Genomic DNA, 109,313 nt, shown 5'->3' on the forward strand with positions numbered 1-109,313 from the left:
GGTGCGCATGTGGGTGACCGCGTTGGAGACGTCACCGGTGCCCGCCTCGCCCTTGGACCGGATCATCGCCGCACCCTCGGTGACCCGACGCAGCGCCTCACCGAGGTTGGTCGCGCCGCACACGAACGGCACCGTGAACGCCCACTTGTCGATGTGGTGGGCGTAGTCGGCCGGGGTCAGCACCTCGGACTCGTCGATGTAGTCCACGCCCAACGACTGCAGCACCTGCGCCTCGACGAAGTGCCCGATCCGGGCCTTGGCCATCACCGGGATCGACACCGCCTCGATGATCCCGTCGATCATGTCCGGGTCGCTCATCCGGGACACGCCACCCTGGGCCCGGATGTCCGCCGGAACCCGCTCGAGCGCCATCACGGCGACCGCGCCGGCGTCCTCGGCGATCTTCGCCTGGTCCGGGGTGACCACGTCCATGATCACGCCGCCCTTGAGCATCTCGGCCATGCCGCGCTTGACGCCGGTGGTGCCCGTCCGGGCCTGGGTGCTGCTGTCGTTCACTTCTCGTCCGACCTTCTGGTTCTGGGATGTGCGGCCAGCCTACGACCCAGGAACCGGGACGCCCACGCCGGTCTCGGTCCGGTGAACGCCGGGCGCAGGCGGCTGCTCAGTCGGCGAACGCCGGCGGCGGTACGTCGTCCAGGTCGACCGTGCGCAGCTCGGACGCACGGCCGGCCAGCCGCAGCCACCGGACCCGGCGCCGGCTGCGCAGCGCCCGCGCCGTGACCACGACGTCGTTGTGGAAGCGCCGGGCCAGCTCGACCTTGCGGCAGCACGCCGCAATCTCGTCGAGGAGCGGTGCGAGGTCCGGGCGGGCGCGCAGCTCGGCCACCTCGCCGGTGTCGGCGAGGACGGCGCGCAGCGTCTCCGACAGGTCGGACTCGGCCGACTCCAGCTCCTCGGGCGCGGCCGCCCGCGCCTGGTGAGCGGCGTCGACCAGCAGCAGCGACCGGGCGGGGTCGAGGGTGTCGGACGTGGCGAGCTCCAGCGCGGCCCCGGACCGGCGCAGCAGCACCGCGTCGAGGGCCCCGCGCGCGACGTCGATCCGCCGGTGCATCTCGTCGAGGCGGTGCGCGGTCCACCACAGCCACAGCCCCAGCACCACGAGCACCAGCGCGAGGGTCAGCCACCAGCCCCAGGGCATCAGTCGGCTCCCGACACGGTCTCGTACACCTGGACGATCTTCGTCGCCACGGTGCTCCAGTCGTAGCGGCGCACGCCGACGGCGGCCGCCTCGTCGAGCGCTGTACGGCGGTCGGGGTGGTCGAGCAGGCCGGCCAGGTGTGCTGCGAGGTCGTCGACGTCCCCGGACCGGAAGAGCTCGCCGTACCGGCCGCCCTCGAGCACCCGGCTGAACGCGCCGATGTCGCTGGCGAGCACGGTGGCGCCGGCCGCCATCCCCTCGACCAGCACGATCCCGAACGACTCGCCGCCCGTGTTGGGCGCGACGTAGACGTCGGCGGTGCGGAGCGCGCTCGCCTTGTCCTCGTCGGAGGCCCGGCCGAGGAACGTCACCTGGTCGCGCACGCCCTCGGGCAGCGCGGCCCGGGCCCGGTCGATGTCTCCCCCGCCGACGACCAGGAGGCGCAGCCCGGGCCGCTGGGCGGCCACGCGCGCGAACGCCTCGCTCATCAGCGCGAAGCCCTTGCGTGGCTCGTCGATGCGACCGACGAACGCGACCGTCCCATCGGCGCCGCGCCACTCGGGGCGCGTCTGCGCGTGGGCGTAGTGGTCGACGTAGACACCGTTGGGGATCACCACCGGCTCGCCGCCGACGTGCGCCACGAGGGTGCCGCGGGCGTGCTCGGACACGGCGATGCGTGCGGTGATCTTCTCCATCGACGGCCGCAGGATCGACGCGGACGCGGACATCGCGCGCGAGCGCACGTTGGAGGTGTGAAAGGTGGCGACCACCGGGCACTCGGTCAGCCACAGGGCGAGCAGCGCGATGCTCGGGGTGGCCGGCTCGTGGATGTGCAGCACGTCGAAGCGGCCGTCCTTGAGCCACCGGCGCACCCGGGCCGCGACGACCGGCCCGAACGACAGCCGCGCCACGGACCCGTTGTAGGGCACCGGCACAGCACCCCCGGCGAGGGTGACGTAGGCCGGGACGTGGTCCTCCTCCCCCGGCGCGAGGACCGCGACGTCGTGACCGCGGGCGAGCAGCGCCTCGGCGAGGTCCTTCACGTGGTTCTGCACGCCGCCCGGTGTGTCGAAGGAGTAGGGACAGACCAGGCCGACGCGCATCAGGCGCCGTCCCGGGAGGGACGCGGCGGCCGCGGCGCGAGGTCGGCGACGAACACCTTCTGCATCATGTGCCAGTCGACCGGGTCGGCGGCGATGCCGGCGCTGAACGCGTCCGCGACGCCCTGCATCATCGCCACGATCCCGTCGTCGCCCGGCGCGTGCGGCACCGGTGGGTGGAAGGTGAGCTCGAGGTCGCGGCCACGGTAGGCCAGGGTGACCGGCACGAGGTCGACGCCGGTGGCGCGCGCCAGCACCGCGGGACCGCGCGGCATCCGGGCGGGCTCCCCGAGCAGGTCCACGTCGACGCCGCCGCGCGAGAGGTCCCGGTCGGCCAGGAGGCAGACCAGCCGGCCCTCGCGGACGGCGTCGATGAGCCGGCGCAGCGGCGGCGGGCCGCCGGTCAGCGGCAGGATCTCCATGCCCAGCCCGGCGCGGAACGCCACGAACTCGTCGTAGAGCCGGGTCGGCTCGAGCCGCTCGGCGACCGTCGTGACCGGCATGCCGGTGGCGCACGCCCAGGCACCGGCCCAGTCCCAGTTGCCCATGTGCGGCAGCGCGGCGACCACCCCGCGCCCCGCCGACACCGGACCGCGCAGCCGCTCCTCGCCCCGCACGCGGGTACGGGCGACGACGTCGTCGATGTCCCACGACGGCAGCCGGAACGACTCGCACCAGTAGCGCAGGTAGGACCGGACACCGGCCCGCACCGTCGCGTCGAGGTCGTCGGCGGGAACGGTGCGCGCGAGGTTGGCCCGCAGCCGCTGGACGCTGCGCCCGTCGCGGGCGTGGATGCCGTCGGCGATCCGGTCGAACGTCGCGCGCGCGGCGGGCTCGGGCAGCAGCCGGACGGCCCGCCAGCCGGTGAGGTACGCCGCCGTGACACCGTGCCCCGACGCCGCCGACACGGCCCGCCGCAGGCCGCCCTGGACGTCCATCGGCTACGCCGTCGCCGCGAGGGCCTGGCGTCGTACCGCGAGGATCCGCTGGACCACCGTCACCGTGCTGGCCAGCGCGAGCACGCCGAGCGTGAAGGGGACGAACCAGGCCTGCCCGAAGATCTCCGAGAACCCCGTCATCACCAGGATCGCGACGAGACGGTCGGCGCGCTCGGCGATCCCGCCCTTGGCCTCCATGCCCAGCGACTCGGCGCGGGCCCGGGCGTAGGACGTGGTCGCGCCCATCACCAGGCAGTAGAGCGCGAGCCCCGCCCACAGGTCCGAGTGCCCCGGCCCCATGAAGTAGAGGACGAGCCCGCCGAACACCGCGGCGTCGCCCAGCCGGTCGAGCGTGGAGTCCAGGAACGCGCCCCAGGCGGACGACTTCCCGGAGAGCCGGGCCATCTGCCCGTCGACCATGTCGCTGAACACGAACGCGGTGATCACGAGCACGCCGGCGAGCAGCTGTCCGCGCGGGAAGAAGAACAGCGCGCCGAAGGCGACGCCGAGAGTGCCCACGACGGTCACGGCGTCGGGGCTGATGCCCAGGCGCAGGAACAGCCGCGCGACCGGGGAGATCACGCGGGCCCAGAAGTCACGGAAGCGGTTCAGCATGGCGAGAGCAGGCTAACGGCAGCGGGCCCGGGTCAGGCCGGCCACGCCGACGCGAGCAGCGAGCGCGTCTCGGACATCAGCTGGGGCAGCGTGCGGGTGCGGCCGATGATCGGCATGAAGTTCTGGTCGCCGGCCCAGCGCGGCACCACGTGCTGGTGCAGGTGCGCGGCGATGCCCGCGCCGGCGACCGAGCCCTGGTTCATCCCGATGTTGAACCCGTGCGCCCCGGACACCTCGCGGATCACCCGCATGGCGGTCTGGGTCAGCCGCGCGACCTCGTCGGTCTCCTCGTCGGTCAGCTCGGTGTAGTCGGCGACGTGCCGGAACGGGCACACCATCAGGTGACCCGGGCTGTACGGGTACAGGTTGAGCACGACGAACGCCGTCCCGCCGCGGTGGACGACCAGCCCCTCCTCGTCGGTGAGGGTCGGCATCCGGCAGAACGGGCACTCCCCCGCCGTGCTGTCGGCGGGCTTGTTCTGGCCGCGGATGTAGGCCATCCGGTGCGGGGTCCACAGCCGCTCGAGCTCGTCGGGGACCCCCGCACCGTCCTGGTGGTGCGTGTCGTCGTCGCCCACCGGTCAGACCTGCGTGCGCGCGGCGATCGCCTCGGTGACGCGGGCGATCGCGTCGTCGACGGAGACGCCGTTGTCCTGGTGGCCGTCCCGGTAGCGGAAGGACACCGCGCCGGCCGCCATGTCGTCGTCACCGGCGATCAGCATGAACGGCACCTTCTGCAGCTGCGCGTTGCGGATCTTCTTCTGCATGCGGTCGTCGGAGTCGTCGACCTCGACGCGCACGCCCGCGGCGCGGAACCGCGCGGCCACCTCGGCGAGGTAGTCGTTGTGCCGCTCGGCGATCGGGATCGCCTGCACCTGCACGGGCGCCAGCCAGGGCGGGAAGGAGCCGGCGTAGTGCTCGACCAGCACGCCGAAGAACCGCTCGATCGACCCGAACTTGGCGGAGTGGATCATCACCGGCTGCTGCCGGCTGCCGTCGGCGGCCTGGTACTCGAGCCCGAAGCCCTTGGGCTGGTTGAAGTCGTACTGGATGGTCGACATCTGCCAGGTGCGGCCGATCGCGTCCCGGGCCTGGACGGAGATCTTCGGGCCGTAGAAGGCCGCGCCGCCCGGGTCGGGCACCAGCTCGAGGCCGGTCTCCTTGGCGACGTCCTCCAGCACCTGGGTGGCGACCGCCCAGTCCTCGTCGGAACCGACGAACTTGTCCTTCTTGGAGTCGTCGCGGGTGGACATCTCCAGGTAGTAGTCGTCGAGGCCGAAGTCGCGCAGCAGCCCGAGCACGAAGTCGAGCAGGTGCTTGATCTCGCCGGGTGCCTGCTCGGGGGTGACGTAGGAGTGCGAGTCGTCCTGGGTCAGGCCGCGCACCCGGGTGAGGCCGTGCACGACGCCGGACTTCTCGTAGCGGTAGACCGACCCGAACTCGAACAGCCGCAGCGGCAGCTCGCGGTAGGACCGCCCGCGCGACCTGAAGATCAGGTTGTGCATCGGGCAGTTCATCGCCTTCAGGTAGTAGTTGGCGCCCTCGAACTCGATCGGGGGGAACATCGTGTCGGCGTAGTACGGCAGGTGCCCGGAGGTGTGGAACAGCCCCTCCTTCGAGATGTGCGGGGTGCCGACGTAGTCGAAGCCCTCCTCGATGTGCCGGCGGCGGACGTAGTCCTCCATCTCGCGCTTGATCACGCCGCCCTTGGGGTGGAAGACCACGAGGCCGGAGCCGATCTCGTCGGGGAACGAGAACAGGTCGAGGTCGCGGCCGAGCTTGCGGTGGTCGCGGCGCTCGGCCTCCTCGATCCGGTGCAGGTGCTCCTCGAGCGCCTCCTTGGACTCCCAGGCGGTGCCGTAGATGCGCTGGAGCTGCTTGTTGTTCTCGTCGCCGCGCCAGTAGGCCGCCGCCGAGCGCATCAGCTTGAACGCCGGGATCCGCTTCGTCGTGGGCAGGTGCGGGCCGCGGCACAGGTCGCCCCAGGCGACGTCGCCGTTGCGGCGCACGTTGTCGTAGATGGTGAGCTCGCCGGCGCCGACCTCGACGCTCGCGCCCTCGGCCGCGCCCTCGGCGTTGCCGGAGCCCTTCAGCCCGATCAGCTCGATCTTGTAGGGCTCGTCCTTCAGCTCGGCGACCGCGTCGGCGTCGCTGATCGGCCGGCGGGAGAACTTCTGCCCCTCCTTGACGATCTTGCGCATCCGCGACTCGATCTTCTCGAGGTCCTCCGGGACGAACGGGGTCTCGACGTCGAAGTCGTAGTAGAAGCCGTTCTCGACCGGCGGGCCGATGCCGAGCTTGGCGTCGGGGAACAGCTCCTGCACCGCCTGCGCCATCACGTGGGCGGTCGAGTGGCGCAGGATGTCGCGGCCGTCGGCCGAGTCGATCGCGACCGCCTCGACCTCGGCGCCGTCGGCCAGCTCGTGCGCCAGGTCGCGCAGCGCCCCGTCGACGCGGGCGGCGATGACGCTCGGGTCCTCGACGAACAGCTCCCAGGCCTTGGTGCCCGTCGTCAGGGTGCGCTCGTCTCGCTCGTCTGCGGCGATGACGGTGACCTTGATCTCGGACACGGTGGACCTCTCTGGTGATCGGGAGTGGTGCTCGTCCTGCGGACTCGGTCAGGGTATCCAGCGCACGGCGCGGGGCGCTCGCGGGTTTCCGCCGCACGAAAAAAGGCCGCCTCGCGAGTGAGACGGCCTCTCCGGTGTGTGGGCGATACTGGGTTCGAACCAGTGACCTCTTCGGTGTGAACGAAGCGCGCTACCACTGCGCCAATCGCCCGGTGCGCCGCAAAGGTTAGCGCATGATCCGGGGCGTCCTCACATCCCCGGGAGCTCGGGCACCCAGGCCGCTATGTCCTGGAGCACGTTCCAGCCGCCGACAGCGAAGTGCGGCCAGTCGAAGACCGCGACGTAGACCGCGACCAGCGCGACGACGGCGAGCACGGCGACGCCGGTGAGCAGCAGCCGCCGGCGGCGTACGGCGGGGTCGAGCGCGGCCGCGCGCTGCTGCGCCTTCTCGGCCTGGACGCGGGCCCAGTGCAGCCAGCGCTTGGCAAAGGCGAACTCGGTGGCGAGGATCGCCAGGCCGAGCGGGATCAGCACGAAGGCCGGGCCGGGGGTGACCAGCATCACCACGCCGACGACGGTCACGAGGGTGCCGACGACGCCGACGACGATCTTGGTGGACAGGGACAGGACCGGGTGGGCATGGAAGATCCGGTGCACCCGCGCGCGGAATCCGTGCGGCGGCTCCGGCTCTGGACCGGACCGGCCGTGCGCCGGACGGTCATCCGACGTAAGGTCCGCGACGTCGTCGGGCATGGCACCTCGGGTCTCGTGGGCCTCCGCAGAGGGTGTCATCCGGCAGGTGAGACGAGCGTAACGAGCCTCTGGTTGACCGTTCGGAGGGTCGATGTGGACCAAATGGGACACATCGACCAACCGAACGGTCATTGCTTGAAAAAAGTGCCGAGATTCGTTTGGAACTCCGTCACGACGCCTACTACTTGGCGTCTCACTGCCGAAGTCCGGAGGGGATGACCTGGGAGGAACGAGATGGAGTACTCGATGAACTACTCGATGAACGCCGCGCCGGCCACGGTGACGCAGCCGGTGCGCCTCGAGCTGATCGACGCGTCGGGTGCCGCGACGCCGCTGGAGGCCGAGCTGCGCTACGACGCCACCGACCCGTTCGCGGTGACGACGGTGTTCATGACCGGCCACAGCGAGGTCCGCTGGACCTTCGGTCGGGACCTGCTGGCCGAGGGCCTCTACGAGCCCGCCGGTGACGGCGACGTGCACGTCTGGCCGTGCCTCGACAGCAACGGCCACGCCGTGGTGATCATCGAGCTCTGCTCCCCTGACGGCGAGGCGCTGGTCCAGGCCCGCACCGGGGACCTGCGCTCCTTCGTCGACCGCATGAACAAGGCGGTCAAGCCGGGCTCCGAGTCCGAGCTGATCGACATCGACGCCACCATCGCGTCGATCTTCGCGGCCGAGGCCGCCTGAGCCGACCCGCTGTCCGCACCGCCGTCGAACGGCGGTCCGTGCCCTAGGGTTGGCGGGGAGGACCAACCCCCGGAGCGCACGGAACCGCCGGCGACCGGGCCGACCTGCCGGCCACGAGCCGGCACAGGTGAGGCGTGACGACAGGTGCTGTTCAGCCATGACACCGAGCACTCCCTCGCCTGCGCGGTCGAGCTGGTCAACTCCGCGCCCCGGGGCGCCAACGACGAGGGCCTGCCCGACCTGAACGCGCTGCGGGAGTTCGTCGTCCGCCACGACGTCAGCGAGGTGGGCCGGCTCAGCGGCGCCGACCTGCAGGCCGTCCAGGACCTGCGCGAGGCGATCCGTCCCGTCTTCTCGGCCCCCGACGACCGCACCGCTGCCGCCGTCGTCAACACCCTGGTCTCCCAGGCGGGTGTCACCCCGCGGCTGACCGACCACGACGGCTACGACTGGCACATCCACTACTTCACCCCGGGCGCCAGCCTCGCCGACCACCTCGCGATCGACTGCGGGATGGCCCTCGCCCACGTCGTGGCCAGCGGCGAGCACGAGCGGCTGCGCCGGTGCGAGGCGCCCGACTGCGAGCAGGTCCTCGTCGACCTCTCCCGCAACCGCTCCAAGCGCTACTGCGACGCGCGCACCTGCGGCAACCGCCTGCACGTCGCGGCCTACCGCGAGCGCCAGCGCGCCGCGCAGTAGCGGCGGACCTAGGGGTCGACGTCGGCGGCCTCGCGGTCGGCCCAGACCTTCACGCACTCCGCCGTCACGGGGCCAGGGGCCGGCAGGTCACGGTCGTCCAGCCGGTGCACCGGCTGGACGTCGCGCGTCGTGGACACCAGGAACACCTCGTCGGCGCGGGTCAGCACGTCGAGCGGCTCGTCGACCTCCACGGCGTCGTACCACTCGAGCAGGAGGGCACGGCTGATCCCGGCCAGGCAGCCCGACCCCAGCGTGGGCGTGCGCAGCTCGCCGTCGACGACGTAGAAGACGTTGGAGCCGGTGCCCTCGCAGAGGTTGCCGACCGTGTTGCCGAAGATCGCCTCGGTCGCCCCCTGCTCGCGGGCGCGGGCGAGCGCGACGACGTTCTCGGCGTACGACGTGGTCTTCAGCCCGGCCAGCGCGCCCCTCTCGTTGCGCGGCCACGGCACCGTCACCGCGTGCGTCGAGGCGGCCGCGGCAGCCATCGGGGCGGCGACCACGACGAGCGTCGGCGAGCTGTCATCGGCGCGGCCGGAGCCGAGCGACGCGACGCCACCGGTGTAGGTGATCCGCAGCCGCCCGAGCGGCAGCTCGACGCCGTCCAGGACGGCCGCCACCCCGCGCCGTACCTCGACGAGGTCGGGCGCGGGCAGGCCCAGACCCCGTGCACAGCCGGCCATCCGCTCCAGGTGCCGGGTGAGCGCGAAGGGCCGGCCGTCGACGACCTTGACCGCCTCGAACACGCCGTCGCCGACGGTGAACCCGTGGTCCTGCACGGTGATCGCGGGGCTGGTCGGGTCGTCGAGAAGGCTGCCGTTGATCCATGCGCGCATGCGTCAGACCCTAGGCGGGAGGTCGTGGCGGGGCGTCGCTCCCGCACCACGAACCCCGAATTTGTCATTCGCACGATGTCGGCTAAAGTTCTCGACGCACGCCGGGGCGGGAGACCGCACCGGATCGCGCAAGCGGACGTAGCTCAGTTGGTAGAGCGCAACCTTGCCAAGGTTGAGGTCGCGAGTTCGAGCCTCGTCGTCCGCTCGGAGAAGGGTACGCAGATCCCCTCCTTGGTGGAGTGGCCGAGAGGCGAGGCAACGGACTGCAAATCCGTCTACACGGGTTCAAATCCCGTCTCCACCTCGATTGCTCAACCACCACCCGGTGTGGGAACTTGGGCCGTCACGGGCGATTGGCGCAGTGGTAGCGCGCTTCCTTGACACGGAAGAGGTCACTGGTTCAAACCCAGTATCGCCCACCAGATCAGAGACACGACGAAGCCCCTCAGCCGCTCAGGCCGAGGGGCTTTTCTCGTCCGGCCGTACCCGCACACGGACTCAGCCGGGAGACACCGCTCCGGGGGCGGCTCTGCCTGGCGCCGGCCCGAGCGCCGCCGTCAGGAGCGCCTCGACGTCGTCGAGGTCCAGCGCCCACTCGTCGTGCCTGCCCGGCCCGGCCAGCCGCTCCAGCCGCTCGCTCGCCGCGCGGACCGCATCTCTGAGCCGCAGCGCCTGCCCGGCCTCGTCCTCGCCGGGTGCCGAGGACGCGAGCACCGTCAGCCGGTCCTCCGCGGAGGCGACCCGCGGCATCGCGACGCGCCACCCGCCGGCAACCTCGTCGATCGACCCGGACGAGCGCAGCTGCGGGACCAGCTCGTGAGCGAACCAGGTCACCTCCGCCTTGGCGGTCTCCAGACCGGTCAGCCAGCTCCGCCGCTCGCGCCCTCTGACGAGGAAGAACATGCCGAGCGCGGCGGCCGCCACCACGAGCGCGAAGGCGACCCATGCTGCCGGCGACGGCGAGTCCGTCTCCTCCGCGGCTGCCTCGGCCTCGCCGGCAGGGGACGGCGCCGACGAGGGCGAAGGAGCCGCCGACGTCGCCGCGGGGACGGGGACAGCGATCACCGTCGAGGTACGTGGGGTGGGTTGCTGCGGCTCCTGCTCAGGGGTCCGGGTCGGCCGCGCCGTGGGTGACGGCCGCTCCGTGTCGGGCGACAGCGACAGAGACCGCGACGGTCTCGGCGGGGCCTCCGTCTGTTCCGGGACGTCGGGGGAACGGCTGAGGCTCGGCAGCTGCCGCGTGGGCGACGGCGACGCCGTCACCGAGGGGCGGTTCGCGGGCTCCTGGTCGACGTCAGAGCCGCAGGACGACAGGGGCAGAACCGCAAGCACGCACAGGACGGCGAAGCGAGTCGCGCGTCGGACCATGGACTCCTCCAGTCACCGGGCTACCTCGGGACCGCGATGCCCCCCGTTTCCACGTCGGACCGCGGGGAGGGCTCACCCTGGACCGGGTGGCTTGCACCGTCCCGGCCGTGGCTGTCGCTATGCGCCGCTGGCCTCCTTGGCGTCGCGCTCGAGCGCCTCGGCGTCCGCCTTGAGCTGTTTCTTCTGGAGCTTCTCCGAGCGGCGCATCGCCTCCTCGATCCTCGCCTCCATGTCCATGGCGCCGACGACCACGAGGCCCGCCTCCCCCCTGTCGAGGGACTCACCGAGGACCTTCAGGTCGTCCCGGCTCATCCCGGCGGCGGCATGGCCCGCCACGGCGCCCAGGATCGCCCCGCCTGCCGAGGTGGCCGCAAGCAGGCCGCCCCCGATCGCCGCGAACGGGAAGAGAGCGACGACGAGGCCGGTGGCCAGACCCGCACCGCCTCCGAGCACTCCCCCCACCCGGGTCGGTGTCTCGTGCTTGCGGGTGATCTTCACCTTGCCGTCCTCGCGACGGTGGATGACGGCCGCGTCGTAGGCGTCCATCAGTCCCTCCTTGGCGTGGAGCTCCTTCACCACGTCGTAGTCCGCCTCGGCGGCCGCGACGTCGGAGTAGACGCCCGCGAGAACGATGAACGTGTCGAATGCCATCGGATGTCCTCCTGGTCGATCGGGCACCGCGGACGCGTCGGGGTCGTTGCCCCAGGTCGCCGATGCTGGGGCTCCAACGTCATGACCGGGTGCGGCGCGTGCCTCATCCGTGACGGGTGATCTGATCCCGCCCAGCCGGCGAAACGCCCGTTTCGTGAGGTCGCACCGCGCATCACGCGTCGCGGACGACCCGGGGCCCCGCAAGGAAAAGGCCCCCGACCACTCGAGAGCGCCGGGGGCCGAAACCTCTGCGGCAGATTGGGGCTACCGCTGGTGGCCGTCGGGGGGCTGACGGCCAGTGGTGGGTTTCGTGAAGGACCGTGGGGGGCCGTGGTCCTTCGGCGGAAGGATCGGCACCCGGATCCCCGAACTTGAGGGCTGTCGGCCGGAACTTCGCGCCGCGAGCCGAGACCCGACCGGCACTCCGCTAGGTTCGTGGCAGCGGCCCCGTCCCTGGCTCCGTCCCCCGTGGGCTACGGGCGGGGTCGCCTCACGCCTCGACCAGCAGGCCGGAGGGGACCCACTCCTCCACCACGGCCCACCCGCTCGAGCGCAGCGACGCGACGTACACGACCCGGCCCTCCCAGCCGCCGTGGCCCTGCCGCCACTCGACGAGCAGACCGGGACGCCGGACGCCGGACAGGTCGACGGCGTCGAGCACCCAGCAGTGCCGGGCCGGGCACGTGCCGGCCGCGCGGGGGGCGTCGGCGGGTGCCGACGCGGCGACGCGGTCCTCGAGCGGCATCCGCAGACCCCGCCGCATCCCGCCACCGACCATGGCCCCAGCATCGCACGAAATCGAACAGGTGTTCGACGCTTCCGTCGGTCCAGGACATGCCGATGCCCCGCTCCACAGGTCGCAGGAGCGGGGCATCGGGTGGGAATGCGGTGAATCCCCCGACCGGCCGTTGGGAGGTCGGCCGGTCCATACCTTTGTACGGCACCCGGAGGCGCCGTTCCACCAAGGGAGGGCAAAGACTTGATGAGAGTGTCCGACTTCACGCCACGACCCGACCCGCCGTGGTATCGCAACCGGTCCAGACGGACGGTTAGCGGCACGGGTCCTGGGTAAGCACCTCCTAGCTCTCGGGTCAATCCCCCGAAACCCGGAGCGAATGGGGAGGGAGCACAACTCACCCCAGCCGCGCCCCGTGCCCGAGAGCGCGGGGCGCGGTCCGGTGGGATCAGCCGCGCGACACTGCCCACCAGGAGCGCTTCTCCCCCAGCCAGTCGTAGGCCCGCAGCGAGCCCTGCTCGGCCGCGGCCTTCACGGACACCCGGATCTCGTCGACCTCGTCGACGCAGTCCGGTGCCAGGCGGATCCTGGCGACGTCGCGGTCGTAGTCGAGTCGCATCCGGTAGTCGCACTTCACGAACGTCACGTCGCCGGACGGCGCGAAGCTGTCGGCGGTCGCGAGCGAGTAGTCGGTGCCGTCCATCAGGCCGCCGCCGAAGCGCAGCTCGGGACCCGGGTCGGTCCGGTCGGTGTCGAGGAAGACCGAGAGACCGGCTGAGTACTTCGGCAGCGGCACGAGGTTGCGGTGCTGGGTGCGGATCTTCAGCCACTTCTGGCCGTAGACGACGGTGACCTTCTCCAGGTCCACGCCCTGGTGTACGTCGCCCTTGGCGTCGGGGATCGAGCGGGAGGCCGCACCGGCGGGAGCGGCGAGCAGGGCGGGGACGGCGAGGGCTGCGACGGCGGCGAGCAGCGGGCGGGACGAGCGGGTCATGGGGTGTTCTCCTGGCGATGGCGGGTGGTTGCGGTGGTTCATCGTGCTTGACGCCGCCGGCCGCGTCCTGGTTGCTCCGGCGGGGCAGAAACCTGTCCGGACCACCGGCCGGACCGCGTTTTGCCGCGCGCCGCGGGGGCTACTGATGGGACGCAGGGAACCCGTAGCCCAAATGATCCCGGCCTGCCCGGGTGCGGGAGTTCGGCTCTGCCACAGCGAGAACGACAGGGGAAGACCGGGCTAGCCGCCGAGGAGGCGGCGCTCCTGGGCAGCACTGACACCCGTGCCCTCCGGCATCGTGACCGTCCGCGTCCACGCGAGCGTGTCCCGGATGGTGTCCCCGAGCGGACGTGGCGTGAGGCCGGTGGAGAAGGCCCGTGCCGGGTCCACCGCCATCAGCCAGACGTCCGGGTCGTCCCCCGCCCACAGCGGGAAGGCGCCCGGCTCGATCCCGGCCGCCTCGACCTCGGCCGGGGTCACCCACTGCAGCCGGGTCCCGTCCTGGCCCACGGCATCGACGGTCGCCTCGAGCTGCTCGCGCCAGGTGAACACCGGTGCCGGGCTGGCGGCGTGGAACGGCCCGGACCGGCCGTCCTCCAGCAGCCGCACCATCCACGCGCCCAGGTCGCGCACGTCGATGACCTGGGCGGGCGCGTCAGCCGGGCCGGGAGCCGGGACGGTGCCGCCTCGCGCGATGCGCTGCACCCACCACGGGAACCGCCACGTGTAGTCGTCGGGCCCGACCACGAACGTCGGCCGCACCACCAGGGTGTCGGGGCCGTGCCGGTCGACGGCGGCGCGCTCGCACAGCACCTTGAGCCCGCCGTAGGTCTCGTTGGTGACCTCCTCGACGTCGGGGTCGTGGAGCTCAGCGAGGGCGGCGTCCTCGTCGATGCCCGGGCCGTCGGGTGCGGCGTACACCGACACCGAGGACACCAGCAGGTGGTGGCCGCCGCGGCCGTCGAGGGCGTCGGCGAGGGTGTGCACCTGGCGCGGCAGGTACGCGCAGGTGTCGACCGTCGCGTCCCACTCCCCCTCGGCCAGGGTGGACAGGTCGGTGTCGCGGTCGCCCATCCGGTGGTCGAGGTCGGGGAAGAGGTCGGCGCCGGTGCGCCCGCGGTGGAAGACCGTCACGTCGTGCCCGCGCTCGACGGCCTGCTCGACGAAGTGCCGGCCGACGAACCGGGTGCCACCGATGACGAGGATGCGCATGCGTCGCACCCTAGTGCGGTGCCTTCGCGTGTGACCGACGAGATGCGCGCGGAGCCTGGGTTCCCCCGATCCGCTGGGGTAGGTTTCCTGCGCTGCCACGGAGGGACGCGACCCCCGAGCGGATCTCCCGGCGGCCGACGGCCCCGCCAGACACCCTGACCGGCGGGGCCGTCCTCATGCCCGGGGCCCGGTGTGCGGGACGCGGTGGGACTATCCCGGGACTACGCCGGACAGTACGTTCGGGTGGTCTTTGCCGGAAGCGCTCGGCTCCACGCTCCCCCGCTCCTAGGTTGAGCGGGTGCGGCCGAACCTGATCGTCTACTCGGCATCCGCCCTCGTCGTGGGCGTGATGTGCCTGGTCTTCGGCTCCGCGCTCAACCCCTCGGAGGCCGGGGCCGGCGTGACCGCGGCCGTCCGCGTCGCCAGCGACCACAGCGGCCGGTGGCTCGGCATGGCGGTGCTCTGGTTCTGCGCCTCCGTCGCGCTGACCGCCGGCCTGCCGGCGATCCTGTCGCTGTTCCAGGCCCGCGCGCACCGGCTGGGCATCGTCGGCGTCGGCGTGCTGTCCATCGGGGCGATCGGCACGAGCGGCTTCGCGATGCTGCTGGTGTTCGTCGCGGCCCTCGTCAACAACGACGCCATCCGCGTCACCAACATGGACGACGTCCTCTCCGACAGGGGTCTGGGCGTCTTCCTCTGGAGCTGGGCCACGGGGTTCTACCTGGGCTCGATCCTCGTGGCCATCGGTTTGATCGTCGCCCGCACCACGCACCTGTGGGTGCCGATCGCGCTGCTCGCCTACGTCCTGTTCCGTCCGCTCGACGGGGTCGTCGGCGAGATCGGCCCGATCATCCGGCAGCTCGCCCTCGTGCTGGCCTTCACGGGCATGGCGGTGGCCGCGGTCAGCCAGACGCAGCGGACACCCGAGACGTTCGTCGTCTAGCCGACTCCGTCGGGAGCAGCCGCACGTCGCGGCGCGCCACCGGGTGGTCCTCCTCGCAGGCCAGCGCGACCGTCACCGCGCCGCCGCAGCCGACGTGCTCGAGCCGGGCCGGCGGCGCCTCGTCGCCGGTCAGGTGCCGGTCGCCCCAGGCCATCAGCGCCACGAGCACCGGCTGCAGGTCCTTGCCCGCCCCCGTCAGGTGGTACGACGCACGCCCCCGCTCCCCCTCGACCCGGTACGCCCGGCGCTCGACGAGCCCGGCGTCGACGAGGCCGGCGAGGCGCTTGGTCAGCACGTCGCGGCTCACCCCGACGTGCCCGCGCAGGTCGTCGAACCGGTGCACGCCGTTGAACAGGTCGCGCAGCAGGAGCAGCGACCACCGGTCACCGACCAGCTCGAGGGTCCGGGCGATCGAGCAGGTCGCCGAGTCGTAGTCGGTCCACTGCACACGTGCGGTCATGACCCCACCCTACCCGCTAGGTCTGTATTTCGGACCCAGGGTAGAGTGCGACGCATGACGACCACCGAGCAGCCCGCGCGCACCCGCACCACGTCCTGGGAGGACCCGATGGCGGCGGTCCGGGCTGCCCGGGGCCGCACCGGCCTGGAGCTGATGGAGGCGCTCGTGCGCGGCGAGTTCCCGCCTCCCCCGATCGCCGAGACGCTCGGCTTCACGCTGCGCGACGTGGCCAAGGGTGACGTGACGTTCGTGCTCGAGCCGGGTGAGCACCTGTACAACCCGATCGGGTCGGTGCACGGCGGCGCCTACGCGACGCTGCTCGACTCCGCGTGCGGCTGCGCGGTGCACACGATGCTTCCCGAGGGCGTCGGCTACACCAGCCTCGACCTAACGGTGAAGTTCCTCGGCGCCATCCGGGCCGACACCGGTCCGGTGCTGTGCCGAGGCACGGTCACGCACCTCGGCCGCCGGACGGTGCTGGCCGAGGCGACGCTCACGGCCGAGGACGGCCGGCTGCTGGCGACGGCGACGAGCAGCTGCCTGATCCTGGCGCCGTAGCGCCGGCCCGGGCGGCATCACTCCTCGTCGTCGGAGGAGGCCTCGCCGTGCGTGCCGGGCCGCGGCGCCCACGGCAGCTCCTGCGAGGGCCGCACCACGATGAGCTTGTCGCCGCGCACCAGCTGGGTGACGGCGGGGTCGAAGTAGCGGTGCACCGTGCCGTCGCGCACGACCGCGATCACCTGGTCGGGCAGGCTCTGCGGCGGCTTGCCGACCTCGGGCACGAGCAGCTCGCGCTCGGCGACCTCGAGCCCCTCGCCGTACGTCAGCAGGTCCTCCATCACCGACCCGAGCGTCGGGCTCAGCGTCGACAGGCCGAGCAGCCGGCCGACCGCGTCGGAGGAGGTGACGACGGAGTCGGCGCCGCTCTGCCGCACCAGCTCGATGTTGTCCGACTCGCGGACCGCGGCGACGACGTACGCGTCGGGGTTGAGCTGCCGCACGTTGAGCGTCGACAGCACCGTCGAGTCGTCGCGGTCGGTGGTGATGATCACCTGGCTGGCGCGCGCGACACCGGCCCGGCGCAGCACCTCGCGACGGGTCGCGTCGCCGGTGACGACCGCGAGGCCGTCGGCGTGCGCCTCGCCCAGCGCGGTGGTCGACGGGTCGACGATCACGATGGCCTCCTTGTCGAGGCCGTTGTTGATCAGCGTGTCGACCGCGCTGCGGCCCTTGGTGCCGTAGCCGATGACGACGACGTGCTCGTCCATGTGCTTCCTCCAGCGGGCCACCCGCAGCAGCTCGCGGCCCTGGGTGGCGAGGACCTCGATGGTGGTACCGATCAGCAGCACCAGGAACGCGATGCGCAGCGGCGTGATCAGGAACGCGTTGACCAGCCTCGCCGTGTCGGAGACCGGCGCGATGTCGCCGTACCCGGTCGTGCTCAGCGTCACCGTCGTGTAGTAGATCGAGTCGACCAGGCTGACCTCGCCGGTCGGGTCGTTGTTGTCGTGGTAGCCGTCCCGGTCGAAGTAGACGAGCGCGACGGTGAACGTCAGCAGCGCCACCGCGAGCAGCAGCCGACGGGTGAGCTCCCAGACCGGGGAACGGACGATCGCCGGGAGCCGAACGCGGCCCCGGGCGTCGTCGTTCAGCTCGTCGACCACGGCAGGAATGTACGGCACCGGGGGCCGCTGTCAGCGCACCACGTCGCCGTAGATGACGGTCGCCGGAGCCTCGCCGTCCGGACCGCTCGCGTCGGCTCCCCCGGCGGCCACCGACACGAACCGGAATTCGTCGCCCTTCTGCGGGGTGTCCCCCGTGCCCTGGGTGCGCCGCCAGGTCCCGCAGAGCCGGCCGTCGACGACCGCGCCCTCCTGGCCGTCGATGCCCGAGCCGCGCAGGCAGAGCCGGCTGGTCGCGGGGTCGTAGCTGGCCACCTCCGCCGTCGTGCGCGTCGCGGTGTCCGGGGCGAGCACGGCTCCGAGGAGGTAGCCGCCCAGCACGCAGATCGCGCCGCCCGCGAGTGCCACGGGCGTGGGGAGGTTGACGTTTCCCATACGGGACAAACTACGCGGTCGTCCTACCCCCGACGGCGCAGCCCCACGGAGTCGAACCGCCAGAACACGTCGGGGTAGACCAGGGCCCCGGTCGGACGCGGGTCGAGGGCGTCGTACGCCGGCAGCAGCACCCCCTGGAAGGCCGGCTCGGGGATCCGCTCCGACGGCGAGGTGAAGCCCCACTGGGCGGCCGGATGCCAGCCGATCCGCCGGTAGTACGCCGGGTCACCCTCGAGGAACACGACGGGCTCGTCCCGGGTCCGCATCACGTCGAGCGTCTCGCCGACGAGCGCCCGCCCGATCCCCTGGCGCTGCCGGTCCGGGCGCACCGAGAGCGGGCTCAGCACCAGCACGTCGACGACCCGGTCCGGCGCGTCGACCCAGGCGCGGGTGTAGCTCACGTGGCCGACGACCTCACCGGCCTCCTCGGCCACGTACGACAGCCCGAGCCAGGCGACGGAGGTGCGCAGGCCGCGCAGCAGCCGCGGCACCTTCTCACCGCCGAACGCTGCCCGGGCCACCTCCTCGACGGCGCCGACCTCGTCCTCGTGCTCCGGGCGGACGGTGAGGCTCAACCGCGGTCCTTCCGTTTGCGCTGGCGCCGGACGTGCCGGCGTGCGGCCATCGCGGCCGTCTCCTTGGTCAGCTGCACGTAGCTCTCCCACCGGCGCTGCGGCAACGTGCCGTCGGCGAGCGCGGCGAGCACCTGGCAGCCCGGCTCGCTGCGGTGCGCGCAGTCGTCGAACCGGCACCGGGCGGCCAGCGCGTCGATGTCGGCGAACGTGTGGGCGATGCCCTCCTCGGCCTCGAACATCCCGAGGCTGCGGAGGCCGGGCGTGTCGATCACGGCGCCCCCGCCGGGCAGCAGGACGAGCTCGCGTCGTACCGACGTGTGCCGGCCGCGCCCGTCGTCGCGGATCTCGCGGGTGGGCAGCACCTCCGCCCCGACGAGCGCGTTGGTCAGCGAGGACTTGCCGTGCCCCGACGTGCCGACCAGGGCGAGCGTGGCGTGGCCGTCGACGAGCTCGCGGACCCGGTCGAGGCCGAGCCCGGTGCGGGAGCTGACCTGGATGACCTCGACGTCCGGCGCCAGCCGTCGTACGTCGTCCGCCACCTCGTCGCCGTCGGCGACTAGGTCGGCCTTGGTGAGCAGCAGCACGGGACGAGCGCCGCTCTGCCAGGCCATCGCCAGAAGCCGCTCGATGCGGCTCTCGGCCGGGAGCGGGTGCAGCGCGACGACGACCCCGACGAGGTCGACGTTGGCGCAGACGACCTGCCCCTCGGCGGCCTTGCCGGCGGTCGACCGCACGACCGCGGTCCGGCGCGGCAGGACGTGCTCGACGGTCACCCGGTGGTCGGGCCAGGTCCGCACCACGCACCAGTCGCCGGCGCACGGCGCCTCGGTCGGGTCGTGGGCGACCCGTTGCAGGACCGGCGCACCCCAGGAAGCGCGCACCGGTCCCTGCTCGGTGAGCACGCTCGCGACGCCCCGGTCGACCCGCACGACGCGGCCGACGGCGGCGTCCGCGGCGTCCCACGGGGCGAAGGACGCAGCCGTGGCCGCGTCGTAACCGATCATCTCGAGCACGGCTGGAATCTACGTTCCTGTCGCCGCGACCGGCACCCCAATTTCGGGGAGTGTCAGTGGCGGCCGGGACCGGGAGTGCCGGGGCGGCCCGAGGGCGGCTCGAGCTCGTCGGCTGCCTCGGAGACCTGCTGCAGGACGACGGTCTCCTCGCCGGAGTCGGGGAACTTCTCCTGCTCCTCCTCCAGCCGGCGCAGCCGCGGCAGCATGGCGGTCAGCCGCAGCCGGCGGGCGACCTCCATCCGGGCCTGCGCGGTCTCGCTCTCGGGCCACACCCGGTCGAAGGCGGCGTTGAGCGCGGCGCCGATCAGCACCGCGATCGAGAGCAGGTACAGCCACAGCATCACGACGATCGGGGAGGCCAGCGGGCCGTAGATCGAGGTGGACTCCCCCGCCGTCACCGTCAGCACCCAGCGCAGCACGTAGGACCCGAGGATCCACATCAGCATCGTGAGCGCGGCGCCGGGGATGTTGTAGCGCCAGGACGTCCGGACCGGCACGGACACGTGGTAGAGCGTGGCCAGGAAGCAGATGCACAGCACGATGACGGTCGGCCAGTAGAAGCCGACCACGAAGTCGAACCGCTCCGGCAGCAGCCGCTTGATCAGGCGCGGCCCGGCGACGACCAGCGGGATGGTCACGGCGCCGGTGACCAGGCCCATGACGTACAGGCCGAACGAGAGCACCCGGGTCCGTACGATGCCACGGTGGCCGCCGAGCCCGTACATGATCGTGATGGTGTCGACGAAGACGTTCAGCGCCCGGGAGCCGGACCACAGCGCGAGGATGAAGCCGATGGAGATGACGTCGAAGCGGCCCGGCCCGAAGACGTCGTTGAGGGTCGGCCGGATGACCGCGTCGACGGTGGTCTCGGTCAGCGCCCGCGACGCCAGCTCGAGGATCGAGTCGCGCACCTGCTGGACCTGCGGGCGGCTGAAGCTGTCGAAGACGTAGCCGATCGAGCCGGCCAGACCGAAGACCAGGGGTGGCAGCGACAGCAGCGCGAAGAACGCAGCCTCGGCGGCGAGGCCGGTGACGCGGTTGCGGAAGCAGGTGCCGACGGTCGACACCACCAGACGCCACGCGGCGTCCCGGACGGTCAACAAGCGGCTCGCCCAGACACCGGGGCTCACCACCTCGCCTGCCATGGCAATACCGTAACGACATGGCCGCCGACATCCGGGACGTCACGAACCAACCGCCGCTGCTTGTCGACCACAACACCGTCACCTCCGACCTCGCCCTGGTCGACGCGGTGACGCGGCACGCGTCACCCGACGTGGTGGCCGACCTGGCGGCGCTCGGCGCCCAGGCGAGCAGCGCGGAGGCCCGCGAGCACGGCCTCCTGGCCAACCAGAACGAGCCCGTGCTCACGCCGTACGACCGCTACGGGCACCGTGTCGACGAGGTCCGCTTCCACCCGTCGTGGCACTGGCTGATGAAGCGCGGCGTCGGGCACGGCCTGGCGGCGACGCCCTGGACCTCCGACTCCCCGCACCCGCACGTGCGGCGGGCGGCCGGGTTCTTCGCGTGGTCGCCGACCGAGCCGGGCCACGGCTGCCCCATCTCCATGACGTACGCCGCCGTGCCGGCGCTGCGCGTCGACGACGCGATCGCCAAGGAGTGGACGCCGCGGCTGGCGTCCACGAGCTACGACTTCGGCCTGCGCCCCGCGGCCGACAAGCGCGGAGCACTCGCCGGCATGGGGATGACCGAGAAGCAGGGCGGCTCGGACGTGCGGGCCAACGTGACGACCGCGACCCCCACGTCGGTCGACGGCGAGTACACCCTCGCGGGGCACAAGTGGTTCACGTCCGCGCCGATGAACGACGTGTTCCTCGTGCTCGCGCAGGCGCCCGGGGGGCTGACCTGCTTCCTGGTGCCGCGCGTCCTCGCCGACGGCAGCCGCAACCAGCTCGACGTCGTACGGCTCAAGGACAAGCTCGGCAACCGCTCCAACGCCTCGTCGGAGCTGGAGTTCCGCACCACGTGGGCGCAGCGGCTGGGTGACGAGGGCCGCGGCGTCCGCACGATCATCGAGATGGTCGCCGCGACCCGCCTCGACTGCGTGCTCGGCTCGGCGTCGCTGATGCGGCGGGCGCTGGCCGAGGCATCCTGGCACGTCGCCCACCGTTCGGCGTTCGGCGGGCTGCTCGCCGACAAGCCGCTGATGCAGAACGTCGTCGCGGACCTCGCCGTCGAGTCCGAGGCGGCCACCGCGCTCGCGATCCGCCTGGCGGCCGCGGTCGACCGGGCCGACGACCCGCACGAGGCGGCGCTGCGCCGGATCGCGCTGCCGCTCGCGAAGTTCTGGGTCTGCAAGCGCACGCCGGCGATGGTGGCGGAGGCGCTGGAGTGCCTCGGCGGCAACGGCTACGTCGAGGAGTCGGCGATGCCGCTGCTGTTCCGCGAGTCGCCGCTGAACTCCATCTGGGAGGGCTCGGGCAACGTCAACGCCCTCGACGTGCTCCGCGCCCTCTCCCGCGAGCCCGAGGTGCTCGAGGCGTGGATCACCGAGGTCGGTCTCGCCCAGGGCGAGGACCCGCGGCTCGACCGAGCGGTGCACGCCGTCCTCGAGCAGCTCGCGGACAGCACGACCCTGGAGGTCGGCGCGCGGCGGCTGGCCGGCCAGATGGCGGCCTGCCTGCAGGGCGCGCTGCTCGTGCGGTTCGCCCCGGCCGAGGTGGCCGACGCGTTCTGCGCCAGCCGGCTGGGCTCGGGGTACGGCGGCACGTTCGGCACGCTCCCCGTGGGCACCGACCTGGCCGCGATCGTGCGCCGCGCGACGCCTCTCGGGTGATCGAGCCCACCGGGTGATCGAGTTTGTCGAGATCACTCAGTGGTCTCGACGAGCTCGACCAGCCGAAGGGTCAGCTGAGCTCGAGCCCCGGGTAGAGCGGGTGCTTGTCGAGCAGCTCCGCGCTCGCCGCCTTGGTGCGGTCGGCGACACCGTCGCCGAGGACGTAGGACGCCTTCGACGGACCGCCGGCCTTGGTCGTTCCCGGCTTGGTGTTGGCCAGCACGTCGACGATCAGCTCGGCGACCTTGTCGAACTCGTCGTGGCCGAAGCCGCGCGTGGTCAGTGCCGGCGTGCCGAGTCGGACGCCGGAGGTGTACCAGGCGCCGTTGGGGTCGGCCGGCACCGAGTTCCGGTTGGTGACGACGCCGGCGTCGAGCAGGGCCGACTCGGCCTGGCGGCCGGTGAGCCCGAACGACGACACGTCGAGCAGCACGATGTGGTTGTCGGTGCCGCTGGTGACGAGGTTGGCGCCGCGGGTGAGGAAGCCCTCGGCCAGCGACTTGGCGTTGCCCGCGATCTGCTGGGCGTAGTCCTGGAACGCCGGCTGACGGGCCTCGGCGAGCGCGACCGCCTTCGCCGCCATCACGTGGGACAGCGGGCCGCCGAGCACCATCGGGCAGCCACGGTCCACCGAGGAGGCGAACTCCTCCTGGGCCAGCACCAGGCCGCCGCGCGGGCCGCGCAGCGACTTGTGCGTCGTGGTCGTCGTGACGTGCGCGAACGGCACCGGGTCCTCGTCGCCGGTGAACACCTTGCCGGCCACGAGCCCGGCGAAGTGCGCCATGTCGACCATGAGGGTCGCACCGACCTCGTCGGCGATCTCCCGCATCTTGGCGAAGTTCACCCGACGCGGGTACGCCGAGTAGCCGGCGACCAGCACGAGCGGCCGGAACTCCTTGGCCTTCGCGCGCACCGCGTCGTAGTCGAGCAGCCCCGTTGCCGGGTCGGTGCCGTACTGCTGCTGGTGGAACATCTTGCCGCTGATGTTCGGCCGGAAACCGTGGGTCAGGTGGCCGCCCGCGTCGAGGCTCATGCCGAGCAGGCGCTGGTTGCCGAGCTCGTGGCGCAGCGTCTCCCAGTCGCCCTCGGACAGCTCGTTGACGTTCTTGACCGCGTGCTTCTCGAGCGCGGGGGTCTCGACGCGGTGGGCCAGGATCGACCAGAACGCGACCAGGTTGGCGTCGATGCCGGAGTGCGGCTGGGCGTAGGCGTACGGCGCACCGAAGAGCTCGCGCGCGTGCTCGGCCGCGAGTGCCTCGACGGTGTCGACGTTCTGGCAGCCGGCGTAGAAGCGGTGGCCGACCGTGCCCTCGGCGTACTTGTCGGAGAACCAGCTGCCCATGGTCAGCAGCACCGCCGGCGAGGCGTAGTTCTCGGACGCGATCAGCTTCAGCGAGGCCCGCTGGTCGCGGAGCTCGGCGCGTGTGGCCTCTGCCACACGGGGCTCGACGGCCGCGATCACCTGGAGGGCGGCGTCGTACGCGGCGCTCGCGGTCGCGTTGGCGGTGTTTCCGCCCTGAACGGGGGTGTTCTCGGTGCTCGGCGCGCTCATGGGGTCCACCCTAGTGACCGGCCCCGTCGGCGACTCCCCGCCGTTCCGGCGTACCAAATAGTGGATATGCGTCTCATTGCATGAGATTCGGGTTTGTGGCGAGGCCGTCCGGCCCCTGAGACTTCAGTCCATGATCACTGCTGCAACGACGACGCACCTCGTGGCTCGGCGCCACGTGGACCTCGGTCGTACGCGCAGCATGATGTGTATGCACTGGCACCGCTGAACCGCCCTCTGACCTTCTTCCCTCGTCAGCCGGGCGCGCGGTTCGCCGGCGTGCACCTCGACAACGGTGTCGGGACGGATCCCTGCGACTCGTGCGTCTTCCCTCGTCAGGAAACGTGAGACATGACCTCCCCCGCCCAGCCCCTGCCCTCGACCGGCCCCGGTCGTCCCGGTCGCTCCGGTCGCCCGCGTCCCAAGCGCGGTGAGGGCCAGTGGGCGCTCGGCTACACCGAGCCGCTGAACAAGAACGAGCAGACCAAGAAGGACGACAACCCGCTCAACGTGCGGGCCCGGATCCTCACCATCTACTCCAAGCGCGGGTTCGCCTCGATCGACCCCGCCGACCTGCGCGGACGCTTCCGCTGGTGGGGCCTGTACACCCAGCGCGCCCCGGGTCTCGACGGCGGCAAGACCGCGTCGCTGGAGGAGCACGAGCTGGACGACGAGTTCTTCATGCTGCGCGTGCGCACCGACGGCGCCCTGCTCGGGGCGGACCAGCTGCGCGTGCTCGGCGGCATCTCCACCGACTTCGCCCGCGACACCGCGGACATCACCGACCGGCAGAACATCCAGTACCACTGGATCAACATCGAGGACGTCCCGACGATCTGGGAGCGCCTGGAGGCCGTCGGGTTGCAGACCCAGGAGGCCTGCGGCGACTCCCCGCGCGCCTTCCTCGGCTCCCCCGTCGCCGGCGTCGCCGCCGACGAGGTCATCGACGGGACCTGGGCGCTCGAGGAGATCAAGCGCCGCTACATCGGCGACCCGGCCTACTCGAACCTGCCGCGCAAGTTCAAGACCGCGCTGACCGGACACCCCAGCCACGACGTGGCCCCCGAGGTCAACGACGTCGCGTTCGTCGGCACCGTGCACCCCGAGCACGGCCCCGGCTTCGACCTGTGGGTCGGCGGCGGCCTCTCCACCAACCCGATGCTGGCCCAGAAGCTCGGCGTCTGGATCCCGCTCGACGAGGTGCCCGACGCGTGGGAGGCCGTGATCTCGGTGTTCCGCGACTACGGCTACCGCCGGCTGCGCTCGCGCGCCCGGCTCAAGTTCCTCGTCGCCGACTGGGGCGTGGAGAAGTTCCGCGAGGTCCTCGAGAAGGAGTTCCTCGGACGCACGCTGGTCGACTGCCCGTCGCCCCCGGTCCCGCAGCTCAGCGGCGACCACGTCGGCGTGCACGCCCAGAAGGACGGCCGCTTCTACGTCGGAGCCACGCCGACCGTCGGGCGCATCGACGGCCGGGTGCTGACCCGGCTCGGCGACCTCGTCGAGGCGCACGGCGCCGCGGGCGTGCGGCTCACGGCGTACCAGAAGCTGGTGATCCTCGGGGTCGAGGGAGACCGGGTCGAGGCGCTGCTCGCCGACCTCGAGACCCTCGGGCTCTCCGCCCGCCCGTCCAACTGGCGTCGCTCCACGATGGCCTGTACCGGCATCGAGTTCTGCAAGCTCGCGATCGTCGACACCAAGAACCGCGCGACGGAGCTGGTCGCCGAGCTCGAGCAGCGCTTCCCCGACCTCGATACCCCGATCACGGTCAACGTGAACGGCTGCCCCAACGCCTGCGCCCGCACCCAGGTCGCCGACATCGGCCTCAAGGGCCAGCTCGTGCTGGACGACGACGGCCGGCAGGTGGAGGGCTTCCAGGTGCACCTCGGCGGTGGCCTCGGCCTGGACCCGAAGTTCGGGCGGAAGCTTCGTGCCCACAAGGTCACCAGTGCGGGACTCGGCGACTACGTGTCCAGCGTCGTGTCCGTCTACCTCGCCGAGCGCGAGGAGGGCGAGACGTTCGCGTCCTGGGTGACGCGGGCCGACGAGGAGTCGCTGCGCGGCGAACGGGCGTTGGAGGTGGTCACGTCATGACCGGCCGCGTCTCGCCGTTCCACTGCCCCTACTGCGGCGACGAGAACCTCCGCCCGGGCGAGGCGGGTCACGGCGCCTGGGAGTGCCACTCCTGCCTGCGCGCCTTCACCCTGTCGTTCACCGGCCACCTGGCCCGGCCCGAGGGCGTGACCCGATGACCGCCGCCACCACGACGGCCGCGCGCGCGTTCCGCGGCACCGACACCGAGGGCCGCTCCGAGGCCGAGCTGAAGGAGCTGGTGCGCCATGCCGGCGCCGAGCTCGAGCTCGCCCCTGCCGAGGTGATCATCGAGTGGGCCGTCGCGACCTTCGGCCCGCGGTTCTGCATCACCTCGTCGATGGGCGACGCCGTGCTCGCACACCTCGCGAGCCAGGTGGCGCCGGGCGTCGACGTGGTCTTCCTCGACACCGGCTACCACTTCGCCGAGACGATCGGCACCCGCGACGCCGTCGCAGCGACGCTGCCGGTCAACCTGATCAGCATCACGCCGAAGCAGAGCGTGGCCGAGCAGGACGCGGCGTACGGCAAGGACCTCTACGCCCGCGACCCCGACCTGTGCTGCGCGCTGCGCAAGGTGCAGCCGCTCAACGACGCCCTGCAGAAGTACGACGCGTGGGCGACCGGGCTGCGCCGGGCGGAGACGCACAACCGCGTGATCGCGCCGGTCATCGGCTGGGACGACAAGAAGGGCAAGGTCAAAGTCTCGCCCCTCGCCCGGTGGACCGACGAGCAGGTCGACCGCTACATCGCCGACAACGGCGTGCTGGTGAACCCGCTGCAGTACGACGGCTACCCGTCGATCGGCTGCTGGCCCTGCACGCGACGGGTCGCCCCCGGTGAGGACCCGCGGAGCGGGCGCTGGGCCGGCCAGAACAAGACCGAGTGCGGGATCCACCAGTGACCCGCGCTGATCTCGGGACGTTGCACCCCCGTACGACAACGACGTCGGACGCCACCGCACAGGTACTCCTGTCCGAACCACGAAAGGGAGCCCGCTCATGACTGCTCCTGCCCTGGTGGCCCTCGCCCACGGCAGCCGAGACCCCCGCTCGGCCGCCACGATCAAGGCGCTCGTCGACGAGGTCCGCGCGATGCGCCCGGACCTGCGCATCGAGCCGGCCTTCCTCGAGCTCTCCAAGCCGTCCTTCCACACGACGGTCGACAAGCTCGTGCGCGCCGGGTACGACGAGATCGTCGTCGTACCGCTGCTCCTCACGGAGGCCTACCACGCGAAGGTCGACGTGCCCGAGGCGATCGCGAACGCGACGGCCCGCCACGAGGGGCTGCGGGTCCGGGCGACCAAGGTGCTGGGGCTCGAGTCGGTGTTCCTGGAGGTGCTCGACCGCCGGCTCCGTGCGGCGCTGAAGTCCGCACGGGTGCGCGAGCTCGACGCACTCGTGCTCGCGGCCGCCGGCTCGTCGGACTCGCTGGCCAACCAGGCCGTGGCCCGACTGGCGCGGCTGTGGGGCACCAAGCACCGGCTCCCGGTCGTCGCGGCCTACGCGTCGGCCGCTCCCCCGGCGACCGGTGAGGCGGTACGGCAGTTCCGGGCCGAGGGCCGCCGGCACATCGCCGTGGGCTCGCTGTTCCTCGCGCCGGGCACGCTGCCCGACCGTGCGGCCGAGCTGGCCGTCGAGGCCGGCGCCGTCGCCGTGTCGGAGCCGCTGGGCGCCGACCCCGAGGTTGCCCGGACGATCCTGGCGCGCTACGCGGTCGGGGCAGTGGAGCTCGTCCCGGTCTGACGACCGGCCACCGAGTCACCGAAGTCGCCCGAGTCGGCGCGTCCTGCCCCTGCACCGGGGCGGGACGCGCCGGGCCGGGTCAGTCCTCCTGCAGGTAGTGGTCGGAGCCGTACTCCGCGATCCGCTGCCCCATCCTCGCCGCCGTGGTGTCGGCGAACCGGAAGTGGATGCCGAGGTACACGCGAGCGTCGATGACGTCCTGGCAGACGTCGTCGACCTCGTCGTACTTCCTGACCACACCGGGTGCGGCCGTGGAGGTGAGCTCAAGGTCGAGGTCGTCCTCACCGAAGAGCTGGCCGAGCGACCCCGCGAAGGCGCCCATGACGCCGTTGTACCCGCTGACGTAGTCGGGGTACGGCGGTGACGGGATCACGGAGTTCCACGCCGGGTCCGCCGTCGTCGCGCCGTTGCCGTCGGTGTCGGCCTCCCGGATCGCGGTGATCGGGCGCCACATCCCGTAGTGGTGCTTGGTCCAGAAGATCGCGATGGCCGCGTCGGCCAGGCTCATGTGGACCGCGGCGTACATCCGCGCCGTGTCGACCAGGTCCAGGCGGCGGTCGAGGGCCTGGTCCTTGAGGGCTGCCGTGAACTGCACGATCGGGCTCCCGGAGAAGAACGTGCCGGTTGCGGACTGGGCTGCCGTGCGCGTCGTCGAGGTCGCCGATCCGACGGACTTGACCTCCTTGAAGTGGCGCGCGTACTTCTTGGACGTCAGAGCCGGCGGCTTGCCCGGGTCGAACTGGTCGCCGCTCTTCAGCATCAGCAGCTTCACGTAGCCCAGCCACGGGTGCGACATCGGCGCGTTGGCCGGCGGCGTCGGTCGCCAGACGCCCGGCGCTGGGGGTGTCGTGAACGAGATCGGTGCGTTGCGGCCGTCGTGCGCCCGCCGAGCAATGATGTCGACCGCGGCGAGCTCACCCCACGCGATGCCGCGGGACTTCTTCGGCCCGTCGGGGATGCGGGCGAGCGAGGCATGGTAGGCCGCGTCGAGGGTGGTCTGCTGCTCGGGCGAGTACTGCACCAGGACGCGGTGCGCTGCGGACACGGCAGCAGCCCTGGCGGACGTCCTGGCCGGAGCCTCGCCGTCGAACCGGTAGCCCTCGCAGCGCCCGCGGACACCGTTCACGGCGTTGAAGACCGCGGCATGCATGAAGGCGAGGTACAGGTACCCCTCGACCGGCAGCTTGCGCGGGGGCGTGGTGAGACTGTCCGCGATCAAGGTGTCGACACCGATCTGGTGCCACTCCCAGATGACGCTCGAGCTGCCCGCCGCGGCCGACCGTTTGTGCGCGTCGGCGGTGTGGAGCGGGGCGACAGCGACCAACGGCGCGACGAGGACGGCGGCCACGGCCGCGTGGACATGCCTCATGGTGGCTCCAGGTGTGCACGAGTCAGTGGGACACCTCGACCTTCGTGGGACGGCGATGCGCCGCGCATCAGCGGATCCGCGAAACCTCGGGCCGGTGCCGCCGCCCGCACCAGGGCCGACGCCGCGGTGCGGTTGGTCACGCCCAGCTTGCGGTAGACGTGCTCGAGGTGCTTGCGGACGGTCGCCTCGGAGACGCCCAGGCGGACCGCGGCCTCCTGGTTGGTGGCACCGACGGCGACGAGCCGCAGCACCTGGAGCTCGGCCACCGACAGGGCGGCCAGGGTCTCGTGCGGCCCGGTGTGACAGGCACCCACCGGCGGCTGCAGCTGGCGGGCCAGCACGGGGTGCAGCATGTGCAGCAGCTCGACGTGCCGGCGCTCGAACCGGCGACCGACACGCTCGAGACGCAGTCGCACCGACCGGCCCGCGGCGAGCGGGAAGCCGACGAACAGCCGGTCGCGGCGCCCGCGCGGACAGGTGCCGGACGGGTGCTCGACGCGGAGCTCGACGAGCCCGTCGGCGCCGAGGAGGACCACGTCGAGCCGGTCGCACGGGATCAGCCGGTGGAGCGCCGCCAGCACCTCCCGCGAGCGGGACCGGTAGTCGGGGTGGTCCGCGGGGTCGAGCGCCAGGACGCGACGTACCGCCGCGACCTCGCACGCGCTCAGGTCGAGGTGTGACATCGCGACCACCCCCTGGCTCACCCGACGGTAGCGGCGGCCGGGTGGGCGGCGCATGACGCGCGAGGTACAGAGAGGGCGACCGCCCGGGCTAGGTCGTTCGGCCTAGCCCGGCGGGTGGTGTCCCGAGGTCCGACCGGCACCTTTGAGCCCCGAGGCACCGCATAGGCTGCTCCCATGAGCCAACACTTCGACGTCGTCGTCCTCGGTGCCGGCCCCGGTGGGTACGTCGCCGCCATCCGCGCCAGCCAGCTCGGCAAGAGCGTGGCCGTCATCGAGGAGAAGTACTGGGGCGGTGTCTGCCTCAACGTCGGCTGCATCCCGTCGAAGGCCCTGCTGCGCAACGCCGAGCTGGCGCACATCCTGACCCACGAGAAGGACAAGTTCGGCATCACCGGCGACGCGTCGATGGAGTTCAAGCCGACGCACGCGCGCAGCCGTCAGGTGTCGGACTCCATCGTCAAGGGCGTCCACTTCCTGATGAAGAAGAACAAGATCCAGGAGATCCACGGCTGGGGCACCTTCACCGGCCCGAAGTCGATCGACGTGAAGGACGCCGACGGCAACACCACCCAGATCACCGGCGACAGCATCATCATCGCCACCGGCGCCACGACCCGGCTCGTCCCCGGCACCTCGCTGTCCGACCGCGTGGTGACCTACGAGGAGCAGATCCTCACCGACGACCTCCCGGAGTCGATCGTGATCGCCGGCTCCGGCGCGATCGGCGTGGAGTTCGCCTACGTGATGAAGAACTTCGGCGTCGACGTGACGATTGTGGAGTTCCTCGACCGGATGGTCCCCACCGAGGATCCGGAGATCTCCAAGGAGCTGCTCAAGCACTACAAGAAGCTCGGCGTCAACGTCCTGCTCAACACCAAGGTCGAGAGCATCGACGACAGCGGCGACAAGGTGAAGGTGACCGTCTCCCCCGCCCAGGGCGGCGACCAGCAGGTCCTCGAGACCGACAAGGTGCTCCAGGCGATCGGCTTCGCGCCCCGGCTCGACGGCTACGGCATCGAGGCGACCGGGGTGCAGGTCTCCGACCGCGGCGCCATCGTCGTCGACGAGCGGGGTCGCACCAACGTCGACGGCGTCTACGCCATCGGCGACGTCACCGGCAAGCTGATGCTGGCCCACACGGCCGAGGCGATGGGCGTCGTCGCCGCCGAGACGATCGCCGACGCGGAGACGATGGAGATCGCCTTCGACATGATCCCGCGCGCGACGTACTGCCAGCCGCAGATCGCCTCCTTCGGCTACAGCGAGGAGCAGGCCAAGGAGAAGGGGTACGACGTCAAGGTCGCGAAGTTCCCGTTCATGGCCAACGGCAAGGCCAAGGGCCTCGGCGACGAGGTCGGCTTCGTCAAGGTCGTCGCCGACGCGAAGTACAACGAGATCCTCGGCGCCCACCTGATCGGCCCCGACGTGACCGAGCTGCTGCCGGCGCTGACCCTGGCCCAGCGCTGGGACCTCACCGCCGACGAGGTGGCGCGCAACGTGTTCGCGCACCCGACGCTCTCCGAGGCGGTCAAGGAGGCCGTCGAGGGCATCGCCGGCCACATGATCAACCTCTGACCTGGGGCGACCCCGAACGGCGAGAGGCCACTTTCCCACCAACACGCCGGGCGTGTCGGTCGGAAAGTGGCCTCTCGCGCGTCGTACGTCAGAGGCGGTCGTGCACGACCCGCCTGGTCTGCGTCTGCTGGCGGTGCATGACGAGCGAGGCGACGATCGCGATCGCGCCACCGACCATCAGGATCAACCCGAGCGCCCAGTCCCAGATGTAGGGGACGTCGACGTCGAGCGCGAACGCGAGCACCGCGCCGACCGCGAACATCAGCAGGCCCGCGCCGGTGTCGGTCATGCCGCCGGAGGACCTGGCGGCGTGCAGGGCGAGGCCGACCGCGAGCAGCACCACGCCCGCGGCCATCAGGATCGAGCCGAGGGCGTCGTCGTTGACGTACGGCACGTCGACGTCGACGGCGTAGTTGAGGATCGCGCCCACGGCGAGGAGGAGAGCACCGGCACCGAGGCCCATGTCAGGTCCTTCCGGTTGGTTCCAGGACCGGCGCGACGATACCGAAGGTGTACCTGCGGTCCGAATCGGGCGTCAGCCGTCGGCGTGCTTCCCGTCGTCGGGGACCGATATCGGTAGCTCAGGAGTGAGCCATAGGTCACTCTTCGACTACCGATATCGGTTGGAGCCCGTCCCACGACCAGCGCGGGACGGCCAGCCCGTCGGGCACGTCGTCGGCGGTGCGGTGGAAGCGGTTCATGGAGTGGTGCGTGGACCAGGCGAAGTAGTCGTGCAGCACGTCGCGCACCTCGCCGCCGAGCCCGACGTCGTCGAGCGCCTGGTCGAAGCAGGCGACGGCCCGGCGGTCCATCTCCTCGTGCGGGCCGTTGCCGCTGTGCAGGCGGACGACCTCGGTCTCGGAGGAGATCTCGGTCGAGAATCGGGCGGGCCCGCCGAGCGCCTCGGCCCAGTACGCCGCCAGCCGGGCGCTGTGGTCGGGGTGGAAGCCGTGGCTGAACGCGTGCGCGACGACCTCGTCGGCCAGGACGCGCTCGTGCCACGCGTGCGCGAGCCGGAGCAGGCCCTGGTCTCCCCCGGCGGCGTCGTACACGCTCTGCATGGGGTCAGACTCGCACAGGGTCAGCGCACCAGACGGTCGAGCAGGTGGTCGAGCTGGCGGGCCGGGTCGTCGGTGGTGCCGCCGTGCACCGGGCCGGGCTGCACGACCGTCGACCGGGGAGCCTTGACGAACCCGAACCGTGTGCCCATCGGGGCGCGACCGGCCTCGCCGGCGCTCTCGTCGCCCCGGCAGACCGCCTCGATCGCCCGCAGCGCGGAAGCGACCGCCTCTGCGTCGACCTCGGGGGCCAGCGCGGCGAGGCGCTCGCGGTTGACGTGGCAGCGCGCCTCCAGGAAGTCGGCGGCCTGGCAGTAGAGCACGACGCCGACGTTGACGAACTCCTCGCGGTCGACGCGCGGCACGCACCGGAGCACGACGTACTGGAAGCCCATGCGCTGGGGGCTCATGCGGCCTCCACGACGGGCAGCCAGGCGCGGTCGCCCTCGACCCGCGCGAGCAGGAACTCGACGTAGGCCGCGCGCAGGGCGTCCGGGGTCTCCGCGCCCGGGACCGGCTCGAGCCACACGTCGGGCACGAGCCCGGCCACCTCCACCAGCAGGTCGCGGGTGACGCGTGGGGCGAGGTCGGCGTCGACCGCCGGCACGCCACGGCGGTACGTCGCCAGCACGTGGTCGGACGCGTCGTACGGCTGCGCCGCGAAGCGGGCCGGCGAGCCGACGCCCCCGGACCAGCCGTGGTGGAAGTACAGGCAGGCGCCGTGGTCGATCGCCCACACGTCGCGGTGCCACACGAGCAGGTTGGGGTTGCGCCAGGAGCGGTCGACGTTGGCGCACAGCGCGTCGAGCCAGAGGATCCGGGCGGCGACCTCCGGGTCGGGCGTGCAGGCGGAGTCGTAGCCGAAGGAGCCGGGCAGGAAGTCGACGCCGAGGTTGGGCCCGATGCTGGCGGTCAGCAGGTCCTGGACCTCCTCGTCGGCCTCGTACTTCCCGATCGCCGCGTCGAGGTCGACCACGACGAGCTCCGGCGTGGCGATGTCCAGGCGGCGGGCGAGCTCCCCGACCAGCACCTCGGCGACCAGCACCTTGGCGCCCTGCCCGGCGCCGCGGAACTTGCAGACGTAGGTTCCCAGGTCGTCGGCCTCGACGATGCCGGGCAGCGAGCCGCCCTCGCGCAGCGGCGCGACGTACCGCGTGGCGGAGACGGTGCGGATCACGGTTCGCTCCTCGAGGACGCGGTGACGAGGTGGTGGACGTACGCCAGCTTGTCGACCACCGGCGCACTCAGCACGAAAGGATAGAGATCGCCCTGGCCCATCGACCGGTTCATCTGGTTGAGCGCCCGGGTGAGCGGCAGCCAGGTGTCGAGGACGACCTCGGCGAACGGCCGCTCGGCGACCCGGGGGTCGCCGGTGAGCCCGTGCGCGTGGGCGGTCTCGAGGCCGTCGCGGACGTGCAGCACGTGGGCGAACGTCTCGGCGAAGTCCTCGAACGGGTGCATCGTCGCGTACGCCGACACGTAGCGCTCCGGCCAGTCCACCGGCGGACCGTCGGCGTAGTGCCGGTCCACCGCCTCCTGGTAGTCGGCCGTCTCGTCGCCGAACAGGTCGCGGGCGGCGGCGCGGGTCGCGTCGTCGGCGACGAGCAGCATCTCGTAGTAGTGGCCGATCTCGTGACGCAGGTGGCCGAGCATCGTGCGGTACGCCTCGCCCATCTCGAGCCGCACGCGTTCGCGGTGCACGTCGTCGCTCTCGGCCAGGTCGATCGTCACGACGCCGTCGGCGTGCCCGGTGACGACGTGCTCCTCGACGCTCGAGAGCAGGTCGAACGCGAGGCCCCGGCCCTGCGCGTCCCGGGGCGCGACCGGCAGGCCCAGCGCATCGAGCTCGGCGACGAGGCGGCGCTTGGCCTGCTCGGCGACGTAGTACTGCGGGAGCCCGACGACGTCGTGGTCGGCGGGCCTGGTCCGGGTCAGGGCGCAGCAGTCACAGAGGCCGGGGGTCGCGACGATCCAGTTGCAGCCGTTGAGCGTGCGCTGCGAGCAGCGGGTGTCGTCGTCGGGCACGACCGTGATCCGCTGCTCGGCGCGCGACCAGCCCAGCGGGGAGTCGCACGACAGGCAGATGGTGTTGTCGAAGTACACCTGCTCGCCGCAGGTGTCACAGGAGAAGGCACGCACCCGTCAGACGTCCTGCTCCAGCAGGCGCTTGCGCTCGGTGGCGACGTCGAAGTCGGCGGCCGGCCAGCCGAGGTCGAACGACGCCAGGGTTTCGTGCAGCAGGGCGGCGACCGCCCAGTTCCTGTACCACTTGCGGTCGGCGGGGACGACGTGCCAGGGCGCGGCCTCGGTGTTGCAGCGCTCGAGGGCGATCTCGTAGGCCTGCTCGTAGTCCGGCCAGAGTGCGCGCTCGTCGATGTCGCCGGGGTTGTACTTCCAGTGCTTCTCGGGGTTCTCGAGCCGTTCGAGCAGCCGCGCCTTCTGCTCCTCCGCGGACACGTGGAGCATGCACTTCACGACGGTGGTGCCGGTGTCGCCGAGCAGCTTCTCGATCGTGTTGATCGCGTCGTACCGACGCTCGATCTCGGCGTCGTCGGCGAGCCCGCGCACCCGGGCGATGAGCACGTCCTCGTAGTGCGAGCGGTCGAAGATGCCGATCATCCCGACCTCCGGCAGCTCGCGCTCGATGCGCCACAGGAAGTCGTGGCCGCGCTCCTCGTCCGTGGGAGCCTTGAACGCCTTGATGTGCACGCCCTGCGGGTCGAACAGCCCGACGGCGTGCCGCATGACACCGCCCTTGCCGGAGGTGTCCATGCCCTGCAGAACCAACAGGATCCGGCGGTTGCCACCGGACCGGCCGTCGGCGAAGAGGCGCTCCTGGAGGTCGGCGAGCGGGTCCGCCAGCGCCGCGAGGGCCGCCTTGCCGTCGTCCTTGTCGCCGTCGAAGCCGGGCGTGCCCTTGGCGTCGTAGCTCGAGAGGTCGACGGGGCCCGGCGGCACCCGCAGCGCGTCGGCGATCGTCATGCCGGCGATCATGCCACCCGCGAGATGGTCAGACGCGACGGATCTTGCCGGACTTGCCCGACAGGCTGGGGCCGGTGCTGCCGGCGATGTCGCGGTACGACGCGCGGTTGCCGTCGCCCTTCTCCCAGTAGTTGCCTCCGCCGGAGACGACCTTGATCCAGCGGGGCGCCGAGAGGCAGCGTCGGGGGACGCTGACCTTCACGACGTTCTTGGAGAAGCTGACCTTCTCGTGGATGCCGCCGCAGCGGCGGCCGGCGAGGTAGCCGGTGCTGCCGCGGCTGTCGCCGTCCTTGGCGAAGACGATGCGGTAGTGCCTGCCCTCGTTGGTCTTGACCTTGGTCTGGGTGACGACGCCCTCGGCCTTGCTCGACAGGTCGAGGAAGGTGGTCTTGACGACGACGCGACGGGCGGAGTGCTTGACCTTGACCGCCACGATGTCGGCGTTGACGGCCGAGCCCGCCGGCGAGAAGCCGGTGACCTTGCCGTGGCTGATCTCCTCCTGCCAGCTGTCCCCAGTGCCGTCGCCGATGGTGAGCGACCCGGCGTGGGCGGTGGCGGGTGCGAGCAGCGCTGCGGCGACGGTGGTCGTCGCGACGAGCGCGCGCGTGGGCAGGCTGAAGCGCTTGGACATGGTGGTCCCCCGGTTCCCGAGATGAACGCCCCGATGGCGTCCGGTGCCCGAAGACTAGAGGTCGGTGCCCTCGCGAGCCAGGGCCACGAGCCGCGAGACGGCACGGAAGTACTTCTTGCGGTAGCCGCCCTCGAGCAGCGGCGGCGCGAACAGCTCGTCGAACGAGACGCCGCTCGCGACGACCGGCAGGTCCCGGTCGTACATCCGGTCGGCGAGCACGACCAGTCGGAGCGCGACGCTCTGGTCGTCGACCGTCCGGACGTCGTCGAGGCAGACCACCGCGACGCCGTCGAGGAGCGCGCCGTACTTCGACGGATGGACCTGCGCGAGGTGGCGGTGGAGGTCGACGAAGTGGTCGTGGCTCGCGCCGGGCTGCTTCGCCGCCGCGGCGACGTCGCCGTCGCTGCGCGGACCGGGTGCCTCGGGCAGCCCGCGGTGCCGGTAGTCCTCGCCGTCGATGCGCACCGACCGGAAGTGCGCCGACAGGCCCTGGATCTCGCGCAGGAAGTCGGCGGTGGCGAACCGTCCCTCGCCGAGCTTGCCGGGCAACGTGTTGGAGGTCGCCATCAGCCGCACGCCGGCGTCGCGCAGGTGCCGCAGCAGGGTGGAGACCAGGACGGTGTCGCCGGGGTCGTCGAGCTCGAACTCGTCGACGCAGACCAGCCGGTACGCCGACAGGGCCTCGACCGCTGCATGGAAGCCGAGCGCGCCGACGAGGTGGGTCAGCTCGACGAAGGTGGCGAAGAGCTTCGGCCCCGGCGCGGCGTGCCAGGTGGACGCCAGCAGGTGGGTCTTGCCGACGCCGTACCCGCCGTCGAGGTAGACGCCGCCGTCGCCGTCGGGCTCCGCGCCCTGCCGGGACCACCAGCGCCGTGGTCTCGACGGGGTCGACCACCCGGACAGCCAGTCCCGCAGCACCTCCACGGCCTCCGCCTGCGACGGCTGGTCGGGGTCGGGCTCGTAGGAGTCGAACGACACGTCCGCGAACCGCGGCGGCGGGACGAGCTCGGCGAGCAGCCGGTCCTTGGGGACCGACGGGTCGCGCTCGGTCAGTCGGATCGGCCCGTCGCTCACCGGTGCATCGTAGACAGCGCCCCGGCAGGGGTCTCGACAGGCTCGACCGGCCGGGACGCCGACTAGGGTGCTGACGTGCGCCTGCCCGTGATGCCCCCGGTCCAGCCGATGCTCGCCAAGTCCGTGAAGGGCATCCCCGACCCGGACAAGCACGGCGGGCTCTCGTTCGAGCCCAAGTGGGACGGGTTCCGGTGCCTGGTCTTCCGCGACGGTGACGAGGTGGTGCTGGCCAGCCGCAACACCAAGCCGCTGACCCGCTACTTCCCCGAGGTGGTCGAGGCCCTGAAGGCGAACCTCCCTGAGCGGATCGTGCTCGACGGCGAGATCTTCGTCGCGATCGGCGACCGTCTGGAGTTCGAGAAGCTGCAGGAGCGCATCCACCCCGCCGACTCGCGGGTCCGGATGCTGGCCGAGGCGACACCCGCCGACTACGTCGCCTTCGACCTGCTGGCGGTCGGTGACGAGTCGTACCTCGACCGGCCGTTCGCGGAGCGGCGGGCTCGGCTCGAGACCGAGCTCGCCGACGTCCGGTCGCCGATCCACCTCACCCGGACGACGACCGACCCGGCCGAGGCCGAGGAGTGGTTCGACGCCTTCGAGGGGGCGGGCCTCGACGGCGTCGTCGCCAAGCCGCTCGGGGCGACGTACCAGCCGAACGCCCGCACCATGCTCAAGATCAAGCACGAGCGCACCGCCGACGTCGTGCTCGCCGGCTTCCGCCACCACAAGACCTCCACCCCCGAACGGCCGCTGCTCGGCTCGATGCTGCTCGGGCTGTACGACGACGAGGGGAACCTGCAGCACATCGGCGTCTCCGCCTCGTTCACCGAGAAGCGCCGCGCCGAGCTGTTCGAGGAGCTCCAGCCGCTGGTCGTCGAGGACCTCGCCGACCATCCCTGGGGCCGGTGGCAGGAGTGGGCGATCGCCAACCCCGACCGGGTGCCGGGCACGCAGAGCCGCTGGAGCCAGGGCAAGGACCTGTCCTTCGTGGCGCTGCGACCCGAGCGCGTGCTCGAGGTGGGCTACGACCACATGGAGGGCTCGCGCTTCCGGCACACTGCGCAGTTCAAGCGCTGGCGTCCCGACCGCGACCCGGAGTCGTGCGGCTACGCCCAGCTCGACGAACCCGTCTCCTACGACCTCGACGACGTCCTCGGAAACCCGGACCGGAAGGCCTAGGCTCGTCTCATGGGTGAGACCTACGACGTGGTGCTCCTGGTGGAGCAGCCCCTCTCCTTCCAGGACGCTCGACAGGTGCGGAGTCTGCACAACGACGACGACTTCGACGACCCGGTGCGGTACCACGTGCTGCTCCCGGTCGAGGACGCCGCGGCCCGTGTCGAGTCGGCCCTCGGGTCGATCGCGGCCAGCGAGGTGCTGGCGACCCCGGCGATGGTCATGGACAGCGAGAACCTCGAGGCGATGCAGCGCGAGCTGCTCGACCAGGCGCGCGACGACGTGGGCGACTGCGTCGACCGGCTGGGCGCCGACGGCTGCAACGTCATCGGCGAGGTCGTCACCGCGGACCCGATCGACGCGCTCGCGACCAAGGTCAAGGAGGTCGACGCGGCCGAGGTGATCATCCTGACCCGGCCCCACGTGGTGTCGGAGTTCTTCCACCTCGACTGGTCGTCGCGTGCGCGTCGCAAGCTCGGGGTCCCGGTCCTGCACCTGCTCGAGCACGAGAACTTCGACGAGCAGGCCGGCGGCGGCGAGGGCGTCAGCGGCTTCTGACCGCCCAGGCCCGGCCCGGGGCTACTCCCCCGTCGGACCGCCCGCGAGCTCGACGGCCACGTCGAGGTGACCCGCGTGCCGGGCGTACTCCTGGAGCACGTGGAAGCAGATCCAGCCCAGCGTCGCCGGCTCCTGGTCGCCGAACCGCGGACCGGGCGGCGCCTGCCGGTCGAGCGGCGTTCCCTCCAGCACGGCGGTCGTCCGCGCGCCCACCTCGCGCAGCATTGCGGCGAGGTCGTCGTACGTCACGTCCTCCGGGACTTGCCACCGGTCGTCGACCGCGTCACCCCAGGGGTCCGGGACGTCCTCGCCGAGGAAGCCCCACACGAACCAGCGCCGCTCCATGTGCGCGAGGTGGGTGAGCATCTCCAGCGGCGTCCACCCCGACGGCAACCGCGTCGTGCGGCGCTCGGCCTCGTCGAGGACCGCGACCTTGTGCAGCACGGTGGCGCGGTACCAGTCGAGGTAGAGCGCGAACAACGTCGCCGCGTCGCCGGTGTGCGCGCGGGGCTCGGGGAAGGGCGGGTGCGGCTCGGTCACGTGCCCTCGATCCGGTTGCCGTGCTCGTCCCAGTGCGCGGCGACCTTCTTGCTCGGCTGCACGCGCGGCGGCTCGCCCGGCATCTTCGGGTAGTCCGGCGGGTAGTTGAGCTCGCCGAGCCCGGCGGCCACCTGCTCCTCCCACAGGTCGAGCAGCGGCTGCAGCGAGCACTGCACGTCGTCGATCGCGGCCATCGCGTCGCCCTGGTCGCGCAGCCGGTCGGGCACGGTGAACAGGTTGAACCGCGCCGGGTCGCCGACCTCCGGCAGCTCGTCCCAGTGCACCGGGGTGGACACGGGCGCGCCGGGCTTCGGCCGCAGGGAGTACGCCGACGCGATGGTCCGGTCGCGGGAGTTCTGGTTGTAGTCGACGAAGATCCGCTCGCCGCGCTCCTCCTTCCACCACGCGGTGGTGACCTCCGGGGTGCGCCGCTCGAGCTCGCGGCCGAACGCGATCGCCGCGTGCCGGACGTCGACGAAGTCCCAGCGCGGCTCGATCCGCACGTAGACGTGCACGCCCCGGTTGCCGCTGGTCTTCGGGAAGCCGACCAGGCCCAGGTCGTCGATCAGCTCCCGGGCGACCAGAGCGACGCGCGCCGCGTCGGTGAAGTCCGTGCCGGGCTGCGGGTCGAGGTCGATGCGCAGCTCGTCGGGGTGCTCGTTGTCGTCCCGGCGGCACGGCCAGGGGTGGAACGTGATCGCACCCATCTGCGCCGCCCACGCCGGCACGGCCACCTCGGTCGGGCACATCTCCTCGGCGGTGCGGCCGGAGGGGAACGTCACCGTCGCGCTCTCGACGTACTCGGGCGCGCCCTTCATCATCCGCTTCTGGTAGAACGCGTCGGCGTCCCGGTCGGCGTACCCGGTGGCGAGCTTCATGCCCTCGCGCACGCCCTTGGGCCAGCGCTCCAGGGCGGTCGGCCGGTCGCGGAGCGCGCGCATGATGCCGTCCTCGACGGCGGCGTAGTACTCCACCACCTGGAGCTTGCTGACCTCGGCGGTGTGCTCGGTGGCCTCGTAGATGACCCGGTCGGGGCTGGAGACGCGCACCGGGCGCCCTCCGGCGTCGACCTCGGCCGCGGGTGTCGCCATGGCGCCATCCAAGCACCCACCTCGGAGGGTTGCCCCGGTTCGTAGGCTGGAGGCATGGCTTACCAGGTCAGCAAGACCGACGACGAGTGGCGCGAGGAGCTCTCCCCCGACGAGTTCGCCGTCCTGCGCCGGGCCGGCACCGAGCGGCCCTTCACCGGGAAGTACACCGACGAGAAGACCGTTGGCGTCTACAGGTGCCGCGCGTGCCAGAGCGAGCTGTTCCGCTCCGAGACGAAGTTCGACTCGCACTGCGGCTGGCCGTCGTTCTACGCGCCGCTGGCCGAGGACCGCGTCGAGTACATCGAGGACAGCTCGATGGGAATGAAGCGCGTCGAGGTGCGCTGCGGGAACTGCGGGTCGCACCTGGGGCACGTGTTCGAGGGCGAGGGCTACGGCACCCCGACCGACCAGCGCTACTGCATCAACTCGATCAGCCTCACCCTCGAGCCGTCCGATCCGCGATGATCGGGGCGTGACAGCACCCAGCCCCGACCTCGTCGAGCTCGCGCACGCCTACGGCGTCGCCACGGACTACTACGACTGGAAGGGCCGTCACGTCCGGGTCGACGACGGCACCGTCCGCGACGTGCTCGGGGCCATGGGCGTCGACGCCGCCGACCCGAAGGCCGCGCTGCACCGCCGCTGGGAGGAGCCGTGGCGCCGGATGCTGCCGGCCTGCGTCGTGTCCACCCAGGGCGACGGCCGCTGGTTCTGGGTGCACGTGCCCGACGGCGCGCCCGTGCAGGTGTGGATCGACCTCGAGCAGGGCGGTCGCCGCCACGACGTCGCGCAGCAGGCGCACTGGGTGCCGTCACGCGAGGTCGACGGCGCGTACGTCGGCGAGGCGACGTTCGCGGTGCCGACCGACCTGCCGCTCGGCTACCACACGCTGCGGGCCCGCTCCGGCGACGTCGAGTCCGCCGCTCCCCTGATCGTCACGCCCGGCTGGCTCGGCCTGCCCGACCGGCTCGCGCGGCGGCACTCCTGGGGGTTCGCCGCGCAGCTCTACAGCGTCCGGTCCCGCGAGTCGTGGGGCGTCGGCGACCTCGCCGACCTCGCCGACCTCGGCGTCTGGTCCGCGGGGCTCGGCGCCGACTACCTGCTGGTCAACCCGCTGCACGCCGCGGAGCCGGCGGCGCCGATGGAGCCGTCGCCGTACCTCCCGAGCTCGCGGCGGTTCTTCAACCCGCTCTACCTGCGGGTCGAGCGCGTCCCGGAGTACGCCGACCTCGACACGGCCCGGCGGCGGCGGGTGGACACGCTCGCGGCGGAGGTGCACGCGGCGCTCGACGACGCCGACGTGATCGACCGCGACACCGCGTGGACCGCCAAGCGCGAGGCGCTGCGCATCGTGCACGCCGTCCCGCGCACGGCCGGTCGCGAGCTCGACCTGGCCGCGTTCCGGCGCCGCGAGGGCGAGGCGCTGCGGCACTTCGCCACCTGGAGCGTGATCGGGCAGGAGCACGGGCTCGACTACCGCGACTGGCCCGCCTCGCTCCAGGACGTGCACTCCCCGGAGGTCGCGGCGTTCGCCGAGGCGCACGAGGACGAGGTCCGGTTCGTCGAGTGGCTGCAGTGGGTGCTCGACGAGCAGCTCCAGTCGGCCCAGGCGAAGGCCGTGTCGGCCGGCATGGCGCTGGGCACCATGCACGACCTCGCGGTCGGCGTGCACTGCGGCGGCGCGGACGCGTGGCGGCTGCGCTCGACGTACGCCCGCGGCATCACCGTCGGCGCTCCCCCGGACCCGTTCAACCAGCAGGGCCAGGAGTGGGGCCAGCCGCCGTGGCAGCCGCCCGCGCTGGAGGCGCTCGGCTACGCGCCGTTCCGGGACATGATCCGCGCCGTGCTGCGGCACGCCGGTGGCGTACGGGTCGACCACATCATCGGCCTGTTCCGGCTGTGGTGGGTGCCCGAGGGCCGCACCCCCGACCAGGGCACCTACGTCCGCTACGACCACGAGGCGATGATCGGCGTGCTCGCGCTCGAGGCGGCCCGCGCCGGCGCCGTGGTCGTGGGCGAGGACCTCGGCGTCGTCGAGCCGTCCGCGCGCGACTACCTCAGGGCGCGCGGCATCCTCGGCACCTCGATCCTGTGGTTCGAGGGCGACGACGACGGCGGCCCCCTCCCGGCCGAGCGCTGGCGCGAGCTGTGCCTGGCCTCGGTGACGACCCACGACCTGCCGCCGACGGCCGGCTTCCTCGCCGGCGACCACGTGCGGCTGCGCGACCGGCTGGGCCTGCTCACCCGGCCGCTGGCCGAGGAGGTGGCCGCCGACGACGCCGAGCGCGAGGCCTGGCTCGGCGAGGTGCGCTCGCGCGGGCTGCTCCCCGAGGGCGCGGACGTCGAGGAGACCGTGCTGGCGCTGCACCGCTACCTGCGGCTCACCCCGTCGCGGCTGCGCTGCGTCGCGCTGACCGACGCCGTCGGCGACCGCCGGACGCAGAACCAGCCGGGCACCATCGACGAGTACCCCAACTGGCGGGTGCCGCTGTCGGGCCCCGACGAGAAGCCGCTGCTGCTCGAGGACGTGCTGTCCTCGTCACGGGCGGCCGCGCTCGCCGATGCGGTCGCGGACGAGGACGTGGCTCAGCCCAGCGCGCCGTCGTAGTCGGGCAGGTCGAACGCCCGCTCGTAGTTGCGCCGGCCGGCGAAGTCGGTGTCGAGGTTGCCGACGTTGGCGACCAGCGTGAAGCCCAGGTCGACCCACTGCTGCCGGCAGCGCACCTTGCCGTGCACGAGACCCTCGCCGGCCCGGCGCAGGCAGACCCCGCCGACGGTGTAGCCGGCGTTCTCCAGCATCCGCCGGGCGTACGCCGCGCGGCCGGCGCCGGCCTTGCGGCCGCTGCTGAACACGAGCGTGACGCCCTGGGCGCGGGCGTGCTCGGTGAACCGCAGCACCCGCTTCACGGGCGCGCCGCGGTCGTAGTAGGTCGCCAGCGACGTGTTGTCGATGTCGAGGTTGATCGCGAGCCGGGCGCCGTCACCGGCCTGCGCGACCCGGTCGTCGACGTACGCCCACGACCCCTGCATCACGGTGTCGACGTCGGCCAGCCAGGTGGCCTTCGACGGCGGCTCCGCCGCGTGGGCGGGCGCAGCCGGGACCAGCAGGACCGCGGCGAGCAGCCCGAGCAGCGCGCGGCGCATCAGGGCAGCTCCATGACGAGCTCGGTAGGCGTGCGGCGGCGTCCGGTGTAGAACGGCACCTCCTCGCGCACGTGGCGGCGCGTCTCGGACCCGCGCAGGTGGCGCATCAGGTCGACGATGCGGTGCAGCTCGTCGGCCTCGAAGGCCAGCAGCCACTCGTAGTCCCCGAGCGCGAACGACGCCACGGTGTTGGCCCGGACGTCGGGGTAGTCACGCGCCATCTGGCCGTGCTCGGCGAGCAGCCGCCGCCGCTCGGAGTCCTCGAGGAGGTACCACTCGTAGGACCGCACGAACGGGTAGACGCAGACGTAGGACCGTGGCTCCTCGTCGGCCAGGAACGCCGGGATGTGGCTCTTGTTGAACTCCGCCGGACGGTGCAGCGCCATCTGCGACCACACCGGGTCGAACCGCGCGCCGAACGCCGTGCGACGGAAGCGGTGGTAGGCGTCCTGCAGCTGGTCGGAGGACTCCGCGTGCCACCAGACCATCAGGTCGGCGTCGGCGCGCAGGCCGGCGACGTCGTACAGGCCACGGATCCGGACGTCCTCGGCCGCCAGCGTCTCGACCAGCTTCTCGAGCTCGTTGGCCTCGGCCGCGCGGTCGGCGTCGCCGAGGACGTCGCGCAGCTTGAAGACCGACCACATGGTGTAGCGGATCGTGGCGTTGAGGTCCTTCGCCACCTTGCCCTGCTGCGGTCGCTTCGCGGTCTCGGTCATGGTGCTCATTCTCCCTCGGGGGTGAGTGCGTCGAGGACCTGGGTCGCGGCGAGCTCGGCCGACGCGATGCAGGCGGGGATGCCGAGCCCGTCGTAGGCCGCGCCGCAGACGGCGAGCCCCGGGACCGCGGCGACGGCGGCGCGGACGGCCCGCACGCGGTCGAGGTGGCCGACGGCGTACTGCGGCAGCCCGCCGCCCCAGCGCTGGACGTGGGCGTCGACCGGCCGGGCGGTGAGCCCGACGGCGTCGCGCAGGTCGGCGAGGGCGGCGGCGACGAGCTCGGCGTCGTCGACCTGGAGCGCCTGCTCCTCGCGGTGCCGGCCGATCGAGGTGCGCAGGGCGAGCAGGCCGCCGGTGTCGGTGCCGGCGTCCGCGCCGGCGTCGCGGACCCAGTCCCACTTGGCGAAGGAATAGGTCGCCGCCTTGATCGTGCGGCCGTCGACCGGTGGCACGAGGAAGCCGGAGCCCTGCGTGGACGGCAGGTCGGCCGCGCGGACAACGAGCGTGATGACGGCCATCGAGGCGTACTCGATCCGGCCCAGCTCGAGCGCGGCGTCGGGGACGACGTCGGACAGCAGCCGCGCGGTGGGCCGGGCCGGGGTCGCCAGCACGACCGCGTCGGCGTGCACGACCTCGGGGTCGCGGGTGGAACCGACGACGAGGTTCCAGCCGCCGTCGCCGGCGCGGGCGAGGTCACGGACGGTCGCGTCGGTCCGGACGGTCGCGCCGCTCGCCGTCGCCACGGCCTCGGGCAGCCGGCCGACGCCGCCGCGGATCCCCGCGAACACGGGAACGTCGGACGTGGGGCCCGCGGAGGCGGCGGCCGCCGCCCTCATCAGCGAGCGGTCGCGGTCGAGGAGCGCCACGACCTGCGGCACCGCGGCCCGCGCGGAGAGCTCGCGGGCGTGCCCGGCGTAGACGCCGCCGAGCAGCGGCTCGACCAGCCGGTCGACGACCTCGCGGCCGAACCGTTCCTCGACGAGCGCGCCGACGCTGACGTCCTGGTCGGGCTCGAGCCGGGTCGCCGGCAGCACACCGTCGAGCGCCACCCGGGCGAGTCCGGCCTTCGACAGCACGCCGCTCTCGGCCAGCGCCTTGGTGTCGAGGGGGACGCCCATCATCGTGCGCGGCATCGGCTGCAGCCGGCCGCGGGACCAGAGGTTGGCCTGGGTCGTCGCCGGGTGCACGAGGTCCGGCGCGAGCCCGGCCTCGCGGGCCAGCGCGACGGCTTCCGGCCGGCGGTTGAGCATCGCCTCGGCGCCGACGTCCACGCTGATCCCGCCGACCTCCGCGACAGTCAGCTTGCCGCCGATCCGAGGGGCCGCCTCCAGCACCGTGACGGCGACGTCGGGACGCGCCCGCCGTACCGCCATGGCGGCGGCGAGCCCCGCGATGCCGCCGCCCACGACGGCGACGTGCGGCGGCCGGGGTGCGGGACGTGCGGGGCTCACAACGTCACAGATTGGCAAAGGTTCGGGGCCGGACCAAGCGGAACCGGAACCCCCGCCGCATGGGGTGCGTCACAGCGCCATGACGACACCGACCCGGGCTCTCGCGGCGACCGTGCTCGCGGCCCTCGCCCTCACCCTCACGGCCTGCGGCAGCGGCTCGGACAGCGAGTCGGTGGGCGCCTCCGCCGACGCCCCGCGCGCCGCCTCGGGAGGCGCCGCCGTACCGGAGCAGGCTCCCGGCCTGCAGGGCGACGGCGCGGCCGGCCGCGACGCGGGTGCCACCGACTCCGGCGGCACGGGTGTCACCGGCGTCAACCGGACCGTCGTTGCGGTGCGGTCGGTCATCCGGACCGGCAACGTCGCGGTGACCAACAAGGACGTGGTCGCGGCTCGGACCGACCTGGCGGACGTGGTCGCCCGGTTCGGCGGCGCGATCGACAGCGAGCAGACGCAGAGCAACAGCAAGGGGCGGATCGTGAGCTCGACCGTCACCGTGCGGGTGCCGGTCGACCGGTTCGACGAGGCGATGACGGCGCTGGGCGGGCTCGGCAAGGTGCGGCGCGCGGACTCCTCGTCGAAGGACGTCACCTCCGAGGTCATCGACGTCGACGAGCGCGTGCAGACGCTGGCCCAGAGCCTCGACAGGCTGCAGAAGTTCCAGGACCAGGCGACCTCGATCGACGACCTGATCCGCTACGAGAACGAGATCACCCGGCGCGAGGCGGAGCTGCAGTCCATGCGCAGCCAGCAGGCGTACCTGCGCGACCAGACCGCGATGTCCACGATCACCGTGTCGATCTCGCTCCCGCCGAAGCAGCCGGTGCCGCCGAAGGAGGACTCGCTCGACGACGCCGGGTTCCTCATCGGGCTGAAGAGCGGCTGGACCGCGCTGCGCAGCGCGGTGGTCGTCGTGCTCACCATCGTCGGGGCGCTGCTGCCGTTCGCCGTGGTGCTCCTGCTCGTCGGCGTCCCGACCTGGCTCCTGGTCCGCCGGATGGTGGTGCGCGGCAAGCCCGCTCCCCCGGCCGCGACGACACCGACCGAGTGACAGCCTTGACTGATATAAGCCCGCGCTAATACTATGCTGCCATGACACTCGACAACCCTCTCGACCAGCTCGGCGCCGTCGACCGAGCCCTCAGCACCCGCGAGCACCTGGGGCGCACCGCCCGGGTGCTCACGGCCGAGCAGCACTACCCCACCGACGCGGACGACCTCTGGGAGGCACTCACCACGCCCGAGCGGCTGCAGCGGTGGTTCCTGCCGCTGGAGGGCGACCTGCGCGTCGGCGGCAGCTACCAGCTCGTCGGCAACGCCGGCGGGACGATCGAGCGCTGCGACGCACCGCGGTCGTTCGCGATCACCTGGGAGTACGGCGGTGGGGTGAGCTGGGTCGAGGTCGACCTCACCCCGACCGACGGCGGGACCGACCTGGTGCTGACGCACATCGCGCACGTTGACGGGTTCGCCGAGACGTACGGGCCAGGCGCCGTCGGCGTCGGCTGGGACATGACGCTCATGGGGCTGCACGCCCACGTGGTCTCCGGCGAGGCCAACGACCCTTCGGCGTTCGAGGCCTGGGGCACCAGTGACGAGGGCAAGGCCTACGTCACGCGCAGCAGTGAGCTGTGGGGACAGGCCGACGCGGCGGACGGCACTGATCCGGCCGTCGCCCAGGCCCGGGCTGAGCGCACGGCGGCGTTCTACCGCGGCGAGGAAGTGCCGCAGGTCCAGCCCCAGGACGGCTGAGCGTGCACGCGTTCGACGTGCTCGGCGATCCGGTGCGCCGACGCATCCTCGAGCTCCTGGCCGACGGCGAGCGCTCCTCCGGCGCGGTCGTGGAGACGATCGCCGACGAGTTCGGGATCACCCAGCCGGCGGTGTCGCAGCACCTCCGGGTGCTGCGCGAGAACGGCTTCGCCCACGTCCGCCCCGAGGGGGCGAGGCGGCTCTACTCCGTCGACCCGGCCGGGATGCGCCAGGTCGACCAGTGGCTCGAGCGGTTCCGCGGCTTCTGGGAGCAGCGGCTCGACGCGCTGGGCACCGAGATCGCGCGCGGCAAGCGCGAGCGGGCATGACCGACCTCCCGGACCTGCTGCGCCGGCACTGGGGACTTGCGGCCGTCCACCTCGAGCCCCTCGACGGCGGGATGAACTCCGAGACCTGGCTCGTCGACCACGAGGGAAACCGGTACGTCGCCAAGCGCGTGGCGCCGGCGGCGGTCGCCGACCTCGTGGCGGGCGCCGAGACCGCAGCCACGCTCGCCCGCCACGGCCTCGTCACCGGGGCGCCCGTCCCGACCACCGACGGGAGCCTCGTGCTCGACGACCACGGCCTGGCTCTGCTACTGCACGTGCCGGGTCGCGAGCTCACGGGCGCGACGGACGAGGAGCAGCGCCGGATCGCGCGAACCCTGGCGACGGCGCACCTCGCCGGTGCCCCGGCCCCCGGACCGAGCTCGGCCACCTTCCAGGCGGAGTGGCTGACACCCGCCCGGGCCGGCGTCGCCGAGCACCCGTGGCTCGTCGCGGCGATCGACGCGGTGCGTGCGGAGACGGACGACCTCACGCTCACCTGGTCGACGCTGCACACCGACCCAGCGCCGGAGGCGTTCGTGCACGACGACGCCACCGGCGTGACCGGCCTGATCGACTGGGCGGGCGCGAAGCGCGGGCCGGTCCTCTACGACGTCGCCTCGGCGGTGATGTACCTCGGCGGACCGGAGTCGGCGGCCGTCTTCCTGACGACGTACCAGCAGGACGGGCCGCTCGCCCCGCGCGAGATGGAGCTGCTCGACGCGTTCCGGCGCTTGCGGTGGGCGGTCCAGGGCGCGTACTTCGCGTGGCGACTCGCGACGGACGACCACACCGGCGGCGTCGAGCGGTCCGACAACGAGCGCGGACTCGACCACGCCCGCACCGCGCTCGACTCCCTGCCCGGGTCGCCCTAGCGGACTGCGGCTCGTGCGACCCGCCGAGCGGGACGCAGGTCGGACGACTTCCCGGCCTGTCCCTGCACTTCCCGGGTGTTGCGTCGGCCAGGAAGTGCAGGGGTACCACCTTCAGGTGGGACTCCGACGCGCGCCGCCTACCGCGCCGACGCCTCGTGCACGTGGTCGGTGAGCCGGGCGAGCTGGTCGGGGTCGGTCGAGGGCAGCACGCCGTGGCCGAGGTTGAAGATGTGGCCGGGGGCGGCACGACCGGCGGCAAGCACCTCGTCGGCACGCGCGAGCATCACCTCGGTCGGGGCGAACACCAGCGACGGGTCGAGGTTGCCCTGGACGGCCCGGCCACCGACGCGGGCGATGCCGTCGGCGAGCGGGACGCGCCAGTCGACGCCGACGACGTCCGCGCCGGCCTCGCCCATCAGGCCGAGCAGCTCGCCGGTGCCCACACCGAAGTGGATGCGCGGCACCCCGAGCCCGCCCGCCGCGGCCAGCACCTGCGACGAGTACGGCATCACGTAGCGGCGGTAGTCGTCGGGCGACGTCGCCCCGGCCCACGAGTCGAACAGCTGGACCGCCGAGGCGCCGGCCGCGACCTGGACCCCGAGGTACGCCGCGGAGATCGAGGCGATCTTGCGCATCAGCGCGTCCCACACGTCGGGCGCGCCGAACATCATCGCCTTGGTCTTCGCGTGCTCCTTGGACGGCCCGCCCTCGACGAGGTACGACGCCACGGTGAACGGCGCGCCGGCGAACCCGATCAGCGGCGTGCCGCCGAGCTCGCGGACGAGCGTCTGCACCGACTCGGTGATGAAGGGGACGTGGGAGGCGTCGAGGTCGGGGATCGCCTCGACGTCGGCGAGCGTCTCGACCGGCTTGGCGACCACCGGGCCGACCCCGGGGACGATGTCGAGGTCGACACCCACCGCCTTGAGCGGCAGCACGATGTCGGAGAAGAAGATCGCCGCGTCGACGCCGTACCGGCGCACCGGCTGGAGGGTGATCTCCACGACCAGCTCGGGGCGCATGCAGGAGTCGAGCATGGCCACGCCCTCGCGCACCTTGCGGTACTCCGGCAGCGAGCGTCCCGCCTGCCGCATGAACCACACGGGCGTGTGCGGCACGGACTCGCCGCGCGCGGCGCGCAGGAACGCCGAGTCCTGGAGGTCCGTCGGGTGGCCGGTCGAGGCTGGGCTGGTCACCCCCCGATCCTCCCAGGTGGGCCTGCGTGTCGGGCCGCCGGTCCCGGGGTGCCCGGCCTACGCTGGCTGCATGGCAGCACGTCAGGAGCGTGGTGTGGACCCTACGGTTTTCCCCGAGGCCTTCCGCACCGCCGTCGCGCAGATGCGCGCCGCCCGGCTGCGGCCCGAGATCTTCTGCGAGGAGATGCCGGCGCCGCAGCGGATCGCGCCCTTCGCCTCCGCCCTGTCGGCGGACGTGACGGTCGACGGCGAGGACGTCGGCACCGGCCGACTCGTGCTGCTGCACGACCCCGCCGGCAACGACGCCTGGGACGGCACCTTCCGGTGCGTGGCCTACGCCCGCGCCGAGATCGACCCCGAGATGGCCAACGACCCGCTGCTCGGTGAGGTCGGCTGGTCCTGGCTCAGCGAGGCGCTCGCGGCGCACCACGCCGCGTACACCGCCCCGTCCGGCACGGTCACGAAGGTCTCGTCCGAGTCGTTCGGCTCGATGTCCGACGAGGACGCCAGCGCCCAGCTCGAGATCCGCGCCTCCTGGACGCCCGCCGAGGGACCCGACGGCTCCTTCGACCTGGCTCCGCACGTGGAGGCGTGGGCCGAGCTGCTCTGCACGGCCTCCGGCCTGCCGCCCGTTCCCGAGGGTGTGACGTCGATGCCGAGCCGTCGGGGACAGCGCGGCCGCGCCTGATGGTCGACGAGCCCAGCACTCCCCCGGACGACGAGCCGGCGGAGGATGCTCCACCCGCGCCGCTGCTCGAGCTGCGCGACGGGCTCACCCCGGTCGTCGACACCCCGGAGGGCCTGGCCGCCGTCGTGGAGGCGTTCGGCAACGCGACCGGGCCGGTGGCGATCGACGCCGAGCGCGCCTCCGGCTACCGCTACTCCGCCCGCGCCTACCTGGTCCAGCTGCGCCGCGAGGGCGCCGGCACCGCGCTGGTCGACCCGATCCCGTTCGGCGACCTGAGCGGACTGCAGGAGGCGCTCGGCGACGCCGAGTGGATCCTGCACGCGGCGACCCAGGACCTGCCCTGCCTCACCGAGCTGGGGCTGCGCCCGGCCACCCTGTTCGACACCGAGCTCGCCGGGCGGCTTCTCGGCTACCCGCGCGTCGGGCTGGCCACCCTGGTCGAGACCATCGTCGGCCGCCGGATGCGCAAGGAGCACTCCGCGGTCGACTGGTCGAGCCGCCCGCTGCCCGACCCGTGGCTGGAGTACGCCGCCCTCGACGTCGAGGTGCTGCTCGAGCTCCGCGAGGCCCTCGGCGCCGAGCTCGAGGAGACCGGCAAGGCCGGCTGGGCGCGCGAGGAGTTCGAGCACCTGGTCCGCGCCGCCCCGGCCGGACCGCGCCAGGACCCCTGGCGCCGTACCTCCGGGCTGCACCGCGCCCGCGGCCGCCGCGCCCTCGCCGCGGTCCGCGAGCTCTGGCAGACGCGCGACGCGATCGCCTCGCAGCGCGACGTGACACCGGGGCGGATCATCCCCGATGCGGCGATCGTCGAGGCCGCCAACGCGCTGCCGCGCGACCGGGCCACCCTGCTCGGGCTCAAGGGGTTCCGGGGCCGCGGCGCCGAGCGCTACGCGCACCAGTGGGTGGGCGCGCTGCGCACCGCCCGCAACCTCGAGGACGGCGACCTCCCGCCGCTCGCCGCGCGCTACGACGGCCCACCGCCGCCGCGCGCCTGGGCCGACCGCGACCCGATCGCCGCCGCGCGGCTCACCCGGGCCCGCGCCGACCTCAAGGACCTCGCCGACACGCACAACCTGCCGGTCGAGAACCTCCTCACCCCCGACTTCGTCCGCCGACTGCTGTGGGAGCCGCCCGACCCCGAGGCGACCGGGGTCCCGCTGGCCGAGGCGGTCGCGGAGCAGCTGCGCGTGTTCGGCGCCCGGTCGTGGCAGGTCGCGCTCACCCAGGACCTGCTCGCCACCGCGATCGTCGAGGCGAAGCCGCCGGACCCGAAGGACCCCGGTCCCGACGCCGAGACCGAGTGACCCTCCAGGAGCTCCCCGTGACCCCGTCACCTCAGACACCTCAGGCACCTCGGCACGCCGTCGCGCTCGACCCGACGCCGACCCTGCCGGTGGCCGGGTCGGACGAGGTGTTCCCCGTCGGGCGGATCTTCTGCATCGGCCGCAACTACGCCGAGCACGCCCTCGAGATGGGCCACGACCCCGACCGCGAGCCGCCGTTCTTCTTCGCCAAGCCGGCCAACGCGCTCGTGCAGGACGGCAGCGAGCTCGACTTCCCGGTCGCCACCGAGGACCTGCACCACGAGATCGAGCTGGTCGTCGCGCTCGGCCGCGGCGGCCGGGACGTTCCCGAGGACCGGGCGCTGGACCTGGTGTTCGGGTACGCCGTCGGCCTGGACATGACCCGGCGCGACCTGCAGGCGGACGCCAAGAGAGCCGGCCGGCCCTGGGACATGGCCAAGGGCTTCGACGAGTCCGCGCCGACGAGCGCCGTGCGCACGGTCGACGACGTCGGGCATCCCGCGCAGGGCGAGATCAGGCTCGAGATCGACGGGGAGACCCGCCAGGTCGGCGACCTGGCGGAGCAGATCTGGGCCGTCCCCGAGGCGCTGGCCTACCTCAGCACGCTCGTCGAGCTGCGGCCCGGCGACCTGCTGATGACCGGCACCCCGGCCGGGGTCGGACCCGTGCGGCGCGGCGAGCGGCTGGTCGGCAGCATCGCGGGGCTCGGTGAGCTGACCGTGACCTACCGCTCCTGAGCCTTCCGGCGCGTCGGTCGCGGGGTCAGGCGTCGGGATCGGTGACCGGCGCGAGCATCCGCTGCGAGTCGGCGTCGAGCCGCGGCAGCAGCGTGTCGAGGTCGATCAGCGGGTCGTACCAGAGCTTCTCGATCTCCGGGCGCATCTCCGTCTCCAGCGTCGGCCACGCCGTGACGAAGGGCGTGACCGTCGCGCGGCGTACCGCCTGGTCGAAGACCTGGACGCTGCTCGGCACGGAGCCGGGCTGGGTGAAGGCGAGGGAGTTGAGCGTCGGGAGGTACGACGGGACGATCCCGCCCGACTCCGCGAGGATGTCCGCGCCCTTCTCCTGGCTCGCGAACGCGATGAAGTCGGCCGCCTGCTCGACGTGGGCGGAGTCGGCCGAGATGCAGAGCCCGCGGACGTCGGCCACCGTGACCGACCGGGCCAGCTGCGGCAGCGGGAAGACGTCGAAGTCGAGATCCTCGACCTTGCGAAGCCGTGGCACGAGCTCCTTGGAGCCGACCATCATGCCGATCTGCTCGTGGGTGAACCGGTGGAACGCGTCGCGTCGGTCGAGCTGCTGCTGCGTGGGGGTGATCCGCCGGTCCCGGACCACACCGAGGATCTCCTCGAGCGCCGCGCGGGTGCCGTTGTCGTCCAGGGTGAGGGTGGTCGCCTCGCGCGGGTCGTCGACCACGTCGTCGCCGGCGCTGCGCACCAGGGCCATGAGCGTGGAGAGCTCCGGGGGCACGTAGGCGCCCTTGACGCCGTCGCCCGACATCAGCCGGGCGGCCCGCCCGAACTGCTCCCACGTCCAGCCGGTCTCGGGCGTCAGCGGGTCGTCGCCCTCCTCGATCAGCCGCCGGAACGGCACCAGGCCCGGGTGGTAGAAGACCACCTGCGGCGACACGTCGTAGGGCATGCACTGCAGGGCCTGCTCCGCGCTGAACGCCTCCAGACCGAGCCGCTGGTAGCTGTCGCCGAACGTCAGGCCTCGCTCCTCCAGCAGATGGTCGACGGGCAGGACCTGGTCGGCGGTGGCCAGGCCGGGCAGGTGCTCGTTGTCGGAGACGAAGACGTCGGGGGCGTCGCCGGTGGCGATCTGCTGCTGCAGCTTGTCGGAGGCGCGCTCGGCGGTGCGGGACTTCTCGACCTGCACCTGCACCTCGGGGTGCTGGTTGCTGAACGTGTCGGCGAGCTCCTCGAAGGCCCGGCGGACCGGTCCGTCGCCGTACACGGCGAGCCGGAGCGTCACCGGGTCCGACGTGGTCGGGCTCTGCTGCTGGGAGGGCGTACCGGGGGTCGGCGAGCCCGGCGGGTCGGCCTCGGGCGTGTTACCCGTGGAGCAGCCGGCCACCAGCAGGCAGCCCGCCAGCGTCGCAACGGCGCCGTCCAGCGCGCGTCGTCGCCACCCGTTCACGCCGCATACCCCTCTCCGGTCCCTCTCGTCGGCCTCTGGACACGCTATCGGGACACGCCAACCGAATTGGCCTGGTGCGACACGGCTCACGCGCCCGGCCCGTCTACGCTGCCAACGCACCCACCCGTCCCGGACCGGAGGACCCCCATGACTGCCCGCCCCCGCCTCGCCCGCTGGACCGTCCCGGTCCTCCTGACGACGGGAGCCCTGTTGCTCGCCGGCTGCGGCGAGCAGACCGCGGGCGGCGCCGGCGCCGGTACGTCGGTCGCCGAGGAGTCGCCCACGGCGAAGCCGACGCCGTCGGAGACGGACGAGTCCACGGAACCCGCAGAACCGGCCGAGCCCACCGATGACGGCGGGTCCGAGCAGGCCGACCCGGCATCCGGTGGCCTCACCGGCGCGCTGCTGCCGGCCGCCGAGGTGCCCGGCTTCAACGACGAGTTCACCTGGAAGGACGGCACGACGTCCGACCAGGAGCCTCCTGAGCTCGCGGGCACCTGCCACCAGTTCGAGGTCACGTCGATCGGCGCCGAGAAGGTGGCCTACCGCACGTACGACCCCGCGCAGGACGCGTCGTCGCAGGCCAGCGAGCTGGTCGCGGAGTTCCCCGACGAGACGACCGCGAGCCGCGCCGAGCAGGTGCTGCTGGCCTGGCGCAAGGACTGCGCGAAGAACCTGAAGAAGTTCGACAGCGTCGACGTCGGCGACCTCACCGACGTCGCGGTCGAGGGCGGCACCGGCTCCTGGTACATGGTCAGCTACGGCCCCGCCGAGGACGACCCGGAGAGCGGCTACTTCGACGCCCAGGGCGTGGTCCGGGTCGGCAACCGGGTCGCGGTCCTGCGGCTGGCGCTGATCGGCCAGGACTACAACTACGAGCACGGCCAGGAGCCGATGGTCGCGGCGGTGCAGGCGGCGGCCAAGCGTCTCTGACGCGCCTCCGCCCCGCGCGGGGTGCCGCGTCCTACGCTGGTGGGCGATGTCCGAGCCGCCCCTCCACCGTCGCCCCGTGATGCCGGGCGCCCGGCACTTCGAGAAGATCACCGGCGACGTCGACCCCGCGACGCGCAGCGAGGCGGCCGACCGCTGCGCCAACCTCCTCGTCCGGGGGGCGCACGACAGCGACGACGAGCAGGTCGTCGCCCGGGTGGTCCGGCTCGCCGAGGACGAGGGGCTCGAGGCGCTCGCGGACCTGTGGTCCGGCTCCCCCGCCGACTCGCTCGCCGGCTGCCTGTGGCGGCTCTACCTGCTGCGCGCCTGGGTGCACGCCGACCCCGAGGGTGCGGCTCGCGAGTTCGACGCCGGCCGCCGCCGGACCCCGGTGCACGAGGTGGTCGCCGGGGTCGTGGAGCCTCCGGGCCCCGACGAGGTCCGGCACCTCACCGACCAGGTGCTGCGCGGCGTCGCCCGCGGCGACTTCGCCGACACGCTGTGGCGCGCCGCGGCGTTCGCCCGCGTGGTCTCGGCCGGCCGTGCGATGACCGACACCACCGGGGACCCCTCCGGCCGGTCGGCGTACCAGGCGGACCTGTCGGCGGCTCGCCTGCTCACGATGGCCGAGCAGCTCGAGCACGCGGCGCGGCTGGAGGCCGACGGCCACCTGGCCTGAGCCACTGAACGGACTCACGGGTGTCGCCACGCCGCTCACCCGGGCGTCGTTACAATTGTCGACGTGTGCCGGGCCGCGGCAGCCCCGGGTCCCAACTGAAGCCGCTACGAGCGGCCACGCGCCGTGAGGCGCTCCCGGTCCGGCACACACTCATCCTCCGGCGACTCCCGCACGGCCGGTCCGCGACGTGCTCAGGCGCGGGCGATCCGGGCCGCCAGCGCGGCGTTCGAGAGCACCAGCGCGATGTTGGCAGTGAGGCTCGCTCCGTGCGTCTGCTCGTGGAACCAGCCGAGCAGGAACGGCGTGACGTCCTTGCCGGTGATGCCCTGCCGCTCGACCTCGGCGAGCCCGGACTCGAGCACGTCCTGGTGCTGTACGTGGTCCATCTCGTCGGCCTCGTCGATCGGGTTGGCGACGACGATGCCCTGCCGCAGGCCGAGCAGGTCCCGCTGGCCCATGACCGCGGCGACCTGCTCCGGGGTGTCCATCCGCCAGGGCACCGTGAGCCCGGTGTCGCGGATGTAGAAGCCGGGGAACGCGTCGGTGCCGTAGCCGATCACCGTCACCGACAGCGACTCCAGCCGCTCCAGCGTCGCCGGGACGTCCAGGATGGACTTCACGCCGGCGCACACGACGGTCACCGGCACCTGCCCGAGGGCGTCGAGGTCGGCGGACTCGTCCCAGGTGTCGCGCGCGCCGCGGTGCACGCCGCCGAGGCCGCCGGTGGCGAAGACCCGGATGCCGGCCATGTTGGCGAGGTACGACGTCGCCGCCACGGTCGTGGCGCCGGTGAGCCCGCGGCTCATCACCGGGCCCAGGTCGCGGATGCTCGCCTTCACCACGTCCTCGTCCTCGGCGACCCGGGTGAGCAGCTCGTCGTCGAGGCCGATGCGGACCGCGCCGTCGACGAGCGCGATCGTCGCGGGCACCGCGCCCTCCCGCCGTACCGCCGCCTCGATCTCGCGCGCGGTCGAGGCGGCCGACTCCGTCGGGAGGCCGTGGCTGATGATCGTGGACTCGAGTGCGACGACTCCGGTCCCGGATGCAATAGCGTCAGACACCTCGGCGGACACGTGGAGGGGCAGGGACGTCACGGGCGCATTCTGCCGGAGGGACCGGCCGACGACGGACAGGTGGGTGGATGAGGGTCAGCGTGGTGTGCGTCGGGGACGTGATGCTCGACGTGATCGTCAGCACCCCCGAAGGTCTGGTTCCCGACGACGACACCCCGGCAGGCATCACGTTCGCTGCGGGTGGGCAGGCCGCCAACGTCGCGGCGTGGGTCAGCGCGCTGGGCGGCAGCGCCCGGGTGGTCGGCCCGATCTCCGCGCGCGGGCACGGACCGCTGGTGGTCTCGGCGATGCGGTCGCGCGGTGTCGAGATGTGCGGCCCGCGCGTCGACCGGGCCGGCGCCGTGGTCTCCCTCGTCGAGAACGGCCGCCGCTCGATGGCCTCCGACCCCGGCGACACCACCTGGCTCACCCGGCTGGACCCGGCCGACCTGCCCGACGAGCTCGACTGGCTGTTCGTCTCCGGCTACGCGCTGCTGCGCTGCCCGACGCCGTGGGTGCTCGCGACCTTCGTGGCCACGGCCCGCCAGCGCGGCGCCCGGGTCGCGATCGACCTGGCGTCGGCGTCGATGATCGAGGCCTACGGTCCCGGGAAGTTCCGCGAGCTGTGCCACTCGCTCCAGCCCGCAGTGGTGCTCGGCAACGACGCCGAGTGGCAGGCGGTCTCGCGCGGCCCGGCCGGCTCCGGGTCGTTCGGGGTGGGTGGCCGCACCGTCCTGGTGCTCAAGCACGGCCCCCGCGGCGCGACCTTCGTGATCGACGGCGTGAGCGACGAGCGGGATCCCGTCGCGGGCCCGGTCGTCGACGCGACCGGCGCGGGCGACGCGGTCACGGCCGGCTACCTGGTCGGCGGGGTCGACGTGGCGATGAGCACCGCCGCCCGATGCGTCGGGATGCTCGGGGCGCAGCCGGAGGCGGGATGACCCTCAGCGTGCGCGGGGTCGTCGTCCCCGACGACGAGCTGCGCTGGCGGTTCAGCCGCTCTTCCGGGCCGGGCGGGCAGTCAGTCAACACCACCGACAGCCGCGTCGAGCTGTCGTACGACGTCGCCGGCGGCAGCCTGCCCCGGCACCTCCGGGAGCGCGCGCTGGACCGGCTCGCCGAGCGGCTGGTCGACGGGGTGCTCACCGTCGCCGCGTCGGAGTACCGCTCGCAGCACCGCAACCGCGAGGCCGCCCGGGCCCGCCTCGCCGACCTGCTCACCGAGGCGACGGCGCCCCCGCCGCCGCCGCGTCGTGCGACGAAGCCGACCCGCGGCTCGCGCGAGCGCCGGTTGGCCGGCAAGAAGCGGCGCGGGGAGACCAAGGCGCTGCGCCGCCGGCCGGAGCTGTGAGGTCCTCCTCGTCGTTCCCCAGCGCGGTCCAAGTGCGGTACCAGCGGGTCCGCCGAGGCTCTCCGCCATGACCCTCATCGAATCCCACGTGTCCGGCAGCGAGGCCGGCCGCACCGACCGCACCACCGCGATCCGCGAGATCACGGTCTTCCTCACCACCGTCGCCGCGCTGACCACGGTCAGCACCGTGGTCGGCGTCCGCGAGGGTGTCGACGTCGACGCGATCGAGGACGCCACACCACTGGGGGCGGCCGCGATGTACTCGCAGGCCTTCTTCCCGTTCCTCGCCGCGGTGCTGACCCAGCTCGTCGTGCACCGCCGGCTGCGCGGGCCCGGCTGGGGCTTCCGCCGCACCGCGTGGCGCCGGCTCGCCGGTGCGTGGGCGCTCTCCGTCGCCTGCGTGATGACCCCCACGCTGGTGCTCTGGGCCACCGGGCTCGTCGAGTACGACGGGGACGGCGCGGCGACCGTCGTACCGCTGGGGCTGACGGTGTTCGTCCTGCCCTACGTGATCCTCGCGATCGGCGAGGGCATCGGCTGGCGCGGCCTGCTCGTCACCCGGCTCGCCGCCGTCGCCGGACCGCGCACGGTCGTGCTCGTCGCCGGCCTCGCCTGGGCCGGCTTCCACGTGCCGCTGATGATCTGGCTGGGAGGGACGCCGGCCGGCGTGCCCGTGGCGTACACCGTCGCCGTGTTCACCGTCGGCATCACCGCGTTCGGCGCGATCCTCGGGTCGATGCACCTGCGCTGGGGCATCTGGCCCGGTGTGGTGGCGCACGCGACGCTCAACGCCGCGATGTACGCCGTCGTCGACCCGCTGTCTGTCGCCACGGACGCGTCGGGGTGGCTGCTGTCGGAGACCGGGGTGGCCCAGGTCGTCGTCGTGGTCGTGGCCGCCGTCCTGTGGCTGCGTCGTTGGCCGCTGCCGTCATCGAGCGCCGTCCGCGGCGAGGCCGGCCGGGACGTCAGCCGCGGCTGAGTTCGGCAAGCACGTGAGCTCACGGGTTCCCGTTTCCGGCCGATGAGAGCCATTCGAACCCTCAGGGACACAACCGCTGTGAAGATGTCACCCACCGGGGACCGAGGCGCTGTTGCCACGTCTACCGGGACGACCACGGAGGGAAGATGCAGCGTGAAGACGGGCGCAGCCGTCTCTGCCCCACCAGGCTGGCGGTGCTGCTCATGGCCGGTGTCATGCTGGCTGCCTGTACCGATTCCCTTGAACCTCGGCAGCCCGACGGTCCCGGCGTGACGGGTCGGATGGTCCTTCTCGACGACACCGGCCGACCTCCGACGTCCGCCTCCGGCGGCGGGATCCTCGTGCTCCCGGAGGCAGCCTTGCCCGGCCTGTGGCGCAGGGTCGGCGAGCAAGAACTCGATGGGCGGGGAGCCTCCCCCTACGCCTCGTTCCACGTTGAGGTGGGCCTGGTCGCCGACCTTGACGGCGAGATCGCGCCGGTTGACGAGAACGGTCATTTCCGGCTCTCGAAGTCAGGGCGGTACCTCATCTGCCGCACCGGGGAGATAGACCGGCCCGGAGAGCACCCTGTTTCGGCCAGGGGATGCGACCTCGTCCAGCTACCCGAATCTGGAGCACTGGAGGCAACTTTCGGCGAAGGTGGGTTCCACGCCCGAATCCTCGGGCGGTGACGCACCGGGCGCGAGTCCGCGTCCCTTGCTCGTGGTGGCGCCTAGCCATCTCCTCGGGCGAAACAGGAACCGCTGCCCCGACCGTTTGCCGAGCTCAGCCGCGCTTGACCCAGGCGCTCCACGCGGCGGACTCGGCCGCCGTGTCGTGGCCGCTGTCGGAGTAGAAGACCGCGTCCTTCCGGTGCGTTGTGGTGGCCCGGGCGGTGTTGACGTTGACCCGCACCGCCCGGGGCGAGCTCAGACAGCTCCGGTCGAGCGTGACGGTGACCTTGTCCTTGCGGTAGTCGACGTCGTGGGCGGAGTCGCAGGTGACGCGGCTGTCCTTGGCGTTGAAGACCCGGTGCACGCCGTGCCGGTCGCGCTTGCTGGTCTCGACGAGCACGGTGCGGACGACCTTGCCCTGCTTGCCCTGGAGGCGGACGGCGTACTGGGCGTAGGCGTCCTTCTTGCGCAGCGACACGAAGCGCAGCTTCACCTTGACCCGGTTGCGGTCGTAGCTGACCACGGTCCTGGTCAGGTCCCCGTGCTGGGTCGTCGGCGACGGCTCGGCCGCGGTCACGCCGGCGGCGCGCCACACGTCGCCTCGGGCGTCGTCGAAGGTGCGGCTGCTCGCGCTCGCGGGCAGCGCCACGGCGGTCGAGACGGCGGCCGCGGCGAGCACGGTGAGCAGGGAGCGCGGAGTCACAGCTCAGAACTCTAGTCGCGCGACCACGCCCGCGTGGTCGGACGGCCAGAGCCGTCCGGGCTCGGTCCGGTCTCCGGGCCGGTCGCCGACGACGTGGCACCCGCGCACCTCGAGGTCGCGCACGAAGACGTAGTCGATCCGCTCGTCCAGCCGGCTGTCCCGGTTGTCGAGGACCGCTCCCTGCCCACAGGTGAAGCCGCCGTCCGCGGCTCCGCCCGCGGCGATCCAGGCGTCGACGTACGGCGCCGGCATGCCGACCGCCTCGGGGCGTGCGTTGAAGTCGCCGACCAGCACGACGGGGCAGCCCGGGTCGCCCACGGTCGCGACGAGCTCGTCGCGCTGGGCGTCGCGCGGCCCCGCGGCGTACGCCTCGGTGTGGGTCACCACGAACCGCACCGGGTGGCCGTCGACGGTGCCGTCCACCGCCCCCCAGCTGCGCCGGATCGGGAAGGTGACGCCGTCGATGCCGGTCGGCATGTCGAGCACCGCGTCGAACGTGCCGGTGCACTCGCCGGTCACCGCGAACGCACCGCCGCGCCGCACCAGCACCACGTTGGCGCCGAGGATGCTCATCCAGTGGTCGCCGACGGGCAGGCCGCCGGCGAAGTTCTCGTTGACCGCGTGCACGTCGTACGGCGCGCCCTCTGCCTGGAGCGCGTCGAGCAGCAACGGCAGGAACTCCACGACCGGCTCGTCGGGCCCGATGCTCCCGTCCGGCAGCACCGGCGCGGTGGCCCACCGGGTCACCTCCTGCAGACCGAGCACGTCGACCCCCTCCCGCACGACGATCCGGGCGACCGCCCGCGCACGCTGGGCGAAGTCGGTTGCGGCGAGCTGCTCGCGCACCAGCCCCGCGCGCTCGGCGAGCTGGTCGATGTCGGTGGCCCCGAAGAGCAGCGCGAGGTCGGCACCCAGGTAGACGTTGTACGTCGCCACGGTCAGGCCGCTCGGGGTGCTCACGCAGCGCATCGTGCCAGTAACGTGCCCGCATGACGACGTACTCCCCCGAGACCGACGGTGAGGCCGACCCTGGCGAGGTGGTGTGGGCCTGGGTGCCCTACGAGGACGACCCGAGCCAGGGCAAGGACCGACCGGTGCTCGTGCTCGCACGCGAGGGCACGTCGCTGCTCTGCCTCTACATGACGAGCAAGGACCACGACCGGGACGCCGAGGACGAGGCCCGGTGGGGCCGCTCCTGGATGGACGTCGGCACCGGCGCGTGGGACTCGCAAGGGCGTCCGAGCGAGATCCGGCTCGACCGGGTGCTGACGCTCCAGGACACGGAGGTACGGCGCGAGGGTGCGGCGATGGAGCGGGAGATGTTCGACGCGGTCGTCGAGGCCGCGCGCGAGTACCTGCCGGCGGATTGAGCCGGTGACCGCCGCCGACCCGGCAGTGCTGGAGGCACTGTGTGCGGAGGCCGGCTGCCGCGGGTTCGTGCACGCGGTCTCGCTGGACACGGGTCGCGAGGTCGGGCTCGATCCCGACGGCCCCGTCGTCCCGGCCTCCACGATCAAGGTGCTGGTCGCCCTCGAAGCCGAGCGCGCCTTCCTCGACGGCCGGCTCGACCCGGCCGAGCGGGTGCGGGTCACCGACGCGAACCGGACGACCGGGCCGGTGGGCCTGTCGCTCCACCGCGGCGACGTCGAGATGTCTGTGGGTGACCTGGTGGTCCCGATGCTGACGTTCAGCGACAACGTGGCGACGGACCTGCTGATCGGCAGGCTCGGTCTCGAGGCGCTCGCCCGGGCCGGTGACCGGCTCGGCCTCACGGGCACGCGCATCGACTGCGACCTGCGCGACCTGATCGACTCGATCGCGGTGGACGCCGGCTTCGCCGACTGGGCGGCGGTCGAGGCCACCGCCGAGGACGACGCCGTGGTGCTGGCGCGGGTGCGAGCGGCCCGGGCACTCCGCGCCGACGTCGCCCCGATGCGCACCACGGCACGCGACCTCACCACGGTGCTGCGCGCGGTCTGGGAGGAGGACGCCGGACTGCGCGTGCGGTTCCTGATGGCGCGGCAGGTCGGCAAGGACCGGATCGCCCGTGGCTTCGGCGACGACTCCCGGGTCGCCGCGAAGTCGGGCTCGCTGTTCCGCGTCTGGCGCAACGAGGTCGGCGTCGTCATCCGCCCGGACGGCCGGTCCGCCGCTGTCGCGGTCCTGCTGCACACGCCGGCGGGCGACGTGGACGACCGGACGGTGAACGACGCCATCGCGAAAATCGCGAGCCACGCCGTCGATGCCGTCCTAGGGTCCTCGGCGTGACCGACTACCGCGACCTCAACCGTGCCCTCTGGGACGAGCGCGCAGACGCTCACGCCGCCTCGCCCGACTACGGTCTCGCCCGGTTCGCCGAGCCCGACCACCTCTCGCACGTCGTCCGGTTCGACCAGCCGCTGCTCGGCGACGTGCGCGGACTGCGCGGCGTGCACCTCCAGTGCCACATCGGCACGGACACGGTTTCGCTGGCCCGGCTCGGTGCCCGGATGACCGGCCTCGACTTCAGCGCACCCGCCCTCACCCGGGCACGGGCTCTCGCGACGACAGCCGGCGTCGAGGTCGACTTCGTCGAGTCCGACCTGTACGGCGCGGTCGACGTGCTGCCGCACCACGCCTTCGACCTCGTCTACACCGGGATCGGCGCGCTCTGCTGGCTGCCGGACATCCGGCGCTGGGCCGAGGTCGTCGGCACCCTGCTCGCCCCGGGCGGCCGGCTGTTCATCCGTGAGGGGCACCCGATGCTGTGGTCGCTCGACGACGCCCGGTCCGACGCGCTCGTGGTCCGCTACCCCTACTTCGAGGTGCCCGAGCCGATGGTGTTCGACGACGACGGCACCTACGTGGAGACCGACGTGCAGTTCCAGAACACCGTCACCCACGAGTGGAACCACGGCCTCGGCGAGATCGTCACCGCGCTGCTCGACGCCGGTCTCGTGCTCACCGGGCTGGTCGAGCACGACAGCGTGCCGTGGGAGGCGCTCCCGGGACAGATGGAGGCGCTGCCCGACGGGGAGTACCGCCTCCGCGACCAGCCCGCGCGCCTGCCCGCGACGTACACGCTGCAGGCGGTCCGCCCCGCCTGACTACCGATATCGGTAGTCCAGGAGTGACCCATGGGTCACGGTGGGACTACCGATATCGGTCGTGACCGGGATCAGGCCTGGTCGAGCGCCTTGCGGATCCGGGTGTCGGAGACCGGCACCGACGTGCCGAGCGGCTGCGCCCAGAGGCTGACCCGGTACTCCTCCAGCAGCCACCCGACCCGGCGCAGCTCCAGGCTCGGCAGCCGGCCCTCGGGCAGCGCACCGAGGCGGTGGAGGTACGCCTCCTGCAGCCCGACCACCTGGTCCATCAGCTGCCGGTCGCGGTTGACCTCGCCGGCCAGCCGCTCACGGCGCTGCGCGACCGCGGCGAGGTAACGCGGGTAGTGCCGCACCCAGGTCGTGCCCGCCTCGCCGACGAAGCCGCGGAAGACCAGCCGGCCGACCTGCGCCTTCATGTCGGCCAGCGCCGGGAGCATCGTCATGTCGACCGAGCCGGTGAGCGCCTTGTCCACGCCGCGCCACGACCCCAGCACCCGGATCACGTCGTGCAGCACGCCCCGCGTGGTCTCGGGCAGGTCGGCGGCGACCCGCTGCTTCAGCACGTCGTACGACGCCTCGTCCCAGACCGCCCCGCCGTGCCGGGCGACCAGGTCGTCGACGGCGGCGGCGACGCAGTCGTCGAGCAGGTCCGCCACCGAGGGGTACGGCGACCCGGCGAGGCCGAGCTTCTCGGTGTTGCCGAGCGAGTCCGCGATGGCCTTCGCCGGTGACGGGATGCCCAACGTCAGCAGCCGGCGGAGGCCGCGCAGGTGGGAGGCGTCACGCTCGGGCGCGGAGCCGAACACGCGGAGGCCGACGGTCCTGCCCTCGTCGACCAGCCCGGGGAAGCCGCGCACGTCGTGCCCGGCGCGGGTCTGGCTGAACGTGCGCTCGATGGTGCCGAACGTCCAGCCGGTCTGGCCGCCGACGTCGAGCCCGGACGACGAGGCGGCGTCGGCCATCGCCTGCTGGAACTTCGGGCGCAGCGGCTCCTTGAGCTTCTCGAGGTCCTTGCCCTCGGCGACCACGCGACCGCGCTCGTCCAGCACGCGGAAGGTGGGGCGCAGGTGCCCGGGCACCTTCGACCAGTCCCAGGCCCCCTCGGGGACGTGCACGCCCGAACGTCCCCGGAGGAACCGGCTCAGCGCGGGCAGCAGCGCCTCCTCCCCCGGCGAGGCGGCGGCGAGGAACTCCTTGGCCACGTTGGGCGCCGGCACGAAGTTGACCCGCAGCTGCTTGGGCAGCGAGCGGATCAGCGAGGTGACGAGCTCCTCGCGCAGGCCCGGGACCTGCCAGGTGAAGCCGTCCGGCTCCACCTGGTTGAGCGTCGCCACCGCGACGTCGACGGTGACGCCGTCGGCGGCGGTGCCGGGCTCGAACTGGTAGCTCAGCGGCAGCACGAGACCGCCGTCGCGCCACTGGTCGGGGTAGTCGTGCGCGGTCACCTCCGCGGCCGAGTCGTGCACGAGTATCGCCGGGTCGAAGGTGAGCAGGTCGGGGTTCTTCTGCCGGGCGCGCTTCCACCAGGAGTCGAAGTGCGCGCCGGACACGACGTCCGCCCCGACGCGGGCGTCGTAGAAGTCGAACAGCGTGTGCTCGTCGACGACGATGTCGCGGCGGCGGGCGCGGTGCTCGAGCTCCTCGGCCTCCTCGAGCAGCGCCCGGTTGCGCTCGAAGAACTTCTGGCGCGTCGACCACTCGCCGTACACCAGCGCGTGCCGGATGAACAGCTCCCGCGCGAGCGCGGCGTCGACCTTGCCGTACGACACGAGCCGGTCGGCGACGAGCGGGACGCCGTACAGGGTGACCCGCTCGTAGGCCATGACCGCGGCTCGCTTCTTGCTCCAGTGCGGCTCGGAGTAGGTGCGCTTGACGATGCCGGCGCCGAGCTCCTCGGCCCACTCGGGCTTGATCGCGGCGTTGACGCGGGCGAAGAGCCGCGAGGTCTCGACGAGCTCGGCGGCCATGACGAGCTGCGGCTGCTTCCGGAACAGGCCGCTGCCCGGGAAGATCGAGAACCGCGCGTTGCGCGCGCCGAGGTAGTCGCGCTTGTCGGGGTCGCGCAGGCCGATGTGCGAGAGCAGACCGGCCAGCAGCGCCTGGTGGATGCCGTCGCCGTCGGGCTGGTCGGCGGGCTTGCCGACGTCGAGCTTGAGCTGCTTGGCGACCTGCCGGAGCTGGGACTCGAGGTCCTGCCACTCGCGCAGGCGCAGGTAGTTGAGGTGCTCCGCGCGGCACATCCGCCGGAACGCGGACGAGGACTGCTCGCGCTGCTGGGTGCGGACGTAGCGCCACAGGTTGAGCAGCGTGAGGAAGTCGGACGTCTCGTCCTTGAACCGCGCGTGCAGCTGGTCGGCGTGCGCGCGGTGCTCGACCGGCCGCTCGCGCGGGTCCTGGATCGAGAGCGCCGCGGTGATCACGAGCACCTCGCGCAGGCAGCCCCGCTTGTCGGCCTCGACGACCATGCGCGCGAGGCGCGGGTCGATCGGCAGCGTGACGAGCCGGCGGCCGAGCGAGGTGAGCCGGCGGCCGCCCTCGCCACGGTCGGTCGAGCTCGTCGAGACCAGCGCTCCCAGCTCCTCCAGCAGCTGCACGCCGGCCTTGACGTTGCGCTGGTCGGGCGGGTCGACGAACGGGAACCGGCCCACGTCGCCGAGCCCGAGCGCGGTCATCTGCAGGATCACCGAGGCCAGGTTGGTGCGCAGGATCTCGGGGTCGGTGAACTCGGGACGCGCCTCGAAGTCCTCCTCCGAGTACAGCCGGACCGCGATGCCGGCCTCGACGCGGCCGCAGCGGCCGGAGCGTTGGTTGGCCGACGCCTGGCTGACCGGCTCGATCGGGAGGCGCTGCACCTTGGTGCGGTAGGAGTAGCGCGAGATGCGGGCGTAGCCGGAGTCGACGACGTACCGGATCCCCGGCACGGTCAGCGACGTCTCGGCGACGTTGGTGGCCAGCACGACGCGGCGGCCGGTGTGCGGGGCGAACACCTTGTGCTGCTCAGCGGCGCTGAGCCGCGCGAACAGCGGCACGACCTCGACGTTGCGCAGGTGGTCGAGCCTGTCGAGACCACTCTTGTCCAGGACGTCAGCCGTGTCGCGGATCTCCCGCTCGCCGGGGAGGAAGACCAGGATGTCGCCCGGCCCCTCCTTCATCAGCTCCTGGACGGCGTCGACGATCGCCTCGGTCTGGTCCTTGACCAGGACCTCGCCCTCCTCGTCGGCATCGTCCTCGCCCAGGGACATGAGCGGCCGGTAGCGCACCTCGACCGGGTAGGTCCGCCCGGACACCTCGACGATCGGCGCAGGGGTGCCGTCCGGCTGCGCGAAGTGCTCGGCGAACCGCTCGGGGTCGATCGTCGCGGAGGTGATCACGACCTTGAGGTCGGGCCGCTTTGGCAGCAGCTGCTTGAGGTAGCCGAGGATGAAGTCCACGTTCAGCGAGCGCTCGTGGGCCTCGTCGATGATGAGGGTGTCGTACGCCGAGAGCAGCCGGTCGTGCTGGAGCTCGGCGAGCAGGATGCCGTCGGTCATCAGCTTGACCAGGGTGTCCTTGCTCGACCGGTCGGTGAACCGCACCTGGTAGCCGACCACCTCGCCGAGCTCGGTGCCGACCTCCTCGGCGATCCGCTCGGCGACGCTGCGGGCGGCGATCCGCCGCGGCTGGGTGTGGCCGATCATCCCGTCGACGCCGCGGCCGAGCTCGAGGCAGATCTTGGGCAGCTGGGTGGTCTTGCCGGAGCCGGTCTCGCCGGCCACGATCACGACCTGGTGGTCACGGATCGCCTCGGCGATGTCGTCGCGGCGCTGGCTGACCGGGAGCTCGTCGGGGTACCGGATCACCGGCACCAGCGCGCGGCGGGCTTCGACCTGCTCGGGGGTGAAGCGGTGCCGCCGCTGCTGCGGTCGACCGCGACGCCGGTTGCCCCGACGGGGGCTGCGGGCGTCCCGCGTGCTGGCCTGCGACATGACCCATGAAGTCTACGAATCGTCCGCAACCGCTTTGCGAGGTCCCGGACCTGTTCCTCGCCTGTCAGCCGCCTTCGACGTACCTGGCGAGGTGGTCGAGCGCCATCGTCATGCCGGCCTCGTTGTCCTCGGGACGGAGGACGTCCGGCACCCCCTCGTGGACCATCGTCACCAGGCAGCCGCCGTCGGGGGTGTCTGCCAGGGTCGTCGTCATGGTCATCGGCGTGGTCATCGCCGCGTCGTCCGACTCGAAGGCCATCGTCTCGACCACCACCAGGTCGGGGTCGAGCCGGGTGAACGTGCCGGCGTACGTGTCGGTGCGGCCGGTCGACTTGCCGGGCCGGTCGTCGACGTAGGTCAGGGAGACACGGAACCGGCCGCCCTCCCGCGCCTCGAACTCGTGGACCTCCGCGCGCATGTCGTCGGGCACCCGCCAGCGCTCGACCGCCGCGGGGTCGAGCAGCGCGGCGTACACCTCTGAGCGTGGTGCGCGCACGACTCGTTGCACCGAGGTGGTGTGCATCAGAGCGTGAACGCCCAGGACGTCAGCCGCTCGTGCGCGGTGCGCATGTCGGCGACCTGCACCGTCTCGTGGGTCGACTCGTCGCCGAGCCGGCGCTCGACCTGGTAGCTGCCGTCCTCGAGCCGGATGCACTGGGCGTAGACCTCGTCGGTGCCCGCCTTCTCGACGATGATCCAGAGCGCGTCCTGCGTGTCGATGTCCTCCAGCAGGAGGAACAGGGCGTCCTCGGACGGGTCGTCGACGGTGTCGCCGGTGTCGAGGCGGGCGTGCAGGATCGGCCGACGAGTCGTCATGGTGGTGATCCTGTCACCGGCCGGCCGTCATCGGTCCGCTGCCCGCGCCGCCGGAGAGCCGCTGGGCGAGCCAGATCGGGATGGCGGACAGCAGCACGAGCACGGCCGCGACGACGTTCACGACCGGCGCCTGGTTGGGCCGGAACATGTTCTCCAGGATCCAGATCGGCAGCGTCTTCACGTCGCCGCCGGCGGTGAACGTGGTCACGATGATCTCGTCGAAGGACAGTCCGAAGGCCAGCAGCGCACCGGCCAGGAGCGCGGAGCGCAGCATCGGGAACGTGACCAGCCGGAACGTCGTGAAGGTGCCGGCACCGAGGTCGGCCGACGCCTCCTCGAGGTTGCCGCCGAGCCGCCGCAGCCGCGCCTGGACGTTGTTGAACACCGTCACGATGCAGAACGTCGCGTGCGCGATGACGAGCGTGATGAATCCCAGCTCGAGGCCGAACACCGTCCGGAACGCGTTGTTGAGCGCGATGCCGGTGACGATGCCGGGCAGGGCGATCGGCAGGATGATCAGCAGGGACACGACCTCGCGGCCGAAGAACCGGCGACGCTGCAGGGCGAGCGCCGCCATCGTGCCGAGCACCAGCGCCAGGATCGTCGCGAGCAGGGCCACCCGCAGGCTGACGAAGAGCGCGTCGAACGCGCCGCTGCTGTTGGCAGCGGCCCGCCACCAACGCAGGGTCAGGTCCGGCGGTGGCCACGCGAAGGTGCGGCTGGAGTTGAACGAGTTGAGCAGCACCATGCCCAGCGGCACGTAGACCACCGTCAGCCCAATGGCGGTGAGGACGGCGAGGGTGCGGCGCATGCCGAGGGAGATGGTCACAGGTTCTCCAGGGCTCCGGTACGGCGGACGAGGGCGAGGTAGACCAGGATGATCACGACCGGCACGGTCGCCATCGCCGCGGCGAACGGGAGGTTGTTGGCGGCACCCACGTTGTCGTAGACGACGTTGCCGAGCATCTGGCTCGCGCCGCCCACGATCCGCACGGTGATGTAGTCGCCGAGGGTCAGCGAGAACGTGAAGATCGAGCCGGCCACGAGTCCGGGGAACATCACCGGCAGCACCACCCGGCGCAGCGTCTCGACCGACCGGGCGCCGAGGTCGGCGGACGCCTCGAGCAACGAGTCGGGCAGGCGTTCCAGCGACGCGAAGATCGGCAGGATCATGTAGGGCATCCACAGGTACGCCAGGGTCAGCGTCGTCGCGACCACGCCGTACCCGGGGGTGTCCAGCCCGAACGGCCGGGCCAGCCACGACACCAGCCCGTTCTCCGAGAGCATCCCGCGCCAGGCGTAGGCCTTCACCAGGTAGCTGGCCCACAGCGGGGTGAGCACGGCGACCAGCAGGATGCCCTTCAGCCGCGACGAGGCGACCTTCGCCATGAACAGCGCGATCGGGATCGCCACGACCGCGTCCACCACCGTGACCGTCAGCGCGATGGCGAGCGTGCGGAGGGTGATGACGCGGTAGACGTCGACGTCGAGCAGGGTGCGGAAGTTGTCCAGCGTCCAGGTGCGCTCCACCTCGCCCGTGAAGGCGTTCTGCCCCCACAGGGAGGTGATGAACAGCGCCCCCAGGGCTCCGAGGTAGGCCACGCCCAGCCACAGCATCGGTGGCGTGAGCAAGAGACCCAGCCGGAGCCCCGGGCGCCGGTGCAGGACGTTGGACACCGTTGTCGTCCCCGCTAGCCCTTCACCTCGGTCCAGGCCTGGGTCCAGTCGCCGTAGTCGGTGCAGGTGACGTCGGTGCGTCCGTCGATGCACTGCGGGATCGGCGTGGTCCAGTAGTGGATCTGCGACGCGTACTCCTCGTCGCCGGCGTGGAAGGTCTCGCAGTGACCCTTGGCGGCGATGTCGCAGGCCTTCGGGTTGGCCGGCGCCTCACCGAAGTACTCCGCGACGGCGGCATTGGCCTCGGGGCTGACGATGTGGTTCATCCACATGTAGGCGCAGTTGGGGTGCTTGGCCTCCGCCGCCACCATCCAGGTGTCCGACCAGCCGGTCGCACCCTCCTCAGGCAGCGTCACGTCGACCGGGACCTTCTCGCCCTCGGCGACGTTGGCGATCACCTGCCAGGTGGTGCCGACCACCGTGTCACCGGTGGTGAACGCCTGCACCTCCTTGAGGTAGTCCGACCAGTACTCGCCGACGTTCTCGCGCTGCTTCTTCAGCAGGTCGACCGCCGCGGCGAGCTGGTCCTGGTCGAGGGCGTACGGGTTCTTGATGCCGAGGTCCGGCTGGGTCTTCATCAGGTAGAGCGCGGCGTCGGCGATGTAGATCGGCGAGTCGTAGGCCGTCACCTTGCCGGCGTACTCCGAGGCCCCGTCGAACACCACGCTCCAGCTCGTCGGCGCCGGCTTCACGACGTCGGTGCGCCACATCAGCAGGTTGGCGCCGTAGCCGTGCGGGACGCCGTACATCTGCCCGTTGACGGAGTTCCAGTCGCGGTCCTTGAGGTAGTCGTAGAGGTCGGCGTAGTTGGGGATCAGGTCGGTGTTGACCGGCGCGACGTCACCCGACGCGACCATCCGCAGCGACGCGTCGCCCGAGGCGGACACGACGTCGTACTCCCCCGTCTTCATGAGGTTGACGGCCTCGTCCGACGTGGCGAAGTACTTCACGTTGGCCTGGCAGCCGGTCTCCTTCTCGAACGGCGTGACCCAGTCGTAGTTGGGGTCGTTGCTGCCGTCCTCGGCGTAGCCGGGCCAGGCCAGGATGTCGACCTCCCCCTCGCCGGCACCGAGCTTCTGGGCCATCGGGATGTCGGGCGGCGTGAAGCCGGCGGCCTCGCCGGTGCCGGAACCCTCGTCGCCGGAGCCGCCGGAGTCACCTCCCCCGCTGCTGGTGCCGCAACCGGCGATCGCGAGGGCGACCGCGGCCGTGGCGGCCACACGCGCGAGGCGGGCCCGGGTGGTTGTGCGCTTCATGGTCACTCCTCTTCGTTGTGTCCCGAGCCGTCTCCGGTGGATCTCCCCGCGCCGTCGAGCCGGACGACGTGCTCGCGCCGCCAGGTCAGGACGACTCGCTCCCCGCGCCGGGCGAAGAGGTGGTCGATGGAGCTCTCCTCGTTCTGCTGCTGGACCGTCAGGTGGACGCCGTCCCCGACGTCGACGACGGAGTGCGTGGCCGCACCGAGGTACACGACCTCGGTCACGACTCCCTCGAGCACGCACTCGCCGTCGGCGCCGCCCCCCTGGTGCCCCCCGGCCCCCAGGTCCGTCCGGTGGTGGAGCTGGATCTTCTCCGGCCGTACGCTCACCGGCCCGTCGTCACCGACCGCGCGCCGGGCGGTGGCGCCGGTCAGCAGGTTGGAGGTGCCCACGAAGCCGGCCACGAAGGGCGACGCGGGCCGCTCGTAGAGCTCGACGGGCGACGCGACCTGCTCGATCCGGCCGTCGTTGAAGACCGCGATCCGGTCGCTCATCGTCAGCGCCTCCTCCTGGTCGTGGGTCACGAACACGAAGGTGATGCCGACGTCGCGCTGGAGCGCCTTCAGCTCGATCTGCATCTGGCGGCGCAGCTTGAGGTCGAGGGCACCGAGGGGCTCGTCGAGCAGCAGCACGCGCGGCCGGTTCACCAGCGCGCGGGCCAGCGCGACCCGCTGTCGCTGGCCGCCGGAGAGCTCGTGCGGCCGGCGACCGCCGTACGTCGCCAGCCGGACGGTCTCCAGCGCGGCCTCGGCGCGCGGGCGACGCTCCCCGGACGGGACCTTCTTGACCCGCAGGCCGTACTCGACGTTCTGCACCACGCTCATGTGCGGGAACAGCGCGTAGTCCTGGAAGACCGTGTTGACGTCGCGGCGGAACGGCGGCAGCTCGGTGACGTCCTGCTCGCCGAGCAGCACCTGACCGCCGGTCGGCTGCTCGAAGCCCGCGATCATCCGCAGCACCGTCGTCTTGCCGGAGCCGGACGGGCCGAGCATGGAGAAGAACTCGCCGTCGGCGATGTCGAGGTCGATGCCGTCCACGGCCGTCACCGCGCCGAACTCCTTGCGCAGCGCGCGCAGGCTCACCGCCGGTGCTCCGGCGGGAGCTGCGGACCCCTGACGCGAGGTCCGCGGGGCCTGCGCGGCCGAGGACATGGCCGGAGTATGGCAGCGCCATGACGACGGATTCCATGCCTCTGATGGGTGATTTCACGACGAATCCGTCATCAAAGCGTTATCGGGCGACCGTTTCATGCGCATTTGTCATCGTCGGCGGGTGGATCGGCCTGCGCATGGGTTCACAGCCGACGCACAGGAACCTCCCAGCAAGCCCGCGAGATCGGTTGGAATGCTGGACCGCGTGACGAGCGCACCCCCCTCCGGACTCACCCGCCCCGATGGCAGCCCGCTGCACGTCCTCGTCGTCGACGACGAGGTCAACATCGCCGAGCTGCTGGCGATGGCGTTGCGCTACGAGGGCTGGCAGGTGTCGATGGCGCACAGCGGGGCCAAGGCCGTCGCGATGGCCAAGGAGGACCGGCCCGACGCGGTCGTGCTCGACGTGATGCTTCCGGACTTCGACGGCATGGAGGTGCTCCGCCGGATGCGCGGGCACCACCCCGACGTCCCGGTGCTGTTCCTCACCGCCCGCGACGCCGTCGAGGACCGGGTGGCCGGGCTGACGGCGGGCGGCGACGACTACGTCATCAAGCCGTTCAGCCTCGAGGAGGTGGTGGCCCGGCTGCGCGCGCTGATGCGCCGGGCCGGCGCCGCCGACCGCCGTACCGCCGCGGTGCTGAGTGTCGGCGACCTCCGGCTCGACGAGGACAGCCACGAGGTGTTCCGGGGCGACGACGAGATCAGCCTGACCGCCACGGAGTTCGAGCTGCTGCGGTTCCTCATGCGCAACCCGCGGCGGGTGCTGTCGAAGCCGCAGATCCTCGACCGGGTCTGGAACTACGACTTCGGCGGCCAGGCCAACGTCGTCGAGCTGTACATCTCCTACCTGCGCAAGAAGATCGACGCCGGCCGCGCGCCGATGATCCACACGATGCGGGGTGCCGGCTACGTGCTGAAGCCGGCCGAGGCCGAGTGAGCCGTCGCATGACTCTTGTCCCGACCTCCCTGACCGGACGCCTCGTCGCCACCGTCGTGGCACTGGTGGCGGTGGTCGGCGTGCTGGTCGGGACCGTGACGACCCTCGCGATGCGCGAGTACCTGAGCAACCAGCTCGACCAGCAGGTGCTCGACGCGGCGGCGCGAGGCGCCCGGCCCTTCGAGGACGGACCGCGCGGCGACCTCGGACCGCCGCCGTCCTTCGGCGGTGACGAGGACGACGAGTACCGCGAGGCGCGCGGTCAGGGGGCGGGGACGCTGACGGCGTTCTTCCCGACGGGCAGCAGCGGCCTCGGCAACGTGATCACCAGCCGGTCCGGCCTGCGCGAGGTCTCCACGTCCGCCCTGGCGGTCCTGCAGGACGTCCCGGCGGACGGGCGCGTGCACACGGTCGACCTGCCGGCGTTCGGGCAGTACCGCGTCACGTCCGACTCGCGCGGCCCCGGCACCGTCGTGATCGGGCTGCCCACGCAGGACATCAACGACGCGATCGGCTCGCTGATCGGCTACGAGGTGCTGCTCACCGCGCTCGGCGTCGCGGTGGCCGGCGGCGTCGGGCTGGTCCTGGTGCGCCGTCAGATGAAGCCGCTGCAAGAGGTCGCGGCCACCGCGCACGAGGTCGCCGGGCTGCCGCTGGACTCCGGGGAGATCGGCACGACCGTCCGGGTCCCGGCCGAGCACACCGACCCGCGCAGCGAGGTCGGGCAGGTCGGCGCCGCGCTCAACACCCTGCTCGCCCACATGGAGTCGGCGCTCGACGCGCGGCACCGCAGCGAGCAGCAGGTCCGCCAGTTCGTCGCCGACGCCTCCCACGAGCTCCGGACGCCGCTGACCACGATCCAGGGGTACGCCGAGCTGAGCCGGCGTACCCACGACGGCGCCCCGGCCGCCCTCGCGAAGGTCGAGGCCGAGGCGCACCGGATGTCCGACCTCGTCGAGGACCTGCTGCTGCTCGCCCGCCTCGACGCCGGCCGCCCCCTGGCGCGCGACCGCGTCGACCTCACCCACCTGGTCCTCGAGTGCGTCGCCGACGCCCGCGTCGTCGCGCCCGACCACCGCTGGCTGTTGGACCTGCCCGACGAGCCGGTCGAGGTCACCGGCGACGAGCAGCGGCTGCACCAGGCGCTGACCAACCTCATCGGCAACGCCCGGCGGCACACCCCCGAGGGCACGACCGTCACCGTCGGCCTGTGCCGCTCCCCCGGCTCGCCGACCGCTCCGGGCGGGGTCGAGCTGCGCGTGCACGACGACGGCCCCGGCCTCCCGGCGGACCTCGTGTCCACCGCGTTCGAGCGGTTCAGCCGCGGCGACTCCGCCCGCACCCGCGCCTCCGGCGGCGCCGGCCTCGGCCTCTCGCTCGCCGAGGCGATCGCCGAGGCACACGACGGCCGCGCGACGGTGACCTCGTCGCCCGGCGACACCACGTTCGTCGTACACCTGCCGCTGGCGGGCTGACCCGATTCCGTCCCCAGGACTTCCCGGGCAAGTCCTGCACTTCCAGGGCGTTGTACTGCCCTGGAGGTGCAGGGGTCCCTGGTGAACCAGGGACTCCGGCACACTCCACAGCCCACCAACAGGTCGACCACACGGCCGGCCAAGCGGGGTCCGCGAGCGTCGGGGCATGACACAGACCACCACCCTGACGCCCCGCGCGAGCACCGCTGCGGCGCCCGCCTCCCCCGTCGCCCCCGGCCGCTCCCACGGCCGGGCGCAGGGCGGGCGCCGCCTCGACCGTGTCTGGCGTGGCGACCCCGGGGACCCGCCGTGGGCACGCCCGGCGCTCCTCGTGCTGCTGGTCGCCACGGCGGCCCTCTACCTCTGGGGGCTGTCGGCGTCGGGGTGGGCCAACTCGTTCTACGCCGCCGCGGCGCAGGCGGGGTCGGAGTCGTGGAAGGCGTTCTTCTTCGGCTCCTCCGACGCCGCCAACGCGATCACCGTCGACAAGACGCCCGCCTCGATCTGGGTGATGGCGCTGTCGATCCGGCTTCTCGGCCTCTCGTCGTGGAGCCTGCTGGCGCCGCAAGCGCTGATCGGTGTCGCGTCGGTCGGCCTGCTGCACGCGACGGTACGGCGGACGACCGGATCGGCCGCGGCGGGGCTCCTCGCCGGCACGGTGCTGGCGCTGACGCCGGTGGCGGTGCTGATGTTCCGGTTCGACAACCCTGACGCGTTGCTCGTGCTGCTGCTCATCGGCGCCACCGCGGCGACGCTCAAGGCCCTGGAGCGCAACCCGGCCCGCTGGCTCGCCCTCGCCGGCGCGCTCGTCGGCTTCGCGTTCCTCACCAAGATGCTCCAGGCGTTCCTGGTGCTCCCCGCGCTCGCGCTGGTCTACCTCCTGGCGGCCGCCGTGCCCGTGGGCAAGCGGTTCCTGCACCTGCTCGTCGCGTGCGGCGCGATGGTCCTTGCCGGCGGCTGGTGGATCGCGATCGTCGAGCTGTGGCCCGCGGCGAGCCGGCCGTACATCGGCGGCTCACAGACCAACTCGATCCTGGAGCTCACCCTCGGCTACAACGGCCTCGGCCGGCTGACCGGCGACGAGGAGGGTTCCGTCGGCGGCATGGGCGGCTGGGGCACGACCGGCCTCCTGCGGATGTTCGGCACCGACATCGGCGGCCAGGTCGCATGGCTGCTGCCCGCGTCGTTGCTGCTGCTCGGCGCCGGGCTGTGGTTCACCCGGAGCGCCGAGCGCACCGACCGGGTGCGGGCGGGACTCGTCGTCTGGGGCGGCTGGCTGCTGGTCACCGCGCTGACGTTCAGCTTCATGGCCGGCATCTTCCACGCCTACTACACCGTCGCCCTCGCCCCCGCGATCGCCGCGCTGGTCGCGATCGGTGCCCACCTGCTCTGGCAGCGGCGCGACTCGCTCGCCGCCTCCCTGGTGCTCGGCTCCGCGGTGGCCGCCGCGTGCGGCCTCACGTGGGTGCTGCTCGACCGGACGCCCGACTACCTGCCCTGGCTTCGCTGGGCCGTCGTGCTCGTCGGCTTCCCGGCCGCGCTGGGCCTCGCGCTGCGGCCGTACCTCGACCGTCGCCTTGCCCTCGCCGCGGCGGCCACGGCGCTCGTCGCCGTGCTCGCGGCGCCGGCGGCGTACTCCGTCAGCACCGCGGCCACCCCGCACACCGGCTCCATCCCGAGCGCGGGACCGAGCGCGGGCCTCGGCGGCGGCCCGATGGGCGGTGGGATGCCCGGGGGTGCGATGACCGGCCGAGGCACGCCGCCCGGAGCCATGCCGGGCGGAGCCACCAACGGCGGCCTCCTCGAGGGCAGCGAACCGAGCGCGACCCTCACCGACCTGCTGCTGCAGGACGCCGACTCCTACACCTGGGTCGCGGCGACCACGGGCTCCAACTCGGCGTCCGGCTACCAGCTCGCCACCGAGGAGCCGGTCATGGCGATCGGCGGCTTCAACGGCAGCGACCCCAGCCCGACGCTCGCGCAGTTCCAGCAGTACGTCGCCGACGGCGAGATCCACTACTACGTCAGCGGCGGCGGCACGGGCGGTGGACCGGGCGGCATGGGCGCCGGCGGCTCGACCAGCAGCGACATCGCCACCTGGGTCAGCGAGAACTTCGCGGCGCAGACCGTCGACGGCGTCACCGTCTACGACCTCTCCGGCGGTGTCCGGTGAACACCCTTCCCGAGCTCACCGGCACGGCGTACGGCGCGGGTGGTCCGGCCGCCTCCGCGGTGCGGCCGGTGCTGGAGGTCGTCGTACCGGTGCACAACGAGGAGGTCGACCTCGCGCCGTGCGTCGAGCGGCTGCGGGCGTACCTGCACACCCTCCCGTTCAGCGCCCGGATCACGATCGCCGACAACGCGAGCACCGACGGCACCGCCCTCGTCGCGCACCGGCTCAGCAGCGACCACCCCGACGTGCGCGTCGTGCACCTCGCCGAGAAAGGCCGCGGCCGCGCGCTCAAGCGGGTCTGGTCGCAGTCCGAGTCGCCGGTCCTCGTCTACATGGACGTCGACCTCTCGACCGACCTCAACGCGCTGCTCCCGCTGGTCGCGCCGATGCTGTCCGGGCACTCCGATCTCGCGATCGGGTCGCGGCTCGCGCACGGCTCGTCCGTGACGCGCGGTCCGAAGCGGGAGCTCATCTCACGCGGCTACAACCTGCTGCTGCACGGCACCCTGCGCACCCGGTTCCGCGACGCCCAGTGCGGCTTCAAGGCGATCCGGCGCGACGTGGCTCGTGAGCTGCTCCCCCTCGTCGAGGACGACACCTGGTTCTTCGACACCGAGCTGCTCGTGCTCGCCGAACGGGCGGGGCTGCGGATCCACGAGGTCCCGGTCGACTGGGTCGACGACCCCGACAGCCGCGTCGACGTGCTGCGCACCGCGCGGGACGACCTGCGCGGCATCGCCCGCCTGGCCACCGCGCTGGCGCGCGGCCGGATGCCGCTGCACGAGGTCGCGGAACGGCTCGGCCGACCGCTCCCCGGCAGCCGCTCGCAGGTGCTCGGCGCGCAGATCGCGCGGTTCGTGACCATCGGCGTGCTGTCGACGGTGGCGTACGCCGTGCTCTACGTGCTGCTGCGCGGCACGCTCGGATCGTTCACCGCCAACGCGTGGGCGCTCGTGCTCACCGCGGTCGCCAACACCGCCGCCAACCGGCGCGTGACGTTCGGCGTGCGCGGGCCGCGCGACCGGTGGCGGCACCAGGCGCAGGGGCTGCTGATCCTCGGCGCGGGCCTCGCGCTGACGTCCGGCGCCCTGGCCGTGCTCGACGCGGCCGCGCCCGGCGCGTCGCGCGGCGTGGAGGTCGCCGTACTCACCGTCGCGAACCTCGTCGTCACCGTCGCCCGGTTCGTGCTGATGCGCATCTGGGTGTTCGTACGGCGGTGAGCGGTTTGAATCTCGGCGGCACGTTAGGAATGGTGGGCCGTCCACGCAACGCGAAGCGATCAATGAAGGAGAAGCACCTGTGCTCACCCTGACCGAGAACGCCAGCACCGTCGTGAAGACCCTGGTCGACCAGACCGGTGCCGACGAGGGCGGCCTGCGCATCAGCCAGGACGCCCCGGACTCACCGGCCCTGCACGTCATCCCGTCCGAGGCCCCGCAGCCCGGCGACCAGGTGGTGGAGGAGGCCGGCGCCCGCGTGTTCCTCGAGGAGATCGCGGCCGACACCCTCGACGACAAGATCCTCGACGCCCAGGTGGACGACGGCGGCGGCGTGCAGTTCACCATCGCGCCGCAGGCCTGAGGAGCCTCCGACACACGACGAGACGACGATTCGTCTGCGGCGCGACGGTGTGAATCACCCCGAAAGCCGCAGACGAGTCGTCGGCACGTTTGGAGGTTGAAGCCTTCGGGCACTGTCATCCCCGGAAGGGAGAACAAGATGACATTCATCCTCTGGCTCATTGCGGTCGCGCTGGTGATCTACGGCATCATCACCCTGGTGCGCGGGGGCGTGCTGATGGGCATCGTGCTCATCGTGCTCGGACTCCTCGTCGGCCCGGGTGGCGTCAGCCTCTTCACCTGACCGACGGACAGCTCTTAGGCACTACGCCGACATCACCGAACGGCTGGTCCTCCTCGTCCCTCACCGGGGCGGGAGGTCCAGCCGTTCGTCTTGCACGAACCGGATGACGTCGCGGCGGTCAGGTCCCGCGTCGTGCACGGGCGTCACCGAGTTGTTGCCGAACAGCGGTTCCCAGAGCACCCAGACCAGCTCGCCGTCCGGCTGACGGTAGGCCACCGCGTAGGCGCCGTCGGACCGCTCGCCGATGCGCACGGTCTCGCCGTTGGCGAGGGTCCGCTCGGTCAGCGGCGCCTGGAGGTACAGGTCGGAGGCGTCGGAGCGAACGCCGGTCGCGTCGGTGAGCGAGATCTGCACCATCCCCTCGCCGACCGCTCCGGGCAGGGTCCAGCCGAGCTTGATGCCCAGCGTCCGGCTGCCGTCGCCGGAGCGACCGCCCTGCATGCTGTTGGTGTCGTAGTCGAGGTGCTGCCCTCCCGTGTCCAGCTCCTCCACGGCGAGGGCGTACAACCCGTCGCGCCAGGCCTGCGTGTCCGCCATCTGCTGGTCGATGTCGCCGAGCAGGTCGTCCTCACGCGGCGACGGCGTCTCCGTCGGCATCGGCTCGAGCGTCACGGAAGGCTCCTGGAACGTCGGCTCGGCGGTCGTCGGGCCGTCGCCGGCCGGGGCCACGGTCCGGGTGTCCGCCCCGCCGGAGGTGACCATGACCGTGCCCGTCACGACGGCCGCCGCCAGGCCGGCGCTCGCCGTCACGAGAGCGCGGCGGCGGCGCAGCGCCGTCCGCCCGCGGTCGAGGTCGTCGGCGGCGTCGAACGTGTCGGCAGGGTCGTGGCCGGCCGCTTCGTCGAAGCGAGCGAGCCAGGCGGGGTCGGGGTGCTCATCGGTGCGCACGGCGGGATCTCCTGTCCGGGGTGTCCTCGAAGCTGGGCGACAGGAGGCGGTGCAACGCGTCCAGCGCGGCCGACGTCTGGCTCTTGACGGTGCCGGTCGTGACGCCGAGGTCGTCGGCCGCCTCCTGGACGGTCAGCCCCCAGTAGTGCCGCAGCACGACCACCCGGCGCTGTCCCGCGGGCAGCTGCTGCAGCGCGGCGAGCAGCGCGTCACGGTCCTCCGGCGGCAGCGGGGGCGGTGACGCGACGTCGATCCCGTCGAGTCCGGTCCGCTCGCGACGCCAGGGCCGGCGCGTCTCGTCGAGGTGGCTGTTGACCACGATCCGGCGGGCGAACGCGTCGACGTTGGCGTCGCGCCGCACGCGCGGCCACGCGACGTACAGCTTGGTCAGGGCGACCTGCACGAGGTCCTCGGCGCGGTGGGAGTCGCCGCACAGCAGGTACGCCGTCCGGCGGAGCTGCGGTCGCCGCGCCGCGACGTACTCCGTGAACTCCCGGTCCCGCACCGAGCCGCGCATCGTCCCCCCGAAGGTCCCGTCGCCTCATCCTGTCACCGTGAGTACGGCGCGGCGGGCCGAAAGGTTGGCCGCGACCCCGGATCAGTCCGGCGCGGGCACGCCGGACAGCGCACCCGGGAGGGCCGCGGCGAGCATCAGCAGCAGGTCGGGCTTCGACACCCCGGCCGGGTCGCGCACCCAGGCCAGCACGACGTCCTCGGTCATCGCCGACCAGCCGCGCACCATCAGCCGCGACGCGGGGGTGTCGACGAGCGTCACGCCCAGGACCGGGTCGACGCCGTCGCCGTCGCCGGCCGCGACGAAGATCCGGTCGGTGAGAGCGCCCCGCGCCTCCTCGTAGATCCGGCGCAGGTCGGCGTTGCCGCCCGCGGCGCCGCGCACCAGCGAGGAGTAGCCCTCGTAGTTGGCGACCACGTAGTCGACGTACGCCTCGAGGGAGGCGGCCAGCCGCTCCAGCGGCTCGCCGGTGGCGGGCGGCGCGGTGACACCGATCAGGTCGTCGGCGGCCTTGCGGACGACCGCCCGGTGGAAGTCCTGCTTGTTGCCGAAGTAGTGGTACAGAAGTCCGCGCGAGATCCCCGCCTCCTCGGCGAGCATGTCGATGGAGAGCTCGTCGACGGAGTGCGTCGACAGCAGCCGGACGCCGTGCGCGAGCAGCTGCTCGCGACGCTCGTCGGGGGTCATCCGCACCCGCGTGGTCATGCCCCGAGCCTACTGAACTACTTTCAACAACGCTATTGACGGTCGTTCAATACCGTCGGTATGTTCGTCGCATGACAACCACACCCCTACCGCGGCACGTGCGCCTCCTCGTGGTCGGCGCCGGGTTCGGTGGTCTCGGGATGGCCGTGCGGCTCGAGGAGCGCGGCGTCCGCGACTTCCTCGTCGTCGAGAAGGGCCACGACGTCGGCGGGACCTGGCGCGACAACACGTACCCCGGGGCCGCCTGCGACGTGCCCTCGCAGCTCTACTCGTTCTCCTTCGCCCTCAACCCCGGCTGGTCGCGGTCCTTCTCCCCCCAGCCGGAGATCCAGGACTACCTGCGCCGGGTCGCCCGCGACGCCGGCGTGCTCGACCGCTTCCGCTTCGGTACGACGGTGCAGGACGCGCGCTGGGACACCGCCACCGGCCGCTGGGAGGTCACCACCTCCGCCGGCACGGTCACGGCCGACGTGCTCGTCGCCGCGTCCGGCGGTCTCTCCGAGCCGCGGATGCCCGACATCGAGGGCCTCGACGACTTCGGCGGCGAGGTGTTCCACACCGCCCGCTGGAACCACGACTACGACCTGGCCGGCAAGCGCGTCGCCGTCATCGGCACCGGCGCCTCGGCGATCCAGGTCGTCCCCGAGATCGCCAAGGAGGTCGCGCACCTCGACGTCTACCAGCGCACCGCGCCGTGGGTGATCCCGCGCCGCGACCGTGCCTACACCGGCGTCGAGAAGGCCGCGTTCCGGCTGCTCCCCGGCCTGCAACGGCTCTACCGCGCCGCGATCTACCTCGCCCGCGAGACCTTCGTGCCGGCGTTCACCTGGAAGCCCGGCCTGGCCGCACCCGCCAGGAAGGCCGCGCTCATGAACCTGCACGGCGCGGTGAAGGACCCCGCGCTGCGCGAGAAGCTGACCCCGCACTTCGAGATCGGCTGCAAGCGCATCCTCATCTCCAACGACTACTACCCCACGCTGGCGCAGGACCACGTCGACGTCGTCACCGAGCCGATCGCCAAGGTCAGCGGCCACGCGGTGGTCACCGCCGACGGGGTCGAGCGTGAGGTCGACGCGATCATCGTCGCCACCGGCTTCTACACCACCGAGCCGCCGATCGCCGACCACGTGGTCGGCGCCGACGGCCGCTCGCTCGCCCAGGTCTGGGAGCGCGACGGGATGGCGGCCTACAAGGGCACGACCTTCCACGGGTTCCCCAACCTGTTCCAGATCGTCGGGCCCAACACCGGGCTCGGCCACTCGAGCATGGTCTTCGTCATCGAGTGCCAGATCGCCTACATCCTCGACGCGCTCGACCGGATGCAGCGCGAGGGGCTGACCACCGTGCAGCCGCGACCGGACGTGCAGCGGCACTGGAACGCCGGCCTGCAGCGCCGGCTGCGCCGCACCGTGTGGAACACCGGCGGCTGCGCGAGCTGGTACCTCGACGCCCACGGCCGCAACACCACGCTGTGGCCGCGCACCACCATCACGATGAAGCGGCAGCTCGCGACGTTCGACGCCGACCGCTACCTCACCACGACCACGACGCCGAGCAAGGCGACGCAGGAGGCAGGCTCATGAGGACCCTCGACGGCAAGGTCGTCGTGATCACCGGCGCCGGCTCGGGCATCGGCCGGGCGCTCGCCCTCGACGTCGCCGGCCGTGGCGCCGTCGTCGCGCTCAGCGACTGGGACGAGGTCGGCCTGGTGGAGACCGCCCGACTGGTGCAGGAGCGCACCGGCCGGGAGGTGCGCACCGACAAGGTCGACGTCCGGGACCGGTCGGCCGTGCGTGACCTCGCGGCCGCCGTGGTCGCCGAGCACGGCCGGGTCAACGTCGTCGTCAACAACGCCGGCGTCGCGCTGCACGGCGACTTCGAGGAGGTCGACTACCCCGACTTCGAGTGGGTGATGGACGTCGACTTCTGGGGCGTCGTGCACGGCACCAAGGAGTTCCTCCCCCACCTGATCGCCTCGGGCGACGGGCACGTCGTGAACGTGTCCAGCCTCTTCGGGCTGCTGGGCATCCCGGGCCAGACGGCGTACAACTCCGCCAAGTTCGCCGTCCGCGGCTTCACCGAGGCCCTGCGCACCGAGATGCTCGTCGCCGGCCACCCCGTCGGCGTCACCTGCGTGCACCCCGGCGGCATCAAGACCGGCATCGCCCGCAACGCCCGGGTGACGTCCTCGCACGACCAGGCGCAGTTCGCGCAGCACTTCGACACCAAGCTCGCCCGGACCACGCCCGAGCGCGCCGCGCAGGTCATCGTCGAGGGCGTGCTGGCCGGCAAGCCGCGCGTGGTGGTCGGCGCGGACGCCAAGCTGCTCGACGCGTTCGTCCGGATCGTGGGTCCGCGCTACCAGCGCGTCGTCGCGAGGGCGTCCCGCCGCATGGCACCCTGAGCCCCATGCAGGCCGGTGACCACGTGCGCAAGGTGGTCACCAAGTGGGGCGGGCGGCCGCACTGGGAGCACGACACCACCGTCGTCGGCACCGACGAGCACGGCACCTGGCTCGGCGCCCCTGCCGGCACGCTCGTGTCGCGACCCGGGGTGTCGTTCACGGCGACGGCCGCGTTCGTCAGCGTCGTGCCTCCGGACGGCGCCTTCGTGGCGACGTTCTACGCGCCCAACAGGTCGGGTCCGGGCGACCCCGTCGAGCTGTACGTCGACATCACGACCGTGCCGAGGTGGGCCGACGGCGTGGTGACCATGGTCGACCTCGACCTCGACGTGGTGCGCGGCCGGAGCGGCCGGGTGTGGGTCGACGACGAGGACGAGTTCGCCGACCACCGGGTGCGCTACGACTACCCCGACGAGGTGGTCGCGCTCGCGACCGCGTCCCTCGACCGGGTGCACGTCGCGGTGCGCGCAGGCACTGGAGCGTTCGACCCGACGCTCGGCCGGACCTGGCTCAGTCGGCTGTCGGCCGCCGCCGCTTGCTGACCGCCCGCGCCCGCAACGGGCCGACCAGGCGCGGCCCGGCGAGCCGCTGCTCCAGCCGGCGGGCCTCGCGGCGCAGCGGCTGGGCGACGTACTCGCCGAGGAAGACCCCCGAGGCGAGCGCGATCGCGATGCCGGCTGCGGACATCAGCGACAGGATCCCGTTGCCGCCGTCGGCGAGCAGCGAGAGGCCGCGATAGATCGACAGGCCGGGCAGCATCGGCACGATCGCCGGGACGACGACCACCAGGGGCGGCACCCGCACTCGACCGGCGACGGAGTAGGCCACGACACCGATCAGGATCGACGCGGCCGCTGCCGCCCACGCCTCGCTGAAGCCCCGCTCCTCGACGAGGCCGAAGACCAGCGAGCTGAAGCCGGCGATCACCGCGATCGGCAGCAACGACCGCAGCGGCGCGTACGAGGAGAACGCGAAGGCGCCGGCACAGATCGCGGCGCCGACCGTGACCATCGTGGCCTCGGTCAGGGTGCCGACGCCCGGGTCGAGCCGGCCGAGGTTCACCCCGAGCATGTTGCGTCCCACCGTCAGACCGAGGCTGACCCCGGCGATGATCCCGGCGGTGGACAGGATCGCCTCGAGGATCCGGGCGCCCGCGGTGAGCGGGAAGCCGGTCAGCGCGTCCTGGATCGCGCCCATGAAGCCGATCCCGGCCAGCAGCATCACGATGCTGGTCGTGACCACGAGGGACGGGTCCACGTCGAGCCCGACCGCCGCCGTGCCGACGGCGAGCAGCGTCGCGAGCAGGCCGCCGGCGACCTGCTGGTAGAACACCGGCAGCCGCCGCCGGGCCATCAGCCGGATCAGCAGGTCGATCCCGCACGCCGCCAGCGTGGCGATCGCGATCACGATCGGCGTGCCGCCGAGCAGCATCGCGACCCCGGCGCCCATCACGCCGTACCCGGCCGTCACGGCCCAGCGCGGCAGCCGGTGTCCCGACGACACCACCTGCGCCAGCCGGCTGCGGGCCTCGTCGCGGTCCACCTCGCCGTTGATCAGGTCGCGGACGAGGTGGTCGACCATGGTCAGGTCCTCGTAGTCGATGTCGCGGTGGCGGACGTGCCGCACCTGCACCAGGGCCGGCTCGTCCGGGCCCGGCTGGAAGCTCATCGTCAGGTTGGTGAACGTGACGTCGACCTCGACGTTGCGGATGCCGCACGCGTGCGCGACCGACCACATGGTCGCGTTCACGTCGGCCGCGCCCGCGCCAGACGAGAGCAGCATCTCGCCGATGCGCAGGGCCAGGTCGAGGGTCTTGTAGGTGTCCGTGGTGTCAGCCATCGCGGGAGCAAGTCTGGCAAGCCCGCGCCCGGACGTGACGAGGCCCCCACGCCGTTGGCGTGGGGGTCTCGTTCGCAGCTGCGGACCGACGAGGTCAGCGTCCCGGCATCAGCTCCGGGGCGCGGCCTCGCGCGACTTCTTGCCGCCGGCGTCGGCCACCGGCCGAGCCTCGCGCGACTTCTTGCCGCTGCCGTCGGCCACCGGCCGAGCCTCGCGCGACTTCTTGCCGCTGCCGTCGGCCACCGGGGTGGCCTCACGGGACTTCTTGCCGGAACCGTCCAGAACCGCCTCACGCGACTTCTTGCCACCGGCGTCAGCGACGGGGCGAGCCTCACGGGACTTCTTGCCACCACCGTCGACGACGGACTTGCGGACGTCGGTGCTGCTGTCGGCGGCCACTGCGGCACCGACCGTGATCATGCCGAGCACCATGGCTCCAGCACCGATCGCACTGGCGATCTTCAGCGTGCGCACACGCCTCGATCCTTGCTTTCGCGTCATGTGATTCTCCCAGGGTCACATTGGCGGATAAGGGGACTTCGACCGTAGGGGCCGGGCGCACCCCTCATGTCCGGTTCGACCGACTTTCCACCACTCCGCGTGGGAAATGACCCGAAAGGACTACTCCCCGGTCTAGTGCGCCCGTCCCACCCGTCACGGGAGTCCCACGGGGGTCACCGCACCGCGACGACCAGGCCCTCGGTCTCGAGGCGCATCGACGCGCGCACGACGGACTCGGCGTGGTCCCGGTGCCGGCGCCGGAGCACGCGCGGCCCGCCGGCCAGCACGCCCGCCAGCGTGTCCGGCGAGCACACCGCCACGGCACGGCTGACCAGGTCGAGGCCGCCCTGCCGGGTCAGGCACAGCACGGCGTGCACGTGCATTCGGAGCTCGGCGGGGAGCAGCGCGGCGACCGACGCCGCGGCCTCGACGGCGTCGCCGACGTACAGGTCACGGGAGCGGCCGTCGATGCGCAGCTGCGCGTCACGGACGCTGACCACGCCCGTCCACGGGTGGTCGGTCAGCAGGAAGACGCCGGTGGGGCCGATGACGACCCGGCCGCGGGTGCCCGGCGGGCGGCCGGTCCAGGCGAGGTCCGGCAGCGTGTACCAGCGTGCCGCGTCGAGGCGCTCGAGCAGGCCGAGCATCCCGGACAGCCCCGTCGGCCTCATGGGTGTGACCGGCGCGTCGACCGGTCGGCGGATCAGGCGTGTCGTGCTCATGTTCGTCCCTCCCCCGAGGTCCCTCCCTCACGGTAGGCACCGGGACCGGTACGACTCACCCTCCAGACGGCCGACTCGACTGCGTCTTTCGCACGAGGTGCCCAGGGGCTCTCGGTCCGCCCGCCGGCCGGGCACTCCGTCAGTCGGGGTAGCCACCCTCGGGCGGGGCCATCTCCAGCCGGACGCCGAGCAGCCGCACCTTGCGGGAGTGGTCGAGCCGGTCGAGGAGCTCCAGCGCCGCGGCCTCGAGCTCCGCGCGGTCCATGGTCGCGCCGGGCAGGGTGAGGCTGCGGGTGCGGGTCTCGAACGGCACGTAGCGCACCTTCAGGCCCACCCGGACCGCCGGCCGGCCCTCCTTGCGGATGTCCTCGAGCACGGCGCCCGTCAGCGTGCGGGCGGCGGCCGCGACGTCGGACCAGTCGGTGAGGTCGGTCTGGAACGTCGTCTCCCGCCCGTGCCCGCGCGGTACGTACGGCGTCGCGTCGACCGTCGAGGTGTCGGCCCCGCGCCCGAGCCGGCGGTACCACGGGCCCATCGTGGGGCCGAGCCGGTCGGCGAGCAGCTGCGCGTCGGTGGCGGCGAGCTGGTGCACGGTGTGGATGCCGAGCCCCGCCAGCTTGGTGGCGGTCTTGCGGCCGATCCCCCACAGCGCGTCGGTCGGCCGGTCCCCCATCACCGCGAACCAGTTCTCCTCCGTCAGCCGGTAGGAGCCGCGCGGCTTGCCGAACTCGGTCGCGATCTTGGCGCGCAGCTTGTTGTCGCCGATCCCCACCGAGCAGTGCAGCCGGGTGCGCTCCAGCACCCGGCCGCGCACCTCGGCCGCGTAGCTCTCCGGGTCGTCGGTCTCGACGCCCATGAATGCCTCGTCCCAGCCGAGCACCTGGACGGGCACGTCGAAGGAGCGAAGCGCGTCCATCACCTCGGCCGAGGCGGCGTCGTAGGCCGGGGCGTCGGACGGCAGGAACACCGCGTCCGGGCAGCGCTTCAGCGCCGTCCGCATCGGCATGCCGGAGCGCACGCCGTACTCCCGGGCCTCGTACGACGCCGTGGCGACGACCGACCGCTCGGTGGGGTCGCCGCGGCCGCCCACGACGACGGGCAGTCCGACGAGCTCGGGACGGCGCAGCACCTCGACGGCGGCGATGAACTGGTCGAGGTCGACATGCAGCACCCACGTCGTCCGAGGAGCGGTCACAGGAGAAGGGTAGGTTCGCGGGCATGTCGCAACCCGTGATCGTCGTGGTGGGAGCCGGACCGGGTGTCGGCGCGTCGGTGGCGCGCCGCTACGGGCGCGAGGGGTACGCCGCCGCCCTGGTGTCCCGGCCGGCCGAGGCCCTGGAGGCCCTGGGCAAGCAGCTCCAGGCCGAGGGGATCACCACGGGCTGGACGCCGGTCGACGTGACCGACCAGCAGGGGCTGACCGAGGCGATCACCCGGTTCGGCGGCTTCGCCGACGGGATCGACGTGCTGCACTTCAACCCGAGCGCGTTCCGGCAGAAGCACCCGCTCGACCTGTCGGTCGACGAGCTGCTCGAGGACGTCGCGCTCGGCGTGGGCGGGCTGCTCACCGCCGTGCAGGCGGCGCGGCCGTTCATGAAGGCCGGCGCCCGGGTCACCGCGACCGGCAGCATGGCCGCCGACCAGCCCTGGAACGAAGCCGCCTCGCTCGGTGTGCAGAAGGCCGGCCTGCGCAACCTCGTGCACAGCCTCGACGCCACGCTCGCGCCCGACGGCATCCGCGCGGTGTCACTGACCGTCCGCGGCTCGCTCGGCAGGGGCACGCCGTTCGACGCCGACTACGTCGCCGACGCGTTGTACGCCGCCGCGCACCAGCCCGACGAGTCCTGGCGCAGCGAGGTGCCGTTCACCGGGGGTCCGACGACCGGCGCCTGACGCGCATGGTCCTCCCTCGGGTCAGCGTCGTGCCTTGACGCTGCTGCTCCGGGAGGCGGCGAGGTGGTCGCTGCCGTCGAACACCCAGCGGTAGTACGCCGTGCGGCGCGGGTGGTCCCGCTCCGCGACGCGGCCCCGGCCGTCGGTGCGGTCCCGGGCGACCGTCCGCCACGGCTGTCCGACGTACCGCCGCTGAAGGGCGAGGGCCGCACCCGGCACGCCCTCCCGCCCCGACGTCCGCAGAACGCCGGTCACCAGGCCGTGCCGGCCGTGCCAGTCGCTGCGAACCTTCGTCCGCGCGAGACCGGCCGGAGGTGCCGGCGTGGGCGTCGATGCCGCTGCCGGCGGGGGTGGCGTCGCGACCGGCGGCAGCGTCGGGTCCGGCGCGGTGGTGTCGAGGAACGACGACGAGGCGGTGTTCCAGGACGTCGCCAGCCAGGAGCCGGCCGCCGGCGCGGTGCTGAAGTAGTCGTCGTTGCCGCAGTCGAGCAGCTGTCCCTGCTGCTTGTCGGGGCAGAGCGTCTGCATCGCGGCGCCCGACCTGTCGTCGTAGCACATGAGGTCGTGCTGGTCCCAGCAGTGCGAGCCGGGCGTCACGTGCGGAGCGCCGGGAAGCACGCCGCCGAGGTTGTGGGTCAGCTCGTGCGCCGCGACCGACGTGGAGCCGGACCAGCAGCGCGCGTCGACCCGGGCGTACGACGTACGCGTGTCGTTGCTGTTCCCGGTCGGGCGGGAGTCCGTGTAGAGCGTGCCGATGCCGCACAGCGCGTTGGCGTCGGCGAACATCAGGTACTTGCGGCTCGGGTCCCGGTAGCCCAGCGCCTGCACCGCCTGGATCGTCGCCGTGAACGACGACAGCGCGCCGGACGGGACGACCACCTCGGGCAGCACCGGGGTGCACGCCCCGTCGTGCACCCACCGCACGCGGCGGACGCCGCCCGTCTTGGCCGCCGAGACCGCGAACACGTCGTCGACGTTGGCGACCTCGTTGAGCAGCAGCGGAAGGACGCTCGCGTACCGGGACGGTGTGGTGGTCTCGCGGACGTACATCGGCTGCACCCGGCGACCGTCGCTGCCGGTGCCGGAGCACGACGGCGAGACGTGCGCGCCGAGGCCGGAGGTCGACGGGCGCCCGGGTGGGGTCGACGCGGCGGTCGTCTGCCCGTCGGAGCTCGCGTCGGCGTACGCCGCCACGAGGTCCGCTCGGTCCTGGCCGGCGCGGTCGTAGAGCGACCGGGTGTCGGTCGGGTCGTCGAGGCTGACGCCGTCGGGCAGCGGGTCGACGTGGGTCGGGCCGCCGGAGAGCGCGAGCTGCACGTCGACGTCGGTGGTGAGCCCGGACCCGGGGGTCGGTCCCCCGGTCAGCGCGACCCCGGCGAGGACGGCGAGGCCGGTGGCCGCGGCCAGCGCGAGGCGCGCCGTGGCGCGCCAGGTCGTGGCGGACGGGCCGGACGGACGGGGCGTTCGGGGCGACGGCGACATCGGTGGGGGCTCCCTGCACAGCGGTGAACCGCGCGTCCCTGCGCGGCACCCTCCGTATCGGCGCCGTACCGGCCCGAGTTGAGGATTCGCGCCGCGCGCCACGTCGCGCGCGACGTTCCGTGTGGCCCGTGTCGCACGCGCGGGGCGTAGCACGTGGTTCGCTGCCGCGTTGTCAGGGCAGGATGCCGACCGACAGGGGGTGCCGATGGTGACACCGATGGATCCGACGTCCGCGGCGTTCATGCTCGCCGAGAACCGCAACCAGCCCATGCACGTGGGCGGGCTGCAGCTGTTCCGGCGGCCCGACGACGCCGGACGCACCTTCGTCCGGGACTTCTACCAGGACATGATCCAGGAGCGGGAGCTCTCGCCGCTGTTCCTCAAGCGGCCGCAGCGGTCGCTCGCCACCGCCGGCCAGTGGGTGTGGACCGAGGACACCCAGTTCGACATCGAGCACCACGTCCGGCACAGCGGGCTGCCCAAGCCCGGCCGGGTCCGTGAGCTGCTCGAGCTGTGCTCGCGCCTGCACGGCACCCGGCTCGCCCCGGAGCGACCGCTGTGGGAGGCGACCGTCATCGAGGGCCTGCGTGACGGCCGGATGGCGATGTACACCAAGATGCACCACGCCCTCGTCGACGGTGTGTCGTCGATGCGGCTGCTGCAGAGCGTGCTGTCCACCGACCCGGACCGCCGCGAGATGCCTCCGCCGTGGGCGGTGCAGCCGGCCGCACGGGGCGTCGCGCCCGAGCCCGCGAGCACCGACCACCACCTCGCGGACCTACCGGCCAGCGCCTTCCGCCAGGCCCTCGGGATCACGGCGGACGCCGCCGGGATCGCGGGCGCGCTGGCCCGCACCGTCTCGCGCGGCGTGCGCAACGAGACCTCGGCGCTGTCGTTCTACGCGCCGCGCACGATCCTCAACACGAACATCACCGGCTCGCGGCGGTTCGCCGCCCAGGACTGGCCGATCGAGCGGCTGCGGGGAGTCGGCAAGGCGACCGGGACGACCATCAACGACGTCGTGCTGGCGATGGTCAGCGGGGCGATGCGCACCTACCTCACCGAGCTCGGTGCCCTGCCCGACACCGGCCTGGTCGCGATGGTCCCGGTCGGCCTCAACGCCAAGCAGGCGCAGAACGCGTCCGTCGACGGCGGCAACGCGGTCGGCGCGGTGATGGTCAAGCTCGGGACCGACCTCGCCGACCCGGCCGACCGGCTGCGCGCGGTCCACCGGTCCATGACGGACGGCAAGGAGGCGCTCGGCACGATGACGCCCTTGCAGATCCTCGCGATGAGCGCGATCGGCCTGGCCCCGGCCGTGCTCCCGCCGCTCCTCAGGATGAGCGGCTTCACGCGGCCGCCGTTCAACCTGATCATCAGCAACGTGCCGGGGCCGCGGGTGCCGCACTACTACAACGGCGCCGAGCTCGTCGGCATGTACCCGCTGTCGATCCCGATCCACGGCATGGCGCTCAACATCACCTGTACGTCGTACGCCGGACGGATGGGCTTCGGCCTCACCGGCTGCCGGCGCACCGTCCCGCGGCTGCAGCTGCTGCTCGCCCACCTCGACCACGAGCTGTCCGCGCTGGAGTGCGCCGCCGGCCTGTAGCACGACCCCCGGCTCGCGGGGCCAGGGTCAGAGGACGAGCAGGGCGACGTACGCCAGCATCGCGAGCAGCGCCACGACCGCGGCGACCCGCACCCACCCCGGGGTGGTCGGCTCGCGGGTGGGGTCGGGCGAGACACCACGCAGCTCACGGGGCACGTCGTCGTCGCTCATGCCCCGAGCCTAAGCCCGGCGACGGTCAGATCGCGCGGGTCACCGTGATGGTGGAGTTGGTGCAGCCCGAGGCGAGCGACTGGATCGCGGACTTCTCGGCGCTGTCGACGGTCAGCCGCCACCGGATCTTCACCGCGACGAACTCGCGCAGGTAGCGGCACGTGTCGTACTGCGGCATCCACTCGGCCGGGTCCTGGTCACCCTTGGCCTGGTTGACGTTGTCGGTGACGCCGACGAGAGAGCGGTAGTCGCCGAGGTCGTTGGCGTAGGACTGGCGCTGCGCCGACGTCCAGCTCCGTGCGCCGGAGTCCCACGCCTCGGCGAGCGGCACCATGTGGTCGATGTCGACGTCGCTGGTGTTCGTCCACGACACGCGGTCGTAGTAGGAGAACCAGCGGCCGCCGGACAGGCTGCACCCGGAGCTGACGGTGACCGGGTCGTCGGCCTCCGCGATCAGCACCTCGTTGCGGGTGCTGCAGCCGTCGCCGTCGGCGTCGATCCAGTGGTTGAACAGGGTGCGGTCGTAGCCGGTGCGGACCTCGCTGGCGACGGGCAGGTCGGAGATCGCGGTGAGGAACGGAGCCGAGTACGACTCCGCGGCCTCGGCGGCGGGCGCCGGCTGGACGGTCAGGGCCGCGGCGACCGGCAGGGTGAGCAGAAGCAGGCGGGTCAGACGGTTGCGCATGATGAGGTCCTCATCCCGAGAGGCGAAACCTGGCGCGCTCACGCTGCCGGAGCAGGACCCCCGGCGCACCACGCGCGGCGGTGCAGGGTTCTGCACTGCACGAACCTGCGGGCTCCCGCTCCCCCGGGAACGCCGGTCACCCTGGCCGCGTCGTCACGCCCGGCGACCTGGCGCGGGCCCTAGGGTCGAGCCATGTCGTACCCCGAACCCCGCTACCACGGCGACTCCGGCGAGCCGGACACCAACGTCTTCCGGGCCGTCGACCACGTTCCGGACCTCGCCAACGACCAGGCCGGCTCGTCCGTGCACTACCTGGCGACCGGGCAGATGACCGGGGGCGACTTCGGCCTCTACCGGTGGAACATGGGCCCCGGTCCCTCCGGACCGTCGCCACACTTCCACCGCACGATGACCGAGTCGTTCTTCGTGCTCGACGGCACCATCTCGCTCTACGACGGGGACGGCTGGAAGGACGCGACGGCCGGGGACTTCCTCTTCGTGCCGGCCGGCGGCCTCCACGGCTTCCGCAACAACTCGGGCGAGCCCGCCTCGATGCTGATCCTGTTCACGCCCGGCGGGCCGCGCGAGGCGTACTTCGAGGGGCTGCACCGGATCGCCACCACCGGCGTCCGACCGTCGGAGGAGGAGATGGCGGCGTTCTACCTCGAGCACGACAACATCTGGGCCGACGTCGACTGAAGGGTTCGGCCTAGCGCCGCCAGGGTGCCGGCCGCCCGTGGAGCCACCACTCCAGCCGCTTCGTGAGCTGCGGCAGCACCAGGTACGTCATCACCGGCGTCATCAGCACCGTGCTGGTGAGCACCCGCGCGACCAGCGGCAGGTCCGGCACCACCCGGGCCAGCGCCCACGACACGAGCAGGCTCAGCGGGAAGAACGCGAACCAGATCATCACCGCCTGCTTCCAGCGCGGTGGCGCGGCGGGCATCGGCCGCAGGTCCTCGACGTCGTCGACCTGCGGCTCGTCGAACCAGCCCTCGATGCCGGTACGCCGCTCCTTGCGCGACTCCCCCACCAGGCCCTGGGCGGAGTCGAGCCACCAGCGCCGCTGCGACGAGGCCTCCCAGCCGGCGAGCGACTCCGCGGAGTCGAACCGGTAGAGCATGTGCCACTCGTCGGACCGGGTGCTCGGGCGCACCCAGCCGGAGCCGAGGAAGCCCGGGAAGCGCTCGGCCAGGGTGAACCCGGCCTGGATCCACGCCAGGATCTGGTCGGCGTGCTCGGGGTCCACGTGCCGGGTCACCGAGACGGTGACCGGCAGGGTGGCCGTGGCCTGGGAGGACTGGCTCATGCCGTCCAGGCTAGGGATGGCAACGCGGGCCGCCGACGTCGCGTCAGTCCTCGAGCAGCGCGCGTACGTCGTCCTCGGTGAGCGCGCCGGTCGGCACCCCGTCGCCGTCGACGACCTGCGCGAACAGCGCGGCCTTGCGCGCCTTGAGCTCCATCACCTTCTGCTCGATGGTCTGCTCGGCGACGAGCCGGTAGACGTTGACCGGCCGGTGCTGGCCGATGCGGTGCGCCCGGTCGACCGCCTGCGCCTCGACGGCGGGGTTCCACCACGGGTCGAGCACGAAGACGTAGTCGGCCTCGGTGAGGGTCAGCCCCACACCACCGGCCTTGAGGCTGATCAGGAACACCGGGTCGTCGCCCTGCTTGAAGCCGTCGATCGCGGCGGCCCGGTCGCGGGTGCTGCCGTCGAGGTAGCTGCTCGCGATCCCCTCGCGGTCGAGCCGGGCGCGCACGCGGGCGAGGTAGGAGGTGAACTGGCTGAACACCAGTGCGCGGTGCCCCTCGTCGGCGAGCTCGGCGAGGTGGTCGACGAGCACGTCGAGCTTGGCCGAGCCGACGGCGGCGTACTCCTCGTCGTCGACGAGCGCCGGGTCGAGCGCCAGCTGACGCAGCCGGGTGAGCGACCGGAAGATCGCGATGCGGTGCTTGTCGAAGTCGTCGACGAGGCCGAGGACGTGCTGCCGCTCGCGCTGCAGGTGGGTGTCGTAGACGCGGCGGTGCCGGGGCGTCAGCCGGACGTCGAGCACCTGCTCCTGCTTGTCGGGCAGGTCGGCGGCGACGAGGTCCTTGGTGCGCCGCAGCAGGAACGGCCGGATGCGCCGCCGGAACCGGTCGAGGACGTGCCGGTCGCCGAGCCGCTCGACGGGGACGGCGACGGACTCCTGGAAGCGCTGCGGGTGCGGGTAGAGGCCCGGCGCGACGATCGAGAGCAGCGACCAGAGCTCCATGAGGCGGTTCTCGAGCGGCGTGCCGGTGAGCGCGAGCCGGAAGGGTACGTCGAGCCGGCGGACCGCCTGGTAGGTCTTGCCGAGGTGGTTCTTGACGGTCTGCGCCTCGTCGAGGACCAGCCCGCCCCACGCGTGGGCGAGGTAGCCGTCGACCTCCATGCGGTAGAGCGTGTAGGAGGTGATGACGACGTCGGCGCCGGCGCAGACCTCGTCGATTGACGCCCCGCGACGCGCCTGGGACTCGGTGACCGTGCGCACGACGAGACCCGGCGTGAATCGGGCCGCCTCGTGGGCCCAGGTCGACACCACGCTGGTCGGGGCGACGACGAGGAAGGGCGCGGCGCCCCGGGCGCGGGCGTGCGCGACCAGCGCGAGGGTCTGCACGGTCTTGCCGAGCCCCATGTCGTCGGCCAGGATCCCGCCGAGCCCGGCCTGCTGCAGGAACGCGAGCCAGCGGAAGCCGTCTCGCTGGTAGGGCCGGAGATCGGCCTCGAGGGTGTCGGGCGGGTCGATCTCGGGCAGCTCGTCGACCGCGCGCAGCGCCCGGGCCGCCTCGGTCCAGCGGGCAGCCTGCTCGTCGACGATCCCGACCTCTGCGAGCTCGTCCCAGAGCCCGAGGTCGTGGGTGCTCAGCCGCACCAGGTCGGGCTGCTGCTCGTGCAGGTCGCCGGCGGCGTGCACGAGCTCCGCGAGGTGGGCGAACTCCGGCCGGTCGACCGCCACGTGGACGCCGGTGCGCAGGATGACGCGCGGCTCGCCCCGGGTGAGCGCGGCGAGCAGGGTGGCGAGGGCGAGGCTGTCGCCGTCGACGCTGATCACCACCTCGAGGTCGAGCCAGTCGGTGCGGTCGTCGGTGTCGTCGGCGCCCTCGCCGCCGGCGTCCGGATCGCGCGCGGCGAACCGCACGACCGGGGCGGTGCGCGCCTCGCGGTAGTCGGGACGGGCGCCGACCTCGGTGATCTCGACCTGCTCCGCCTCGGCGAGCTTCTCGAGCCCGGGCAGCACCTCGACGGCGAAGTCGATCGCCTCGACCCCGGTGAGCACCTGCTCGCCGACGAGGCCGCGCTCGCGGAGGTGGGAGCGGCAGAGCCGGTGCACGGCCGCCTCGTCGAGGTCGAGCCGGTCGAGGATCGCCTGCTCGTCGGCGGGTCGGCGGAAGCCGCGCAGCCCGCGCGACTCGCCGAGGGCGTAGACGCGGTCGGTCTCGCCGACGCGGTAGCGCCAGGACCAGGCGAGCTCGACCCGCTCGACCGACACCCAGGTGACCTGCAGCGCCAGCCGGGGCCGGGCCGGCTCGGGCAGGTCGACCGAGCCGTCGGAGGACACGACCGGGACGTGGCGGCGCAGCCGCGGGAGGTACTCGGTGAGCAGGTCGTCGCGGTCGGCGGCCGGCACGAGGAGGGTGTCGCCGGCGCTCAGCAGGCGGCGTACCTCGGGGCCGAGGCCGCGCGAGAGCGGCGCGAGAGTGAGCACCCAGCCGGTGGGCGGGTCGGCCGGCGACCAGGCGGCGACGCCGTGGCCGGCCTGGCCGGCGGAGGCGCCGTCGCCGAGCAGGTCGAGGTCGCTCGCGGCGAACCACTCGTCGTCGACCCGGACACCGACGCCGAGGTGGGCGTCTCCCGCGTCGGAGGTGTTGACGTCGAGCTCGACGGTGACCGGCGCGTGGTGCAGGTCGACCCGGGCGACGCCGTTGCCGGGCACGAGCACGACGCCGGCGTCGCGGGCGCGCCGGAGCAGCGGCCACAGCGACGGGCCGAAGCCGGCCAGCGGCAGGTGCGACTCGGAGCCGAAGTAGGTCTGGCGGGAGGCCGCGCGGTAGGCGGCGAGCAGCTCGCCGAGCACCGCGACCTGGGCGGGCGGGCAGCCTTTGCGGGTGTCGAGGTAGGGCACGTCCTGCCAGGTCGCGCCGGACTTGATCCAGTTGTCGCGCGCGCCCCGGACCAGCGGCCGGAGCCGCAGCGTGCCCCGCACCGGGGCACTGACCCGCGACCAGGAGCGGAATGCCGCCGTGCTGCTGGTGCGGCTCAGCTCGACCTGCAGCGCGAGCGGCGTGGCGTGCTCGGCCGGCCGGTCCTCGGCGTCGAGCTCGTCGAGGACGGAGGTGAGCCGGCGCTCCCAGTCGCGGCGGCCGTCGGCCACCGCGGCGGCGACGTGCTCGCGGCGGACCACGAGGAGCGCGGCGAGGGCGTGCTTGCACCCGTCGCCGACCGGGCAGCTGCAGCGGCTGTAGACCCAGACGCCCCGCTCGGCGGTGCCGACGGCGACGTAGGTCTGGTACGGCACCGACGTGGACCCCGCGACTTTGCCGCGGATGTCGAGGTCGCCCTCGGCGTCGATCTCGTGGTGGACCTCGATCACCAGCCCGCGGTCGGCGTAGTCCACCGCCCGGTCGTAGGTGACCGCCCCGAAGCGTCGGCTGAGGGCTTCCTCGTCGAGCGCCAGGGAGAGGTCCACCACGGCACGACCCTACGACCGGGCACCGACAGCCCGGTGCCGGCGCGTCGAGGGCCGGAACGGGTCAGCGGAGCCGGCCGAGCACCGGGGCGCTCGAGCCGGGGAGAACGCCCGCCGGGTCGGCCGGCAGCAGCAGCTCCCGCCCGACGGCGGGGTCGATGCGGTAGGGCTGGTGCCGCAGCAGCGCCCCGACCACCCGGCGCAGGCGCGACATCTCGGCCCGGACCGTGACGACCCGGCCCGTGTCGGCGAACAGGTCGTCGGCGAGCTCGGCGGCGGTCCGGCCCGCGGGGTGCAGCACGAGGGAGACCAGGATCTCGGTGTGCCGGGGGCTGAGCCGTCGCGACCACGAGCCGCTCGGACCGGTCACGGCCAGCCGCGGGTCCGCCCCGGTGAGGTCGACGACCAGCGAGGAGCTCTGCGCGCTGCCGGGCTCCGGCTCGAGCCGCAGCAGCCAGCCGCCGGGCAGCGCCTCGGCGGTCGCGGCGCCCAGGGTCGGCAGCCACACCGAGCCCACCGCCAGGTCGTCCGGCAGGGTCACCCGCTCGGGCGCCTCGACCCCGGTGACCGCGGCCAGGTGCCCGTGCCGGTCCACGACCAGGGCGGGCCCGGCGAGGCGGGCGACGAGCGGGGCCGCCCGGGCCCGCAGCAGGTCGAGCTCGGTGACGTGCTCCTGGCGGACCTCGAGCTCCGCGACCCGCGCGGCGAGCCGGACCATCGCGAGCGCGCTCGGGTGCATGCCGCGTGACGGCCCGCTGACGTCGACCACGCCGATCACGTCGCCGGTCCACGGGTCGTGGACCGGGGCGGCCGCGCAGCCCCACCGGGTGTGCGACTCGACGTAGTGCTCGGCGCCCTGGATCTGCACCGGGCCGCCCGTCACCAGGCAGGTGCCGATCGCGTTGGTGCCGACGTTGCCCTCGGTCCACGCCGAGCCGCCGACGAAGCCGAGCCGGTCGGCGAGCCGCCGCACGCCCGGCTTCCCGTCCTGCCACAGCACCCGGCCCTCGTCGTCGGTGAGCACCATCAGCTGGTCGCCGTCGTCGACGGCGGTGCCGAGCGCCCGGCGCAGGTGCGGAACCAGCGGCCGCAGCCGGCTGGCGGCCCGGCGGCGCTCGATCTCGGACGTGTCGAGCGGGGGTACGTCGGGGTCGGCACCCGGGTCGAGCCCGCGGGTGCGCATCCGCCGCCAGGACGCCGCGATCACCGGCCGGCTGCGTGCCTCGCCGCCCGCGAGCGCGCGCTCCCGCGCCCGGTGGCGGCCCTGCTCGGCGTCGGTCACGTGCAACCCTCTGCAACTCTGGCGGTCCCGGCCGCCCCGCGGTGTGCTGCTCGTCACAGCGTAGTGAAGGAGCCACCGATGACCCAGACCCTCGAGCCCCCCGCCGGCACCGCCCCCTCGGCCCCGCAGGCCCGCGTCGACGCGTGGTTCGCCGGCTTCGAGGCCGCGCTCGCCGCGCGCGACGTACCCGCGGCGGCGGCGATGTTCGCCACCGACAGCTACTGGCGCGACCTGATCGCGTTCACCTGGAACATCCGCACCGTGGAGGGGCGGGAGGGCGTCGCCGACCTGCTCACCGAGACGCTGGAAGGCACCGACCCCTCCGGCTTCCGTACGACAGAGCCTCCCGACGAGGCCGACGGCGTGACGACCGCGTGGTTCGAGTTCGAGACCGCGGTCGGCCGCGGCAAGGGGCTGCTGCGGCTGAAGGACGACGTCGCCTGGACCTTCCTCACCACTCTGTACGAGCTCAAGGGCCACGAGGAGCCCCGCGGCACCGCCCGCCCGATGGGCGCCGAGCACGGCGCGAACAAGCAGCGCGCGACCTGGCTCGAGCGGCGCCAGCAGGAGGCCGAGGACCTCGGCTCGACCACCCAGCCCTACGCGCTCGTCGTCGGCGGCGGCCAGGGCGGCATCGCGCTGGGTGCCCGGCTCCGCCAGCTCGGCGTGCCTGCGCTGGTGATCGACAAGCACGCCCGCCCCGGAGACCAGTGGCGCGGCCGCTACAAGTCGCTGTGCCTGCACGACCCGGTCTGGTACGACCACCTGCCGTACCTGAAGTTCCCCGACAACTGGCCGGTGTTCGCGCCGAAGGACAAGATCGGCGACTGGCTGGAGTCCTACACGAAGGTGATGGAGGTGCCCTACTGGGGCAGCACGGTCGCCCGCTCCGCGGCCTGGTCCGACGAGACCCAGGAGTGGACCGTCGAGGTCGAGCGCGACGGCAAGCCGCTCACGCTGCGGCCGAAGCAGCTCGTGCTCGCCACCGGCATGTCCGGCAAGCCGAACATCCCGTCCCTACCCGGCCAGGACGTGTTCCGGGGCGACCAGCACCACTCGTCGGCGCACCCCGGCCCGGACGCCTACGCCGGCAAGCGTGTCGTCGTCATCGGCAGCAACAACTCGTCGTTCGACATCTGCGGCGCGCTCTGGGAGCACGACGCCGACGTGACGATGGTGCAGCGGTCCTCGACGCACATCGTCAAGAGCGACACCCTGATGGACATCGGGCTCGGCGACCTCTACTCCGAGCGCGCGGTCGCGGCCGGAGTCACCACGGAGAAGGCCGACCTGATCTTCGCCTCGCTCCCCTACCGGATCATGCACGAGTTCCAGATCCCGCTGTACGACAGGATGCGTGAGCGCGACGCCGACTTCTACGACCGCCTGGAGAAGGCCGGCTTCGACCTCGACTGGGGCGACGACGGCTCCGGGCTGTTCATGAAGTACCTGCGCCGCGGTTCCGGCTACTACATCGACGTGGGCGCCGCCGACCTCGTCGCGGACGGCCAGGTCAAGCTCGCGCACGGCCAGGTCGCCCGCCTCACCGAGGACGCCGTGGTCCTGGCGGACGGCACCGAGCTGCCGGCGGACCTGGTCGTGTACGCCACCGGCTACGGGTCGATGAACGGCTGGGCCGCCGACCTGATCAGCCAGGAGGTCGCCGACAAGGTCGGGAAGGTGTGGGGCCTCGGCTCCGAGACCACCAAGGACCCCGGCCCGTGGGAGGGCGAGCAGCGCAACATGTGGAAGCCCACCCAGCAGGACGGACTCTGGTTCCACGGCGGGAACCTGCACCAGTCGCGGCACTACTCGCTCTACCTCGCGCTGCAGCTGAAGGCGCGGCTGGAGGGCATCGCGACCCCGGTGTACGGGCTGCAGGAGGTGCACCACACGTCCTGACCGCCGGCCACGCGATGACGTGGTGACGCGACGGAGCCCGCCGGCTACTTCTCCTCGGCCGGCTCCTGGGCGGGCTCCTCGGCCGGCGTCTCGGGCTCGGCGGCGGCCTCCGCGACGGACTCGTCGGCCGTCTCGGTGGCCTGCTGGACCTCGGGCTCGTCCATGAACGCCACCGGTGCGGAGCCGGTCAGCGTCACGAGCATCTGCCGCACGTTGGCGAGCTGGGCGTTGATGCTGTCGCGGCGCTGCGTCGCGGCGGCGAGCTCCCGGTCGGAGTCAGCGCGCACCCGGGCGGCCGCGGTCTTGGCCTCGGTGACGATCGCGGCGGCCTTCTGCTCGGCCTCCTCGACCAGCCGGGCGGCGCGGCGGGACGACTCGGCGAGCTCGTCGTCGGCTTCGGCGCGCTGGCGCTCGATGAGTGCCCCGAGGTCGGTGTGCCGTTGCTGGGCGGCGTCCATCTGCAGCGTGAACTCCGCCTCGGCGGCCTGCTTGCGGCCGGCCAGCGTGGTCTCGAAGTCGGCGGCGGCCTTGGCGGCGCGGGCGCGCTGCTCCTCGTAGACCGCCTCCGCCTCCTGCAGCCGCGCGGCGGCGTTGCGGTCGGCGGCGTCGGTGACCTCGTCGGCGGTGCGCTGGGCATCGCCGAGGATCCGGGAGGCGTCGGTGTCGGCGTCGCGGCGGCGGCCCTCGGAGTACTTGTCGGCCTCGGCACGGATCCGGCCGGAGTCCTCGGCGGCCCTGCCGCGCAGCGCCTCGACCTCCTCCTGGGCGCCGGCCCGCAGGCTCGCGGCCTCCTCGTCGGCGAGGGCGAGGATCTCCCCGACCCGCTTGCCGAGGTGCTCGAAGGTGGGGACCGGCGGCGGGCCTGCGTCGAGGGGCGCGCTGTCGCGCTCGGACTCGAGCTTGCCGACCATCTCGGTCAGCTCCTCCACCCGCCGGTCGGCGGCCGCGGCCCGGTCGGTGAGCTCCCTGATGCGCTGGTCGACCTGCTGGGGCTCGTAGCCGCGCAGCACCGACCGGAACTGCTCGTCGGGCTCGTTCATGAGGCGCCATCCTGTTCGTCGTCGTGCTCGGGGGTGCGGTCGTCACGGGACTGGTCGTCCGTGGTCGTGTCGGTGGGGACGGCGAGCGCCTGGATCACACCCGACAGCTGTCCCAGCTCCCCCGTGATGGCGTCGCGGCGGCGAGCCAGCACGGCCACCTCCTCGCGCGCCTCCTCCAGCATCCGGCGCGCCTGCGCGCGGAGGGTGTCGGCCTCGGTCCGCGCGTCGGCGAGGTGGCGGGCGGCCTCCTCGCGGCTGCTGCGCAGCTCGTCCTGGGCGGTGCCCTGCGCACGGACCACCTCGCCGGCGACCTGCTCACGCAGGACCCGGGCCTGCGACTCGGCGGACTCCAGCCGTCGCTCGGCCCGCGAGTGCATGTGCTGCGCCTTGGCGTCGGCGTCGGCGAGCACGCGCTCGGCGTCGGCCTGGGCGGCGGCGCGGGTGCGGGCCGCCTGCGCGTCGGCGTCGGCGCTCACCTGTGCGGCCGCGTCGGCGAGCTCCTGGGCGTCGGCCTCGTGGACCGCGCGCTGCTCGTCGAGCCGGCTGCGGACCCGGCCGCTCACCGCGACCAGCCGGCGGCGCGACCGGTTGAGCAGGGCGGCGGCCTCGCCGTGCCCACGCAGCCGGGTGCGCTCGGCCTCGGCGTCGGCGGTGGCCAGCAGCGACGCCACCGTCGCCTGGGTCCACCGGGTCTGCTCCTCGGACTCGCGCAGCGCCCGGTCGGCCGCGTCGCGGGCCTCGGAGAGGGTGCGGTCGGCGCGGGCCTGCGCGTCGGCCAGCGCGGTCGCGGCCTCGGTGCGCGCGGCCTCGGCGTCGGCATCGGCCGCGGCGCGGGTCGCGTCAGCGGCCTGATCGGCCTCCTGGCGGGTGGCGTCGGCCGCGGCCTGCGCGGCCGCCGTGATCCCGTCGGCCTCGGCCTGGGCCTCGGTCGTGCGGCGCTCGACCAGGTCGGACGTCTCGAGGTCGAGCCGCTCCGCCTCGGCGCGGGCGGTCGTGACCAGCCGCTCGGCCTCGGCGCGTGCGTCGGCGAGCAGCGTCTCGGCCTGGCCGCGGGCGGTGGCCAGCTCGCGGCCGGCCTGCTCGACGCGGTCGCGGGTGGTGGCCTCGGCGGCCGCGAGGATCTGGTCACGCTGGCTCTCGGCGGCGCGGAGCAGCAGGGTGGCCTGCTCGCCGGCGTCGCTGACGAGCTGCTGGGCCTCGTCGGAGGCGGAGGCGAGCTCCTCCTCGACGCGCTTGCGGTCGGTCAGCGCGGTCGCGTGGTAGCCGTCGGCCTCGTCGTGCAGCCGCTGCGCCTCCGCACGCAGTGCGCGGGCCTCCTCGACCTCGCGCTCGGCGTCGGCGCGCAGCTCCTCGGCCACCAGCTCGGCGTGTCGGAGCAGCACCGCGGCGTGCCGGTCGGCAGACTCGGCGGGAGCCTGGTGTGCGGGGCCGGCCGAGGGGTCGTCCTCCACCGCGAGCGCGCCCGGGGGCACGGCGTCGGGGCGAGGTCGGTCCATGGGCGAATCTTCCCAGATGCTCGGTCGGGCGCGGAACGCCCCATCCTCCCGCGCCGCGGCCCGGACCGCCAGAGCGCGACGGCACGGGAACCGTTCTGACAGCATCGGTCCCATGGAGAAGCTGCGACCGGTCAGGACCTGGCTGTCGGACATGGACGGCGTGCTCGTCCACGAGGAGGAGGCGATCCCCGGCGCCGCCGAGTTCGTGCGCCGGCTGCGCGAGCGCGGGCGGCCGTTCCTGCTGCTCACGAACAACTCGATCTTCACCGCGCGCGACCTCCAGGCCCGGCTCTCCCGCTCCGGTATCGACGTACCGGAGGAGTCGATCTGGACCAGCGCGCTCGCGACCGCGCAGTTCCTGGACAAGCAGCGTCCGGGCGGTACGGCGTACGTCATCGGCGAGGCGGGGCTGACCACGGCGATGCACTCCATCGGCTACGTGCTCACCGACCGCGACCCGGAGTACGTCGTCCTCGGCGAGACCCGCACCTACTCGTTCGAGGCGATCACCACCGCGATCCGGCTGATCGAGGCCGGCGCGCGGTTCATCGCCACCAACCCCGACCCGACCGGCCCCTCGCAGCAGGGCTCGATCCCCGCGACCGGCTCGGTGGCGGCGCTGATCACCCGGGCGACCGGCGTGGAGCCGTACTTCGTGGGCAAGCCCAACCCGCTGATGATGCGGTCGGCGCTGAACCGGATCGACGCGCACTCCGAGACGACCGTCATGGTCGGTGACCGGATGGACACCGACATGGTGTCCGGGCTCGAGGCCGGGCTGCGCACGATCCTGGTGCTCACCGGCTCGACCCGGCCCGACCAGGTCGAGCGGTTCCCCTACCGCCCGACCCACGTGCGCGACTCGGTCGCCGACCTGGTCGAGCTCGTCGACGCGTGGGACGACGTCGACGAGTCCGTGATGGACCTCTGACGCCGGCTACGGAACCGGCTGCAGGCCGCTGGCGCGCTCGCAGTCGCCGGCGGCGCAGCGGACGAGCGCCTGCCTCGTCGAGCCCTGCACGGTCAGGACGACGCTGCGCGGCCCCTCCCACGCGCTGTGGCCGAAGCCGGTCGGCGCGGAGTACGACGCGAGCAGCGTGCCGGTGCCGGTCCTGACCCAGAGGTAGCCGATCGGGCCGTCGAGGGAGATGGTGCGGGCGAGCACGCGTCGGCCGTCGGGCGACACCGCGCCCACCGCCTGCTCGCACGAGCGCCACAGGACCTCCTCCGGCGACGAGAGCGGGCGCAGGACGCTGCAGCCGCCCTGGGTGACGTCGCGGGTGTACGTGCCGATGCGGTCGGCGCGGATGTCGGCGAAGTACGCCTGCCGGTCGACGACGCGCTGCGTCGTACCCGCGTCGACGTCCCAGGTCAGTGTCCGGGCCGGCGAGGTGACGCCGAGCACGGCCCGGCCGCCGTCGGCGTCGAGGACGCGGACGTAGCCACGCAGCTCCTGACGCCCGGTGCGCTCGCCGGTCACCGGGTCGAGCACGCGGACGACGGTGCGGGGACGCTCGCCGACGAGCGCCTCGAACAGGTGCTCACCGTCGCGGGACAGCGTGAGCTCGCCGCGGAAGCGCTCACGGACGATCGTGCGCTCGCCGTCCGGTGAGATGCGCTCGACGCGTCCGCGATCCCCGCCCGGGTACACGATGGCGACGTAGTCGCCCCGCGCCGTGCCGAGGAGCTGCACCTCGGCGGCGTCGACCTTCACCCGGGTGTCGCCGTCGAGGATCGTCGTACCGATGACGAACGGGACGGCAGGGTTCGCGCCGCGTGGCAGGGCGGCCGGGCGCAGCTCCCGCTCCGCGGGAGCGGCCGAGGCGGCCGGGACGACGGCGGCCAGCAGGGCGGCGAGGGCAGTGCTGGCGAGCAGGCGAAGGTTCCGAGATCTCATGTCTGTCTGGACGCTCGGCCGCCCCGAAAGGTTGCCCGCGGTCAGGACCGTGCGGCGCCGTACCCGAGGAGCGCGGCGAGCCCGAGCGCGCTGCGCGGGGCGTAGGGCGCGCGCCACAGGCCGCCGTGCGCGGCGGCATACGCCTCGTCCTCCCAGGGGTGGTCGTGCCGCGGCCCGCCGTCCGTGTGCAGGTCGTGCACGAGCAGCGCGGCCATCAGCACGTTGGAGGTCGCGGGCTCGAACACCTCGACGCCGAACCGGTGCGCCCCGGCGTACGCCGCCGCGAGCGCGCGGTTCTTCACGACGGACCGGGTGCGCGTCGGGGGCGCGACGTTCATCGACACCAGCGTCCCGTCGGCGCGGGCGGCGACCGCCCGCCAGCGCTGCAGCCGCTTGGCGAGCGCGTAGTTGGGGCCCTGCTGCGGGACCAGGCTGTCGTTGACGCCGGGGTCGGCGCCCGGGGCGTACGACCGGCGCAGCAGCCGCCCCGCGCTCACCGCCCGCAGCGGCCGGCCGAGCACCTTGGCCGCGCGCGACCGTGACTCGTAGCCGCCGACGGACTGCCGCACGGCGTCGGCCGGTACGGCGAACACGTCCGTCGGCGTCGCGAGGAACGCCAGCGCCGTGCCGGGCCGCTGCTCGACGAGCTCGCCGCTGAGCGCGTCGACGGCCATGCTGACCCGGACGTTGGTGGCGCCGTCGGCATAGACGTAGTTGCCAATCACGAGCCGCTCCCCCGCTACCTGTGCGAGCCATTGGGCGGTGGCCGGAACCTCGGCGAGCAGGTCGGCGCCCGCGTGGGCGGGGTGGGCGTCGGCGCCGCCGTCGCGCGTGGGCAGCACGAGCGTGCCGGCCGAGACCCGGGCGGTGTCGAGCACGCGCTGCCAAACCGGCTCGCGCGGCAGGTCGACGGCGGCGACGCGGGCGCCCCAGCGCAGCAGCGCGGTCAGCGGCCCCATCTCGGCGCCCGCACCCAGCACGGCGACGGTGTGACCGTCGAGGCGCAGCCAGTCGGGGTTCTTCATCACGGTCCGGACGGCCTCACCGACGCTCGGCTCCACGACGCCCGCGGCGACCCAGGCGTCGAGGCGTCGCTCCAGGTCGTCCCCCGCCAGCCGCTCACCGTGGAACGGCAGCGTCAGCTCGCGCTCCGGGTCGGCGTGGCCCGCGACCTCGGCGGTGCCGAACGTCGTGTCCGGCTCCGTCCCGGCCCAGCCGGCCAGCGGCACGTCCTCACCGCCCGCCCGCACGACCATCCGCTCGTGCAGGCCGGCCAGCCCGTCCCGCGCGATGCCGACCGCGTCGTCGCGGTCGTCGAGCCCGGCCTCGACGAGCCGCCGGAAGTGCACGAGGTACCCCGTGCGCCAGTTGGTCTCCTGCTCCGCCGCCCGCGCCCCGGCCGGGTCGACCCCGCGCAGCGCGTCGGCGACGACGGCGCGTCCCACGGCCGCCGTACTCCGGCGTCCGTCGGCCCCGCGCGGGAACACGACTCCGTGCTGCTCATCCGTCACCCGGCCCATCATGCCGGGCGCCCGAACAGCTGTAACGCGGGGTTATGGACGCTCAACAAGCGGAATTCCGCGTGGGAGGCGTCCACATCGCTTGGGAAGTCGGTCGTACGGCGCCCGGCCCGATCCCGCATACTTCCCCGGTGCACACGGGGGATGCCGAGGAGCAGGAGCTCTTCGAACGGCTGGAGCGCGAGTTCGCCGACGTCAAGGTGCCGCGCGCGGTCAGGAGGCGTCGACCGCGCCCACCGCGGCGGCCGCGCGAGGGGATGCCGAGGACCAAGCGGCTCGTCGCGTGGGTGCTGGTGCTCGGTCTGGGTGCCTGGAGCTTCTCCCACACGCCGACGGGTCGCAGCCTCGTCGCCGCCGTCGGGTGGGGCCGCACGGCCGTGGCCGGTGACGGCTACACGTTCACCGCCGAGACCCCGGGCGGACCGGTGCGCTGGAGCTCGTGCCGGACGATCGAGGTCGTCGTCAACGACGCGCTCCGACCGGTCGGCGCGGCCGACGTGGTCGGCGACGGCATTGCGGAGGTCGCGGCCGCCAGCGGGCTCACGATCGAGGTGGTCGGCGCGACCGACGAGCAGCCGTCGGACCGGCGGGCGGTCGAGCAGTCCCGGTACGGCGTGTCGTGGGCGCCGGTGCTCGTCGCGTGGACCACGCCCGAGGCCGACCCCGGCCTGGCGGGTGACACGGTCGGCCTGGGCGGCGGGATCTCGGTGGCGCTGGACGGCGTGACCCGGTACGTCTCGGGGCAGGTCACGCTCGACACGCCGCAGCTCGAGGAGATGCTGGCGCTGCCCGACGGCGAGGCGCTGGTCCGTGCCGTCGTCGTGCACGAGATGGCGCACGTGCTCGGGCTCGGGCACGTCGACGACCCCGCCGCGCTGATGGCCGAGACCGGCGGTGCGACGTCCCTCGGCGAGGGCGACCGGGAGGGGCTGCGGGTCGCCGGCGACGGGCCGTGCCTCTGAGTCGCCGTACCCCCGACCTCCGCGCGCTCCCCACGCCATGTGGACGCTCCCCACGCGGAATTCCGCTTGTTGAGCGTCCATAACCCCGCGTTACAGCTGGTCGGGGGCCGTCCAACGCCCGACGTGCTCGAGCGTGTGGGCGAGGGCGCCGGAGGGGTTCGCGGCGCGGCAGGTGAGCTGCTGCGGAGCGACGTGGTCGGTGCGGACGACGACGTCCCACGGCTCACCGGCCAGCTCGAACGCCACCCGGGTCAGGTCGCCGTCGCGCACGGCGCGCAGCACGCGCGGCGCGGCGAGGGAGGTGTCGCCGGTGTGCTCGCGCAGGAAGGCCTCGGCCGCCTGGACCCGGAAGGGGAAGGCGCACCGGCCGCGCAGGTGCGGCAGCGACAGCCGGCCGCTCCGGTGGGTGTCGACGAACGCGGCGGCGTCGGCGGGGTCGAGCCGGCCGTAGTAGAGCCCGGTCGGCAGCACCACGACGTTCGGCGCGAACCGGTCGCCGCCAACGTGCGACACCTCCCAGGTCGCCTCGGGCGCGACGGCGTGCAGCGCCCGCGCGAGCGGTCGGCCCTGCTCGGCGCAGCAGGCGTCGTGCCGGCCGTGCGTGCAGACCAGGAACAACTGCCCCTCGTACGGCGTCAGCCCGGGCCGTTCCCCGGCGGCGAGGCCCTCGACCCGGAGGTGGCGCACCGCGTCGAGCGAGGGCAGCTCGGCGGTCTCGACGAACGGCCCGCGCGCCCCGACGTACGCGGCGAACACCCGCACCGTCGACGGCCGTCGGCGCACGTGGTCGCGGATCAGCAGGACCCGGACGCCGTGGTCGCGGCCGAGCCAGCGCAGGTGCGCGCGCACGTCGTCGGGCAACCGCGCCCCCGCCACCGCGTCGACGCCCCACGCGCCGGGTGCCTCGACGAGCAGGAACGCCCGCACGGTCGACGCGGTGCCGACCAGCGACTCCGTCCGGTCGAGCGAGGCGGCCGCGCAGCGGAACGCGGTCACGGCACGATCCGGAGCAGTCCCTCCCGGACCAGCCGCCGCACGACCACGAGCCGGCTCGACGCGTCGAGCCACGGCTCCAGGTCGGCGACGGCGAACGCGGGGGTGTCGCGGACGTGCTCCATGACGGGGGTCAGCCGCAGCGGCATCCGCAGGCTGCGGTCGCCCAGGTGGACGGTCAGCCGCTCCGGACCAGGGCGCAGCACGCAGGCCGCGGTCGGCCGCCGCTCGACCCGGGTGTCGTCGGAGAGGGCGGACAGCGCGACCCGGTCGACGAGGCCGCCGTCGAGGACGGGCGAGCGGTCGGAGAGGAAGGCGTCGGCGCGGGCGTCGGCCACCGCGGTGGTGTCCAGCGCCGCGAGCGAGTCGGCCAGCGCGGCGAGGGGTTCGCCCAGCGCGGCCGCCAGCAGCGACGGGTCGTCGACCCAGCCGGAGGGCAGGGGTACGTCGTAGCGCTCGTCGGCGAGCGCCCTCGTCGCCAGCGAGCGGAGCAGCTCGCGCAGCGACACCCGGTTGATGCCGAGGGTGACGTGCAGGGACGTGACCTCCTGGCTGCGGGCGGCGTGCGGCGTGCCGGTCGGGAGGTACATCGACAGGCCGGGCTCGAGCAGCACCTCGCGGGCGGGGCCGTCGGGGAAGCCGGAGCTGTCCGGTTCGACGACCTCCCACTGCTTGTGGCCGTGGGTCTGGAACACGAACACGTCGTGGCTGTCGCTGTGCCGTGCGAAGCCCTGCGCCCCGGGCGGCGTGAGGTAGGCGTTGGCCTGGCACGGGTGGCCGAGCTCGAGCTCGAGCCGCCGGACGAGCCGGGTCAGCGGCGGGTGGTAGCGGTGCAGGCCCTGCAGCACGACGGTCGCGCCGCCGTCGAACAGGTCGAGCACCTTCCGGCCGTCGACGAGCCCGGTGACGGCGGTCCCGGACATCGTGGCGTGCCGCGTGAACCGCGACGGTGGGATCACCGACCCGTCCTGCGCCAGCCGCAGCGCCGGCGTGCGCAGCGCGCTGCTCGTCAGCAGCCGGTCGACGTCCTGGAGCGACAGCAGGCCGACGAGCTCGGTGGGGTCGGTGTGGTGGACGTGCACGCGTGACGCCCAGACCTTGTGGTGGAAGGTCTGGGCGTCTCCGCTGAGCAGGTCCAGCGCGGACCGGTCCGGGAGGGGCAAGACTCAGGCGTCCGTGCCGTCGGCGTCGCCGCCGTCGGTGCTGTCCCCGTCGGTGCTGTCGCCGTCCGTGGTGTCGGTGCTGTCACCGTCGGTGCCGTCGGCGTCGCCGCCGTCGGTGCTGTCACCGTCGGTGGTGTCCGTGCTGTCACCGTCGGTGCCGTCCGCGTCGCCACCGGGGTTGGGCGTCGGGGTCGCGCCGGGGACGGTCTCGATGTCGTCGTCGCCGACGGGCTCGTTGGGGGTGGTGGTCATGGTGCCTCCTCGGTGGAGAGGTGCGGACGGTCGCCCGCGTCGTACCCGGGCGGTACCCCGGC

The 109,313-nt window shown here is 72.8% G+C and carries 113 protein-coding genes and 4 tRNA genes; 48 read left to right on the forward strand and 69 right to left on the reverse strand.

The features are described from left to right. The 9 genes from ETU37_RS14545 to ETU37_RS14585 all read right to left on the reverse strand — a co-directional run. A partial coding sequence (locus ETU37_RS14545; protein ID WP_476703574.1) for a beta/alpha barrel domain-containing protein occupies positions 1-516 on the reverse strand: 516 nt, incomplete at its 3' end. 106 nt (positions 517-622) lie between these two features. Further along, positions 623-1,159, reverse strand: coding sequence for a hypothetical protein (locus ETU37_RS14550; RefSeq protein WP_129988077.1), 537 nt, complete (start codon positions 1,157-1,159; stop codon positions 623-625). Then, positions 1,159-2,262 (reverse strand): glycosyltransferase family 4 protein, encoded by a 1,104-nt coding sequence (locus tag ETU37_RS14555; RefSeq protein WP_129988078.1) that lies wholly within the window; start codon positions 2,260-2,262, stop codon positions 1,159-1,161. The genes ETU37_RS14550 and ETU37_RS14555 overlap by 1 nt, the downstream gene beginning before the upstream one ends. Further along, on the reverse strand, positions 2,262-3,197 hold the full coding sequence (locus ETU37_RS14560) for a phosphatidylinositol mannoside acyltransferase (protein WP_129988079.1): 936 nt from the start codon (positions 3,195-3,197) through the stop codon (positions 2,262-2,264). The genes ETU37_RS14555 and ETU37_RS14560 overlap by 1 nt, the downstream gene beginning before the upstream one ends. A 3-nt stretch (positions 3,198-3,200) precedes the next feature. Further along, positions 3,201-3,812, reverse strand: coding sequence for a phosphatidylinositol phosphate synthase (pgsA, locus tag ETU37_RS14565; RefSeq protein ID WP_129988080.1), 612 nt, complete (start codon positions 3,810-3,812; stop codon positions 3,201-3,203). 32 nt (positions 3,813-3,844) lie between these two features. After that, on the reverse strand, positions 3,845-4,390 hold the full coding sequence (locus tag ETU37_RS14570; protein WP_240755748.1) for an HIT family protein: 546 nt from the start codon (positions 4,388-4,390) through the stop codon (positions 3,845-3,847). A 3-nt stretch (positions 4,391-4,393) separates the two neighbouring features. After that, a complete protein-coding gene (thrS, locus tag ETU37_RS14575) occupies positions 4,394-6,382 on the reverse strand; it encodes a threonine--tRNA ligase (RefSeq protein WP_129988081.1) in 1,989 nt (662 codons plus the stop codon). 139 nt (positions 6,383-6,521) lie between these two features. Then, positions 6,522-6,593 (reverse strand) — tRNA-Val (locus ETU37_RS14580). Positions 6,594-6,631: 38 nt separating this feature from the next. Continuing rightward, positions 6,632-7,135 (reverse strand): PGPGW domain-containing protein, encoded by a 504-nt coding sequence (locus ETU37_RS14585; protein ID WP_165372533.1) that lies wholly within the window; start codon positions 7,133-7,135, stop codon positions 6,632-6,634. A 234-nt stretch (positions 7,136-7,369) separates the two neighbouring features. Between ETU37_RS14585 and ETU37_RS14590 the strand changes: the two genes are divergently transcribed. Next, positions 7,370-7,822, forward strand: a complete 453-nt coding sequence (locus ETU37_RS14590) for an SsgA family sporulation/cell division regulator (RefSeq protein ID WP_240755749.1) — start codon at positions 7,370-7,372, stop codon at positions 7,820-7,822. 144 nt (positions 7,823-7,966) lie between these two features. Continuing rightward, entirely contained in the window at positions 7,967-8,521 is a 555-nt protein-coding gene (locus ETU37_RS14595; RefSeq protein WP_129988083.1) for a CGNR zinc finger domain-containing protein, read from the forward strand. A gap of 8 nt (positions 8,522-8,529) precedes the next feature. Here the strand turns inward: ETU37_RS14595 and ETU37_RS14600 are convergent, their stop codons facing one another. Beyond that, on the reverse strand, positions 8,530-9,354 hold the full coding sequence (locus tag ETU37_RS14600) for an aminotransferase class IV (protein WP_129988084.1): 825 nt from the start codon (positions 9,352-9,354) through the stop codon (positions 8,530-8,532). A 132-nt stretch (positions 9,355-9,486) separates the two neighbouring features. Here ETU37_RS14600 and ETU37_RS14605 point away from each other — a divergent pair. From ETU37_RS14605 to ETU37_RS14615, 3 genes are all read left to right on the forward strand, one after another. Then, positions 9,487-9,559: transfer RNA gene (locus ETU37_RS14605), tRNA-Gly, on the forward strand. A 28-nt stretch (positions 9,560-9,587) separates the two neighbouring features. Then, positions 9,588-9,658: transfer RNA gene (locus tag ETU37_RS14610), tRNA-Cys, on the forward strand. A gap of 43 nt (positions 9,659-9,701) precedes the next feature. After that, a tRNA-Val gene (locus ETU37_RS14615) sits at positions 9,702-9,776 on the forward strand. Between the two features lie 76 nt (positions 9,777-9,852). On the opposite strand, the gene ETU37_RS23240 is transcribed toward ETU37_RS14615, so the two are convergent. The 5 genes from ETU37_RS23240 to ETU37_RS14635 all read right to left on the reverse strand — a co-directional run bounded on the left by ETU37_RS23240 (position 9,853) and on the right by ETU37_RS14635 (position 14,315). Further along, positions 9,853-10,419, reverse strand: a complete 567-nt coding sequence (locus tag ETU37_RS23240) for a hypothetical protein (protein ID WP_165372534.1) — start codon at positions 10,417-10,419, stop codon at positions 9,853-9,855. Positions 10,420-10,839: 420 nt separating this feature from the next. Beyond that, on the reverse strand, positions 10,840-11,373 hold the full coding sequence (locus ETU37_RS14620; RefSeq protein WP_129988085.1) for a DUF1269 domain-containing protein: 534 nt from the start codon (positions 11,371-11,373) through the stop codon (positions 10,840-10,842). Positions 11,374-11,863: 490 nt separating this feature from the next. Next, entirely contained in the window at positions 11,864-12,151 is a 288-nt protein-coding gene (locus ETU37_RS14625; protein WP_206053953.1) for a hypothetical protein, read from the reverse strand. A gap of 406 nt (positions 12,152-12,557) precedes the next feature. Beyond that, positions 12,558-13,103, reverse strand: a complete 546-nt coding sequence (locus ETU37_RS14630) for a hypothetical protein (RefSeq protein ID WP_129988086.1) — start codon at positions 13,101-13,103, stop codon at positions 12,558-12,560. A gap of 240 nt (positions 13,104-13,343) precedes the next feature. Then, entirely contained in the window at positions 13,344-14,315 is a 972-nt protein-coding gene (locus ETU37_RS14635; protein WP_129988087.1) for an NAD-dependent epimerase/dehydratase family protein, read from the reverse strand. Between the two features lie 298 nt (positions 14,316-14,613). On the opposite strand from ETU37_RS14635, the gene ETU37_RS14640 reads away from it, so the two are divergent. Continuing rightward, the gene (locus tag ETU37_RS14640; protein ID WP_129988088.1) at positions 14,614-15,258 is read left to right on the forward strand and encodes a hypothetical protein; all 645 of its coding nucleotides are present in this window, start codon (positions 14,614-14,616) and stop codon (positions 15,256-15,258) included. On the opposite strand, the gene ETU37_RS14645 is transcribed toward ETU37_RS14640, so the two are convergent. Next, positions 15,218-15,718, reverse strand: a complete 501-nt coding sequence (locus tag ETU37_RS14645) for a winged helix-turn-helix transcriptional regulator (protein WP_129988089.1) — start codon at positions 15,716-15,718, stop codon at positions 15,218-15,220. The genes ETU37_RS14640 and ETU37_RS14645 overlap by 41 nt on opposite strands. A 54-nt stretch (positions 15,719-15,772) precedes the next feature. On the opposite strand from ETU37_RS14645, the gene ETU37_RS14650 reads away from it, so the two are divergent. Next, a complete protein-coding gene (locus ETU37_RS14650; protein WP_129988090.1) occupies positions 15,773-16,276 on the forward strand; it encodes a PaaI family thioesterase in 504 nt (167 codons plus the stop codon). A gap of 17 nt (positions 16,277-16,293) precedes the next feature. Here the strand turns inward: ETU37_RS14650 and ETU37_RS14655 are convergent, their stop codons facing one another. The 5 genes from ETU37_RS14655 to ETU37_RS14675 all read right to left on the reverse strand — a co-directional run bounded on the left by ETU37_RS14655 (position 16,294) and on the right by ETU37_RS14675 (position 20,508). Continuing rightward, positions 16,294-17,382, reverse strand: coding sequence for a potassium channel family protein (locus ETU37_RS14655; protein ID WP_129988091.1), 1,089 nt, complete (start codon positions 17,380-17,382; stop codon positions 16,294-16,296). 30 nt (positions 17,383-17,412) lie between these two features. After that, positions 17,413-17,775: a hypothetical protein gene (locus ETU37_RS14660; protein WP_129988092.1), complete on the reverse strand. Its 363-nt coding sequence runs from the start codon at positions 17,773-17,775 to the stop codon at positions 17,413-17,415. A gap of 23 nt (positions 17,776-17,798) precedes the next feature. Then, positions 17,799-18,350: a GNAT family N-acetyltransferase gene (locus ETU37_RS14665; protein WP_129988093.1), complete on the reverse strand. Its 552-nt coding sequence runs from the start codon at positions 18,348-18,350 to the stop codon at positions 17,799-17,801. After that, the gene (gene rsgA / locus ETU37_RS14670) at positions 18,347-19,354 is read right to left on the reverse strand and encodes a ribosome small subunit-dependent GTPase A (RefSeq protein WP_129988178.1); all 1,008 of its coding nucleotides are present in this window, start codon (positions 19,352-19,354) and stop codon (positions 18,347-18,349) included. The genes ETU37_RS14665 and rsgA overlap by 4 nt, the downstream gene beginning before the upstream one ends. A 62-nt stretch (positions 19,355-19,416) precedes the next feature. Next, positions 19,417-20,508 carry a YihY/virulence factor BrkB family protein gene (locus ETU37_RS14675; protein WP_129988094.1) on the reverse strand — a complete coding sequence of 364 codons (1,092 nt, stop codon included), beginning with the start codon at positions 20,506-20,508 and terminating at the stop codon, positions 19,417-19,419. A 17-nt stretch (positions 20,509-20,525) separates the two neighbouring features. On the opposite strand from ETU37_RS14675, the gene ETU37_RS14680 reads away from it, so the two are divergent. Then, on the forward strand, positions 20,526-22,160 hold the full coding sequence (locus ETU37_RS14680) for an acyl-CoA dehydrogenase family protein (RefSeq protein ID WP_129988095.1): 1,635 nt from the start codon (positions 20,526-20,528) through the stop codon (positions 22,158-22,160). A gap of 70 nt (positions 22,161-22,230) precedes the next feature. Here the strand turns inward: ETU37_RS14680 and ETU37_RS14685 are convergent, their stop codons facing one another. Continuing rightward, positions 22,231-23,712: a glycine hydroxymethyltransferase gene (locus tag ETU37_RS14685; protein WP_129988096.1), complete on the reverse strand. Its 1,482-nt coding sequence runs from the start codon at positions 23,710-23,712 to the stop codon at positions 22,231-22,233. Positions 23,713-24,060: 348 nt separating this feature from the next. Here ETU37_RS14685 and ETU37_RS14690 point away from each other — a divergent pair, with 348 nt between their 5' ends. The 4 genes from ETU37_RS14690 to ETU37_RS14700 all read left to right on the forward strand — a co-directional run bounded on the left by ETU37_RS14690 (position 24,061) and on the right by ETU37_RS14700 (position 27,542). After that, positions 24,061-25,800: a nitrite/sulfite reductase gene (locus ETU37_RS14690; RefSeq protein WP_129988097.1), complete on the forward strand. Its 1,740-nt coding sequence runs from the start codon at positions 24,061-24,063 to the stop codon at positions 25,798-25,800. Continuing rightward, the gene (locus ETU37_RS23245) at positions 25,797-25,958 is read left to right on the forward strand and encodes a hypothetical protein (protein ID WP_165372535.1); all 162 of its coding nucleotides are present in this window, start codon (positions 25,797-25,799) and stop codon (positions 25,956-25,958) included. Before ETU37_RS14690 ends, ETU37_RS23245 begins: the two co-directional genes overlap by 4 nt. After that, entirely contained in the window at positions 25,955-26,701 is a 747-nt protein-coding gene (locus ETU37_RS14695) for a phosphoadenylyl-sulfate reductase (RefSeq protein ID WP_129988098.1), read from the forward strand. The genes ETU37_RS23245 and ETU37_RS14695 overlap by 4 nt, the downstream gene beginning before the upstream one ends. 97 nt (positions 26,702-26,798) lie before the next feature. After that, positions 26,799-27,542 carry a sirohydrochlorin chelatase gene (locus ETU37_RS14700; protein ID WP_129988099.1) on the forward strand — a complete coding sequence of 248 codons (744 nt, stop codon included), beginning with the start codon at positions 26,799-26,801 and terminating at the stop codon, positions 27,540-27,542. A 79-nt stretch (positions 27,543-27,621) separates the two neighbouring features. On the opposite strand, the gene ETU37_RS14705 is transcribed toward ETU37_RS14700, so the two are convergent. Both ETU37_RS14705 and ETU37_RS23490 read right to left on the reverse strand, forming a co-directional pair. After that, positions 27,622-28,911, reverse strand: coding sequence for a vanadium-dependent haloperoxidase (locus ETU37_RS14705; protein WP_129988100.1), 1,290 nt, complete (start codon positions 28,909-28,911; stop codon positions 27,622-27,624). After that, positions 28,908-29,648, reverse strand: coding sequence for a helix-turn-helix transcriptional regulator (locus ETU37_RS23490; RefSeq protein WP_206053955.1), 741 nt, complete (start codon positions 29,646-29,648; stop codon positions 28,908-28,910). Before ETU37_RS23490 ends, ETU37_RS14705 begins: the two co-directional genes overlap by 4 nt. A gap of 120 nt (positions 29,649-29,768) precedes the next feature. Here ETU37_RS23490 and lpdA point away from each other — a divergent pair, with 120 nt between their 5' ends. Further along, on the forward strand, positions 29,769-31,169 hold the full coding sequence (lpdA, locus tag ETU37_RS14715; protein ID WP_129988101.1) for a dihydrolipoyl dehydrogenase: 1,401 nt from the start codon (positions 29,769-29,771) through the stop codon (positions 31,167-31,169). 88 nt (positions 31,170-31,257) lie between these two features. Here the strand turns inward: lpdA and ETU37_RS14720 are convergent, their stop codons facing one another. The 8 genes from ETU37_RS14720 to zapE form a co-directional block, all read right to left on the reverse strand. Further along, complete coding sequence (locus ETU37_RS14720; RefSeq protein ID WP_129988102.1) at positions 31,258-31,632, reverse strand: hypothetical protein; 375 nt, start codon at positions 31,630-31,632, stop codon at positions 31,258-31,260. Positions 31,633-31,768: 136 nt separating this feature from the next. After that, positions 31,769-32,230: a group II truncated hemoglobin gene (locus ETU37_RS14725; RefSeq protein WP_129988103.1), complete on the reverse strand. Its 462-nt coding sequence runs from the start codon at positions 32,228-32,230 to the stop codon at positions 31,769-31,771. A 20-nt stretch (positions 32,231-32,250) separates the two neighbouring features. Beyond that, positions 32,251-32,637 (reverse strand): DUF3037 domain-containing protein, encoded by a 387-nt coding sequence (locus ETU37_RS14730; RefSeq protein WP_129988104.1) that lies wholly within the window; start codon positions 32,635-32,637, stop codon positions 32,251-32,253. Continuing rightward, positions 32,634-33,404, reverse strand: a complete 771-nt coding sequence (locus ETU37_RS14735) for a HipA family kinase (RefSeq protein WP_129988105.1) — start codon at positions 33,402-33,404, stop codon at positions 32,634-32,636. The genes ETU37_RS14730 and ETU37_RS14735 overlap by 4 nt, the downstream gene beginning before the upstream one ends. Further along, positions 33,401-34,366 (reverse strand): zinc-binding metallopeptidase family protein, encoded by a 966-nt coding sequence (locus tag ETU37_RS14740; RefSeq protein WP_129988106.1) that lies wholly within the window; start codon positions 34,364-34,366, stop codon positions 33,401-33,403. The genes ETU37_RS14735 and ETU37_RS14740 overlap by 4 nt, the downstream gene beginning before the upstream one ends. A gap of 3 nt (positions 34,367-34,369) precedes the next feature. Next, on the reverse strand, positions 34,370-35,209 hold the full coding sequence (locus ETU37_RS14745) for a PPK2 family polyphosphate kinase (protein WP_129988107.1): 840 nt from the start codon (positions 35,207-35,209) through the stop codon (positions 34,370-34,372). A gap of 28 nt (positions 35,210-35,237) precedes the next feature. Then, entirely contained in the window at positions 35,238-35,840 is a 603-nt protein-coding gene (locus ETU37_RS14750) for a hypothetical protein (RefSeq protein WP_129988108.1), read from the reverse strand. Positions 35,841-35,894: 54 nt separating this feature from the next. Then, the gene (zapE, locus tag ETU37_RS14755; RefSeq protein WP_206053956.1) at positions 35,895-36,914 is read right to left on the reverse strand and encodes a cell division protein ZapE; all 1,020 of its coding nucleotides are present in this window, start codon (positions 36,912-36,914) and stop codon (positions 35,895-35,897) included. Between the two features lie 75 nt (positions 36,915-36,989). Here zapE and ETU37_RS14760 point away from each other — a divergent pair, with 75 nt between their 5' ends. Beyond that, positions 36,990-38,093 carry an ATP-dependent DNA ligase gene (locus ETU37_RS14760; RefSeq protein WP_129988109.1) on the forward strand — a complete coding sequence of 368 codons (1,104 nt, stop codon included), beginning with the start codon at positions 36,990-36,992 and terminating at the stop codon, positions 38,091-38,093. A 9-nt stretch (positions 38,094-38,102) separates the two neighbouring features. Then, on the forward strand, positions 38,103-38,648 hold the full coding sequence (locus ETU37_RS14765; RefSeq protein ID WP_129988110.1) for a hypothetical protein: 546 nt from the start codon (positions 38,103-38,105) through the stop codon (positions 38,646-38,648). 21 nt (positions 38,649-38,669) lie between these two features. Here the strand turns inward: ETU37_RS14765 and ETU37_RS14770 are convergent, their stop codons facing one another. Both ETU37_RS14770 and ETU37_RS14775 read right to left on the reverse strand, forming a co-directional pair. Next, on the reverse strand, positions 38,670-39,188 hold the full coding sequence (locus tag ETU37_RS14770; RefSeq protein ID WP_240755750.1) for a mycothiol transferase: 519 nt from the start codon (positions 39,186-39,188) through the stop codon (positions 38,670-38,672). Continuing rightward, the gene (locus tag ETU37_RS14775; protein ID WP_129988111.1) at positions 39,185-40,279 is read right to left on the reverse strand and encodes a DNA polymerase domain-containing protein; all 1,095 of its coding nucleotides are present in this window, start codon (positions 40,277-40,279) and stop codon (positions 39,185-39,187) included. The genes ETU37_RS14770 and ETU37_RS14775 overlap by 4 nt, the downstream gene beginning before the upstream one ends. 54 nt (positions 40,280-40,333) lie before the next feature. Here ETU37_RS14775 and msrB point away from each other — a divergent pair, with 54 nt between their 5' ends. Together msrB and malQ are read left to right on the forward strand one after the other, a co-directional pair. Beyond that, positions 40,334-40,744, forward strand: a complete 411-nt coding sequence (gene msrB, locus ETU37_RS14780) for a peptide-methionine (R)-S-oxide reductase MsrB (RefSeq protein WP_129988112.1) — start codon at positions 40,334-40,336, stop codon at positions 40,742-40,744. 7 nt (positions 40,745-40,751) lie between these two features. Continuing rightward, a complete protein-coding gene (malQ, locus tag ETU37_RS14785; protein WP_129988113.1) occupies positions 40,752-42,887 on the forward strand; it encodes a 4-alpha-glucanotransferase in 2,136 nt (711 codons plus the stop codon). Here the strand turns inward: malQ and ETU37_RS14790 are convergent. From ETU37_RS14790 to hemG, 3 genes are read right to left on the reverse strand one after another with little or no spacing between them, the layout of a single operon-like run. Next, complete coding sequence (locus ETU37_RS14790; RefSeq protein ID WP_129988114.1) at positions 42,866-43,423, reverse strand: HAD family acid phosphatase; 558 nt, start codon at positions 43,421-43,423, stop codon at positions 42,866-42,868. The genes malQ and ETU37_RS14790 overlap by 22 nt on opposite strands. Next, complete coding sequence (gene hemQ / locus ETU37_RS14795; RefSeq protein WP_129988115.1) at positions 43,423-44,139, reverse strand: hydrogen peroxide-dependent heme synthase; 717 nt, start codon at positions 44,137-44,139, stop codon at positions 43,423-43,425. Before hemQ ends, ETU37_RS14790 begins: the two co-directional genes overlap by 1 nt. A 5-nt stretch (positions 44,140-44,144) precedes the next feature. Then, positions 44,145-45,590 carry a protoporphyrinogen oxidase gene (gene hemG, locus ETU37_RS14800; protein ID WP_240755751.1) on the reverse strand — a complete coding sequence of 482 codons (1,446 nt, stop codon included), beginning with the start codon at positions 45,588-45,590 and terminating at the stop codon, positions 44,145-44,147. A 79-nt stretch (positions 45,591-45,669) separates the two neighbouring features. Between hemG and ETU37_RS14805 the strand changes: the two genes are divergently transcribed. From ETU37_RS14805 to ETU37_RS14820, 4 genes are read left to right on the forward strand one after another with little or no spacing between them, the layout of a single operon-like run. Further along, the gene (locus tag ETU37_RS14805) at positions 45,670-46,638 is read left to right on the forward strand and encodes a DUF4349 domain-containing protein (RefSeq protein ID WP_165372536.1); all 969 of its coding nucleotides are present in this window, start codon (positions 45,670-45,672) and stop codon (positions 46,636-46,638) included. Positions 46,639-46,679: 41 nt separating this feature from the next. Further along, a complete protein-coding gene (locus tag ETU37_RS14810) occupies positions 46,680-47,339 on the forward strand; it encodes an SRPBCC family protein (protein ID WP_129988117.1) in 660 nt (219 codons plus the stop codon). Between the two features lie 2 nt (positions 47,340-47,341). Next, complete coding sequence (locus ETU37_RS14815) at positions 47,342-47,668, forward strand: ArsR/SmtB family transcription factor (protein ID WP_129988118.1); 327 nt, start codon at positions 47,342-47,344, stop codon at positions 47,666-47,668. Beyond that, complete coding sequence (locus ETU37_RS14820; protein WP_129988119.1) at positions 47,665-48,540, forward strand: phosphotransferase enzyme family protein; 876 nt, start codon at positions 47,665-47,667, stop codon at positions 48,538-48,540. The genes ETU37_RS14815 and ETU37_RS14820 overlap by 4 nt, the downstream gene beginning before the upstream one ends. Positions 48,541-48,677: 137 nt before the next feature. On the opposite strand, the gene hemE is transcribed toward ETU37_RS14820, so the two are convergent. Then, on the reverse strand, positions 48,678-49,736 hold the full coding sequence (gene hemE, locus ETU37_RS14825; protein WP_129988120.1) for a uroporphyrinogen decarboxylase: 1,059 nt from the start codon (positions 49,734-49,736) through the stop codon (positions 48,678-48,680). 70 nt (positions 49,737-49,806) lie between these two features. Here hemE and ETU37_RS14830 point away from each other — a divergent pair, with 70 nt between their 5' ends. The 3 genes from ETU37_RS14830 to ETU37_RS14840 are packed head-to-tail and all read left to right on the forward strand — an operon-like array spanning position 49,807 to position 52,465. After that, a complete protein-coding gene (locus ETU37_RS14830; protein WP_129988121.1) occupies positions 49,807-50,424 on the forward strand; it encodes a DUF3000 domain-containing protein in 618 nt (205 codons plus the stop codon). After that, complete coding sequence (locus ETU37_RS14835) at positions 50,424-51,728, forward strand: HRDC domain-containing protein (RefSeq protein WP_129988122.1); 1,305 nt, start codon at positions 50,424-50,426, stop codon at positions 51,726-51,728. The genes ETU37_RS14830 and ETU37_RS14835 overlap by 1 nt, the downstream gene beginning before the upstream one ends. 17 nt (positions 51,729-51,745) lie before the next feature. Further along, positions 51,746-52,465 carry a fumarylacetoacetate hydrolase family protein gene (locus ETU37_RS14840; RefSeq protein ID WP_129988123.1) on the forward strand — a complete coding sequence of 240 codons (720 nt, stop codon included), beginning with the start codon at positions 51,746-51,748 and terminating at the stop codon, positions 52,463-52,465. A 25-nt stretch (positions 52,466-52,490) separates the two neighbouring features. Here the strand turns inward: ETU37_RS14840 and ETU37_RS23250 are convergent, their stop codons facing one another. Further along, the gene (locus ETU37_RS23250) at positions 52,491-53,867 is read right to left on the reverse strand and encodes an extracellular solute-binding protein (RefSeq protein WP_165372537.1); all 1,377 of its coding nucleotides are present in this window, start codon (positions 53,865-53,867) and stop codon (positions 52,491-52,493) included. Positions 53,868-54,014: 147 nt separating this feature from the next. Here ETU37_RS23250 and ETU37_RS23255 point away from each other — a divergent pair, with 147 nt between their 5' ends. Next, positions 54,015-54,800, forward strand: coding sequence for a hypothetical protein (locus tag ETU37_RS23255; protein WP_165372538.1), 786 nt, complete (start codon positions 54,015-54,017; stop codon positions 54,798-54,800). A gap of 46 nt (positions 54,801-54,846) precedes the next feature. Further along, the gene (locus ETU37_RS14850) at positions 54,847-55,476 is read left to right on the forward strand and encodes a hypothetical protein (protein ID WP_129988125.1); all 630 of its coding nucleotides are present in this window, start codon (positions 54,847-54,849) and stop codon (positions 55,474-55,476) included. 191 nt (positions 55,477-55,667) lie between these two features. On the opposite strand, the gene ETU37_RS14855 is transcribed toward ETU37_RS14850, so the two are convergent. Beyond that, positions 55,668-56,570, reverse strand: a complete 903-nt coding sequence (locus ETU37_RS14855) for a pseudouridine-5'-phosphate glycosidase (protein ID WP_129988126.1) — start codon at positions 56,568-56,570, stop codon at positions 55,668-55,670. Between the two features lie 47 nt (positions 56,571-56,617). On the opposite strand from ETU37_RS14855, the gene ETU37_RS14860 reads away from it, so the two are divergent. The 4 genes from ETU37_RS14860 to ETU37_RS14875 all read left to right on the forward strand — a co-directional run bounded on the left by ETU37_RS14860 (position 56,618) and on the right by ETU37_RS14875 (position 59,529). Further along, positions 56,618-57,469 carry a carbohydrate kinase family protein gene (locus ETU37_RS14860; RefSeq protein WP_129988127.1) on the forward strand — a complete coding sequence of 284 codons (852 nt, stop codon included), beginning with the start codon at positions 56,618-56,620 and terminating at the stop codon, positions 57,467-57,469. Next, positions 57,466-57,879 carry an alternative ribosome rescue aminoacyl-tRNA hydrolase ArfB gene (arfB, locus tag ETU37_RS14865; RefSeq protein ID WP_129988128.1) on the forward strand — a complete coding sequence of 138 codons (414 nt, stop codon included), beginning with the start codon at positions 57,466-57,468 and terminating at the stop codon, positions 57,877-57,879. Before ETU37_RS14860 ends, arfB begins: the two co-directional genes overlap by 4 nt. 67 nt (positions 57,880-57,946) lie before the next feature. Continuing rightward, positions 57,947-58,858 (forward strand): CPBP family intramembrane glutamic endopeptidase, encoded by a 912-nt coding sequence (locus tag ETU37_RS14870; RefSeq protein ID WP_129988129.1) that lies wholly within the window; start codon positions 57,947-57,949, stop codon positions 58,856-58,858. A 146-nt stretch (positions 58,859-59,004) separates the two neighbouring features. Further along, entirely contained in the window at positions 59,005-59,529 is a 525-nt protein-coding gene (locus tag ETU37_RS14875; protein ID WP_129988130.1) for a hypothetical protein, read from the forward strand. Between the two features lie 94 nt (positions 59,530-59,623). Here ETU37_RS14875 and ETU37_RS14880 read toward each other — a convergent pair whose 3' ends face one another. Continuing rightward, the gene (locus tag ETU37_RS14880; RefSeq protein ID WP_129988131.1) at positions 59,624-60,214 is read right to left on the reverse strand and encodes a hypothetical protein; all 591 of its coding nucleotides are present in this window, start codon (positions 60,212-60,214) and stop codon (positions 59,624-59,626) included. Between the two features lie 3 nt (positions 60,215-60,217). After that, positions 60,218-61,174, reverse strand: coding sequence for an endonuclease/exonuclease/phosphatase family protein (locus ETU37_RS14885; protein ID WP_165372539.1), 957 nt, complete (start codon positions 61,172-61,174; stop codon positions 60,218-60,220). A 29-nt stretch (positions 61,175-61,203) separates the two neighbouring features. Between ETU37_RS14885 and ETU37_RS14890 the strand changes: the two genes are divergently transcribed. From ETU37_RS14890 to ETU37_RS14900, 3 genes are read left to right on the forward strand one after another with little or no spacing between them, the layout of a single operon-like run. Continuing rightward, a complete protein-coding gene (locus ETU37_RS14890) occupies positions 61,204-61,584 on the forward strand; it encodes a type II toxin-antitoxin system PemK/MazF family toxin (RefSeq protein ID WP_129988133.1) in 381 nt (126 codons plus the stop codon). Positions 61,585-61,588: 4 nt separating this feature from the next. Then, a complete protein-coding gene (locus ETU37_RS14895; RefSeq protein ID WP_165372540.1) occupies positions 61,589-62,482 on the forward strand; it encodes a serine hydrolase in 894 nt (297 codons plus the stop codon). Then, complete coding sequence (locus tag ETU37_RS14900; RefSeq protein ID WP_129988135.1) at positions 62,479-63,300, forward strand: class I SAM-dependent methyltransferase; 822 nt, start codon at positions 62,479-62,481, stop codon at positions 63,298-63,300. Before ETU37_RS14895 ends, ETU37_RS14900 begins: the two co-directional genes overlap by 4 nt. A 71-nt stretch (positions 63,301-63,371) precedes the next feature. Here ETU37_RS14900 and hrpA read toward each other — a convergent pair whose 3' ends face one another. From hrpA to ETU37_RS14935, 7 genes are all read right to left on the reverse strand, one after another. Further along, a complete protein-coding gene (gene hrpA / locus ETU37_RS14905) occupies positions 63,372-67,265 on the reverse strand; it encodes an ATP-dependent RNA helicase HrpA (protein ID WP_129988136.1) in 3,894 nt (1,297 codons plus the stop codon). Between the two features lie 64 nt (positions 67,266-67,329). Beyond that, complete coding sequence (locus ETU37_RS14910) at positions 67,330-67,761, reverse strand: SRPBCC domain-containing protein (protein WP_240755752.1); 432 nt, start codon at positions 67,759-67,761, stop codon at positions 67,330-67,332. A 26-nt stretch (positions 67,762-67,787) separates the two neighbouring features. Further along, on the reverse strand, positions 67,788-68,081 hold the full coding sequence (locus ETU37_RS14915) for a hypothetical protein (protein ID WP_129988138.1): 294 nt from the start codon (positions 68,079-68,081) through the stop codon (positions 67,788-67,790). A gap of 13 nt (positions 68,082-68,094) precedes the next feature. Further along, entirely contained in the window at positions 68,095-68,910 is an 816-nt protein-coding gene (locus ETU37_RS14920; RefSeq protein WP_240755753.1) for an ABC transporter permease, read from the reverse strand. Beyond that, a complete protein-coding gene (locus ETU37_RS14925; protein WP_240755754.1) occupies positions 68,907-69,758 on the reverse strand; it encodes an ABC transporter permease in 852 nt (283 codons plus the stop codon). The genes ETU37_RS14920 and ETU37_RS14925 overlap by 4 nt, the downstream gene beginning before the upstream one ends. A gap of 14 nt (positions 69,759-69,772) precedes the next feature. Continuing rightward, complete coding sequence (locus ETU37_RS14930) at positions 69,773-71,014, reverse strand: ABC transporter substrate-binding protein (RefSeq protein WP_129988139.1); 1,242 nt, start codon at positions 71,012-71,014, stop codon at positions 69,773-69,775. A gap of 2 nt (positions 71,015-71,016) precedes the next feature. Then, a complete protein-coding gene (locus tag ETU37_RS14935) occupies positions 71,017-72,099 on the reverse strand; it encodes an ABC transporter ATP-binding protein (RefSeq protein WP_240755755.1) in 1,083 nt (360 codons plus the stop codon). Positions 72,100-72,373: 274 nt separating this feature from the next. Here ETU37_RS14935 and ETU37_RS14940 point away from each other — a divergent pair, with 274 nt between their 5' ends. The 6 genes from ETU37_RS14940 (at position 72,374) to ETU37_RS23260 (ending at position 78,619) form a co-directional block, all read left to right on the forward strand. After that, positions 72,374-73,108 carry a response regulator transcription factor gene (locus tag ETU37_RS14940; protein WP_420819112.1) on the forward strand — a complete coding sequence of 245 codons (735 nt, stop codon included), beginning with the start codon at positions 72,374-72,376 and terminating at the stop codon, positions 73,106-73,108. Positions 73,109-73,116: 8 nt separating this feature from the next. Beyond that, on the forward strand, positions 73,117-74,583 hold the full coding sequence (locus ETU37_RS14945; RefSeq protein WP_129988142.1) for a sensor histidine kinase: 1,467 nt from the start codon (positions 73,117-73,119) through the stop codon (positions 74,581-74,583). A 166-nt stretch (positions 74,584-74,749) separates the two neighbouring features. Continuing rightward, positions 74,750-76,756 (forward strand): ArnT family glycosyltransferase, encoded by a 2,007-nt coding sequence (locus tag ETU37_RS14950; protein ID WP_129988143.1) that lies wholly within the window; start codon positions 74,750-74,752, stop codon positions 76,754-76,756. Next, a complete protein-coding gene (locus ETU37_RS14955; RefSeq protein WP_129988144.1) occupies positions 76,753-77,976 on the forward strand; it encodes a bifunctional glycosyltransferase family 2/GtrA family protein in 1,224 nt (407 codons plus the stop codon). The genes ETU37_RS14950 and ETU37_RS14955 overlap by 4 nt, the downstream gene beginning before the upstream one ends. 79 nt (positions 77,977-78,055) lie before the next feature. Next, a complete protein-coding gene (locus ETU37_RS14960; protein WP_129988145.1) occupies positions 78,056-78,337 on the forward strand; it encodes a Fe-S cluster assembly protein HesB in 282 nt (93 codons plus the stop codon). A 138-nt stretch (positions 78,338-78,475) separates the two neighbouring features. Then, positions 78,476-78,619: a GPGG-motif small membrane protein gene (locus tag ETU37_RS23260; RefSeq protein ID WP_165372541.1), complete on the forward strand. Its 144-nt coding sequence runs from the start codon at positions 78,476-78,478 to the stop codon at positions 78,617-78,619. A 60-nt stretch (positions 78,620-78,679) separates the two neighbouring features. Here ETU37_RS23260 and ETU37_RS14965 read toward each other — a convergent pair whose 3' ends face one another. The 3 genes from ETU37_RS14965 to ETU37_RS14975 form a co-directional block, all read right to left on the reverse strand. Next, on the reverse strand, positions 78,680-79,507 hold the full coding sequence (locus tag ETU37_RS14965) for a hypothetical protein (RefSeq protein WP_129988146.1): 828 nt from the start codon (positions 79,505-79,507) through the stop codon (positions 78,680-78,682). Beyond that, positions 79,494-80,024 carry a SigE family RNA polymerase sigma factor gene (locus tag ETU37_RS14970; RefSeq protein WP_129988147.1) on the reverse strand — a complete coding sequence of 177 codons (531 nt, stop codon included), beginning with the start codon at positions 80,022-80,024 and terminating at the stop codon, positions 79,494-79,496. The genes ETU37_RS14965 and ETU37_RS14970 overlap by 14 nt, the downstream gene beginning before the upstream one ends. 81 nt (positions 80,025-80,105) lie before the next feature. Continuing rightward, a complete protein-coding gene (locus tag ETU37_RS14975) occupies positions 80,106-80,726 on the reverse strand; it encodes a TetR/AcrR family transcriptional regulator (RefSeq protein ID WP_129988148.1) in 621 nt (206 codons plus the stop codon). A 71-nt stretch (positions 80,727-80,797) separates the two neighbouring features. Here ETU37_RS14975 and ETU37_RS14980 point away from each other — a divergent pair, with 71 nt between their 5' ends. From ETU37_RS14980 to ETU37_RS14990, 3 genes are read left to right on the forward strand one after another with little or no spacing between them, the layout of a single operon-like run. After that, the gene (locus ETU37_RS14980; RefSeq protein ID WP_129988149.1) at positions 80,798-82,309 is read left to right on the forward strand and encodes a flavin-containing monooxygenase; all 1,512 of its coding nucleotides are present in this window, start codon (positions 80,798-80,800) and stop codon (positions 82,307-82,309) included. Then, positions 82,306-83,130, forward strand: coding sequence for an SDR family NAD(P)-dependent oxidoreductase (locus tag ETU37_RS14985; RefSeq protein WP_129988150.1), 825 nt, complete (start codon positions 82,306-82,308; stop codon positions 83,128-83,130). Before ETU37_RS14980 ends, ETU37_RS14985 begins: the two co-directional genes overlap by 4 nt. A gap of 5 nt (positions 83,131-83,135) precedes the next feature. Then, a complete protein-coding gene (locus ETU37_RS14990) occupies positions 83,136-83,672 on the forward strand; it encodes a DUF402 domain-containing protein (protein ID WP_129988151.1) in 537 nt (178 codons plus the stop codon). Here ETU37_RS14990 and ETU37_RS14995 read toward each other — a convergent pair. From ETU37_RS14995 to ETU37_RS15010, 4 genes are all read right to left on the reverse strand, one after another. Further along, positions 83,641-84,969 carry a threonine/serine exporter family protein gene (locus tag ETU37_RS14995; RefSeq protein WP_129988152.1) on the reverse strand — a complete coding sequence of 443 codons (1,329 nt, stop codon included), beginning with the start codon at positions 84,967-84,969 and terminating at the stop codon, positions 83,641-83,643. The genes ETU37_RS14990 and ETU37_RS14995 overlap by 32 nt on opposite strands. Before the next feature lie 108 nt (positions 84,970-85,077). Further along, positions 85,078-85,443 carry a hypothetical protein gene (locus ETU37_RS15000; RefSeq protein WP_129988153.1) on the reverse strand — a complete coding sequence of 122 codons (366 nt, stop codon included), beginning with the start codon at positions 85,441-85,443 and terminating at the stop codon, positions 85,078-85,080. A 200-nt stretch (positions 85,444-85,643) separates the two neighbouring features. Further along, the gene (locus ETU37_RS15005) at positions 85,644-86,192 is read right to left on the reverse strand and encodes a hypothetical protein (RefSeq protein ID WP_129988154.1); all 549 of its coding nucleotides are present in this window, start codon (positions 86,190-86,192) and stop codon (positions 85,644-85,646) included. 139 nt (positions 86,193-86,331) lie between these two features. Beyond that, entirely contained in the window at positions 86,332-87,387 is a 1,056-nt protein-coding gene (locus ETU37_RS15010; RefSeq protein ID WP_206053957.1) for a DNA polymerase IV, read from the reverse strand. A 23-nt stretch (positions 87,388-87,410) separates the two neighbouring features. Here ETU37_RS15010 and ETU37_RS15015 point away from each other — a divergent pair, with 23 nt between their 5' ends. Then, the gene (locus ETU37_RS15015) at positions 87,411-88,085 is read left to right on the forward strand and encodes an SDR family oxidoreductase (RefSeq protein ID WP_129988155.1); all 675 of its coding nucleotides are present in this window, start codon (positions 87,411-87,413) and stop codon (positions 88,083-88,085) included. Positions 88,086-88,106: 21 nt separating this feature from the next. Here the strand turns inward: ETU37_RS15015 and ETU37_RS15020 are convergent, their stop codons facing one another. After that, positions 88,107-89,567, reverse strand: coding sequence for a hypothetical protein (locus tag ETU37_RS15020; protein WP_129988156.1), 1,461 nt, complete (start codon positions 89,565-89,567; stop codon positions 88,107-88,109). Positions 89,568-89,784: 217 nt separating this feature from the next. Between ETU37_RS15020 and ETU37_RS15025 the strand changes: the two genes are divergently transcribed. Beyond that, a complete protein-coding gene (locus tag ETU37_RS15025) occupies positions 89,785-91,179 on the forward strand; it encodes a WS/DGAT/MGAT family O-acyltransferase (RefSeq protein WP_240755756.1) in 1,395 nt (464 codons plus the stop codon). Between the two features lie 27 nt (positions 91,180-91,206). On the opposite strand, the gene ETU37_RS23265 is transcribed toward ETU37_RS15025, so the two are convergent. Then, complete coding sequence (locus ETU37_RS23265; protein WP_165372542.1) at positions 91,207-91,350, reverse strand: hypothetical protein; 144 nt, start codon at positions 91,348-91,350, stop codon at positions 91,207-91,209. 25 nt (positions 91,351-91,375) lie between these two features. After that, entirely contained in the window at positions 91,376-92,035 is a 660-nt protein-coding gene (locus ETU37_RS15030) for an HNH endonuclease family protein (protein WP_129988158.1), read from the reverse strand. Positions 92,036-92,227: 192 nt separating this feature from the next. Here ETU37_RS15030 and ETU37_RS15035 point away from each other — a divergent pair, with 192 nt between their 5' ends. Then, entirely contained in the window at positions 92,228-92,734 is a 507-nt protein-coding gene (locus tag ETU37_RS15035; protein ID WP_129988159.1) for a cupin domain-containing protein, read from the forward strand. Positions 92,735-92,744: 10 nt separating this feature from the next. On the opposite strand, the gene ETU37_RS15040 is transcribed toward ETU37_RS15035, so the two are convergent. The 3 genes from ETU37_RS15040 to ETU37_RS15050 form a co-directional block, all read right to left on the reverse strand. After that, positions 92,745-93,344, reverse strand: a complete 600-nt coding sequence (locus tag ETU37_RS15040; protein ID WP_129988160.1) for an antibiotic biosynthesis monooxygenase — start codon at positions 93,342-93,344, stop codon at positions 92,745-92,747. Between the two features lie 43 nt (positions 93,345-93,387). Continuing rightward, positions 93,388-96,747 (reverse strand): DEAD/DEAH box helicase, encoded by a 3,360-nt coding sequence (locus tag ETU37_RS15045; protein ID WP_129988161.1) that lies wholly within the window; start codon positions 96,745-96,747, stop codon positions 93,388-93,390. 61 nt (positions 96,748-96,808) lie between these two features. Continuing rightward, complete coding sequence (locus ETU37_RS15050) at positions 96,809-98,026, reverse strand: GAF domain-containing protein (RefSeq protein WP_129988162.1); 1,218 nt, start codon at positions 98,024-98,026, stop codon at positions 96,809-96,811. A gap of 78 nt (positions 98,027-98,104) precedes the next feature. Between ETU37_RS15050 and ETU37_RS15055 the strand changes: the two genes are divergently transcribed. After that, on the forward strand, positions 98,105-99,928 hold the full coding sequence (locus tag ETU37_RS15055; protein WP_129988163.1) for a flavin-containing monooxygenase: 1,824 nt from the start codon (positions 98,105-98,107) through the stop codon (positions 99,926-99,928). Between the two features lie 44 nt (positions 99,929-99,972). On the opposite strand, the gene ETU37_RS15060 is transcribed toward ETU37_RS15055, so the two are convergent. Then, positions 99,973-100,968: a coiled-coil domain-containing protein gene (locus tag ETU37_RS15060; RefSeq protein ID WP_129988164.1), complete on the reverse strand. Its 996-nt coding sequence runs from the start codon at positions 100,966-100,968 to the stop codon at positions 99,973-99,975. Next, the gene (locus ETU37_RS15065; protein ID WP_129988165.1) at positions 100,965-102,464 is read right to left on the reverse strand and encodes a coiled-coil domain-containing protein; all 1,500 of its coding nucleotides are present in this window, start codon (positions 102,462-102,464) and stop codon (positions 100,965-100,967) included. The genes ETU37_RS15060 and ETU37_RS15065 overlap by 4 nt, the downstream gene beginning before the upstream one ends. Positions 102,465-102,576: 112 nt before the next feature. Here ETU37_RS15065 and ETU37_RS15070 point away from each other — a divergent pair, with 112 nt between their 5' ends. Continuing rightward, positions 102,577-103,395 carry an HAD-IIA family hydrolase gene (locus ETU37_RS15070; protein WP_129988166.1) on the forward strand — a complete coding sequence of 273 codons (819 nt, stop codon included), beginning with the start codon at positions 102,577-102,579 and terminating at the stop codon, positions 103,393-103,395. A gap of 6 nt (positions 103,396-103,401) precedes the next feature. Here the strand turns inward: ETU37_RS15070 and ETU37_RS15075 are convergent, their stop codons facing one another. Beyond that, entirely contained in the window at positions 103,402-104,361 is a 960-nt protein-coding gene (locus ETU37_RS15075; protein WP_129988167.1) for a hypothetical protein, read from the reverse strand. 41 nt (positions 104,362-104,402) lie between these two features. Beyond that, the gene (locus ETU37_RS15080; RefSeq protein ID WP_206053958.1) at positions 104,403-105,872 is read right to left on the reverse strand and encodes a hypothetical protein; all 1,470 of its coding nucleotides are present in this window, start codon (positions 105,870-105,872) and stop codon (positions 104,403-104,405) included. Positions 105,873-106,012: 140 nt separating this feature from the next. Here ETU37_RS15080 and ETU37_RS15085 point away from each other — a divergent pair, with 140 nt between their 5' ends. Next, positions 106,013-106,843: a matrixin family metalloprotease gene (locus ETU37_RS15085; RefSeq protein WP_129988168.1), complete on the forward strand. Its 831-nt coding sequence runs from the start codon at positions 106,013-106,015 to the stop codon at positions 106,841-106,843. A gap of 90 nt (positions 106,844-106,933) precedes the next feature. Here the strand turns inward: ETU37_RS15085 and ETU37_RS15090 are convergent, their stop codons facing one another. Genes ETU37_RS15090 through ETU37_RS15100 form a run of 3 tightly spaced genes read right to left on the reverse strand, consistent with a single transcriptional unit; the run spans position 106,934 to position 109,251 of the window. Then, a complete protein-coding gene (locus tag ETU37_RS15090; protein WP_165372543.1) occupies positions 106,934-107,839 on the reverse strand; it encodes a sucrase ferredoxin in 906 nt (301 codons plus the stop codon). Next, positions 107,836-108,999 carry a cupin domain-containing protein gene (locus tag ETU37_RS15095; protein ID WP_129988170.1) on the reverse strand — a complete coding sequence of 388 codons (1,164 nt, stop codon included), beginning with the start codon at positions 108,997-108,999 and terminating at the stop codon, positions 107,836-107,838. Before ETU37_RS15095 ends, ETU37_RS15090 begins: the two co-directional genes overlap by 4 nt. A 3-nt stretch (positions 109,000-109,002) precedes the next feature. Further along, on the reverse strand, positions 109,003-109,251 hold the full coding sequence (locus ETU37_RS15100) for a hypothetical protein (RefSeq protein WP_129988171.1): 249 nt from the start codon (positions 109,249-109,251) through the stop codon (positions 109,003-109,005). Positions 109,252-109,313 lie beyond the last annotated feature (62 nt).

The organism is Nocardioides iriomotensis (assembly GCF_004168035.1).
GTDB classification, from domain to species: Bacteria; Actinomycetota; Actinomycetes; order Propionibacteriales; family Nocardioidaceae; genus Nocardioides_B; species Nocardioides_B iriomotensis.

What these genes read in the sequence shown, in the direction of transcription:
- ETU37_RS14550 (WP_129988077.1), bottom strand. Translation starts at nt 1,159, where the DNA reads ATGCCCTGGGGCTGGTGGCTGACCCTCGCGCTGGTGCTCGTGGTGCTG.
- ETU37_RS14555 (WP_129988078.1), bottom strand. Translation starts at nt 2,262, where the DNA reads ATGCGCGTCGGCCTGGTCTGTCCCTACTCCTTCGACACACCGGGCGGC.
- ETU37_RS14560 (WP_129988079.1), bottom strand. Translation starts at nt 3,197, where the DNA reads ATGGACGTCCAGGGCGGCCTGCGGCGGGCCGTGTCGGCGGCGTCGGGG.
- pgsA (WP_129988080.1), bottom strand. Translation starts at nt 3,812, where the DNA reads ATGCTGAACCGCTTCCGTGACTTCTGGGCCCGCGTGATCTCCCCGGTC.
- ETU37_RS14585 (WP_165372533.1), bottom strand. Translation starts at nt 7,135, where the DNA reads ATGCCCGACGACGTCGCGGACCTTACGTCGGATGACCGTCCGGCGCAC.
- ETU37_RS14590 (WP_240755749.1), top strand. Translation starts at nt 7,370, where the DNA reads ATGGAGTACTCGATGAACTACTCGATGAACGCCGCGCCGGCCACGGTG.
- ETU37_RS14600 (WP_129988084.1), bottom strand. Translation starts at nt 9,354, where the DNA reads ATGCGCGCATGGATCAACGGCAGCCTTCTCGACGACCCGACCAGCCCC.
- ETU37_RS14620 (WP_129988085.1), bottom strand. Translation starts at nt 11,373, where the DNA reads ATGGCATTCGACACGTTCATCGTTCTCGCGGGCGTCTACTCCGACGTC.
- ETU37_RS14625 (WP_206053953.1), bottom strand. Translation starts at nt 12,151, where the DNA reads ATGGTCGGTGGCGGGATGCGGCGGGGTCTGCGGATGCCGCTCGAGGAC.
- ETU37_RS14630 (WP_129988086.1), bottom strand. Translation starts at nt 13,103, where the DNA reads ATGACCCGCTCGTCCCGCCCGCTGCTCGCCGCCGTCGCAGCCCTCGCC.
- ETU37_RS14635 (WP_129988087.1), bottom strand. Translation starts at nt 14,315, where the DNA reads ATGCGCATCCTCGTCATCGGTGGCACCCGGTTCGTCGGCCGGCACTTC.
- ETU37_RS14645 (WP_129988089.1), bottom strand. Translation starts at nt 15,718, where the DNA reads ATGACCGCACGTGTGCAGTGGACCGACTACGACTCGGCGACCTGCTCG.
- ETU37_RS14650 (WP_129988090.1), top strand. Translation starts at nt 15,773, where the DNA reads ATGACGACCACCGAGCAGCCCGCGCGCACCCGCACCACGTCCTGGGAG.
- ETU37_RS14660 (WP_129988092.1), bottom strand. Translation starts at nt 17,775, where the DNA reads ATGGGAAACGTCAACCTCCCCACGCCCGTGGCACTCGCGGGCGGCGCG.
- rsgA (WP_129988178.1), bottom strand. Translation starts at nt 19,354, where the DNA reads ATGATCGGTTACGACGCGGCCACGGCTGCGTCCTTCGCCCCGTGGGAC.
- ETU37_RS14675 (WP_129988094.1), bottom strand. Translation starts at nt 20,508, where the DNA reads ATGGCAGGCGAGGTGGTGAGCCCCGGTGTCTGGGCGAGCCGCTTGTTG.
- ETU37_RS14680 (WP_129988095.1), top strand. Translation starts at nt 20,526, where the DNA reads ATGGCCGCCGACATCCGGGACGTCACGAACCAACCGCCGCTGCTTGTC.
- ETU37_RS14685 (WP_129988096.1), bottom strand. Translation starts at nt 23,712, where the DNA reads ATGAGCGCGCCGAGCACCGAGAACACCCCCGTTCAGGGCGGAAACACC.
- ETU37_RS14690 (WP_129988097.1), top strand. Translation starts at nt 24,061, where the DNA reads ATGACCTCCCCCGCCCAGCCCCTGCCCTCGACCGGCCCCGGTCGTCCC.
- ETU37_RS23245 (WP_165372535.1), top strand. Translation starts at nt 25,797, where the DNA reads ATGACCGGCCGCGTCTCGCCGTTCCACTGCCCCTACTGCGGCGACGAG.
- ETU37_RS14695 (WP_129988098.1), top strand. Translation starts at nt 25,955, where the DNA reads ATGACCGCCGCCACCACGACGGCCGCGCGCGCGTTCCGCGGCACCGAC.
- ETU37_RS14700 (WP_129988099.1), top strand. Translation starts at nt 26,799, where the DNA reads ATGACTGCTCCTGCCCTGGTGGCCCTCGCCCACGGCAGCCGAGACCCC.
- ETU37_RS14705 (WP_129988100.1), bottom strand. Translation starts at nt 28,911, where the DNA reads ATGAGGCATGTCCACGCGGCCGTGGCCGCCGTCCTCGTCGCGCCGTTG.
- ETU37_RS23490 (WP_206053955.1), bottom strand. Translation starts at nt 29,648, where the DNA reads ATGCGCCGCCCACCCGGCCGCCGCTACCGTCGGGTGAGCCAGGGGGTG.
- lpdA (WP_129988101.1), top strand. Translation starts at nt 29,769, where the DNA reads ATGAGCCAACACTTCGACGTCGTCGTCCTCGGTGCCGGCCCCGGTGGG.
- ETU37_RS14720 (WP_129988102.1), bottom strand. Translation starts at nt 31,632, where the DNA reads ATGGGCCTCGGTGCCGGTGCTCTCCTCCTCGCCGTGGGCGCGATCCTC.
- ETU37_RS14725 (WP_129988103.1), bottom strand. Translation starts at nt 32,230, where the DNA reads ATGCAGAGCGTGTACGACGCCGCCGGGGGAGACCAGGGCCTGCTCCGG.
- ETU37_RS14730 (WP_129988104.1), bottom strand. Translation starts at nt 32,637, where the DNA reads ATGAGCCCCCAGCGCATGGGCTTCCAGTACGTCGTGCTCCGGTGCGTG.
- ETU37_RS14745 (WP_129988107.1), bottom strand. Translation starts at nt 35,209, where the DNA reads ATGACGATCGCCGACGCGCTGCGGGTGCCGCCGGGCCCCGTCGACCTC.
- ETU37_RS14750 (WP_129988108.1), bottom strand. Translation starts at nt 35,840, where the DNA reads ATGTCCAAGCGCTTCAGCCTGCCCACGCGCGCGCTCGTCGCGACGACC.
- ETU37_RS14765 (WP_129988110.1), top strand. Translation starts at nt 38,103, where the DNA reads ATGGGTGAGACCTACGACGTGGTGCTCCTGGTGGAGCAGCCCCTCTCC.
- ETU37_RS14775 (WP_129988111.1), bottom strand. Translation starts at nt 40,279, where the DNA reads ATGGCGACACCCGCGGCCGAGGTCGACGCCGGAGGGCGCCCGGTGCGC.
- msrB (WP_129988112.1), top strand. Translation starts at nt 40,334, where the DNA reads ATGGCTTACCAGGTCAGCAAGACCGACGACGAGTGGCGCGAGGAGCTC.
- ETU37_RS14790 (WP_129988114.1), bottom strand. Translation starts at nt 43,423, where the DNA reads ATGCGCCGCGCGCTGCTCGGGCTGCTCGCCGCGGTCCTGCTGGTCCCG.
- hemQ (WP_129988115.1), bottom strand. Translation starts at nt 44,139, where the DNA reads ATGACCGAGACCGCGAAGCGACCGCAGCAGGGCAAGGTGGCGAAGGAC.
- ETU37_RS14805 (WP_165372536.1), top strand. Translation starts at nt 45,670, where the DNA reads ATGACGACACCGACCCGGGCTCTCGCGGCGACCGTGCTCGCGGCCCTC.
- ETU37_RS14810 (WP_129988117.1), top strand. Translation starts at nt 46,680, where the DNA reads ATGACACTCGACAACCCTCTCGACCAGCTCGGCGCCGTCGACCGAGCC.
- ETU37_RS14820 (WP_129988119.1), top strand. Translation starts at nt 47,665, where the DNA reads ATGACCGACCTCCCGGACCTGCTGCGCCGGCACTGGGGACTTGCGGCC.
- ETU37_RS14830 (WP_129988121.1), top strand. Translation starts at nt 49,807, where the DNA reads ATGGCAGCACGTCAGGAGCGTGGTGTGGACCCTACGGTTTTCCCCGAG.
- ETU37_RS14835 (WP_129988122.1), top strand. Translation starts at nt 50,424, where the DNA reads ATGGTCGACGAGCCCAGCACTCCCCCGGACGACGAGCCGGCGGAGGAT.
- ETU37_RS23255 (WP_165372538.1), top strand. Translation starts at nt 54,015, where the DNA reads ATGACTGCCCGCCCCCGCCTCGCCCGCTGGACCGTCCCGGTCCTCCTG.
- ETU37_RS14850 (WP_129988125.1), top strand. Translation starts at nt 54,847, where the DNA reads ATGTCCGAGCCGCCCCTCCACCGTCGCCCCGTGATGCCGGGCGCCCGG.
- ETU37_RS14860 (WP_129988127.1), top strand. Translation starts at nt 56,618, where the DNA reads ATGAGGGTCAGCGTGGTGTGCGTCGGGGACGTGATGCTCGACGTGATC.
- arfB (WP_129988128.1), top strand. Translation starts at nt 57,466, where the DNA reads ATGACCCTCAGCGTGCGCGGGGTCGTCGTCCCCGACGACGAGCTGCGC.
- ETU37_RS14870 (WP_129988129.1), top strand. Translation starts at nt 57,947, where the DNA reads ATGACCCTCATCGAATCCCACGTGTCCGGCAGCGAGGCCGGCCGCACC.
- ETU37_RS14875 (WP_129988130.1), top strand. Translation starts at nt 59,005, where the DNA reads ATGCAGCGTGAAGACGGGCGCAGCCGTCTCTGCCCCACCAGGCTGGCG.
- ETU37_RS14890 (WP_129988133.1), top strand. Translation starts at nt 61,204, where the DNA reads ATGACGACGTACTCCCCCGAGACCGACGGTGAGGCCGACCCTGGCGAG.
- hrpA (WP_129988136.1), bottom strand. Translation starts at nt 67,265, where the DNA reads ATGTCGCAGGCCAGCACGCGGGACGCCCGCAGCCCCCGTCGGGGCAAC.
- ETU37_RS14915 (WP_129988138.1), bottom strand. Translation starts at nt 68,081, where the DNA reads ATGACGACTCGTCGGCCGATCCTGCACGCCCGCCTCGACACCGGCGAC.
- ETU37_RS14930 (WP_129988139.1), bottom strand. Translation starts at nt 71,014, where the DNA reads ATGAAGCGCACAACCACCCGGGCCCGCCTCGCGCGTGTGGCCGCCACG.
- ETU37_RS14945 (WP_129988142.1), top strand. Translation starts at nt 73,117, where the DNA reads ATGACTCTTGTCCCGACCTCCCTGACCGGACGCCTCGTCGCCACCGTC.
- ETU37_RS14950 (WP_129988143.1), top strand. Translation starts at nt 74,750, where the DNA reads ATGACACAGACCACCACCCTGACGCCCCGCGCGAGCACCGCTGCGGCG.
- ETU37_RS23260 (WP_165372541.1), top strand. Translation starts at nt 78,476, where the DNA reads ATGACATTCATCCTCTGGCTCATTGCGGTCGCGCTGGTGATCTACGGC.
- ETU37_RS14970 (WP_129988147.1), bottom strand. Translation starts at nt 80,024, where the DNA reads ATGCGCGGCTCGGTGCGGGACCGGGAGTTCACGGAGTACGTCGCGGCG.
- ETU37_RS14975 (WP_129988148.1), bottom strand. Translation starts at nt 80,726, where the DNA reads ATGACCACGCGGGTGCGGATGACCCCCGACGAGCGTCGCGAGCAGCTG.
- ETU37_RS14980 (WP_129988149.1), top strand. Translation starts at nt 80,798, where the DNA reads ATGACAACCACACCCCTACCGCGGCACGTGCGCCTCCTCGTGGTCGGC.
- ETU37_RS14985 (WP_129988150.1), top strand. Translation starts at nt 82,306, where the DNA reads ATGAGGACCCTCGACGGCAAGGTCGTCGTGATCACCGGCGCCGGCTCG.
- ETU37_RS14990 (WP_129988151.1), top strand. Translation starts at nt 83,136, where the DNA reads ATGCAGGCCGGTGACCACGTGCGCAAGGTGGTCACCAAGTGGGGCGGG.
- ETU37_RS14995 (WP_129988152.1), bottom strand. Translation starts at nt 84,969, where the DNA reads ATGGCTGACACCACGGACACCTACAAGACCCTCGACCTGGCCCTGCGC.
- ETU37_RS15005 (WP_129988154.1), bottom strand. Translation starts at nt 86,192, where the DNA reads ATGAGCACGACACGCCTGATCCGCCGACCGGTCGACGCGCCGGTCACA.
- ETU37_RS15015 (WP_129988155.1), top strand. Translation starts at nt 87,411, where the DNA reads ATGTCGCAACCCGTGATCGTCGTGGTGGGAGCCGGACCGGGTGTCGGC.
- ETU37_RS15020 (WP_129988156.1), bottom strand. Translation starts at nt 89,567, where the DNA reads ATGTCGCCGTCGCCCCGAACGCCCCGTCCGTCCGGCCCGTCCGCCACG.
- ETU37_RS15025 (WP_240755756.1), top strand. Translation starts at nt 89,785, where the DNA reads ATGGATCCGACGTCCGCGGCGTTCATGCTCGCCGAGAACCGCAACCAG.
- ETU37_RS23265 (WP_165372542.1), bottom strand. Translation starts at nt 91,350, where the DNA reads ATGAGCGACGACGACGTGCCCCGTGAGCTGCGTGGTGTCTCGCCCGAC.
- ETU37_RS15030 (WP_129988158.1), bottom strand. Translation starts at nt 92,035, where the DNA reads ATGCGCAACCGTCTGACCCGCCTGCTTCTGCTCACCCTGCCGGTCGCC.
- ETU37_RS15035 (WP_129988159.1), top strand. Translation starts at nt 92,228, where the DNA reads ATGTCGTACCCCGAACCCCGCTACCACGGCGACTCCGGCGAGCCGGAC.
- ETU37_RS15040 (WP_129988160.1), bottom strand. Translation starts at nt 93,344, where the DNA reads ATGAGCCAGTCCTCCCAGGCCACGGCCACCCTGCCGGTCACCGTCTCG.
- ETU37_RS15055 (WP_129988163.1), top strand. Translation starts at nt 98,105, where the DNA reads ATGACCCAGACCCTCGAGCCCCCCGCCGGCACCGCCCCCTCGGCCCCG.
- ETU37_RS15060 (WP_129988164.1), bottom strand. Translation starts at nt 100,968, where the DNA reads ATGAACGAGCCCGACGAGCAGTTCCGGTCGGTGCTGCGCGGCTACGAG.
- ETU37_RS15065 (WP_129988165.1), bottom strand. Translation starts at nt 102,464, where the DNA reads ATGGACCGACCTCGCCCCGACGCCGTGCCCCCGGGCGCGCTCGCGGTG.
- ETU37_RS15070 (WP_129988166.1), top strand. Translation starts at nt 102,577, where the DNA reads ATGGAGAAGCTGCGACCGGTCAGGACCTGGCTGTCGGACATGGACGGC.
- ETU37_RS15075 (WP_129988167.1), bottom strand. Translation starts at nt 104,361, where the DNA reads ATGAGATCTCGGAACCTTCGCCTGCTCGCCAGCACTGCCCTCGCCGCC.
- ETU37_RS15100 (WP_129988171.1), bottom strand. Translation starts at nt 109,251, where the DNA reads ATGACCACCACCCCCAACGAGCCCGTCGGCGACGACGACATCGAGACC.